The organism is Arthrobacter oryzae (assembly GCF_031454875.1).
Taxonomy (GTDB): Bacteria; Actinomycetota; Actinomycetes; order Actinomycetales; family Micrococcaceae; genus Arthrobacter; species Arthrobacter oryzae_D.
This window is the reverse complement of the sequence record NZ_JAVDRQ010000007.1, coordinates 56,916-170,753: the sequence shown is the minus strand read 5'-3', so window position 1 is coordinate 170,753 and position 113,838 is coordinate 56,916. Positions and strand designations below refer to the sequence as shown.

Below are 113,838 nucleotides of genomic sequence, written 5' to 3'. Positions count from 1 at the left end.
CGAGACGAGCGTTCAGGACCGGCGACTGGAATACACCCCGGACCGCGACGGTATGGCGTGGCTCTCCGCCTACCTGCCCGCCGACACCGCCTCTTCCATCTGGCAGCGCGCCACCGCCACAGCCAGGGCACTCCAGAGCCCGTCCGAACCGCGGAACCTCTCCCAACTCCGGGCCGATACCGCCGCTACTTGGCTGGTCGCCGGCGTTGCTGACGGTGTCCCGTCGCCGAAGGCGCAGGTCCTGGTTACCGTGCCGGTGCTTTCGCTCGTGGGCGCCACCGAAGAACCTGCTGTCCTGGATGGTTACGGACCGATTCCGCCCAGTATGGCCCGCCGGCTCGTTGCAGATGGTGCCACCTCATTCCACCGAGTCCTGACTGAACCTCGCACCGGCGCACCGATGGAAATCGGACGCGACAGCTATCGCATCCCCGCGGCCATGCGCCGATGGCTTCGCCTCCGGGACGGAAAATGCCCTTTCCCGGGATGCAACAACCAGTCCCTCGACACTGAGGGCGATCATGTCCTGGCCTGGAACGACGGCGGCACTACCGGGATCTCCAACCTCGGCCAGCCCTGCCGAAAGCATCACCGGCTTAGGCACACCACCGGGTGGAGACCCATCGGTGCCAGCCGCGACGCGCCGCCCGGCTGGGTGTCGCCTTCCGGGCGCCGCTATGCCGGGGAAGAATACGACTGGGAACCGCCTTGGGTGACCGAACCCACTCCAGGGCCGACCGACATGCCTCACCCTGCCGACGAGATGGAAGACGCCCACGATGCAGGCGTCGGCCTAGGCATCGGCCACGGCCACGGCACAGACCTGCCTGTTGGCCTGTTGCCCCCTGATCCAGCGCCGCTGCCGGTTGACCCGCTTCCCGTTGATCCACTGCCGGACTGGGAGACATGGATCGCAGCCTAGTCCATCGCAGCTGAGCTGCGCCCCGCGTCAACCCGAGAAGCACGACACGTAACTGTGCCGGGCCTGAACGGCGCGGTCTTCGCGCAGTGGCCTTCGCGCGGTGGCCTTCGCGGTGGTCTTGGCGCAGTGGCCTTCGCGTGGTGGTCTTCGCGCGGTCGTCTTCGGATGCGGCCTCCCCAGGAATCTAGCCTTGGCCGATTCGTTCCCGCCGGTTGCGCCTGGCTCGGCGCAGGGAACCAAGGGACCCAACAGCCACAAAAAGGGCGATCCCACCGAAAATCAACGTCAGGATCGTGCCCACTCCCCGAAGAAACACGCCGCCGCTTTCAAAGCCCACTACCCTTGCCTCTCCAGGCTCGAGCGCCCGATACACCACAGTGACTTCCTCGCCCACAACAGGGTGCTGGTCATGGTCAACGGCGGCCCTGGTGACATGGACCAATCCATCAGCCGACTAAAACTCCACTGTGATCTTTCGGTTGGACGCCTTCGTTACATCGCTAAAAGCAACTATCGTTCCAGGGGCACGTTCCCCGCTCCGTACAAGTTCTTCGTCGGCGTTGATTTGGTGTGTGCCGACTCCGATGAGCACCGGTCCGAGGCACACCACCAGCAGGGTGACGATCAGGTTCACCAGCCGGGAGCGCAGCGGTTTCGGTTTGCGTTTCACAGGCGCGTTTGGCGAAGTCACGCCTTTATTCTGCCTCAGGCCTGGTCAGACGTCGGGACGCTCCGCCGGCGGGAAGCCCCGGCGGGAAGCCCTGCCGTCAGAACCCCGCCGTCAGAAACCCTGCCGTCAGGGACCTCAGCCCCCGCGAACGGCCAATGCGCTTCCGCCAACCTGCGACCCGGTTCCCCCTGCGCCGCGGCCGGTCCGCGTGCGCCCGGCTAGGTCCACACCGCGTGCGCCCGGCTAGGTCCACACCGCGTGCGCCCGGCTAGGTCCACACCGTTTACGCCCGGGAGTGCGCCGCAAGCGCCGCACTCAGGAACTCGAGGTGCGCCGGCGTAGTGGCCGTGGTGCTGCCGGCGTACTCAGGGTGCTTGGTGAGGAACTTCTTGATGTACGGGCACACCGGCACAATACTGATCCCGGCTGCGACTGTCTCGTCCAGGGCGACAGTGGCCAGCTGGCCGGCCAGGCCCTGGCCGCCGTATTCCTCATTAATCACGGTGTGGTAGAAAATCCGCTGCGGCGAGTCGCCGGCGTCGTACGTTTTGTACGCGGCCTTGCCAATCACGTTGCCGGCCACAAGCACTTCAAAGCGCTCGCGGTCCGGGTTGTGGCGGACAGTAACTTCACTCATCAGGATCTCCTTGATCGGGGCTTCTGCTAGAGCCTAACCTCAAGGCACCTGCTGTTATTTCTGCCAGCTGTTTTGTGGCGGCTGCCAAGTCTGACAACTCATAATTCTGGCAGCGTTAATTTCTAACTGAGGAGAGAGAACATGACCGTCAACGACAACGAAGCACAGATCCTGGACCAATGGAGCCACCGGCTGGCCCAGGCGCTGCAGCTCCTTGACCTCGACTTTGACCGGGAACTCATCCTGGACCTGGCCGGGGAGTCCGCGCGCTCGGTGACCCACGCGGCGGCTCCAATCACTTCGCTGATGGTGGGTTACGCAGCCGGGCTCGCGGCCGGCACCGGAAGTGCCGGGTCCAAGGAAGCATCCGCCGCGGCGGTCGAACAGGCAGCCCGAGTCGCCTTCCAGCTGTGTGCGGACGGAGCCGACGGCGGCCCGGCTGGCAGCGGCTGGGCCGACACCGCCCAGTAACACCCGGCCGGTATGGTGATAAGACCGCACCGACAGGAAGGCATCTCGTATGCAGGTCCCGCTTTACGTATGGATTCTGACCGTTATCGGCATTCTGGGCCTGCTGGCCTTCGACTTTTTCTTCCACGTCCGTAAGGCACACTCCCCCAAGCTCAAGGAGTCCGCCACCTGGTCGGCCATCTATGTGGGCCTTGCCCTCGTCTTCGGAATTGGCGTCCTGATATTCGGCGGCACCACCATGGGCACCGAGTACTTCGCCGGCTATGTCACCGAGAAGGCCCTGTCCGTGGACAACCTTTTCGTCTTCCTGATCATCATGTCCAGCTTCCGGGTCCCTCGGGCGGACCAGCAGAAAGTGCTGCTGTTCGGCATCGTGTTTTCGCTGATTGCCCGGACCGGCTTCATCTTCCTGGGCGCGGCCCTCATCAACAGCTTCGCCTGGGTGTTCTACATCTTCGGCCTCATCCTGCTCATTACGGCCGGCAACCTGCTCCGGCCCGATTCGCACGAGGAGGAAAGTGAGGGCCTGGTGGTCCGGCTCGCCCGGAAGTTCCTCCCGGCATCGGAGCACTACGACGGCGACAAACTCTTCACCATGGAGAACGGCAAACGCGTCCTCACGCCCATGCTCCTGGTCATGGTGGCCATCGGCGGAACGGACATCCTCTTCGCCCTGGACTCCATCCCCGCGATCTTCGGCCTGACCCAGAACGTGTTCGTCGTCTTCACCGCCACGGCGTTCTCACTCATGGGCCTGCGGCAGCTGTTCTTCCTCATCGACGAACTGCTGGACCGCCTCATCTACCTGTCCTACGGCCTCGCCGCCATCCTCGGCTTCATCGGCGTCAAGCTCATCCTGCATGCCCTGCACGAGAACAACCTGCCGTTCATCAACGACGGACAGCACGTGAACGTCCTCGAGATCAGCACCGGCCTGTCGCTGTCCGTCATCATCGGCGTACTGGTGATCACGGTCCTGGCCTCGATCTACAGCCCCAAAGGCAAGGCCAAGAACATGGTCTCCCGCGCCAAGCGGCACGCCACCGAATACGTGGACCTCAATTACGAGACGGACATTGCCGAGCGCGAGGGGATCTTCAACAAAATGGTCCACGAGGAAACCGAGCTCAGGAAGCTCCCGGAGAAGTACAAACGGCTCATCCGGAACGAGACCGAGTTCATGGGCCTGCTCAAGAAGGCCCACGCCGAGCACGATGCCGCCCTTCACCGCGAAGGCCGCCTCTAGCCGGTTTCACCTTGCCCGCGGCCCACTAACTGTAGGCATCTCGACATCAGTCGGTCGGCGTCTCGACGGCCGGTGTCCCCTGTTCTACGCTTGAAGCATGCCCCGCGTGAGCGTCAACGGCATTGACCTCTACTACGAAGAGCACGGTGAAGGCGTACCCGTCCTGGGCATACACGGGACGCCCAGCTCCGCTCTCCTGTGGGAAAACGCCGCCTTGGAACTCGCCGCAATCTGCCGCTGCATCGTCTATGACCGCAGGGGCTTCTACCGCAGCGGCCGCCCCGAGCCGTTCGACGCCGTTGACCTTGCCGAGCACGTGGACGACGCCGCCGCCCTCCTGGAAATCCTCCATGCGGCGCCCGCGGTGATCATCGGCCGGAGCACCGGCGGGGAAATCGCCCTCTATCTCGCCCACCGTTTTCCCGAACTCGTCCAGGCACTCGTGCTCCTCGAGCCGGCGGTCTTCTGGATCGACCCCAAGGCCCTCGCCTGGGCAATGGAGCTGCGAAAGTCGGTGCTCGACGCCGCCGCCGGAAATCCGTGGCTGGCCGCAGAAACCGTTATTCGTGCGGCCCTGGGCAGCCACGCCTGGGACGCGTTGCCGGCCAGCTTCCGGGACATGTTCACCGCCACCAGCCCTGCAGTCCTCGCCGAAATCAGGGGTGAAGGCCTGGACCTCAGCGAGAAGCAGGCAGAATTGGGCGCCGAGGAACTCGGACAGCTGCGCCAGCCGACTCTCCTCGTGTCCGCCGAAGATTCCCCGGAAGTCCTGCGCCTGGTCAACTCGCGCCTGGCCGGGGCACTGCCCCACTCCGAGAGCGTGCTGGTCAGCGGCGGCCACCTGATCAATCCCGCGCATCCCGCGGTGCTGGACTTCGTCCGCCGCTTTGCAGCAGGAAGCTTGTAGGCAGGAAGCTTGTAGGCGGGAAGCTAGTACACCACGTCGAAGCTGCTGAACTCCCCCGTTGCCGCCGAGACCGACTCATCCACGTTGTCCACCCGCCCCGGCGCGTCCTCGGACCTCAGCCAGCGGCGGAACTCCAGGACCACCGCCTGCGGGCCTTCGACGACGACGGCGACCGTACCGTCGTCGTCGTTCCTCACCGTTCCGGTCAGCGAGAGTTCCTCAGCCTTCCGCACGGTCCAGTACCGGAATCCGACCGCCTGGACCACGCCCTCGACGCGTGCCTGCAAGCGGACGGCCGGGCCGGAGTCCTGATCTGCAGCATGAGCCATGGTTCCAATGTAGTGCGGGGAAGCGGGTTTCGCTCCCCTCCCCCTCCTTCCCACGCAAGCTCAGGCAGGCGGCTCAGGCGGCCGGCGTCGTGTTGGCGGCATGCTTGGCCTTCCGGCGCCTGGAGCGCGACCAGACGAGGATGGCGCCGATGGCTCCGATAAGCACCGGGATGGTCACACCCAGCGGCTCTGCCCAGTCCTTCACGAGCGCATTCAGCACGTAGCCGAGTTCAATCTCCACCTGGATGTCCTCCCGGAAGGTCTCCAGGCTCAGGTCCGGACCGTCCTCGGCCGTGGCGAACAGCTGCAGCGTCATGGTTCTCCGTCCCGACTCCGTAGGCGTGATCCACCAGCGCCACTCCGCAACGCCTTCCACCGGAACCAGCATCTCGCCATCCGGATTTCCAGCCCGCTCGATGTCCATTCCCGGCCCGGACAGATCTGCCCGCATCTCTTCGCACACAATCGGCGCACGCGTCTGCACCGGGTTGCTTCCGGGGATCTTCTCCTCGTGGCCTTCCCCGGGGTCACCCATGGTGACGTGCAGGACGAACTCCCTCGTCTCGCCCTGACGCATGGGCGACGGCGGCCTGAACGTCAGCTCGCCCTCAAGGCACGTGTCCAGGATTTCTTTGGCCCGCCGGGCCCGTTCGAAGGCAGTAGAGGCCGGACCCGGCGAACGGCTTGAGGTCTCTTCGGGCAAGGGCCCGCTTTCGGTCACGTAGGTTGGGGGCGTGGCACTGGCGCCCGGTTCTCCACCGTCGCCCGGCTCAGTCACTGTCCGCGTGGGGCGCGTTGTGGGGACCGGTCCCGCGCCGGGCGTGCTGCCAGAACCGTTAGTTCCGGGACCACCGATGGAGGTGGGCTGCGCGGTGACCGAAGCCGAAGGATCGGCATTCGGCGCCGCGTCGCAGGCGCCCGAACCCACCACGACGCACAGGGTTATCAGGGCGGATGCCATTACCTTCGCACCGCTCACCAGCCGCTGCTTCCCCAGTGCGTACATCAGAACTCTTACTTATCGGACTGCGTCCTGATTCGAGTCTGCGCGGGCGCCTCAGGCGAGTCAAGGAGCGCGGCGGCTACTTCGCGGGCCGCAGCGAGGTGATCATCCGGCGGATATTCCGGTACTCGCCGGTCTCTGCGTACAGCTTGGCCTTTTCCAGGTATGGGAGCGACGGTTCCCCGGGCGTGGCGTTGTTTGCGGGCTCATAGACCGCACCAAACATGGCACCGGCAGGCGGCCACCTGAACAGCAGGAAAATGGGACACTCCAGCGTCCCCGCCTTCTCCGGAATCATGGTGATGCCGTAGGCCGCGATGGTTTCGGCGGTCCGGGCAGGAGCGGATGCATCTCCCCTGGTCTCAAACATAAAACGGGGCGCGTTTTCGTTCGGTACGCCCTTCTCGGCGAGGGCCGTCATCGGTTCCGAATCCAGCACCGTAAACGGATACTGCTGGACGCACTCCAAACCCGTCACCACCTTGGTCTGCAGGAGAGCCATCGGCTTCCCGGCGGCATTCAGAACCTCCACGAACATTCCGCCGAGCGGCGAGGTTCCGGCGGGATCCTTGATGGTCCAGTCGCCCGGATAGTCGAACGTCAGGTCGCGGTCCGACGTCGTAAACGTCTTCCAGCCGGACGCCGTCGGGGACGGCAAGCGGCTGGGGGACGTCCCCGACGGCGCCGGTTCAGTCGGTGTTCCGCCCGCCGTCGCGCTCGGAGGGACGGCCGTTCCGGTGGCGGTGCCCGTGGCTGGCCCGCTGGCGGTGACGTCTGCCGTTCCGGTGGCCGATGCGCTGGGCGGGGAGGCCGTCCCGGATCCGGTCTCGGGCGGAGCTGCGGGGGGCCCGCAGGCCGCAAGAAGTACCGCGAGGCAGGCCCCTGCAGCAGCTGCGGCTCCTGAGCGTGCCGGTCCGGATGATTCATAGCCGGGCTTCGTCGATCGGCGCATGCGATCCTCCTCAAACAGCTGAGGGGTTAATTGTGGCCCAGCCGGTCGCGGGTGGCGCGGGACAAGGCCAATTTGCCGCCAAAACGTTGCGCACCGCGGGTTGCTCCGCGGTGCGCAATGGTTTTCAGCTTTGCTTGGTCAGCCTAGGCGGCGGGCCTCAGCGAGGTGATCATCTGCTTGATGTTCTTGTACTCCTGCGTCTCCATGTAGGCCTGGGGAGTGTCAATATGCATCTCGTTGCCGGGGGTGGTGTCGAAGGGGTCGTAGACGCCGCCGAACATCGCGCCGCTGGGCGGCCAGGTGAAGAAGTGGAAGATGGGGCAGGTTTCGGTTCCGGTGGGTTCGGGCGCCGTGGTGATGCCGTACGCGAAGAGGGTCATCAGCTTCGGATCTGTGGCTGTAGTATCCGTCCGTGATTCGAACGTGTACCGGGGCACGGTTCCGTTCTGTTCGAGGGCCGGGACAGGTTCGGATTCATACACGGCGAATGGCTGCTTCTCGGTGCATTCCGAGCCCGTGACCATGTTCGTCCGGAGCGTCGCCAGGTTCTTGCCGTTGGCGTTGGTGATGTTCACAAACACGCCTCCGGGAGCAGCTTCACCGGCCGGATCGGTAATTTTCCACTCGGCCGGGTAGTCGAAGATCAAGCCGTCAGCGGTTGTGTAGGACTTCCAGCCTGATTCGGGATCCGAAGGTGCTGAAGTGGATGCCGTAGGTGTTGGGGAAACAGAGGTGGCTGTGGGGGTTGCCGTTGTGGTGGCCGTGGCCTCCGGGGAGTTCGTCGACGGTGACGAAGCGGGCGGGCCGCAGGCTACGAGCAGGAACGCGAGGCACAGGGCCCCTGAAACTGCGATGGCCGTGGGTGCTGAGCGGTGCATCTGTTCTCCTGAATCTCATGAGACCGCGAATAATTCCTCCATTTTGAACTGCAGGCGGGGACAGCTCCAGCAATAAATCCAATCGATGTCTAAATGTTATGGGCACGCTGGCAGCCGGCCCCCCGGGATTCCTGGCTCTTCACCGGTTCTTCTGAAAAGGTGGAGCGGTAATCCTGCTCTGGACGGGCTTACCCACCCGGCGCAGCCCTTTCCTGCCCGACGGATCTGAACAATAATCAAACCGAGCCCCACCATCAGACCAGCCGCAAGCAACTGAGGAGACCAGGCCATGACCACCCATGCGGACCCCGCAACGGAACCCCCTGTCAGAGCTGAGGCGGACACCGATGACGAGGTGACCACGGATCCCGGCTGGTTCCGTAAGGCGGTGGTCTACCAGATCTATCCGCGCAGCTTCGCGGACTCCAACGGGGACGGCATCGGTGACCTGCCCGGCATCATCAGCAAGCTGGACTACCTGCAGAAGCTGGGGGTCGACGTCGTCTGGCTCTCTCCCATCTACACGTCGCCACAGGACGACAACGGGTACGACATCAGCAATTACCGCGATGTTGACCCCCTCTTCGGCACACTGGCCGACCTGAAGAAACTGACCGACGGGCTGCACTCGCGCGGCATGAAGCTGGTGATGGACCTGGTGGTCAACCACACGTCGGACGAGCACCCGTGGTTCATCGAATCCCGCTCCTCCAAGAACAACCCCAAGCGCGACTGGTACTGGTGGCGGCCGCCGCGAAAGGATCCGGTAGGCGGCGCTGGAGCGGAACCCAACAACTGGGGTTCAGCCTTTTCCGGCCCGGCTTGGGAGTTCGACCAGGTCACCGGTGAGTACTACCTCCACCTGTTCTCCCGGAAGCAACCGGACCTGAACTGGGAAAACCCGGAGGTCCGCGCGGCCGTCTACGACATGATGAACTGGTGGCTGGACCGCGGGGTGGACGGCTTCCGGATGGACGTCATCAACTTCATTTCCAAGGACACCTCGCTGCCGGACGGACCGCGGGCTGACGGAATGCTGTTCGGGGACGGCAGCCCGCACTTCATGTCCGGGCCGCGGATTCACGAGTTCCTGCACGAGATGCACCTGGAAGTCTTCGCCGGCCGGGACAAGCCGCTGCTGACCGTGGGCGAGATGCCCGGCGTCACGGTGGGGGACGCCATCCTGTTCACCGATCCCGCGCGGCGCGAAGTGGACATGGTGTTCCAGTTCGAGCACGTGGCGCTGGACCAGGAGGACGGCAACAAGTGGCGGCCCAGGAAACTGCGGCTCACAGACCTGAAGAAGTCCCTGGGCCGGTGGCAGGAGGCGCTCGCCGAGCGCGGTTGGAACAGCCTCTACTGGGGCAACCACGATCAGGCCCGTGCGGTGTCCCGCTTCGGCGACGACGGGCACTACCGTGAGCTGTCAGCCAAGATGCTGGCCGGCATCCTGCACCTGCACCGCGGCACGCCCTATGTGTACCAGGGCGAGGAACTGGGCATGACCAACATGAGCTTCGGGGCCATCAGCGATTACCGCGACATCGAGGTACTGAACCACCACCGGGAGGCAACCACGCACCTGGGCCACACTGACGCCGAGGTCCTCGCCGCGCTGGCACCCCTGAACCGGGACAACGCCCGCACACCGGTGCAGTGGGACGCGAGCAGGCATGGCGGTTTCACCACAGGCGCCCCGTGGATCGCCGTCAATCCGAACACCAGCCACATCAACGCCGCGGAGCAGGAGGACAACCCGGACTCGGTGTTCAGCTTCTACCGCCAGGTCATCGCCCTGCGGCACACGGAGCCGGTGGTGGCGGAGGGTGACTTCACCATGCTGCTCCCGGACGACGAGCACGTGTACGCGTTCCGCCGGTCACTTCCGGCGCCGGTCACGGCAGTGCCGGGGCCGGCTGCCGTGCCTGGCGTGCAGCTGCTGGTGCTGGGCAACTTCTCCGGCGAGGACCGGACGGTGGAGCTCGACGGCGGCGGCTGGGGTGATCTGGAGGCCGGCGCGGCAGAGCCCGAACTGGGCCACTACCCGGCCGAACTGGTCCTGGGGAACTACCCGGACGACGGCTCCGGAACGCACGAGCCCTTCACGATGCGTCCCTGGGAACTGAAGGTTTTCCGCCGTCAACACAACACCTAAGCCGTCATACCAGCGAAGCAAGGAGCGCACCATGACCATCCCACCGCTGCCCGAGCCGGATCCGTTCCCGCCGGAGCCGGGTCCCACCAGTCCTCCGGACCCGGACAACCCGTTCCCGCCCAACAGGCCGGATCCCACGGAGCCGCGCCCGCCAGGACCGGGACCCGAGCCAGCGCCCTCGCCGGGGCCGCTGCCGATCCCGGACCCCGGACCGGTCCCGCCGCCACCGCCCCCGCCCAACCCGGACCCCACACGGTTCTAGGGTTGCCGGTGGTCGAGCCTGTCGAGACCGCGTGGCGATTTCGAAATGCTCAGATTTCGACAGGCTCAGTCGCCAAGGCTGTGCACGAAGCGCCGGACTTCAGCGTTGAACGCCTCCGGCGCTTCCACGGCGGCCAAGTGCCCGGCGTCGGGAATCACCACGAGTTGCGCACCCGGAATCTGGCGTTGCATTTCGCGGGCAACTGACAGCGGCGACCGGACGTCTTCCTCCCCGTAGAGCAGCAGCGTGGGCACGCTGATGGCGGGCAGCACGTCGCGACAGTCGGCGTGCCCGTTCGCGATCAGCAGCGCCCGCATGCCGGCAGGGTGGAAGTCGGCCATGATGGCGCTGACCTCTGCAACGATCGCCGGAGCTGCCCGCTCGGTGAATAACGTGGGCAGCCACCCGGGGATGAATTGTTCAGGCGGCTGGTCCAGTTCCGCCAGGATCTGCGCGTACCGCCGTTCCACCTCTTCAGGCGGCAGTGAACCGGCCCAGCCTGCATAGGCAGAAGCCAGCACCAGGGACGCCGCCATGTGGGGATGGCCCCGATACAGCTCCAGCGCAACACCCGAGCCCCAGGACAGCCCGAGGACGTGGGGTTTCCGGGGCGCCACTTCCCGGAGGAAACCCGCCAGGGCGTCGCCAAGGTCCGGCCCGGAAAAGCCCGGAGGCGGATCGTCGGAACGGCCGCAGCCCGGGGCGTCCCAGGCAATTACGGTGAAGTCGTCGGACAGCTCCTCCAGCTGTGGACGCCAAACGCGGCTGTCCTCATACGCACCGTGGAGCAGGACCAGCGGAGGTCCTTGGCCCGCGCGCTGGTATCCGATGCGCAATCCTGAAATCTCAACGGTGTCCATGTCACACCGGTCCTTTGGGGAGCTGACCCTGATGGCTCTGATTCTAGGCCGATCAGGGTCAGCTGCCTACAGGAACAAAACCGCCCGCGGTTAGTCCGGGGTCAGTGTCCGCGCGGGTTAGATCAGGGTGATGTCCCGGGTCCGGTGATCGTAGTTGAACGTAATCCGGCCACCGGGGTGGTGGAGTTCGTGGTTCGCGCCATCAAAAGCACCGAACGCTCCGTAGTTCTCGTCCCAGGAACGGTTGAGGGCGATCTTGAAGCTGTAGTGTCCGGCGGGAAGGTCGGTGGTGAGCTTCCAGAGCTGGTCCACTGCATCGAGCTTCATCTGGGCCTCGTCGTACTGCGGTGCCCAGTTTGCGGGGGCGCCGAGCAACACGTTGAAGTCGCCGGCGATTGCCACGGCTTCCGGCTGGTCGATGGTCTCAACACTGGGAGCTTCGGTTTGCTGTTCCTCGGTTGCCTTGGTCGGCTTGGCGGCGGTCTTGCGCGTACGCACGGCCTTCGCCACGGGTGCCACGGCATCTTCGATCAGCTCGGCAGCCTTTTCAACCACCTTGGCGGCCTTGGACGGCGCCTTCTTCTTGGGGGCAGCCTTGGGTGCCTTCGCGGCAGCACCGTTAGCAGCAGCGGTCTTGGCAGCAACGGCCCGGGCGGGAAGCTCCGTGGGAACAGGCACGTCAGCCGGCACGGGGATGCCTTCGGCGAGCGCGGTGGCAAATGATTCCACGTCCGGGAATGCCACCGTGGCACGGAGGCCGTCCTCTGTGATGGTCCACCCGCTGCGTCCCTTGACGAGCCAGCCGGCCTTGACCAGCTTGCTGGTGGCAGTGGTCAGGGCCTTGTGTCCCCGAGGGATGCCTCCGCTGAGCAGTTCACTTTCCTTCTCATTCAGCGGGACGCGAACCGTGGCCTGGGCCAGGACGGCGCCTGCACCGAGGGTCTCACCTGACAGGACGCTTTCTGCGAGAATGTCGAGCACTGACTTGAGTCGAACCGTGGTGGTGTCTGCAATAGCCGTGGGCATGTTTGTCCTTTCGAGCATGTGATCACTCAGCATTTTGCCAGTGAACTGTAAATAGAGGCGACTATGCGCGTTAACAACGTGTGTCGTGACCGTCTATGACGCAGAATGCGACGCAAGTGATCTTTGAGTCTCAGCTTAGTGGCGGAATACGGGACTTCGTCCTGTTGACAGCGGTTGGGGAAGTGGCGGGGACCATACCGCCGCTCACGCCGAAGTTGGCTCCAACCTGACGATCACTGCCTTGGACACCGGCGTGTGGCTGCCCTCGGCGACTGTCTCCAGGGGCACCAGGACGTTCGCCTCCGGGTAGTACGCCGCAGCGCATCCTCTTGCCGTGGGGTAGGACACGATCCGGAAGTTCCTGATTACCCGCTCGGCACCGTCCCCGTACACCCCGTGGATGTCCACGTGCTGCCCGTCGGCCAGGCCGAGATCGGCGATGTCCTCCGGGCTGACAAACACGACGTCCCTGCCCTTCTTGACCCCGCGGTACCGGTCGTTGTGCCCGTAGATGGTGGTGTTGAACTGGTCGTGGGAGCGCATGGTCTGCAGGATCAGGGTCCCTGCCGGCCGTTCCACATACTCCAGCTCATTGACGGTGAGCATTGCCTTCCCCGTTGGAGTGCGGAACGTCCGCGAATCGCGCGGACCGTTGGGCAGCACGAATCCGCCCCATTCCCTGATCCGGCGGTTGTAGTCCTCACAGCCGGCCACCACATGCGAGATGTGGTGCCGGACGAGGTCGTAGTTCCGCTCGAAACCCGCCCAGTCGGCGTCGATCCTGCTGCCCACTGTCGCCAGGGCCAGCCGGCTGACAATCGCCACCTCGGACAACAGCCCGGGCACTACCGGCTGCACTTTCCCCTCTGACGCATGCACGGCGGAAACTGTGTCCTCGACGGAGACGAACTGCGGCCCGGAGGCCTGCAGGTCGATTTCGGTCCGTCCCAAGGTCGGCAGGATCAGCGCTTCGGTGCCGGTGACGGTGTGCGAGCGGTTCAGCTTGGTGGAGATCTGCACCGTCATCTCGGTACGCTCCACGGCGGACTCCGCGGCGTGGGTGTCAGAGATGGCCGCCACGAAGTTGCCTCCCATGGCCACGAAAACCCTGATCCCGCCGTCGCGCATTTTGCGGATGGTTTCCACGGCGTCAGCGCCGGGTTTCCGCGGGGGTTCGAAGCTGAACTCCTTGGCCAGCGCGTCCAGGAAGGCCGGCGGCATCTGCTCCCAGATGCCCATGGTGCGGTCGCCCTGGACGTTGCTGTGGCCGCGGATCGGCGAGGCACCGGCGCCGGGCTTGCCGATATTTCCGCGCAGGAGCAGAAGGTTGATGATCTCCTTGATGGTGGGCACTGCCTTCTTGTGCTGCGTGATGCCCATGGCCCAGGTGATGATCACCTTCCCGGCGCGCAGATACCGCTCGGCGAGTTCGTCGATTTCCATGCTGCTCAGGCCTGTAGCGCGCAGCACCGTCTCTTCCCGCAGCCCTGCCAGGTGGGCCTTGAGTTCGTCCAGGCCCTGGCAGTGTTCACGGAGGAATTCATGGTCCAGGACTTTGCCGGGCCGCTTCGACTCAGCGTCGAGCACACGTTTGGACAGCGCCTGCATCAGCGCCATGTCCCCGCCCAGCCGGATCTGCAGGTACTGGTCCGCGAGCTCCGTTCCGCGCCCCAGGATTCCGTTGACCTTCTGCGGATTCTTGTACCGCATGAGCCCGGCTTCCGGGAGCGGGTTGACGGCCACAATCTCGCAGCCGGCTTCCTTGGCCTCTTCCAGGGCGGTGAGCATGCGGGGATGATTGCTGCCCGGGTTCTGCCCCATGATGATGATCAGGTCCGCCTTGGCGAAGTCGTCATAGGAGACGGTGGCCTTGCCCACGCCGATGGTCTGGCCCATGGCCCAGCCGGATGATTCGTGACACATGTTGGAGCAGTCCGGCAGGTTGTTGGTCCCGTAGGCACGCACGAACAGCTGGTACAGGAATGCGGCCTCGTTCGAGGTCCGGCCGCTGGTGTAAAACGCGGCCTGGTCGGGGCTGTCCAGGCCCTGCAGCTTGGTCCCGACAATGGAAAACGCCTCATCCCAGCTGACCGGTCGGTAGTGGTCCTCCCCCGCAGGTTTGTAGACCGGCTCGGTGAGGCGGCCCTGCATCCCGAGCCAGTATTCGGACCTCCCCCGCAGCTCGCTGACCGGATTTTCGGCCCAGAACCCGGTCGGAATGACGACGGGCGTTGCCTCCCACGTGACCGCCTTGGCACCCTGTTCGCAGAACTCGAAGGTCTTGCGGTGCCCGGGATCCGGCCAGGCGCAGCTCATGCAGTCGAAGCCGTCCTTTTGATTAAGGCCCAGCAGCGTTTTCCCTGCCCGTCCCACGCCCATGTGCCTCAGGGCCGGCTGCATGGAGTGATAGACCCCGGGGATGCCCGCGGCCCAGTCCTTTGGCTTGGTCACTTCAAGGTTGTTCTCGTCGGCCTCGTCGACATGCGGGTTCTTGCGCGGCATGCTGCACCCTCCTTGGTTCAGTGCTGCCAGTTCAGTGCTGCCAGTTCAGTGCTGCCAGTTCAGTGCTGCCCTTCATCAGGATTAGCAGTTATGGAGGTCCCCGGCAAGCATTTGGCCCGGGCTTCACTGCCATCCCGGCGGGGTGTTACTCAGGCGCCGATGGGCGGACAATGGGACCCACCGTCCTGATTGTCCGGAGCCGTCATGCCGCGCTTCCACAACTGGCTTCAGCACCACCGCCTCACGGCCTTCTTTGTTCTCGCCTATGCGATTTCCTGGTCGTCCTGGCCGGTGTTTGCGCTGGGCATGATGCCGCGGATGGAGTTCCTGCCGATCGGTCCGCTGGTGGCCGCGGTCATCGTGATCGGCCTCGCTGAAGGGCGCGCCGGCTACCGGACGTGGGGGCGGCGGATCATCCGCTGGCGCGTGGGCTGGGCCTGGTATGCGGTGGCCCTGCTCCTCCCGGCCGTGCTGGTGCTGGTCACGGGCACACTCAATATGCTGCTCGGCGCGGCCGCACCGGGGCTGTCCCAGCTGACTTGGTCCGGGCTGCTGACGGTCTTCGCCGTGCGGCTGATTAATCCCATGGACGGTCCCCTGGGCGAGGAACCGGGGTTTCGCGGCTTCGCCGTTCCCTTGCTCCAGACCGGCCGTTCGCCGTTGCAATCCGCGGCGGTCCTTGGCGTGCTGGTGGCGTTCTGGCACCTGCCGCTGATCATTTTCGGGGGCCTCAGCGTGATCGGGCTTCCGATTACCTTCGTGATCACTTTCCTCTATGTCTGGCTGTTCAACCGCACCGGCGGCAGCGTCCTGCTCACCATCCTTTTCCACAACAGCCAGGGCACGTTCACCATGGGCTCGTACGGCTTCACGGGTTCCGACGTAACCCGCGCGGAACTGATCTACCTCCTGGTGGTCACCGCCGCAGTCCTCGTCACCATCCTGTTCGACCGCCGGGCCTGGCGTTCGGCACCGCCGGAAGCGTCCGACGTCGGCCCGCTGTCCGTGCGTGCCAACCGCACCGTACCCGGGTCGCCCGTCTGACGGCACCCCGCCCCGACTCAGTTAGGAGGAGCCATGTCCTCACCGCTCGCTTCCGCCGCCGGTCCGATCGCCCTGGCCGCGGGCCTCACCTTCGCCGCCGTCGATGTCTCACGGCTACTCGCGGCAGACCCCAGCAAGGAGCGGATCGCGCTGATGCGCGAAACCCCGTTCCAGGTGACCAACGCGCTCTACTTTGTGGTCTTCATCGGGCTGCTCCTGGCACTGGTCTCCGTCTACCTGAGGTACCACGCCGAAGCCGGGACGCTGGGCGCCGTCGCCTTCTGCTTCGCCCTGGTGGGCACCATGGACATGGCCGGCAACATGTGGTTTGACGGTTTCGCCGCTCCCTGGATTGCCGACGTCGCACCGGAAGCCATCCTGGCGGGCGGCTCGGGAATGCTGGCAGTCGGCGGGCTCTCGAGTTATGTCCTCTTCGCGCTTGGCTGGATGGTCTTCGGGATCGCCGGATGGCGGGCACGCATGTTCCCGGCCTGGCTGGGCGCTGTTTTCGTTGTGGCCGGTGTCCTGGGCTACAACGCGGGCCTGCCGCCCTACGGGATACCGATCGGGCTGGCCATGGCGGCGCTGGGGTGGTGGTTGACCACCCGCAGCGCACGCGGCCGGGCTGCCGTTACCGAAGACAGCGCAGCTGAGGGCAGGGCGGCCCAGGAATAGCGGCCTTGGAGTTGTGTGGGCACTGGAGCTGCGGGTTCAGGAGTGGCCCAGCTCCGCGAGCAGTTCGGCCTTGCGATCTTCGTCCGCAAACGAGGACCGGATGGAGTTTGAAGCCAGCCGCACCCGGTCGAACTCGGACAATTCCAGCACGGTCTCGAGCTGGACAAAATTGTCGTCCACGTACCCGCCGAAGTACGCGGGATCGTCCGAGTTGACGCTGACGTTCAGTCCCGCCGCGAGCATGGCCGGCAGCGGATGGTCAGCCAGCGTGTCCACCGTGCGCAGCCGGACGTTGGACAGCGGGCACACGGTCAGCGGCACCCGCTCCTCCACAAGGTATTCCACGAGTTCCGGGTCCTCCATGCAGCGGATGCCGTGGTCGATCCGCTCCACGTCCAGCAGTTCCAGCGCATCAGTGATGTACGACGGCGGTCCCTCCTCGCCGGCGTGGGCAATACGGTGCAGCCCGGCTACTTTGGCCCGCGCAAACAGCCGTTCGAACTTGGCCGGCGGGTTGCCCACCTCGGCCGAGTCCAGGCCGATGCCGGCGATCGGCGCGTTCATGGCCAGCAGCTGCTCCAGGACTTCGAGCGCTGATTCCTCGGACAGGTCCCGCAGGAACGCGGCGATGAGCAGGGTGGAGATGCCGAATTCCTCGAATGAGTTGGCCAGCACCGAGGCCACGCCGTTCACGCAGGTTTCCAGCGGCACGCCGCGGGACACATGGGCCTGCGGGTCCATCATGATTTCCGCGTGCCGGACCCCGGCCACAGCCGCCCTGGCGAGGTAGGCGCGGGTCATGTCCGCGAAGTCCTGCTCCGTCTGCAGCACGGCCATGTTGGCGTAGTACAGGTCCAGGAAGGACTGGAGGTCGGTGAACTCGTAGCGGGCACGCAGCTCGTCCAGGTCCGCGTAGGGAAGCTGGATTCCGTTCCGTTCGGCGAGGGCAAAAATCAGTTCCGGTTCCAGTGTCCCCTCAATATGGAGGTGCAGCTCCGCTACCGGCAACAGCTTGCTGGGTTCCTCGGCGGTGGGTTCCTCAGCCCTGGGTTCCTCGGCGTCCGGCTGTTCAGTTTCTGAGGGTTCGGGCGCGCCGTCGTAAGTTTCCATCCGGTAAGGATATGCCCGCATGGCTCCGGCACCGATAGAGTCGAAGGAATGCAAACCGAACAGCATGCTTCCGAATTGCCGTTCCTGGTTCCGGACCACACCACGGACGGAATGGTGCGGGTCCGCGGAGCCCGGGAAAACAACCTGCGCAACGTGGACGTGGACGTTCCTCGGGACGCCATCGTCGCGTTCACCGGAGTCTCCGGTTCCGGCAAGTCGTCCCTCGCCTTCGGCACCATCTATGCCGAAGCCCAGCGCCGCTACTTCGAATCCGTGGCCCCGTACGCCCGGCGCCTCATCCAGCAGGGGCACAACCCCAAGGTGGAGATGATCACCGGGCTGCCGCCCGCCGTCGCCCTTCAACAGCGGCGCGGTACGCCGAGCAGCCGCTCCACCGTGGGCACGGTGACCACGCTGTCCAACTCGCTGCGCATGCTGTTCTCCCGCGCCGGCACCTACCCGGCCGGCACCGCGCAGCTGGATTCGGACGCCTTCTCGCCCAATACTGCGGCCGGAGCCTGCCCCACCTGCCACGGCCTGGGCATTGCCCATACCGTCAGCGAATCGTCGCTGGTTCCGGACACCTCGCTGAGCATCGCCGACGGCGCCATTGCCGCGTGGCCCGGAGCGTGGCAGGGCAAGAACCTCCGCGACATCCTCAGCCACCTGGGCTATGACGTCAACACGCCGTGGCGGAAACTCGCCAAAAAGGACCGCGACTGGATCCTTTTCACCGAGGAACAGCCCGTGGTGGAGGTGACGCCGAAGCGTGACCGGGTGGCCAAACCATACAAGGGCCGCTTCTGGAGCGCCAAGAGCTACGTGCTGCACACCCTGGCCGACTCCAAGAGCGACACGATGCGCCAGCGCGTCCTCCGCTTCATGGAAACGGGTCCGTGTGAACGCTGCAGCGGCAGCGGCCTGACTCCGGAGGCCCTGGCGGTAACGTTCGCCGGCCGGACCATTGCCGAGCTCAACGCAGTGCCCATGACCGAACTGGCCGAGATCATCCGGCCCACCACCAGGCTCAAGGAGGCCGGAACAGCCAGCCGCGCCGCCGCCTCGGGCGAGACCAACGAGGTGGCCGTGGCCATCACCCGCGACCTCCTGCTCCGGATCACCGTCCTGCTGGAGCTGGGCCTGGGCTACCTTGCCCTGGGCCGAGCAACGCCCACGCTCTCCCCCGGCGAAATGCAGCGGCTGCGGATCGCCACCCAGCTGCGCTCCGGCCTTTTCGGCGTGGTGTACGTGCTGGACGAGCCCTCCGCCGGGCTGCACCCCGCTGACGCGGAACCGCTGCAGGCCGTCCTCGAAGCGCTCAAATCCTCCGGAAACTCGGTGTTCGTGGTGGAGCACAACATGGACGTGGTCCGCCGTGCCGACTGGCTGGTTGACGTGGGCCCCCGCGCCGGCGAAGGCGGCGGCGAGATCCTGTACAGCGGCCCCGTGGCCGGGCTCGCCGACGTCGACGCTTCCGTCACGCGGCCCTTCCTGTTCCCGGACGGCTCAGCCGTGAACAGCAACGGTAAGCCCGACGGCGGTGCCCGGCCGGGTGGCGACAATGTCCGGAGCGCGGACGGCTGGCTGGGGCTGAAGGGAATCAGCCGGCACAACCTCCGGGATCTCGACGCGGAGTTCCCGCTGGGCATCCTGACGGCGGTCACCGGTGTCTCGGGCTCGGGCAAGTCCACGCTGGTGAGCCAGGTCCTGGCCGAGGTGGTGGGGGCGCGGCTGCGCCCGGAACCGGGAGCAGAGGCGGCCGCACCAATCGAAGATCAGGGGTCCGAGGACGCCACCTCCGGCGGGCCGCTGGATGTTTCCGAGGCAGTGGGCGAAACCAGCGGCATGGACCGGATTGACCGGCTGGTTCGGGTGGACCAGAAGCCGATCGGCCGGACGCCGCGGTCCAACCTGGCCACCTACACCGGTCTCTTTGACGCCGTGCGCAAGGAGTACGCCGCCACGCAGGAGGCCCGTGCACGGGGTTTCGGCGCAGGACGTTTCTCCTTCAACGTTGCCGGCGGCCGCTGCGAGACCTGCCTTGGTGAAGGGTTCGTTGCCGTGGAACTCCTGTTCCTGCCGGGCAGCTATGGACCCTGTCCCGAATGCCAGGGCTCGCGTTACAACCCCGAGACCCTTGAAGTCACGTACAACGGCAAGAACGTGGCCGAGGTGCTTGCGCTGACCGTCGATGCCGCTGCGGAATTCCTTCGGGACGTTCCGGCTGCCGCGCGCAGCCTGCAAACCCTGCGCGACGTGGGCTTGGGCTACCTTCGGCTGGGTCAGCCCGCCACCGAGCTGTCCGGCGGTGAGGCGCAGCGGATCAAACTTGCCACGGAACTCCAGCGCGCCCGTCGCGGCCACACCCTGTACCTGCTGGACGAGCCCACCACCGGCCTGCACCCCGCGGACGTCCAGCTGCTCATGGCACAGCTGCACAGCCTGGTGGACGCGGGCAACACTGTGATCGTCGTGGAACACGAGATGGACGTGGTGGCCGCAGCGGACTGGGTGATCGATCTCGGCCCGGCCGGCGGCGACGCCGGCGGTGAGATCGTGGCGTCCGGGACCCCCGCCGTCGTCGCCCGTTCCAGGACGAGCCGGACGGCACCGTATCTGGCAACCGCGCTGGCCCGGTAATTTACAGGCGCAGACAGCTGCGCCGCGCCCGGTAACTATTTCGATTTGATAACGCGGCGGCACTGTCTTAGCGTGGAACGTGATCCCGCCGAGCGGGACATCGAATGCCCGGTGCTGCCACCACCAGTAACTGCCCGGCCGGCAGCCACCGTAAATGACCTCTAGTTTGTCAGGGGCGGGCAGTGGCGTGACAACGTCCGGGGACGGACCGAGCGCAGGTGGCCCTTCGGAGCATCCACCCTCATGAACACTTCCACTCGCATGAACAAATCCAAATTGGGAACCGTTGCACGCCGCGGAGTGACCTTGGCTGCCGTTTCGGCTGCCGGCCTGGCACTTTCCGCGACCGCAGCTAACGCGGCCACCCCTACCGCCACCAGCGCCAGCACCTGGGACGCCCTTGCCCAGTGCGAAAGCGGCGGGAACTGGAGCACCAACACCGGCAACGGCTTCAGCGGCGGGCTGCAGTTCACGGCCAGCACCTGGGCCGCGTTCGGCGGCACCGGGTCACCGGCAGATGCCACCCGCGAGCAGCAGATCGCAGTCGCCGAGAACGTCCAGGCCAGCCAGGGCTGGGGCGCCTGGCCCGCCTGTGCAGCCAAACTGGGGCTGAGCGGCGGCGGCGGTGCACCCGCCCCGAGCACTCCAGTCGCTCCGGCTCCCACCGAGGTTCCGGTGCAGGCCGCGCAGGCTCCCGTCCAGGCTGCGTCGGCTGCAGTGGCACCTGCCCAGGCTCCCGTGCAGGCCGAACCGCGCCACGCCGCGGAGGTGCCGCTGAGCGGCGAAACCTACACGGTTGAGGCCGGCGACACCCTGAGCATCATCGCCGAAAAGCTGAACATCACCGGCGGCTGGCAGACCCTGGCCGACGCCAACGCTGACACCATCGTGGATCCCGATCTGGTGTTTGAAGGACAGGTCCTGCAGCTGCCCGCCTAAGGCACCAAGGTCCTGAATCAGGGCCGCTGACAGACAACGACGCCGGCGCGTCCCTTTGTAGGGAGCGCCGGCGTCGTTGTTTTAGTGGTCAGCGTCGCCGGACCTGCGGCTCCTGCCCGACGGGCGTGCCGTTGATCCCGGAACCGGCCTTACCCTGGCTCCAATAGCCCCTGAACTCGGAGCGTTTGGGATCAAGGCCAACTTCGTTCACGAGGTATCGGCGCAGGATCTGCACCGTAGCTGCCTCGGCGGCCACCCAGGCGTAGGTGTCCCGGCCAGGCACCCCGGACGTGCCGGACTTCGGCACGGACCGCCTGATTGCCGAGTCCAGCAGCGCACCGCGGGCGCTGCCCGTGGGCTGCCTGGCCAGCCAGGTAACCCGGACCGCGGATCCTGTGCTGATGGTTCGGAAGTCCGCAGGATCCGGGACCTCCAGGAAGGCATGCCCGCCAATATCGGCAGGCAGCGTCTTCAGGATGGAACTGATGGCAGGAACCGCCGTCTCGTCGCCCGCCAGAAGCACCTGGCCGGCTCCCTGCGGCTCCCACCGGATTCCTGTTTCGCTAAGCCGCGTGGAAGTGGTGATAGCGCTGGCTTCGGGTCCGATGATGACGGCCCTCGTTCCCACGGCAGCAGCGGCCGCCCATTCTGAGGCCGGGGCCCCGTGCCCCTCGGCAACCCGGTGGATTACAAAATCAACATCGATTTCCCGCCCCTGCGCGGTGGCGCGGATGGCGGCGACGGTATAGCTGCGGATGAATCCGCGTTCGGGCTGTTCGGTTTTGAGCCAGTCCTGGTACCAGCCCTGATACAACCGGCCGTCCGGTTCCCCGAGGAGTGCCTGGGGCTGGCCGGCCGCGGGAATGAGCAGCTTGATCCGAAGGTCCCTCGTTGGCCCGGGAACCCCGAAGCGGTCCAGCACTCCGCCCGCGAACGTGATGCGGCGAAAGTGCGGACCCACGTCTTTGATCCGACGGACTTCGACGTCGAACGCGCGGAGCGGGTAGGCCGAAGGGTCAACGGTTGCGCTCATGATTCCGCTTTCAGAACTCGGCTGGACGGCTGTGGTGGAGCAACGGCCGTTACGGCAGCTGCGGGTCCACCCCGTAGTGCTTGGCCAGGTCCGTGATGACTGCGTGCGCGCCCTGGATGCTGACCGAGGCCAGGAAGGTCGAGTCGTCAACGTTAATGACCTCGCCTTCCAGCCTTTCCCACAGCGGGTTGGACTGGAACTTTTCCTGCTGCGCCCGGGCCTTGTCGCCCTCGGCACCCGCGGGTGTGAACGCGCTGACCATCACCAGTCCGGCGTCACCCTGGAGGATCTGTTCGGAGGAGAGCGGCACGAAGATTTCCTTCTCACTGTCCGGGGCGCCCTGCGGCCGCGGGATGCGCATGTCCGTCATGATCTCGCCGATGAAGGACTTCGAAGAGTAAAGCCGGGCGGTGTCGCCGCCGGTGAACCGGACCAGTGAGTAGGTGGCATCCGGCTTCTTGGCCAGGATCTCGGCGCCGACCTTCTGGGCGCGGTCCTCGTAGGCCTTGACCAGTTCTTCGGCCTTGGCCTTCTTACCCAGCGCTTCGCCGAGGAAGACGACGTTTTCCTTCCAGGTGGGGCCGGTGCTGACGGAGAAGATCGTGGGGGCAATCTTGGACAGCTGCGGGTAGAGGGCCTCGTGCCGGACCTTCGCCGAAACAATCAGGTCAGGCTGGAGCTCCAGGATCTTTTCCAGGTTGGGCTCGGCCAGCGTACCTACGTTGACGGAGTCCTTGGTGGCGTCCGCGACGTCGCCGAGGTAGGGCGCGAAGGGGGACTTCGGGTCCTGCCGGTACTGGACGTAGCCCACCAGGTCAGCGCCGAGCAGGAGGGCTGCGTCGATGTAGCTCGGGTCCAGCGCAACGACGCGCTTCGGGACGGTGTCGATGGTGGTGGACCCCATGGTGTGCTCCATGGTCAGGGGATATCCGGCTGTGTCAGCGGGTGCACTGGAAGTCTCGCTGGTGGCGGCGGGGGCGCCACAGGCGGTAGTGGCCAGCAGGGCCAGGCCGACGGCGGCAGCGCCGAAGCGCTTGAGGATGAGTGTTTTCACGGAGTCGCTTTCAAACGATGTGACGGGGAGTTGACTCTTAGGCAAGGCTTACCTGCGTCTGGCGTAGACTGTAGCAGGATTTTTTGAAATACATCACAGATGAATGACGTAATAGATCGGAGCCGCGTGGTGACACTCGACCCGGCCGTTGCCCCGTCCCGGGCGCGCGGAGGAGCGCCCGTCGGATTGCCGCGTCCGCGCAGGAGGGCTTCGGCCGCCCGGTGGCTGTGGGTATCCGTGGCAGCCCTGCTTGGCGCCGCGTTCCTGAGCATCTGCATCGGCGGTCAGCCCTCATCCCTGCAGGATGTATGGCACGCGATGGCCACGCCGGACGGAAGCGTCATGGACGTGACCATCCGTGAGCTGCGGTGGCCGCGCACTGTGCTGGCCGTGTGTGCCGGGGTCTGCCTGGGACTGGCGGGAACGCTGGTGCAGGGGCACACCCGCAACCCCGTAGCGGACCCGGGGCTGCTCGGCATCAACCAGGGCGCGGCCCTGGCAATCGTCGCCGCAACCGCACTGACCGGGGAACTCCCGGCGCTGCCGCAGGCCCTGCTGGCTTTTGCCGGCGCGCTGGCGGCCAGCGTGCTCGTCTTCATGATCGGCTCGGCCGCCCAGCATGGCGCGACGCCGGTCACCCTGGTTCTCGCCGGAGCCGCCGTGACGGCCCTGTGCGCAGGACTCGTCTCCGGGATTGTGCTGCTCAACGATCAGGCGCTGGATACCCTGCGGTTCTGGCAGGTGGGGTCCCTGGCCGCCCGAAGCGACATCGTTGCCGTGATCTGGCCGTTCATCGTGGCCGGTGCCGTTCTGGCGGTACTGAACATCAAGCCCCTGAATGCCCTGGCCCTTGGCGCTGACACCGCCGTCTCGCTGGGGATCTCCGTGTTCAAGGCGCGGGCCGCGGGAATTGCCGCCGTGACGCTGCTGGCCGGTTCCGCGGTGACCATGGCGGGCCCCATCGCCTTTGCCGGACTCCTGGTTCCCCACATCACACGCGCCATGACCGGCCCTGACTACCGCTGGCTGGTTCCCGTTTCGGCAATAACGGGCGCCACGGTGCTCCTTCTGGCAGATACGGCGGGACGGGTCATTGCCCGGCCGGGAGAGCTATCCGTGGGAGTGGTGCTGGCCGTGGTCGGAGCCCCATTCTTCGTTTACCTTGCGCGACGACGGAGGCTGGCCACGATATGACACTTCTGCAGAAGCAACGTCCGTCCCCCGCCACCACCATCCGGGTCCTCAGGGCAGGCCCGGTCTCGGTCCGGCTGAATCTACGCACGGTCCTCGTGGGGTGTGTACTTGCCATCATCCTGGTCGGCGCCATGGCACTGCACGTGGCTTTCGGCGGGACCCCGATGCCGTACCCGGATGTGCTGGCGGCGCTCCTGGGCAACGATTCGAATGCCCGGACGCACCTTGCCGTCACCGAATTCCGCGCACCGCGGATGGTGGCTGCCGTCGTCGTCGGCGCCGCACTGGCCACAGCTGGGGCCATCACCCAAACGGTGGCCCGGAATCCGCTGGCGAGCCCCGACCTGCTCGGCGTCACCGCCGGCGCTTCCCTTGGCGCGGTCACCGTGCTGGTGGTCGCCGGCGGCGGGCACGCCGGGCTGAGCGGCCTCGCGGCCACCGTGGGGATGCCGGTCGCCGCCTTCACCGCGGGCATCGTCAGCGGGGTGGCCGTCTACCTTCTCGCCTACCGGCGCGGGCTGGACAGCTACCGCCTGGTCCTCGCGGGCCTCGGCATCTCCGGACTGGCCGCCAGCCTGACCACCTGGATGCTGACGCTGGGCGATGTGACCAGCGCTGCCCAGGCCCTGACCTGGATGACAGGCTCACTCAACGGCAAGGACTGGGCCACCGTACAGCCGATGGCCGCCAGCGCCGCGGTGCTCATCGCGGCAGCCCTGGTCAGCAGCCGCTGGCTCCTGCTGACCAGCCTCGGCGAAGACACAGCCGTTGGCCTCGGCGCCCGGATCGGTGCCACCCGTCTCATCGTGCTGACCATCGCCGTGCTGCTGGCCTCTGTCGCCACCGTTATCGCCGGTCCCGTGGCTTTCGTGGCCCTGGCAAGCCCGCAGATCGCCCGGTCCCTGACCTCCACCGTCATTCCGCCGGTGGGGGTATCTGCGCTCGTCGGGGCGGTGTTCGTCCTGCTGTCCGACACGGTTGCGGCCAACGCCCTCAGCGCACCGCTGCCCGTCGGCGTCGCCACCGCCGTCGTCGGGGCGCCGTTCCTGATCCATCTGATCCTGAAGTACCAGCGGAGGCTGAGTTGAACACCACCACACTGCTCGAACAGGGGCTCCGCGCGGAGAACCTCAGCCTCGGATACGACGCCGCGAACATCATCCACAACCTGTCCCTGACCATTCCGGATGCCCAGGTGACGTCAATCATCGGGCCTAACGGCTGCGGAAAGTCCACCCTCCTCCGCGGGCTCGGCCGGCTGCTCACACCCCGTTCCGGCGAGGTGATCCTGGACGGCGCGCCGCTGGCCGGGCAGTCAACGCGCCAGATCGCCACGAGAATCAGCGTGCTCCCGCAAAGCCCCGTGGCACCGTCCGGTCTGACAGTGGCCGACCTCGTCTCCCGCGGCCGGCATCCGAGGCAGAAGTGGTACCAGCAGTTTTCCCCGGCGGACGAGTCAGTGGTGGAGGATGCACTCCGCGCGACCGACATCCTGGAACTCGCCGGTACGCCCATCGAGGACCTCTCCGGCGGCCAGCGGCAACGGGCCTGGATTTCCATGACACTGGCGCAGGAAACGGGCATCCTGCTCCTGGATGAACCCACCACGTACCTCGACCTCGCGCACCAGGTGGATGTGCTGGAGCTCGTCCGCCGCCTCAACCGTGAGCACGGCCGTACCGTGGTGATGGTGCTGCACGACATTTCGCTCGCGGCCCGCTACTCCGACCACATCGTGGCGATGAAGGACGGCCGCATCCTTGCCCAGGGCAGCCCGGCCGAGGTGGTCACCGCCGAGCGCCTCCTCGAGGTCTTCGGCCTCGACGCGCAGGTGGTGTGCGAGCCCACGGACGGCCGGCCGCACGTCATCCCGCTCGGACACCGCAGTTAGAAAACCCCAGCCAGGAAACCCCAGCCAGGAATCCCAGCCAGGACGCCGCCACCCGGCGGTAGTTCGTTAACCACGACGCCGGAGCGTCCCCTTGGCGGGGAGCTCCGGCGTCCTTGTTTCCTCAATCAGTTCAGGTGGAGTCAGTTCAGGCTGGCGTGCGAGTACGTGGCCTGCGGCAGTTCGCGGACGATCCGGACCTTCCAGGCGGAGTCGTCGCTGGTGTCCAGCACGGCGACGGTGCCGATGTGCAGGTGCAGGGCGACGCGCTTGGCTGCCAGGAGCTCCAGGTAAAGGTGCTCGTTCATGCGCGCCGGCGAATCGATCACGAACTTCACCGCGTCGCGGACCTTGCGGTAATTGTCACTGCGTTCGCGGTGCAGGTGCAGTTCCAGCAAGTGGCGCTGGCGGACCTTCGGCTCGTGCTTGTTCAGCCACGAAACGCCTGCATGCACTCCGATCACAACAGCCAGGGATACGGCATAGATCCACCATCCGGTGGAGAGCAGGAACAGGGGGAGGTTGGCGATGGCCACCACTGCGATGAACAGGCGAAGCGCAACGATGCGCCGCAGGGTGAGAGCGACAGAACCGAGGGCGGCGCGGAAACCGTGCTGCTCCTTGCGGGCCGCTTCCGGGTCCAGGGTGAACTCATCAAGCACCAGGACGCCGTTGGCTTCCGGGCTCAGCATTTGTCCGAATTTCGGAGTGAACGGAACTGCTTGGGTAAGTGTCATTTCGTATCTTCCGGAGGGTGGCTGAGGTGGGATTTGCTTGCGGTCATCTTAGTCAAATTGTAACCGTGTTGTCGCCGCCGTCTCACCATACGGTCCAGTAGACTACGCCGCGGCCCGTACCAGCCGCTGACAGCCTAGCAGCGTTTGCCGCTGGTGCGGCGGCCGCCGGCATTTGGTCTGGGACCCCGGCACCTCCACACTTGGAGGATGCAGACTTTCCTTCCCTATCCAGATTTCCAGCAGAGCGCCGCGGTCCTGGACCGCGTTCGGCTCGGCAAGCAGCGGGTTGAGGCGCTGCAGACACTGCGTGCGCTGGTGATCCCGGAGTACGGCTGGCAGTCACACCCGGCCATCCGCATGTGGATGGGCCACGTTCCCGCCCTGACCATGTACGGCCTGGCCATGGTGGACGAATGGATCGCCCGCGGCGGCGAAGACACCACCCGCGCCAAGATCGTCGAGTTCGCGCCGCAGGCGGACCACGCAGCCTATGCGGCCAAGATCCCCATGCCGCCGTGGCTCGGCGAGCCGGACTTCCACCTCAGCCACCGCTCCCGGCTGCTGCAGAAGGAGCCGCGCTTCTACAGCGAACTGTTCCCCGGAACACCGGCGGACCTGGAGTACGTCTGGCCCGAACCCCGGCACGAGTTCCTGCCCGAAGATCCGGTAGGTGACCGGCTCTGGATCCTGCGCGCCCAGGTGGGAGACGTCGACCCTGAAAAGCTGGACACCATCAGCCTGCCGGACGTTGGCCGCGCCGCGAAGGCTGCCGCCGAGTCCGACGAATATGAGTTCGTGTACGCCGACTCCGGCTCGCGCCGGCCGGCTAAGAACCCCAAGAAGCGCCCTCCGAAGCAGCTCGTGAAGAAGCCCACCCGCAAGCGCCAGCTGCAGGAAGAGGCCTTCCGCACCCTCCCCGGCAACTCGGCGGTCGCAGTGCCGTTCGACGGCGGCGCCTCGTTTGCGGTGGGCACGGTCCAGGGCCGTCCCATTACCGTGGACGGCCGCTTCGCCCGAAACTTCCAGGTGACCGAGGTGGTGGAACGCTCATCGTTCGACTACCCGGCACTGCTGCAGGACCCGCGGCTGTTCTTCCCGATTCCTGCGCCGTAGGAGTAGTCACCGGCGCCTTAGCCGAGCCCTGGGGCTGCCTCTGGCAGACTGGCCACATGACTGTTCTTATGGCCGGCTGCGGCGATCTTGGTACTGAGGCCGGGCTGCGGTTCGCTGCCGCCGGCCACCGTGTGGTGGGCTGGCGCCGGTCGCCCGGCAAGCTTCCGGCTGCCATCGAAGGCGTCGCTGCTGACCTGGCCACGGCGGCCCTGCCGCCCATCCCGGCGGACACTACCGCCGTCGTCGTCGCCGTTGCGGCGGACTCAGCCACCGAGGACGCCTACCGGGCCGCCTACGTGGACGGCCTGGCCAACGTGCTCGACGCGCTGGAGCGCGCGGCGAACCTCGATCCGGCCCGCGAACACGACGGCGGGGCGTCACGTTCGCCGCTTCGGCGCGTGTTGTTCGTCTCCTCTACCGCCGTTTACGGGGATGCGGACGGCGGCTGGGTCGATGAAAGCACGACGCCGGCACCCGACGGATTCTCCGGCCGCATCATCCGCGAGGCCGAGGAACTGCTGTACAGCCGGCTGCTCGGCACCGGGGTGACTCCTGTAGTGCTCCGGTTGGGCGGCATTTACGGCCCGGGGCGGACACGTCTCATCGACCAGGTGCGCTCGGGCACGGCGCTGACTCCGGCGGAACCCCGCTACACGAACCGGATCCACCGCGATGACGCCGCGGCGGCCATCGTGCACCTTTGCACCAGGACCGCAGACCCCGGTCCCGTATACCTTGGCGTGGACAACGACCCCGCAGAGCTCGGCGAGGTCCAGCGCTTCCTGGCCGCCGAGCTGGGACTCCCCCAGCCGGCGTCGGCCAGTCCCGGCGAGCCGTCCCGCGGCGGCAACAAGAGGTGCAGCAACGCGCTGCTCCGCAGCACGGGGTTCGAGTTCGCCTACCCGACTTTCCGCGAGGGATACCGCGCCATCCTGGCCGGGTACGGCGTCCGGCACCCGTAGGAGGAACAGTGGATTTTCAGCACATTATCGAGACCGTCGGCCGGTTCATGGACTTTGCCGGCGTCGCCGTTATGGTGATCGGCGCTGTCGTCTCCATCCCGATGGCCGTACGCGGATTCCAGCCGAAGCGCCTGCCGGAGGGCGCCGAACGGCTCTCCGTCTACCGCTCGTACCGGCAGCTGCTGGGGCGCTCCATCCTGCTGGGCCTTGAGCTCCTGGTGGCGGCGGACATCATCCGCACTGTTGCGGTTACACCCACGTACGAGAGCGTGGGCGTGCTGGCGATCATTGTGCTCATCCGGACCTTCCTCAGCTTCTCGCTGGAGCTTGAAATCACCGGCCGCTGGCCCTGGCAAAAAGAGCCTGCGGCGGAGGCAGCTGGCGAGTCAGCACGGGCCGGCTCCGCAGGCTCAGCCAGTGCTTGAGCCCGAAATGCCGGGCGCGGGCCTGCCTGACCCGTGGCCGGATCCGCCCGAGCTGCCCGCTCCCGTCCTCATGGAGCAACGGTGGACGGATGCAGTGTTCCTGCACTGGCGCATCCCCTGCGCGGAGTCGGCGGCGTTCATGCCGTCCGGAGTGGTGCCGGACGTTTTCGACGGGTCCGCCTGGGTTGGGCTGATCGGTTTTCGCATGCAGAAGGCTGGTTTTGGCCGTGGGCCGGCTGTACCGTTTTTTGGGGACTTCAACGAGATCAACGTCCGCCTGTACTCGCGGGAACCGGACGGCACCAGGGGTGTGGTGTTCCTGAGCCTGGACGCCGACCGGCTGGCCGTTGTCCTGGCCGCCCGCGCAGCCGGGATCCCGTATGTGTGGTCGCACGCGCGCTTCCGCCCGCCGCAACCCGGCAGCGCGGCCACCGGCTATTCCGTGCGCAGGTTCCGCCGCGGGGCGGCCAGCGACTTCGCGGTTGTGCCGGCGTTCGACGACGTCGCGGCGGATCCGCTGTCCGTCCACCTCACGGCCAGGTTCGGGCTGCACTCCCGCTTCCGCGGCCGTACGCTCTACATCCCGAACACCCATTCGGCGTGGCCGCTCTACCGGGCCGAACTGACGGTGCTCAAGGACGGGCTGATCAGCGCCGCCGGCCTCAACGTGGCAGGGCCGCCCGACTCCGTGCTGTACTCCCCCGGGGTCCGGACCCGGTTCGGAAAACCGCGGGTGGTGGTCCTGAGACGGCGCTAGTCCTCAGAGGGCAGCGAAACAGGCTCGTACTCATCTGGCCGGGAATCAGTCCAGCCTTCACCTTCGGTGAACGTGGACACCAGGATGCCGGTCCCCTCCTGGAGCGAGTTTGAGGGATCGTCATACAGAGCGGCTTCGCTGCACCTGCTGTGCAGGATGAGCTGCTCGGCTTCCAGCTTCGCTTCCGGAACCGTGGCACCAATGATGGACGTGCGGGCCGGAAGCTCCGGTGCATGGACGATTTCGGCGTTCGTCTCGGACAACGGAATGGTCGTTCCCGCGCGAATGTCGTCATGCGGAAATTCGAACTCGGTTTCGTCCGGCGCCGTCGGAATCGTGTACTCAAGAAAGAAAGTCATGAGCCCAGCCTGACAAATAACTGCTCCCGCCGAAAGTAATTACTCCCGCCGGACGCCTGATTTATCTGGGAGGATTGAAGAATCAGCCCCGGCCCAAAGGAGTCGCTATGCTGAACCGTTTCCACGTAAATCCGATCCTTCCCGCGAAGGACGGCGACCGGGCCCGGAAGTTCTACCGTGATGTCCTGGGCCTCGACCTTCTCACCGGACCCACGGACGATCCCATGGTGTTCGGTGCCGCTTCCGGCACCAGCATCGCACTCACCGAGCTTCCGGACAGGGTCCCGCCGTCCTATCCAATGATCAGCTTCATGGTTGAAGACATCGAAGCGCTGGTACAGGAACTGAAAGCGCGGGGCGCCACATTCCAGCCGCCCGGCGCCGGAAGCTTCGCAGGCGTCGAAGGCAAAGCCGAGGGCGACATCATTGACTTCGGTGCCGTGAAATCCGCGTTCCTCAAGGACACCGAAGGAAACGTCATTGCCCTGAACGAAATGATGGGCTGGCCTCCCCACGAGTAGGGCGGGGCCGCAAGTGTACGTTCGCGCTTTGGGGAAGTCACCACCGGCCGCTAGCGACCGGCCGCGTACCCCTGCGCGCCGCGCGGATTGGCTGCTGCCTGCAGCACCCCCGTCACGGGATCACGCACGACGGCGGACAACCTGCCCAGCGTCCAGTCGCCGGCGCGTGTGATCCGGTGGCCTCGACGCTCCAGCCCGGCGATGACATCATCGCCCAACCGGTCCTCCACGACGGCGCCGCCCGGCTCCCAGGTACGGGGCCAGAATGACCCCGGCATCGACGTCGTATGGAACGTTGGCGCATCGATGGCCTGCTGCGGAGAATAGCCGCCCACAATCGTCCGCAGCAGGTACGGCAGCTGCCACTGGTCCTGCTGGTCCCCGCCGGGCGAGCCCAGCGCCGTGACAGCGCTGCCGTTCCGAAGCACCAGCGTTGGCGTCAGGGTGGTGCGGGGACGTTTCCCCGGGGTCAGCGTGGACGGCGTTCCGGGTTCCAGCCAGGTCATCTGCAGCCGCGTGCCGAGGCAGAAACCCAGCTCGGGAATTGCCGGGGAGGACTGCAGCCACCCGCCTGAAGGAGTCGCCGAGATCATGTTTCCCCAGCGGTCCGCAACGTCGATGTGGCAGGTGTCGCCGCGGGTCTCGCCGGTTGCCAGTACTGTCGGTTCCCCAACGCCGGCGCCGGGGCCGCTCCCGCGCAGGCCCGGCCGGTCGTCGTCGTTCGCGAGCGCCGGGGGCACATACTCCGTCCGCAGCGGCGGACGGAACGGCTCACGTCCCGGAACCTGGCCCGGACGGAACTCTAGCGACGCCCGGTCCGTGATCAACCTGCGGCGCGCGGCGGCGTACCCGGCGGACAGCAGGTAATCGAGCGGAACGTCCGTATCCCCGTAGTAGGCCTCCCTGTCCGCGAGCGCCAACTTCTGTGCCTCGAGGATGGTGTGCGCGCCAAGCTCAGTGGACGGATCGAGGTATTCGTCGGCGAACCCGTCCAGGATCGCCAGGGTCTGCAGCAGCGCCGGCCCCTGACCCCACGGGCCTGTCTTGGCGATCGTGTGGCCGCGGAAGTCGATGGTTGCTGCGGCTTCGTAGCTTGCCTCGAAGGCCGCCAGATCGCCCATTGCCAGCACACCGCGATGCTCCGTGCCGGATGAATGCCTGTGCGGCGCCCGGACGGACTGCACCATGGCCCCGGCGACGAAGCCCTCGCGCCATTCGCGGCGGGCGGCATCGATCCGGGCCTCCCGCGAAGGCTCTCCTGCTCCCGCCTCCAGAAGGCGCTCAAGGGTCCGCGCGTACGCCGGGTTGCGGACCAGCTCCCCCTCGTCCGGGACCCTTCCTTTGGGTATCCACAGCTGGGCCGACGTGGGCCAATGCTCCCGGAACAGCCCGGAAACGGCGGCGATCGTCGCGCCGACGCGGCCCAGCACCGGGTGCCCGTCGCCGGCGTAACCGATCGCGAACTCCAGCACCGCCGTCAGCTCCCACGTCCCGTGGTCGCGCAGCAGCAGAAGCCAGGCGTCGACGGCGGCGGGCACCGCCGCTGCCAACGCACCCGAGCCGGGGACCAGTTCCAGGCCTTCCGAGCGATAGTGCCCGGGCGTTGCTCCGGCCGGCGCGGGACCCTGCCCCATCAGGACCACCGGTTTGCCTGGCTCCTCGGCCGTGACGAACACACCGGTCTGTCCCCGCCCGGACCGTTCAGGTGCGGCTCGACAACGTGCAGCACAAACGCCCCGGCCGTGGCGGCGTCGAACGCGTTCCCGCCGCGTTCGAGCACCGCCTGGGCGGCGGCTGTCGCGATCCAATGCGTGGAGGCGCTCATCCCAAAGGTGCCGCGCAGCGTGGGTCGCGTGGTGAACGGCTCGGGCGGAGTGAACGTCATGGGGACCACTGTAACCATGGGCCGGGGCCCTGCCCCGGACGCAGCACCCGTGAAGCTACTTGCCGAGTCCGGCCTTGCGCAGCGCCTCGGCCATGGCGGTGTTGACCGGAGCGGGCTTGGGCGGTGGCGCAGCTTTCCCCTGCCGCGGGGTGCTGCCGTCCTGCCGTGGTGTGCTCCCGCCCTGCCTCGGCGGGTTGTTTCCCTGTCGTCCGCCGTCATTAGCCTGCCGGCCACCGGGTGCGGCAGATCGGCCGCCGGGTGCGGCAGGCCGGCCACCGGCCGGTGCCGGTTCGTCGTCGAGCCTCAACGTGAGCGAAATGCGCTTCCGCTCGGGATCTGCCTCCAGGACCTTCACGCGCACCACCTGTCCGGACTTCACCACTTCCCGCGGATCAGAAACGAAGCGGTTGGCCAGCGCGGACACGTGCACCAGCCCGTCCTGGTGCACGCCGACGTCCACGAAAGCCCCGAACGCGGCCACGTTGGTGACGGTTCCTTCCAGGATCATTCCGGGCCGGAGGTCGGAGATTTTCTCGATGCCTTCCGAGAACTTGGCCGCCGCAAATGCCGGCCGAGGGTCCCGGCCGGGCTTCTCCAGCTCGGAAATGATGTCCTGCACCGTGGGCAGGCCGAACGCGCCCTCCACAAAGTCCTGCGGGTTGAGCCCGGCAAGGCTGCCGGCACCTGCCCCTCCTACAGCTGCCCTGCCGCCTGCGGCGGCCAGGATCTTCCGCGCCACCGGGTAGGCCTCAGGGTGGACGCTGGAAGCATCCAGCGGCTCCGCTCCCCCGGTGATTCGCAGGAAGCCCGCGCACTGTTCGAACGCCTTGGCGCCCAGCCGCGGCACCTTCTTCAGCTCGCTCCGCTTGGCAAAAGGCCCGTGCTCGTTCCGGTACGCCACGATGTTCTCGCTCAGCAGCGGTCCGACGCCGGCCACACGGCTCAGCAGTGCGGGTGATGCCGTGTTGACGTCCACCCCGACGGCGTTCACGCAGTCCTCCACCACGGCGTCCAGGCTCCGGTCCAGCTTCGCGGCCGTGACGTCGTGCTGGTACTGCCCGACGCCGATCGACTTCGGTTCGATCTTCACCAGCTCCGCCAGCGGATCCTGCAGGCGCCGGGCGATGGATACGGCGCCGCGCAGGGACACATCCATGCCGGGCAGCTCCGCGGCAGCCAGCGCCGACGCCGAATATACGGACGCTCCGGCCTCGGACACCACGAGCTTTTCCGGCGCCCGGTTTCCGGGCGACCCGTTCCCCGTCTGCCCCGTATTTTGCCCCGCCGCTGGCTCCGCGGACAGCTTCTTGATCAGTTCGAGGGCAAGCTTGTCAGTCTCCCGCGATGCCGTCCCGTTGCCGATGGCCACAAGTTCGACGTCGTGCTGCCGCGCCAGCCGGACCAGCGTGGCCAGGGCCTCGTCCCACTTCCGCGCCGGGGCGTGCGGGTACACGGTGTCCGTAGCCACCACCTTGCCGGTCCCGTCCACGACGGCGACCTTCACGCCGGTCCGGAGTCCCGGATCCAGCCCCAGGGTTGCCCTGTTCCCGGCCGGGGCAGCGAGCAGCACATCCCGCAGGTTGGCAGCGAAGACCCGGACGGCCTCGTCCTCAGCCGCGGCAAACATCCGTCCGCGCAGGTCGGCCGTAAGCCGGGCGAGCACCCGCGAGCGCCACGCCACCTGCGCGGTCTGCAGGAGCCACTCATCGGCGGGCCGGCCGCGGTCCGCCACCCCGAGGAACCTGGCCACAGCGGACTCGTACCGCCCGCGGGCGGCGGCCAGGGCGTCGTCGTCGTGCGGTTCAGCCTCGGCGAGATCGAGCTCAAGCACGCCGTCCTTTTCCCCGCGCAGCAGCGCCAGGACCCGGTGCGACGGCATCCGCTCCGGCGCCTGCGAAAAGTCGAAGTAGTCCTTGAACTTCTGGCCTTCGGTCTCCTGGCCCTTCTTCACCCGGGAAACCATGCGGCCCTGGGTCCAAAGCCTTTCACGCAGGGTTGCGGCCAGGTCCGGGTCCTGAGCCACCCGCTCCACCAGGATGGACCGGGCGCCCGACAGCGCCGCAGCGGCGTCGTCAATGGAGTGTTCAGCATTCAGGTATTTGGCGGCCTCGCGCTCCGGATCCAGTTCCGGACGCTTGAGCAGCGCATCGGCGAGCGGCTCCAGCCCCGCCTCACGGGCGATCTGCGCTTTGGTCCGCCGCTTGGTCTTGAACGGCAGGTAAATATCTCCAAGGCGGGATTTGGTGTCGGCGTCCACGACGGCGGCCTGCAGTTCCGGCGTCAGCTTGCCTTGGGAGGCGATCGCTTCGAGGACGGTCCGGCGGCGGTCCTCCAGTTCGCGGAGGTACCGGAGCCGCTCCTCGAGCTCGCGGAGCTGCGTGTCGTCCAGCGTCCCGGTGGCTTCCTTGCGGTACCGGGCGATAAAGGGAACCGTAGAACCGCCGTCGAGCAGCTCCACCGCCGCCTTGACCTGCCAGGCCTTCACCCCCAGCTCGCCGGCGATCTGCGCGGCGATGTCTTCCGCCACGGCGTCGGCAGTCTTGCCGGCGGGCTTGCCGCCTGGCTGTCCGGATGTCCCGCCGGCGGTTTTTCCGGGCATCACGGCCCCCGGAGTTGCAGGAGACGGGGCAGGGCGCTGCGGGATGTGGTTCACCCAGAACATTTTGCCTTACCGGGCCGACACTATGGCACGGGCTGCGCGAGATTGGGTCTACCGGCCCCGGTGCATAAGTGATGTAGTGGCTGTAGGAAGGCCAGCAACCAACGGAGGCGGTCCATCATGCAGGAGTTGCTCATCATCCTTCAGGACGGCTTTGAGGAGGACAACGTCACCGTCTTCGTCAATGGCAAGCAGGCCCGGCGCGATACCGATCTCTCCACCAATCCGCTTCTGGGCATAGCGGAGGAGGTCGCCATTGAACTTCCGGCACGCGGAGCCACCATCGGCGTGGAAGTCACCAGCCGGGGCCTGGCCGGGGGCGTCAAGCTCAGCGGGAGGCCGAAGAGCCTCCTCGTATCCATCGAGGACGGCAAGCTGGTGATCCGGGAGGGAACCGGACGCGAAGCCTTCCTGTAGCTTGCGGTCGGCCGCAAGACCCGGCGGGAGTAGGTAGCGCGGGAGTAAGTAGCGGCAGACAGGGACAAGCGCCGCGAACGGTGCGCGGCGCTTGGGTCAGTTGGCATCTTGGGCCAGTTGATATGCAGTTGCAGACAACAGTTGTTTCAGCGCTAGGCGTTCTCCATGCGCCTCTTTTCCGAAATGTGCTCCACCAGTTCGCCGACGCGCTCTTCCGAGTAGTTGCGCGCAATGTCGCCCTGGCTGATGATGCCCACCAGCTTGTGATCGGAAATCACAGGCAGCCGCCTGATCTGGTACTGCTCCATCACTGCGATGGCTTCGTCGATGTTGGCGTCAGCATCGATCCAGCGCAGGGTGCCCTGAGCCAGGTCGATGGCCCTGACCTCCCTGGGGTCCCGACCCTCGGCAACGCACCTGAGCACGATGTCGCGGTCCGTGATGAGTCCCTTGAGTTTGCCTTCGCTGCCGCAGATCGGCAGCGAACCACAGTCAAGGTCGCGCATCATTACGGCTGCTTCCTGCAGTGTCTGATCTTCCTTGACGCACTGGGCGCTGGTAGTCATGAATTCACGTACGACGCTCATCAGTCCTCCTTCATCGGTTGGGGTTCGACGCCGGGACCTTCGGCTCAGCGCCGATGCTGTCAGCCTACGCCCGGGCAAACGCCCTGACTAGGCTCAATCAGGCTTCGCCGGAGGACGGAACCGGACGGCGCGCCAGGGACGGTTTGGGGTCGATTTTTGGGTACAAACAGAGCGTGGAGACCATCCCGGATCAATGCCGTCCTTTGTGTTGAAGATGTCCGCCTACTCGGCGATGTCCTCGGCCCACAGCTCCGGGTGGTCCCGCTGGAAGCTGAGCATCATGTCCACGCAGCGCTGGTCGTCCAGCACCAGCACTTCCACCCCGCGCGAACGCAGGAGCTCAAACTCGCCGGCGAACGTCCGGGCCTCCCCCACCACCACCCTGGGAATCTTGAACTGGATGATCGTCCCTGTGCACATCGCACACGGGGCCAGCGTGGTGTACAGCGTGGTGTCGCGGTAGCTCTTCTGTCGGCCGGCTGCCCGGAGCGCGGCCATCTCGCCGTGGGCGATCGGATCGCCGTGCTGCACGCGTTCGTTGTGGCCGCTAGCGATCACCTCGCTCCCCCTCGCGAGCGCAGCCCCGATGGGTATGCCGCCTTCACTGAGGCTCTTCTGGGCAGCCCGGACGGCAGCTTCGAAAGCGGCTTCGTCGAATGCGGTAAGTAGACCTTGCGCAGTCATGTTCCCCGGTTCGTTTTAGTTTCAAGAGCACCGCCAGCAGCGGCGCAGCGTCCATTGGCCTGTGGTTCAGGTGGTCTTTGGTTCAGGTGGCTGTGGTTCAGGTCGTCTTTGGTTCAGGCACGTTCCTCAGACCTTACGCCGACAGCATGGATCGGGGCCAGACCTGCCATTGCAGCCAATTCCATCATTACTGTCGGAGGCCTTTGATACTTTGGCAATAAGACATCAAAGGCAACACAACATCAACGGCATCACGACATCAAGGGCAACGAGGCGCAGTGTTTCTTCTCGAACCGCAAGCACCGGATCTGGACCAGGATCTGGTCTTCTCCGCGAGCGATCTCGTCATCGCGGCCACGTGCGAGTACCAACTGCTGCGCAAGCTGGACGAAAAACTGGGCCGGTCCCCCAAAGCGGAGTTCGAGGCCGACGAAATGCTGGCCCGCACAGCGAAGCTCGGTGACATCCACGAGCACAAGGTCCTGGACAAGTTCCTGGCCGAGTTCGGCCCGTGGGATCCCGCCACTGGCCGCGGTGTGTACGACGTCGCGGCCGCCACGGCCATGGACCGCGCCACCCTGCAGGCCAAGCATGCCGAATCCATCGACGCGCTGCGGGCAGGGGCCGACGTCGTCTTCCAGGCGGCCTTCTTCGACGGGCGCTTCCACGGCCGTTCCGACTTCCTGGTCAAGCAGGGCGACGGCAGCTACGCCGTCTACGACACCAAGCTGGCCCGCCACGCCAAGGTGACGGCATTGCTCCAGCTGGCTGCCTACGGCGACCAGCTGCTCCACGCCGGAATCGCGCCGGGCCCGGCAGTCACCCTGATCCTGGGTGCCACGGTGGAAACGCCCGGAGGCGGCTTCGACTACGTCCGCAGCAGCCACAAACTGGCGGACATCCTGCCGGTGTTCCGTGAACGGAGGGACAGGTTCCTTTCACTTACGGCGGGTCACCGCGACCAGTCCGACGTCGTCAGCTGGGGCACGTCAGGCGTTGTGGCCTGCGGCCGGTGTGACTACTGCCAGGAACAGGTGAAAGCCACCGATGACCTCCTCCTGGTGGCACGGATGAACTCGGCTCAGCGAAAGAAGCTGCACGCGCAGGGTATCTTCACGGTCAAGCAGCTGGCCGACGCCACGTTGCCCGGAGCGAATGCGTCTCTTCTGCGGATGCAGGATCAGGCCAGGATGCAAAGCAATGCCGGAACGGCGGAGGGATCCGTCAGTTACGTCAAGGACGGTGAACAGCACAGCATTGGCTACCGGGTAGTCCCGGAGAACACGCTGGCGGAGCTTCCCCCGCCGAGTCCCGGAGACATCTTCTTCGACTTCGAAGGGGATCCGCTGTGGCAGGACAGCGCCACCGGTGTCTGGGGCCTTGAGTACCTCTTCGGGGTTATTGAGGCCCCGCTGGAACCTGACGGCACCACCGCTTTCAAGCCGTTCTGGGCACACAACCGTGCAGCGGAGAAGCAGGCGTTCCTGGACTTCCTGGAGTACGTGGAGAACAGGCGGCGCATGTATCCGGACATGCACGTCTACCACTACGCCGCCTATGAGAAGACGGCCCTCCGCAAGCTGTCGGTCATGCACGTCGCGGGGGAAGACACAGTGGATAACTGGCTCCGGGACGGTCTCCTCGTCGATCTGTACCAGACCGTCCGGAACAGCATCCGCATCTCCGAAAAGTCCTACAGCATCAAGAAACTCGAGCCGCTTTACATGGGCAGCAACCTCCGCTCCGGGGATGTGAAGGACGCCGGCGCCTCGGTTGTGGCGTATGCCGATTACTGCGAAGCGCGCGACGCCGGGCTGGCCGGGGACGCTGCGGCGATCCTTGCCGGCATCTCCGACTACAACGAGTACGACTGCCTCTCCACGTTGGAACTCCGAAATTGGCTGCTGCGGCTGGCCGGCGAACGCGGCATCGGCCCTGCACGTGCCGCCGAAGATGGACCCCGGCCCGAAAATTTAGTGCAGGCGGCACCTGACTCCGATGACGGTGCCGCGGCCCGGCGGTCTGAACTCGCCATCAGGGCCTTCCTGCACCGGGCAGCGGAGTTCCGGGCCGCCGACGGGCGCGGCGGTCCGGACCCCGATACTCAGGCGGTCGCCATGGTGGACGCAGCCGTGAGCTACCACCGCCGCGAGCGCAAGGCTTTTTGGTGGGCACACTTCGACCGCTGTGAGAACGGACCTGACACCCACCAGCAGGACCGCAACGTCTTCCTCGTGGAGAAGGCCCGTATCCTCGATGACTGGCAAAAGGTCGGTACCAGGCTTCCGGAGCGAAGGGTGCAGCTGACGGGCACGGTGAGCGCCGGTTCGGACCTTCGCGAGGGCAGCAAGTGCTTCCGCATGTACGACCGTCCGCTGCCTGCCGGGCTGGAGGGCACGGGAAGCGACGGTTCCGGACGCAACGGCTGGTTTGCGACGGAAGTTTTGGAGCTCGGCCATGATGACGGCCAGGACATTGTGGTGATCCGTGACAGGCTTCCCCGGAAAATCGAACCGCATAACAGCCTGCCGATAGCGCTCACCGAGGACCAGCCCATCCCCACCAAGAGCATTGAGGAGGCGCTGGGGCTGCTCGCCGACCAGGTCGCGGCCGGGCTGCCGGACGGCACTGCACCGCATTTGGGGAAACCCGCCTTCCGGAAGCACCCGGCCCTGGACCTGGTGCGCCGGGTTCCGCCGCGGCTGGTGACCGGCGGGCCGCTGCCAGCACCGGTTGGCGGCCCGGACCGCTTCATCGACGCGATCACGGCTGCAGTGGAAGCGCTGGACCATTCGTACCTGGCAGTCCAGGGACCGCCGGGCACCGGCAAGACCCACGTCGGCTCGCACGTCATTGCACGGCTGGTGGCCCGCGGCTGGAAGGTGGGCGTTGTTGCCCAGTCGCACGCAGTGGTGGAGAACTTGCTCTGCACGGCCGTGCAAAAGGCCGGAGTGGATCGGCACAGGGTGGCCAAGGACGTAAAGCACGTCGACTCCCTGCCGTGGGATCACCGGGACGCCGCTGATGTGGCCAGGCTGCTCAGCAGCCCGGGCGGGGCGCTGGTTGGCGGCACCGCCTGGACCATGACGGGCGGCACGGTGCCCGCCGGGTCCTTGGACCTCCTCGTGATTGACGAGGCCGGGCAATTCTCGCTCGCCAACACGCTGGCAGTTGCCCAAGCCAGCCCGCGGTTGCTGCTGCTCGGTGATCCGCAGCAGCTCCCCCAGGTCAGCCAGGGTACGCATCCCGAGCCGGTCAACGAATCCGCCCTGGGCTGGATTTCGGCCGGTCATGCGACGCTTCCGCCGGAGCTCGGCTACTTCCTGGCAGACTCCTGGCGGATGGCTTCACCGTTGTGCGCTGCAGTGTCGGAGCTTTCGTACGAGGGCCGGCTGCGGTCGGCCCGCGCGGCTGACCTGCGTTACCTGGACGGCGTTCCCGCCGGAATTGAAACAGCCATGGTCCCGCACAGCGGCAACATCACGTCCTCCCCCGAAGAAGCCGCAGAAGTGGTGCGGCAGGTCGGCAGGCACCTGGGATTGGCATGGCACGATGAAACCGGCAGCCGGCCGCTGGGGCCGGAAGACATCCTGGTGGTGGCGGCCTATAACGCTCAGGTGAACCTGATCAGGGATGCCCTGGACGCTGCCGGCCACACGGCAGTCCGAGTGGGTACCGTGGACAAGTTCCAGGGCCAGGAAGCGCCCGTGGTGATTGTGTCCATGGCCTGCTCGGCTGTGGCCGAGGCTCCGCGCGGCATGGAGTTCCTGCTTTCCCGGAACCGGATCAACGTCGCTGTGTCCCGCGGGAAATGGCGTGCCGTAGTGGTGCGTGCTCCGGAGCTGACCAACTACCTGCCCACCCATCCCGAGGGTCTCGAACAGCTGGGCGGCTTTATCGGGCTGTGCCAGCGGTCTGTTTCTTCGTAGCGGTTTTCTGCACGGCGGATTCCTACATACCCGCGATCTGCAGCGCCTCATCCAGCACCCTGCCGAAGTTCGCGGCGTCGTGCGCGAAGCGGCCAAGGAACAACCCGGACACACCGCCGAGGCGGGGCAGCAGCCCCGGCTTGGCTGACCCGCCGTAGATGACCGGAAGGTCCGGGAGCCCGTGCACGGCGAGCCGGGCGCGGAGGTGGCTGACGACGCCGGACACGTAGGAAGCATCGGCCGGTTCAGCGGCGCCGATGGCCCAGACCGGCTCGTAGGCGATGATGAGGCGCGAGGCCAGCGCCCAGTCACCGCCAACAGCGGCCTCGATCTGGCGGTACACGAAGCGGGCGGCGGCACCGGCGTCAGCGCTCGCGCCTGCTGCACCTGTACCGGCTGAGTCTTCACCGACGCAGAGCAGCGGCGTCAGCCCGGCGCCGTCCGCGGCCCGGACCTTGAGCGCCACCATCGCGTCGCTTTCACCGAGGTGGGCGCGGCGTTCGGCGTGGCCGATCTCCACCAGCCGAACTCCGAGTTCGGCGAGCATGGACGGTGCCACTTCGCCGGTCCACGGGCCGTCCGCCCAGCCGCAGTTCTGCGCGCCCAGGATCAATGGAGAATCGGCCAGCAAGGCGGCAGCCCCCGGGAGTACCGGGAACGACGGGATGACAAACGGGACAACCCGCCCGGCCGCGAGGGACGGACGGGAGTCCGCTTCATGCCGTAGGCGCTCCAGCCAGGCCAGGGATTCCCGGTACCCCAGGTACATCTTGGTGCTCACGCCCACGTAGGTGACGGCGTCATGGACGGAGTCGGGGGCCGGGCCGGCTGAAGCCTGCTGCATGTGTCGTGCTTTCTTGCTGATGGCGGCGGGTATGCGGCGGGACGGAGCCAGGGGCTACTTCTCCAGCAGTTCGTCGGCCTTGTTCTGGAACCGCTTGGTGGCGTACATCATGATCGCAGCCACGAACGGCAGGACGCCGAGGGCGTAGACACCCATGGTTCCGGTGTCGGACGCCGTGACCTGGTTGACCGTGGTGCGCAGGATCGGGGCCACGAAGCCGCCCAGGTTGCCAAGGGAGTTGATCAGGCCGATGCCCGCTGCCGCCGCGGTTCCGGTGAGGAACGCCGTCGGATAGGACCAGGCGATGGGGCCGATGGACAGGAAGCTGCACACGGCGAGGGTGATGAAGAGGATGCCCAGCGCCGGCACGTGGTTGGCGCCGGCCCAGGCCGAGCCGAAGATGCACAGGCCGGTGGAGAGGAAAAGCCCGGTGCCCCAGACACGGCGGCGGACCACGGTGTTGGCCGCCTTGCCGATGAAGTAGCAGGCGAAGATGCCGAAGAACCACGGGATGGCAGCCAGTAGGCCCACCATGATGCCCACCTTCTGGCCGGTCAGCTGGGCCACCTGCTGGGGCAGGTAGAACGTCACGCCGTACACCGCCACCTGGAGGCAGAAGTAAATGGCCGTGAAGTACCAGACCTTGCGGTTCTTCATGGCTGCGAGCACGCCGCGGGGACCGGTTTCTTCCTTGACGGTGTCCTCGAGCGCCATGACATCCAGCAGCGCCTTCTTTTCGCCCGGGTTCAGGAACTTGGCGTCCTGCGGGCTGTTGATCAGGAAGAAATAGGCTGCGATGCCGGCAAGGACGGCGAGCATGCCTTCGACGAAGAACATAACCTGCCATCCGGCCACACCGGGAACCTGGTCGCCGATGTTGATCAGCCAGCCGGACAGTGGGGCACCCATCATCTGGGAGAACGGCTGGGCCAGGTAGAAGATGGCGAACATCTTCACGCGCACCTTGTTCGGGAACCAGGCCGCCAGGAACATGATGACGCCCGGGAACAGGCCGGCCTCAGTGACGCCGAGCAGGAAGCGCAGGATAATGAAGGACGTCTCGCCTTGGACGAACGCGAAGCACGCGGACACGATGCCCCAGGTGATGGCGATGCGTGCCAGCCATACCTTGGCACCGAACTTGGTCAGGAGCAGGTTGGACGGAATCTCGAACAGGGCATAGCCGATGAAGAAAATGCCGGCGCCCAGGGCGTAGGCCCCGGCGGTGATCCCACGGTCCACACCGAGCGCGGCTTCGGCGAAGCCCACGTTGGTGCGGTCCAGGAAGGCGACGACATACAGGATGACGAGCATCGGCATGAGCCGGAACGAGGCCTTGGAAATCGCCGATTTGAGGATCGGCGAATCCAGTAGCTCCCTGGTGGAAGTTGCTGTTAGGGACATCAAGACTCCTCTTTGAGTAAATCCGTTGCGAAGGTTGACCCGTGGGGTCCTAGCGGGAGAACGCGATGATGAGGACGCCGGCGATGCAGGCAAGGATGCCGACGGCCAGGTAGATCCGGCGTTCGCGGCTCCAGGACCTGAACCCGGTAGCGGCTGCGGGGTGTACTGCTGTTCGTGTGGTGCCGCTGTGCTGTGCCATGGCTGTCCGTTCCTAGTGCATGTAGAGCCCGCCATCCACATTCAGCGTCTGGCCGGAGATATACCCGGCGTCCTCGCTGATGAGGAAGGCGATGGCTGCTGCGATGTCGCGCGTGGATCCGACGCGGTTGACCACGAGGTCCTTGGTGAGTTCGTCCTTGCGTTCCTGGCTCAGTGTGCCGCCCATGATGTCGGTGTCGATGGGGCCCGGGGAGATGGCGTTGACCGTGATGTCGTACTCCCCCAGTTCGCGGGCCGTGGAACGTGTCAGCCCGATCACCCCGGCCTTGGCCACGGAGTAAGGCGTCTTGGAGAAGGTGCCGCCGCCGCGCTGCGCGGACACGGAGGAGATGTTGACGATGCGCCCAATCCGGTTCTTCACCATGGATTCGGCCACGCGGCGGGTGGCGTAGTGGACGCCGTTGAGGTTGATGTTCAGGACGCGGTCCCATTCGGCGGCGTCCAGTTCCAGGTACGGAACCGGCGAGCTGACGCCCGCCACGTTCGCCAGGGCCACGATCTGGGGCAGCTCGGCCTCGATCGAATCGATCGCGCTGCGGACCGACGCTTCGTCACCGACGTTGGCGCCGGCGCCGTGGGCCTGGACGCCGTACTGGGCGGCGAGTTCCTTGGCGGTCGCCTTGCACAGGGCATCGTCGAGGTCGATGATGCCGATGTTCCAGCCCTGCGCGGCCAGGTAGTTGACGGTGGCCCGGCCGATGCCGCGCTCGGAGACGGCTCCGGTGACGATGGCCGTGCGGTCTGCGGGGAAAATGCTCATGGGAGTGCTCCTGAGAGAGTGGAGGGAGTCAGTTGATGGGTGCGGGGCCGAGGTCTTCGATCAGCTTTTGCATGGCCACGTAGGCCTTGTTGCGGTAGGCGATCAGTTCGGGGGTGCGCTCGGCAGGGACCTTGAGGAAGCCCGCGCCCGTCTTGGTGCCCAGCTTCCCGGCCTCCACCAGGTCGCTGAGGATCTTCGGGGTGGCAAACCGCTCCGGGAAGTCCGTCTGGAGGGACTTGTAGCAGAAGTTGTACACGTCCAGCCCGGCCATGTCCGCGATGGCGAACGGGCCGAAGAACGGCAGCCGGAAACCGAAAGTGGTGCGCACCAGGGTGTCCACGTCGTCCGCGGTCGCGATGCCCTGCTCCACCAGCTGCGCCGCTTCGTGGAACAGTGCGTACTGCAGGCGGTTGAGCACGAAGCCGGTGACGTCCTTGACGACCGCGGTCTGCTTGCCGGCGGCGTGCACCAGGTCGCGGACAGCGCCAACGGTACCCGCCGAGGTGCCGGCGTGCGGGATGATCTCGACGCCGGGGATGAACGGCGACGGGTTGGAGAAGTGCACGCCCAGGAAGCGCTCCGGGTGGGTGACCGGCTCGGACAGTTCGGCAATGGAAATCGTGGACGTGTTGGAGCCGATAAAGGCGTCCGGCCGGGCCGCTGCGCTGATGCGGGCCAGCGTCTGGTGCTTGATGGCGATGACCTCGGGTACGGCTTCCTCGATGAAGTCGGCGTCCGCGACGGCTTCCTCGATGTCCTTGGCGGCCCAGAGGTTCTGCTTCAGGATTTCGGTGGAACCGGCGGCGAAGAGGCCGTCGGCCACGAACTGGTCCGACTCCGCCAGGAGCCGGTCATAATTGCTCTGCGCAACTTCGGCGGACACGTCGGCGAGTGCCACGCGGGCCCCGCCGAGGGCCAGGACCTGTGCGATCCCGCCGCCCATGTAGCCGGAGCCGACGACGGCGATCTTCCGGGCGCTGTTTGCCGCGCTGGCGGCTGCGGTGGGGGTGCTTGCTGTTTCGGTCATGATCAGACTGCCTTCGTGTAGTCGGGTTCGTAGGAGCAGATGGCGTCCACCTTGGCGGCGGAGGATGAGGTCTCATCGAAACGGTAGTCGAGCCATTCGCCCACCAGCTTCTTGGCCAGTTCCAGGCCGATGACGCGCTGGCCCATGGTGAGGACCTGGGCGTTGTTGCTCAGCACGGACCGTTCCACGGAGTAGCCGTCGTGGGCGGTGACGGCGCGGATGCCGGGAACCTTGTTGGCTGCGATGGCCACGCCGAGGCCTGTGCCGCAGATCAGCAGCGCGCGGTCTGCCTCGCCGTCGGCCACCTTCCGGGCCGCGTCGACGGCGACGTGCGGGTACGCGGTCGAGTCGTTCGCCCCGACGCCCACGTCCACCACGGACGCCACGCGGCTGTCCGCTTCGAGCAGCGCCTTCAGCGCTTCCTTGTATTCGACGCCGGCTTCATCGTTGCCGATGACAATCCGCCATCCTGCCGCAGCGCTCTGGTTTGCGCTCATGCCTGTGCTCCATTTCCGGCCGCGGAGGCCAGTTGTGCATCGTGTAGGTCAGTCAGTTCGGAATCGAGGTAGTTCGAGATCCGGGCCGCGATCAGCCCGAAGGACACAGCGCCGGGATCGGGATGGCCCAGGCTCTTTTCTGCCAGGGGCCGTGCCCTGCCCTTGAGCGGCCGGAGCGAAGCGGTGGCGTCCGCGGCCTCCCGTGCGGATGCCGCTGCGGCGGCGAGGGCCGGGGCCACGGGAGTGCCGCCGTCGAACGCGGTCAGGAAGGTGTCCTTAAAGGGAAGCAGCGCGTCAACCATGGTCTTGTCCCCGGGTTCGGCCTTGCCGAGGGCGGTGATTGCGTCCACGAAGGCGGTGACGGCGGCCGCCGCGTCCTCGCCGCGGTACGCGTCCCTGTTGCCGAGCGCGAGGCCCGCGGCGATCACCGCGGATCCCCACAGGGCCCCGGAGGTTCCGCCGGCGCGTTCACTCCAGGCCTCCCCCGCGGCGGTGAGCACGCGTTCCACCGATGCCTCGGCCGCCGAGGCTTCCTGTGCCGCTGCGGCTGCCGCGTCCACGCCGCGGCGCATGCCGATGCCATGGTCGCCGTCGCCGGCGATCGCGTCCAGGTTGCCCAGTTCCTCTTCATGCTCGACGACGACCGCCTGCACCTGGGCGAGCACGGCGGCTGCCAGCCGGCCCAGGTCAGCTGCTGCCGCCGTCGTTTCTTCAGATGCTGCGGCCACGGCGTCTTCAGGTCCTGCCGGCTCGCGGCGTGCCCGCGGGGCGAGGTTGCCCTTGCGGAAGGCCGGGGTGTCGGCCGGGGCTGCCCAGAGCTGCTCGAGTTCGTCGTCCAGCCAGAGCAGGGTGAGGGAGAGCCCGGACATGTCCAGGCTGGTGACCAGCTCACCGCATTCCGGTTCCACCACGGTCAGGCCGGCCGCGGTCAGGAGCTTTTCGATCTTGCCGAACAGCAGGAACAGCTCGTCGTATTTGACCGTGCCCAGGCCGTTGACGATGGCCACCACGCGGCTTCCGGCGTCGTCGGGCTTGTCCGCGAGGAGCCGGGAGACGAGCAGTTCGGCGAGTTCGGAGGCGGTGGGCATGGGGTGTTCGGAGATCCCCGGTTCGCCGTGGATGCCCAGGCCCAGCGACATCTGGCCTGCCGGTACGTGGAACAGCGGTTCCGCGGCGCCGGGGAGGGTGCAGCCGTCGAAGGCCACGCCGAGGGAACGGGTGCGGTGGTTGGTGCGGATGGCGAGCCGCTCGACGGCGTCGAGGTCCAGTCCCGCTTCGGCTGCGGCGCCGGCGATCTTGAAGACTGTCAGGTCTCCTGCGATGCCGCGGCGCTTCCCGATCTGGTCCAGCGGGGCGCTGGCGATGTCGTCCGTGACGACGACAGTGCGGGTTTCGATGCCTTCCGCGTTGAGTCGCAGCTGTGCCTGGCCGAAGTGGAGCACGTCACCGGCATAATTGCCGTAGCTGAGCAGCACGCCGCCGCCGGCGTTGGCGGCTTTGGCAACCCGGTAGACCTGGCCGGCCGCCGGGGACGCGAACATGTTGCCGCAGGCGGAGCCGGTAGCGAGGCCCGGCCCCACCAGGCCGGCGAAGGCCGGATAGTGGCCGGACCCGCCGCCCACCACCAAAGCCACCTGGCCGGCCGGCACTTCGGTGGAGCGGACGACGCCGCCGTCCACCCGGGCGACGTACCCTCGGTTGGCAGCCACAAAGCCGTCCAGTGCCTCATCCGCGAAGTCAGCGGGGTTGTCGAAGATCTGGGTCATGGTTCCTCATTGAATCCGTATTGGGAAAGCGGTGGTGGGTTGCGAGGCCGGCTTCAGTAGGACCGGCACCGGCGCTGATTCAGCGTTAGACGCCGGCGAGTTCGACGGCGGACGGCTGCTGCCGTCCCTGGGCCACCTGGCTCCGGCCTAGCGCGTATCCGTCCGTCTTCGGGAGGACGTGGCGGCGCAGGTAGTCCTGGTTGCTGGCCGTCACGCTCAGGCCGTCTCCGCCGTAGTGTTCGGTGCAGAGGATGCCCTGGAAGCCAACGGAAAGTGCCAGTTTGAATGCCTCGCGGTAGTTGATGAGACCGCTTTCCATCGGAGCCGGCATGGTCACGTACATGTCGCGGGCTGCGTCCTCGTCCCGGATGTAGTTCTTCATGTGCCAGTAGTTGGAGTACGGCAGAGTTTTGGCCACCATCTCGCGCCAGTCCTCGATGGGCCGGTGGAGCCGGATGAGGTTGCCGAGGTCCGGGTTCAGGCCCACGTTTGAGAGGCCGATGTCCTGGACCAGCTGCACGGACGAATCCGCTGTGCCCAGGTAAGTGTCCTCGTACATTTCAAGCGAGAGCAGGACGCCTACTTCGGCGGCGTGCCGGCCGAGTTCGCGGAGACGCGTGACGGCGCTGCCCCAGGCTTCCTTGTCCCCCACCGGGTCCTTGTGGCCTTCTACCGTCCAGAACCAGAGCTGCTTCTGCTGCTCGGGCGTGATGGCCTGGTGGAGCCCGAAGGAGACAACTTCGCAGCCCAGCTCGGCGGCGGCGTCGATGGTGCGGTGGCTGTAGGCCAGGTTGGCTTCCCAGTTGCCTTCCTCGATGACGCTTCGGCGGATCGCGGAGATCACCGGGACGCCGATGCCGACGGCGTCAGCCGTCTGCTTGAACTCGGCGAGGCGCTCCTTGCTCAGGTCCCCGGGGCGCACCCAGCTGTCCGTGAGGTCCGCGTTGGCGAACCCGGCGTCCTTGACCTCGGTGAGGACGTCGGCCCAGGCCGAAGCGTCGGCGTCGTTGATCGGGGTTCCCTCGGCGTCGGTGCCCGGGAACTGCAGCAGGGCCGCGGTAATGGGCCAGTTCTCAGCTGTGTAGGCCATGATGTTCACTCCTTTGGGCAAATCCTGTTTCCTATAGGATTTACTATTGAAAGAGGGTTGTCAAGGGTCACACTTGGGTGGTGACGGCCCAACTAGGTAGCAGCAGGTGTCGTTTTGAGGCTCCAAAACGACACCTGCTGCTACTTAGTTGGGGTGCCGGGGTCAGCCTTCCGGGGCGTCGGCGATGGCACGTCCGCGGACCTTGCGGACGTGCTCAGCCATGGCAGCGGCTGCCTTCTCCGGCTCCCCCGTGGATAGCGCGTCCAGGACCGCCTGATGCTCGGCGATGGCGTTTTCAGCATCGGTGATGCCGACCCCGCCGAACAGCCGGAACCGCTGAACCTGGCCGCCCAGTGCAGCATAGGCGGCCACCATGAACTGGTTTCCGGTCTGCTCGGCGATGAGCCGGTGGAAGCGTTCGTCGGCTTCGAGATAGTCACGGAATTCGGCGAACGACGGCCCGCGCGGCGCCGTCTTCAGGTCCGCCACTGCCTGTTCCAACTGGGCGAGCCGTTCCGGGGTCAGCCGCGCACAGGCGAGCCGGGCGTTCACCGGTTCAATGGCGAGCCGGGCCTCCATAAGCTCGGCGAAGTCCTCGCGGGTGAAAACCGGCGCCACGCGGTAGCCCTTCAGGGCCACGCGGCGGACCATGCCGGTGTGCTCCAGTCGGGCCAGGGCTTCGCGGACCGGCGTGGGCGAAACATCGAGATCCCGGGCCGTTCCATCAATGCTGACGGTGGCGCCCGGCTCGAGCCGGCCATCCATCAGTGATTCCAGCAGCTCCTCGTAGACGTGGTCGGCCAGCACTTGGCGGCTCACAGGCCTGCCTTTGCGGGTGCCGGGACTGTTGATCTGGGACGGACGCTGCATGTTCAGATCCTATAGGGCTGGCACGAAGCAGCTCGCATGGACGCCGGTGGGAACGACAACGCGGGGTCACATCTGTCCGATAGCCTCAGGCCAAAGGACTCGATGCAACCCCGCGTTGTTATGTGTATCCGGGAGCTAAAAAGCTAGTTCCGGGACTCCTCGTAGAAGGGGTAGTCGGTGTAACCTGCTGCGCCCTCGCCGTAGAACGTGGCCTGGTCCGGCTCGTTGACCGGAAGGCCTTCGCGCCAGCGGCGGACGAGGTCGGGGTTGGCAATGGCAGGCCTGCCGACGACCACTGCGTCGGCGTGGCCGTCGGCAACCAGGGAGACGGCTTCGTCGCGCGTGGTGACCACACCGAACCCGGTGTTGATGAGGAACGCGCCGTTGAAGCGGGCCTTCAGGTCCTGGACCAGCTCGCCGGTTGGCTCCTTGTGCAGGATGCTCAGGTACGCCAGGTTGAGCGGGGCGATGGTGTCAACGAGGACCTCATAGGTTGCGCGGACATCGGCGGGGTCATTCTCCACTACCCCCTGGACTCCGTGTTCCGGTGAGATCCGGATTCCCACGCGGTTTCCGCCGAGCGCTTCGACGACGGCGTTGACGGTTTCAATGACGAACCGTGCCCGGTTCTCGGGTGACCCGCCATAGCTGTCCGTCCGGACGTTGGTGCTCGGCGCAAGGAATTCGTGCAGCAGGTAACCGTTGGCGGAGTGCAGCTCAACGCCGTCGAACCCTGCCTCGATGGCATTCCGTGACGCCGTCACGATTTCCTGGATCACCACGGCCACTTCATCGGTGGTCAACTCGTGCGGCACTGGATGTGCCTGCTTGCCCTTGTAGGTGCGCGTTTCAGCCTCGACGGCGATGGCGCTCGGCGCCACGACCTGATGGCCGCCGTTGATGTCCTCGTGGGAGACCCTGCCGCCGTGCATGATTTGGGCGAAGATGCGGCCGCCCTCGGCGTGGACGGCGTCCGTGACCTTCTTCCAGCCGGCAATCTGTTCAGCGGTGACGATGCCTGGCTGGCCCGGGTAGGACCGGCCGGCGGGCGCCGGGTAGGTGCCCTCGCTGACGATCAGGCCAAGGGACGCGCGCTGGCGATAGTGCTCAACAACGAGCGCCCCGGGCACGCCCTCCTGGCCGGTGCGCAGGCGGGTGAGTGGGGCCATGACCAGGCGGTTGGGCAGTTCGAGCTCGCCGAGAGTCAAAGGGGAAAACAACATGCGCGGTTCCTTTCGAAGCGGATGGGGTCCACTGTGCCCAACTGTGACGCGCGTGCAACTATTCCGGGTGAGAGCGGGATCACTAAGGATGCACGATGATCTTCACCGCCGTGTCATTGTGGTTGATGAGAGTATCGAAACCTTTGTCCACCAGATCCTCCAGGGCAATTCGTCCGGTGATGAAGGGTTTGAGATCCACTTTCCCTTCCTGGACCAGCTGAATGGCAGCCGCGTGGTCGCCGCGGTAGGCAATGGTTCCGCGCAGGTCGATTTCCTTGAGGACGATCTTTTGCATGTCCACGGTGGCCGGGCGGCCCCAGATGGATACGTTAACCACCACACCTGCGGGTTTCACGACGTCGAGCATGGAATCCAGCACGGCGTTCACGCCGGCGCACTCAAACGCTGCGTCCGCGCCTGATCCCCCGGTCAGTTCCAGTACACGCGCCTTGACGTCGTCAGAGCTTGGATCCAGCACATGATCCGCGACGCCCGATGACGTCGCCTTCTCTTTGCGGGCCGCGGACAGCTCGGTGACCACCGTGGTGATGCCCAGTCCCTTCAGGACCGCCGCCGTGAGCAGGCCGATGGGGCCGGCACCGCCGACGACGGCGACACTCCCGGCCGTGAGGCCGCTTCGGTTTACGGCGTGATGCGCCACAGCAAGGGGTTCGATGAGGGCGGCTTCATCGAGCGGAATGTCGCCGACGGGATGGACCCAGCGCGAGTCCACCACGATCTTTTCGCTGAGTCCCCCGCCGCCGCCTGCCAGGCCGATGAAGCCCATTTTGGTGCACAGGTTGTAATTCCCGTCTCTGCAGGGGCCGCATTCGTCGCAGACGAAGTACGGTTCCACCACTACGTTGTCTCCGACGGACAGCCCGCTGACTCCTTCACCAAGTTCTTCGATGGTGCCGGAAAACTCATGGCCCATGGTGACGGGGGCGGCCTCGTGCGAAAGCACCTGCGGATTGCCCGGCGGCGGGGTGAAAATGGGACCTTCGAGGAATTCGTGCAGGTCCGTACCGCAGATGCCGCACCAGGCGACTCCGATCTTTACTGCTCCCGGCCGGATCCCGGGCTCAGGAATGTCCTCGATGCGGAGATCTTTGCGGGCGTGGAACCGTGCTGCTTTCATGATGTTTTCGCCTTTGTGTTGCACTTCCGCGGCCGCACCCTGGGGCACGGCCGCGGACCGGTGGTTTGGTTGTGGTTGGCTGGGAGGTTTCAGCCGGCGGGCGGTCAGCGCGCGTGGTGCGTTGGCTGAAGCTCGTAGACCGGTGTTGGCAGACCCTCCATCCGGGCCTTCAGCTGAAGCGCCAGGTAGTTGGAGTAGTGGCGGCTCTGGTGCAGGTTCCCGCCGTGAATCCAGAGGTTCTCAACATTGGTGGGCTTCCACATGTTGCGCAGCTCGCCCTCCCACGGACCCGGATCCTTGGGCGTGTCCGAACCGTATCCCCAGCACTTGCCGACGGCGTCCGCCACCTCGGGCGAGACGAGGTCGGCCAGCCATCCATTCATGGAACCGTAGCCGGTGGCATAGATGATCACGTCGGCCTCGAGCTCCGCGCCGTTGTCCATGACCACGGCATTACCGGTGATTTTGCTGACCTGGCCATTCGCGAGCTTGACGCGTCCGTCGATGATCAGCTGCGAGGCGCCGACGTCGATGTAGTAGCCGGAACCGCGCCTCAGATACTTGAGGAAGAGACCGGAACCATCCACCCCGAAGTCCAGGTCGAAGCCGGCAGCCTCCAGTTGGGAGTAGAACCCGGCGTCTCGCTTGGCCATTTCCTGGTAAACGGGGATCTGGGCTTCCGGCAGGATCCGATACGGCAGGGATGCGAACAGAAGGTCGGCCTTCTCCGTGGTGACGCCGTTGGCGAGCGCTTTCTCCGAGTACAGGTCCCCGAGTGCAAGGTCCATCAGCGACTCGCTGCGGGCTATGTGCGTCGAGGACCGCTGGACCATGGTGACGTCCGCGCCGTGCTCCCACAGATCGGCGCAGATATCGTGCGCAGAGTTGTTGGATCCGATCACCACGGCCTTCTTGCCCGTCCAGTCTCCACCGCCCGGGTGCTTCGACGAGTGGTACTGCTGCCCCAGGAAGGACTCGGCGCCGTCGAACGTTGGGATGTTCGGGTAACCGGAGACGCCCAAGGCGAACACGAGCTGCTTGGGCCGCAAGGTGACCGGTTCGCCGTCGCGCATTACCTGAACGACCCACTCCTGGGACGCTTCATCGAAGCGGGCGTTGGTGCATTCGGTCCTGGACCAGTAATTCAGCTCCATGATCCGGGTGTAGTGCTCCAGCCAGTCGCCGATCTTGTCCTTGGCCGCGAAGACGGGCCAGTCGTCCGGGAACTTCATGTAGGGCAGGTGATCATACCAGACGGGGTCGTGCAGGTGGAGGGATTTGTAGCGGTTCCGCCATGAGTCGCCGGGCTTGTCGTTCTTCTCGATGATGATGGTGGGCACGCCGAGCCTGCGCAGCCGCGCACCGAGTCCGATCCCGCCCTGTCCCCCGCCGATGATCACGGTGTACGGCTGGTCTTCGTAACCGAGCTTTGCTGCTTCCTCCTCCCTGAGTTCCAGCCAGGATTTGCGGCCTTTCTCGATGCGGTGGGCCACGCCCTTCTCCCGGTTGGGACCCTTCTTCTCCTCGAAACCCTTGAGCTCCTGCATGGTGGTTAGCAGGGTCCAGCACTTGCCGTTCCGGAGCCGCAGGTGAGCATAGCCCCGCGCCTGGGCGGTTTCGAAGTTCACCCACGCCTCGGTGTTCGCTGCGTCTCCGGTGGCATCCTCGGCGAGTTCCCAGTTGCCGGGCTGAACGTCCGCCAGGGTCGCGTCCAGCATGCGTTCGATTTCCGCCTTGCCCTCCAGGGTTTTGAGGTTCCAGGTGAAGGATACGAAGTCGCGCCAGTACGAATCGTCCTCGAAAAGTTGCAGTGCGGCGTGGGTGTTGGTGCTGCGCAGCGCCTCATCGAACTGCGCCAGCCAAGCCTCCACGATGCCGTTTGGTGTCTCAGGCATGATTCCTCTTTCCGTTGCTTTCAGTGAGCCACTCCCGGTCCGCCTCGCCATGACCGCCCCGTGACCCGCATCACAAGTAAAAGGCCCCGAGGGTTACAATCGAGTGACACGGCCCTCCCCCTGTTCCTTCGAGCTGTCCGGCGTCGGAACTCCGGGGTCTCCGGGGAGTGGTCTCCGGATTTTGCCGGGCACGATTCGATGACGAGTTGGGAGATTGCGGATGAGGACGGGCACCGGCGCGGCCACCTATCTTCCCGACCTGAGGTTTACCGCGCCCGCGGAGTATGCCCGCACGCTGCGGAAAGCCCACGAAGCCACGATTTCGGGCAATCCTGATCCGTTCATTTCGCCGGGCATCATCAAGTCCTGGCAGCGTTCCCTGGCACTGGGAATTGACCCGGATCAACACCGCCCTGTTCACCGGCACGATGTGTCCGAGGCCCGCTCACTCAGCGCCGGGCACCGGCTGGCCTCCGTGATGCCGGCTTTGTCCCAGCTGCTGGCCGACGAGTCCGCCGCGGGCCGCCACCTCCTGATCGTCACGGACCGGCAGGGCGAGGTGCTGTGGCGGGTGGGCAGCCGGCAGGCGCTGCGGCTGGCCGATTCCCTCGAGTTCGTTGAGGGGGCCGACTGGTCCGAGTCCGGTGTCGGGACCAACGCCATCAGCGAGGCCCTGGTCACCGGCGCACCGGCGCAGTTGTTCAGCGCTGAACACCTGGTGCGCACGCATCACGACTGGGCCTGCACGGCGGCACCGATTCGCGATCCGTTCACGGGCGAGGTTGTGGGAGTGCTCGATGTGTCCGGCCCCTTCGAATCCGTCACGCCGGACAGCCTCCGGATGGTGCGCTGCGGCGTTCGGCTGGCGGAGGAGCTGTTGAAAACCGCCGGAACCCCGGCGTCCGGCCTACTCATGGGGCAGTCCGCCAGCGGGGTGCGTTCGACACTGATGCTGAGGTTGCTGGGTGACACGCCCAGCGCCGAGGTCGACGGCGGTGCCCGGCTCCCGCTGACTCTTCGCCGCGCAGAGATCCTGGCTCTGCTGTCGTCCCGGACCCAGGGGTGGAGCGCCGATGAACTGGCGTATCGGCTTCACGGCGAGGACGGCGCCGCCACGGCAATCAGGACAGAGATGCATCGAATCCGCAGCGTCCTGGGCAACGTGGTGGAACCCAACCCTTATCGTTTCTCTTCGGTCATCCGCGTCGTCACGGACGCATCCGTCGTCGCCGGCTACTTGCGCGAGGGCCGGGTGTTGGACGCCCTGGCCGCTTACCCTGCAAAGCTGCTCAACCGTTCAGCCAATCTGTCTGTTGAACTGATGCGGGACGAACTCAACGAAGCGGTGGGCGCGTCCGTCCGCGCGAGCGGGAATGCTGAGCTCATGATGCGATGGTGCGCGAGCGACATGGGAGCCTCCGATACCGAAGCAGCGTCGGCCATGGCGAGTCTCGTCGGGGCGGGCGATCCCCGCTACCAGTTGGTTCGCGCACGGATGGAGCGGGTGGATCGGGAGTTACAGGCATAGCTGGCGCCGATCCTGAACCTGCTGGCATCCTACGGAGCCGGCGACGCCACGCCTGGGCAGCCCGCGCCTTGCGGATTCCGGATGCAGTCGTCGGCATAGTTCCGGGTGACGGAGCGCCACACGCTGATCGCCTGCGGTGGGGCGTTGAACTGGCCTTGGCCGGGTATGGGTAGCGGGGGTCCGTTGTTGACTGAATATGTCCCCTGGAAATGAGTTGTGAGCACCACTTGGAAATCGCCGGTCTGGGTGTAGACGTGGCTGGTGCGGGTCTTCTCGCCCCACCGGTCCTGCGGGAGGGGCCCGCCCGCAAAGGGCGTTGGCCCAAGGCTGCTGCCGTCGCCGTACTTGTACGTGTACTCCTCAGGCGTTGCCACGATATGCACCTGCTGGCCGAGGATCGTTACATCGAACTGCTGCTCAGTCGCCTCCGCGAAAATGTTAGTCTCAGCGCCCCGCAGGGTGTGCGGGCTCGGCTGAACGGTCACTACAGCGGGCCTGATGGGGAGGTTTCGAAAGTCCGTCAGGATTCTCGCGGCGATTCTCGGCAAAAGGTCCTCCGGCTTTTGGTCATACAGGCACGACGGGCCATTTCCGTTTGGGTTCCAGTCAGTCCACGTGGGATTCGAGATCAATTTCGGAGCGACCTTCCAAATAACAGGGATGCCGGGCCTACCCCCTGGTTCACGGGGCGGGCATTCCATTTGTCCGGGCAAGCACGTTATGGCCAACGAATTGTCGTCAACTTGGCACTGGGGGTCAGCCCTGTATTGATTAGGATCCTCGCTGACAAACCCCGGAGGGGCTGGGACTAGGTCTCCAGTTTCTGAGTCCACAATCCAAGTGGCGGAGACATCGATTCCGCTCTCTTCATACCCCGCGGAAACACGGTCATCCTCATCCCCCTCGGCCGCTGAGGCTGTGCCGGGCAAGACCATCAACGTCGCGAAAAGCATCGCTGCATTCATCCATAGACGCGAATTCACTCGGCACTACCGAATCAATCCGAGGTCCGAGACCTTCCAAGAACCCGATTCGAAGACTGCGATCATGACTGATGCAGTGTTGGACGACGGCGTTGGGGGCTGCCCCACGCTTCCATCCGCATCGTAGTAGTCGATCTGATCCTGGATGCTCTGGATCTTCACTTGCTGCGATGGCGTCTCCGGCTTGAAGATCCCTGCAACAGATGGAGTCGACATCTTGCCGCCCGCTACCCATCTTCCTTTTGCATAAGCAGACTCCAAGCCCTGTCTAATACGAGTGCAAAACGCACAATTCGTTGACGTCATCGCCGACCATGTGGTCGTGTCCCCAGTTTCATACGCGTACGAAAGCGCCTCGTACCAGTACTTTGCGAAAGCCTCCAGCCCCTCCTTCGTCTCCGCCTTCGCCGCCTCGGGCAATACCGGAACTGGCACGTTTTCCGCTTTGCCCTTGGCATCGGCTGGCTTGTAGGCGGCGGACGCCGTGGGCGTGGGGCTCGGGGTGGCTGAGGCCGAAGCCGACACCGAACCCGATGCGGAAGGGTCTCCGCCCGGCGGATTACCGCCGCCATTGCACGCTGTCAGGACAAGAGCGGACGCAGCAAGGACTGCAGCCATGGAGTTGCGCGACCGAGATCGCGACCGAGTTAAGGACGAAGTGCGAGATGTCATGGGCAGCTATCCCCCCGATAGTTTTCAAGACGTCCGAGCCGCCCGCCGATAACCCCGGACGATTGTTAAAGGGTAACCGAGGTCACACTTTGAGGCTCAAAGTTATCCACAGCCACTGCCTCCGGTTCTACCACTCGGCGCACACGATAGGAAGTCACAGATAGCTCGGGCGGGAACTCACTCAGGCCGGAACTCAAGAGCCGGACCACAGGCCACGCGGCCAGGCGGCCAACCGGCCACAGGCCACGCAGCCACGCAGCCGGTTAGAGCCCTGCGCCGGATTTGCCGATCAATGCGGAACTGATCAGTCGGCCAATGCCGGGGATCCCTTCCAAACGGATCATGGTGCGGCGCGCCAGAGCGGCATAGGGCGTGGCGGGCACGAACCATCGAGCGGCGGAAACGCCCGCCCTTTGGCCTGCCAATGCCAAGGGCCTAATCCGTGTTTCGAAAGCATCGAGCGCCTGCCCAACGTCCCGCCGTTTCATCAGTTCATCTGCCAGAACGTAAGCCGCGGCCATTCCCAGGGAGGCTCCCTGGCCGGCGAGCAGGGACACCGCGGCGGCGGCATCGCCGAGGAGAACCACGCGGTTGGTGTGCCAGCCTGGCATCCTGATCTGCGCAACCTGGTCGTAGTAGAAATCCCGCGGGCACTGGCGGAGGACCGCCGGACAGATCCAGCCGAGGTTCCGGTATCTCGAACGGAGCATGGACTGGGGGTCATCGGGAAGGGCCTCGTCATCCGAACGGTGCACGGCCATTACAGTGATCCGGCCGTCCCTCAACCGGTAGAAAAACATGGCCTCGCCACAGGTGTCGGTGACCGCAAACCTGTCACCTACCTGAGCGGCAACGTCGCTGTCACGGAATGAATAGGCCCCCACATGGAAGCCAAGATAGTGAAAGAAATCTTCCTCCGGCCCGAAAGCCAGCTCCCTGACCACTGAGTGGATGCCGTCCGCACCGATGAGTACATCCGCGTCCAACACGGATGCATCGTCAAGCGTGGCCTTCACGGAGCCGTGGCTCTGCTGGACAGCCACCACCGTACTGCCGTAGCGCAGATCCACCCGGCGCGGCACGGCTTCGTGGATGGCCAGTTCCAGGTCAGGGCGCAGGACGCTCACGAACTCGCCCCTGGCCAGGCGGCTCAATTTCGCAACGGACAAAGTAGCCCGAGGGTTGCCCCACGTGTCGACATATTCCAGCCGTTCCACCCGGTAGCCCAGTTCCCGTATCCGGGGGACGATGCCCAACGAGTTTGCAGCCTGCCAGCCCGGACCAAAGAAATCGATCATGTTACCCTGCGGCCGCGGCCCCTCCGCCTGCTCCGCCACCACCACGTCCCACCCGGCACGGGCCAGGAACGCCGCAGCAGAGAGCCCACTGATCCCCGCCCCACAGATGATCGCCTTCATGGGTACACCCTCCCGCTCCAGCCGGACGCTTCGGGTGATTTGAAGACTTCGCGTCCGGCACTGCCAACGCTACGCCCGCCGCAAGGAAAGCACGCAACCAGCCACAGCATCCAGAACCCACCCCTTAAGACACTGGCCCTTGGCCGCCACTGGCGGAACAATGAGCCCATGATGTTCACACACGTAGACGGCAACCCCATTTTGAACCTTGACGATGATCAGTCCTGGAAGCTTCTCGAGGGCACACGGCACGGCCGGCTGGTGGTATCCGTGGCTGGCGAACCGGACATTTTCCCGGTCAATTACGCCGTGGGCGGCCGGAAGCTCTACCTCCGGACTGCTCCCGGGAACAAACTTGCGGAACTCACGATCAACTCCAAAGTCCTCTTTGAGGCGGACGGCATCCTGTCCGACGAGGCGTGGTCCGTGGTGCTTCGCGGAACAGCCCGCATCCTGGAGCAGTCCGCGGATATTGCGGCCGCAGAATCACTGGGCTTGAAATCTTGGGTCCCCACATTGAAGGACTTCTACGTCGAGATCGAGCCGGTCTCACTCAGCGGCAGGCACTTCCAGTTCGGCGAGCAGCCGGAGCGTGGTCTATAGGGCTCCCCGGCCCCAGCCACGCCGAACGAGGGCACCTAGACTTGAACTATGGTTGACCGGCTGACTCCAGAGGAGCGCAGCTGGAACATGTCCAGGATCCGGGGAAAGAACACCAAACCGGAATTGTTGGTTCGGAGCCTCCTGCATGCGAAAGGCTACCGCTACCGCCTGCATGGCCACGCCCGCGGTGGCAAACTTCCCGGCAACCCTGATCTGGTGTTCTCCGGACGGCAAAAGGTCATCTTCGTCAACGGCTGCTTCTGGCATTTCCACGACTGCAAGGCGGGGCAGACCTCTCCCACTGCGAACGCGGAATTCTGGGAGGCCAAACGGACGCGCACAAGGAACCGCGACGCCGAACAGCGCCGGCTGCTTGAGGCCTCCGGTTGGCAGGTACTCACCATCTGGGAATGCGAACTCAAGGACATTTCTGCCTTGGAACTGCAGCTGGAGCAGTTTCTCGCCTGAGGCGTGTGACGGGAGCCACTCCCGCATGAAATCCTCGCCAGACCTTGATGCAATCTTTGGGCAATCCTCGGACTCTTATTGATGCGGAGCCAGAAGGATGGATGCCGTTGCCCTCGGAATGAGGGAACTTGAATTTCATCTGAAGAGGCCCCTTTGCAGTCAGCGTTACTACCGGCCACCACGCGTGAGGCGGCCTGGCAACTGCGGATAGTCGTCCTCGTCCCTGCATACAACGAGTCCGGCTCCATCGGTGCCACCCTTGACGGCCTCATGGTGCAGTCCCGACCGGCGGACCGAATCGTCGTGATCCCCAACGGCTGTTCGGATTCAACCGCATGGGAGGCACGCAAGTACCCGGTCACGGTCATGGAACTGCCGCGGCTCGAACACCGCAAGTCCGAGGCGTTGAACCGGGCCTGGAACGAATTCGCCTACGACGCCGACGTGGTGATCTGCCTGGACGCGGACACTGTGCTGCCGGCCAACGCGCTGGCGGCCTGGGCGCAGGAATTTGCCGCGGCCGGGACCCGTGCCGAGAAGCCCCTGGGCGGGTCGTCGTCGAAATTCACCATGCAGGATCCCGGGGTGCTCAGCCGGCTGCAGAAGGCAGAGTTCGCGACATGGACCGACGTCGCGCTTCAACGCGGAAAGACGAGTGTCCTGGCCGGAACCGGGTGCGCCATCAACAACATCGTCCTGCGGCAGATCGCCGCCCGGGGTGACCGCGAGGGCCCTTGGGTCTATACCTCCCAGGTCGAAGACTTCGAGCTGACCTACCGCATCCGGGAACTCGGCTACATCTGCCAGGTCTCACCCGACGTCCGCGCCTATACGGACTCCATGAAGTCCCTGAAGGCACTGTGGGGCCAGCGAATGAAATGGCAGGTGGGCACCGTGGAGGACCTGCTCCAACTGGGTGTGAACCGGTTGACGCTGAGGGACTGGGGGCAGCAGGCCATGGGATTGCTGGGTGTGTTCCTCAAGTTCCTGTGGCTCGCCGTCATCGTCGCGTCACTGGTGCTCGGGGTGTTCCGGTTCGTCCTTTTCTGGTGGCTGGTGCCGATTCTTTTCGTGGCCCTGGACATCAAGCGGGCTTTGCGGATTCCCCACCGCGACTGGAAGGACATTGTGCTCGCAGCGTGCTTCTTCCCGCAGGAAGTATTCATGTGGGTCCGGTCCGGGTGGTTTATTGCCTCCTGGTGGGCCGTGCTCACAGGCAAGATCACCCGGCGGCGGATCGACCGCTGGGAAGCGCAATACACAGCAGAGGAAATCAACTAAACATGTACGGAATGAACGCTGCAATGCCCGCCTCGGGCGCAGGCGCCGCCTTGGCCTACACGGGCCTCAATGTGGGAGCGGGCCTGCTCACCGCCCTCGGCATCATGCTGATCGGAGTCGGGCTCCTGGCCCTCGCCCGTCGCAGCGGCAAGGTCCGCCCGTAGCGGTCGCCTGAGTCCCTCCCAGTAACCGCTAGGACGCCCGGCGTGCGGCCAAGGCAGTTTTGAAAGCCGCCGCCGAGGCGTCACTGCTGTTGATGCGCCAGTCAGTTTCTTTCTGGAGATGGAACCACACGAAGCCAAGGACATCGGGCTGGGCCGCAAGATAGCTGACCAGGTCGGTGTTCCAGGCCGCTTTGGAGCCGCCTGCCTCACTCGACGCCGTCTCCGCGATCAGGATGGGAACTCCAGGGGCCAATGTCCGCAGCTGGGCGATCCCCGGAGCGAACAGGTCCTGCGGGGAAATCCAGCCGCTCCACGACGCCGACGTGCCCCAGTTGTACCCGTCAAGGGCCACAATGTCCACGTAGCCGGCGCCGGGGAACAGTCCGGCAAGCTCCGTGGAACCAAAGTAGGGAACATTGGGGCTCCATACCCAGGACACGTTGCTCGCTCCGGTGGCAGCAACGACGTCGTGCACGTGCCGCCAGGCCTGCACGTAGTCCCCCTGCTGGTTGCCGTTCACACCTTCGGCCCACGGGTACCAGTTGCCGTTCATCTCGTGGGCGAACCTCAGTTGGACCGGCTGGCCCCAGGCCGCCAGCGCTTGGCCCCACTGCGCAATGCGGTCGTCAAAGTCGCCGGCGGTGATTCTGTCCAAGGAGTAGGCGGGCTGTTCAAGTCCGCCGCCCCAGGCCCAGGGTTCCCAAGTAATCAGCGGGACAGCGCCACGGGCCCGTACGGCGTTCATCTCCGTGATGGGCGGCGCCTGGAGGAAGTCCTTGTAGAAGAGGACGCTGGAGGGGCTCTCCCCCGCCAACTGCGACACTTCATCCAATTCAGCACCAGCGAGCGGGCCGCCGGCGGTGGCAACCCCAAACCGGAGCGCCGCCGTGCTGACCGGCGGGACATAGGGAGCCGGGGCGGCAGCAACATTGAAGACAGATGAGGCTTTGACAGAGGAGGTCTTGGCCGTGATGGTCAGTGAACCAGTGGCCGTGGCCGGGATCGTGATGGAAGTGCTGAAGGCTCCGGATGCCGCTGTCTTGAACGAAAAGGTGGAGGACCCCGCTATGACGGTTCCGGTCGTGGAGGCCTTGAAGCCGGTTCCGCTGACTGTCACCGCAGACCCTGCCGGCCCTGTATTCGGATTGAGTGTGATCTGGGCTGCCGCCGGTGCTGCCTGGACGGGCTGGACGGCCGCCAGGGTCAGTCCAAGGCCCACAAAAAGGCCGGTAATAAGTGTCTTCACGGTCCTGAACAAGGCGATCCCCGCAATCGGCTGGTGGCTTCGATGCCACAGGTCAGTTCGGTGCCGGCAAGCACTTGTCCCGATCCTAAAGCGCAGGTGGGCCAGTCTGATCAAGATTGGCGCAAATTTTTTTGGAAATCGCATTCCGCAGCCGCGGGAGCCCTACTGTAAAAGAGGCAGGAATTATGTCCGCATCCGCTATCCCAGCTGTGCGAGGCAAAGGGAAGGGGTGTCCAATGGATGGACGGGATGGCGCCAGCCAACCCTACGTTGACCCCGCCGTGCTGCAGACGCTTCGCTGCGAACTCGAGCCGGACCCCGACTACTGCCTGGTGTTCGTCAACAGCTACATCCAGCAATTGCCGCGGCGCCTGGACCGGCTCCGGCACGCCGTGGAAGCCATGGACCTGGATGCTGCCATGGACGCCGTGCTGAGCGTCAAGACATCCAGCCAGATGGTTGGCGCGGCCTATCTGGGGATGCTCGCCGATGAACTCGAGACCATCCTCAGGCATTTGGAGACCCACCCAGGGAACCCGGGCGAGCAGCCTGCGCTGCTTCAGTTGGCCCTGTTGGAGAGCATGGACGCCTGCACAGGACAAACAGTGGCCGGACTCTCCGCCGCCGCGGCAGCGTGAAACCCTTTTAGGTCAGCGTTCCGCCGGGGCCAGCCGGTAGCCAACACCCCGGACAGTCTGGAGCCAGCGCGGATTCTGCGGACTGTCACCCAGCTTCTTGCGGAGGTTTCCCATGTGCACTTCAACGGACCGTTCGTCGGCCTCGGAGATGTAGCCACCGACGTCGTATGGCTCGTCCCGCAGCCGCCGCACCAATTCCGACTTGGTACGTACCATCCGGCCGGCCTCAAGAAGGGCGTACAGCAGGTCGAATTCAGTGCGCGTCAGGTGCAGTTCGCGTCCGTCCACGCTCACGGTCCGCGCCTCGTAGCTGAACTCGAGGCCGTTGTGCGTCAGCGTCCGGCCAGCGCCGCCGGTTGCGGCAGGTGCCTTGGCCGCGGCGGAGGAGTCCGACGTCGAACGCGGACGCCGCATCATGGCGGCGACGCGCGCGCGCAGTTCACGGGGACGGAAAGGCTTCGTCAGATAGTCGTCCGCGCCTGATTCCAAGCCGATGAGCGTATCCAGTTCCTCGGCGCGCGCGGTCAGCATGACGATGTACGCGTCGGAAAACTCCCTGATCTGGCGTGCGACTTCGAAGCCGTCGATGTCGGGGAGCCCCAGATCCAGGGTGATGACTGCGGGATTGAGCTCCTTGGCCGCAACAACACCGGCTGCCCCGCTGCTTGCCACCTGGACATCGAACCCTGCCTGGACAAGAACTACCCGCACCAGCTCACGGATGTCGTGGTCATCCTCGATTACCAGACCCACACGTGATTCACTCATCGCAGCCCCCTCAGTCCGCTCGATACCGTCAGAAGTATAGCGGTCGCCAGATATCGTGGGGGTATGCGCCCTGTAAACCGCACGTCTTTGTTCACCCGGCCATGAGTGGCAACCTCACTTGGGACATCTCATCCGGCCGGATATTGTTCTTCCGCCGGCCCTTCCACGAGTACTCGCTGCGGGGTCGGGTCATGCTGAGCCAGATGCCGCTGTCCATCACTGCCGGGCTCACAGCCGTCCTGATGCTGCTGTTTTTCCCGGGCACGCTTGCCCATCCCCTCTTCATCGCGTTCCTGGTGACACAGGTCCTCATTCTGTTCCTGTGCTACTTCACGCCGTGGGACCGGCTGCCGTACACCAGCTTCCTGGCGGTCCCCTTCCTTGACTTCGTCTCGATCGCATTGGGCCGGGAGGGCGGCCAGGAAAGCCTCACCGGCATCAGCCTCCTGGCGGTTTTTCCCGTCATCTGGCTGTGCGCGTCGGGGTTTTATCCGCGCACCGCCCTGCTGGTATCATTCCTCGCTCCCCTGGCCATCATCTGGGTGCCTTTGTTTGTCCGCGGCGACGTCTCGGGTCAGGACCTGGTGAAGTCCCTGCTGCTGCCGGTGATGATGCTGGGCATCGGCGTTTCTGTCAGCGTGTTGACGCTGAGCATGGTCCGCCAACAGCGCGACCTGGAGGAGAAGGATGCGCAGCTGCGCAGCGCCCTCAAGGACAGCAAGCGGCAGGAGGGGCTGCTCAATTCGGTGCTGGAAACGGTGCACCTGGGCGTCCTGGCAGTGGACGCGGACGGACATGACATCCTCATGAACCGTAAGCAGCGGCAGAACCACCGGCTCGCCGCGCCGAACGGAATCAGCGACCCGAACGAATCCCAGCTCCTGGTGTTCCAGCCAGACCGGACCACCAAGGTACCGGTGGAACAACGGCCCGTCCGCCGTGCGGTGATGGGCGAGAACTTTACGGACAACCTGGTGTGGCTTGGCAGCGGGAGTGAACAGCGCGCCATCACTACCAGCGCCCGCGCCATGCGGGACCATGACGGCGCCTTCGCCGGCTCAGTCATTGTGTTCAGTGATGTCACCGACCTGGTGAACGCGCTGGCCGCCAAAGATGACTTCGTGGCCAACGTCTCCCACGAGTTCCGGACCCCGCTGACCTCCATCCTGGGCTACGTAGAGCTGCTCCTTGATGACGGCGACGAACTGCAGGATTCCCATCGTGAACCGCTTAACATCATCCGCCGGAACTCCGAGCGGCTGCTGGGGCTGGTCTCGGACCTGCTTGCCAGCCGCAACGGGCAGCTCATCGTCAGCCCGCAGGCCGTAAACGTGGCCGAACTTGTGCGGGCCAGCGTCAGTGCCGCACTCCCCCGCGCCGCGGCAGCCAAGGTGCAGCTCCGGGCGGATGTCCCCGATCGGCTGGAGGCCCACGTGGATTCCGCGCGCATGTCGCAGGTACTGGACAACCTGGTCTCCAACGCCATCAAATACTCGCCCAATGGCGGCGACGTGGTGGTGTCCTTGCAGTCGGAAGGATCAGAGCTGGTGTGCCACGTCAGCGATACCGGGATGGGCATGAGCGAAAAGGACCAGGCCGAGGTGTTCAAGAAGTTCTTCCGGACCGGCAACGTGCGGAACACGGCCATCCCCGGAGTGGGGCTCGGGCTGTCCATCAGCAAGGCCATTGTTGAGGCACATGGCGGAAGCATTCACCTGCGGAGCGCGCTGGGCGAAGGAACAACCTTCACGGTGAAGGTGCCCGTCTAGGGCTGAGGCCGGAAGTCCTCGATGAGCATCCGGGCCATGCGCTGCGCCCGCTTTGAGGCGTCCAGGTCCCCCTCCGTCGCGGAGATGATGGAGCCCTTCATCAGGATGTGCCAGGAGCGGGAGAAGTCTTCCGCGTCCCGGAGCCCGGCCTCCTCCGCGAGCTGTTTGACGTGGCCTCGGATTTTGGCCAGGTAGTCAATGCTGGCACGTCCCAAGGGATGGGTGGCGCCCATTTCCAACAGGATGTTGATGAAGGAACACGCCTCAAAATCGTCGCGCCGGAACCAGTCCCCGAAGGCATCGAAGATCGCCAGCAGTTGCTCGGTGGGTGTGCTGCCGCGGCGGCGGGCATCGGCAACGATCAGGTCCACGGTCCACACCCGGTCGCGTTGCTCGAGGAAGGCGAGCACCAGTTCATCCTTGGACGCAAAGTGCCGGTAGAACGTTGCCTTGGCCACGCCGGCACTGCTGATCAGCTCGTTGACGCCCACGTCACGGATGCCCCGACGGGCGAAAAGCTGGTATGCGGTGTCAACTATCCGCTGCCTCGCAGCGGCAGGACTCATCACACCCTCGCCTTTCGGCGCAGGCTGCATTGATACAGAGTCTGGCGTGGAGGTCATTAAAACCAGTCTAGCTCAAAGGGCAGACAGACCTGTCTGTCTGGGATAGGATTTCCCTTATTCCGGTCGGTCGAATTCCCAGGCGTTGGAGCCAGAGCACTTGTGCCACAGGAGGATAAGAGATGCCGAAGAAGATGCTGTCAGCCGTTAACTCCCATCAGGGCGATTCGTGGCAGGCGCGCTCCGGGATCCATGCCGTTGGGGGGCCCGTCAGCGGGCGCGTGAATCTTGAGCCGATTCGCCACCAGTCGTGGGAAATCATCAATGAAATCCTAACGGACACCGATCCGGAGGGATCCGAAATCCGAAATCAGCTTCGCCGTTGCCTCAGCAAGAACCAAGGCAACCCTGAGAGGGCACTGCTCATGCACCTCATGTCAATGCCGGGCCGCTCCGCGCCCGCGACCTTTGATTAAGTCCTGCCTGCCGCACCACTTCGCCCCAGGACTGTTGTGCCAGGTCAGCAACAGCTGCCAGGATGTCCGACGGCGGCAGGGAAAGGTCAAGCGGGTACTCCACCACGTCGATGTCCGTATTGAGGATGCGCCTGAGCTTCATTTCCCCCGCACCTGCATACACCAGCCAGGCGGTGGGAACCCGTAGGGCCGTACAGAACGCCAGCATCTGGAAGTGGTCCGCGGACAGTGACGCGCCCTGGTCGGTGGCTGCCCGGTACTTGGTGTCGTAGACCACCACGGGACGGCCGCCCAGCAGATGCACCGCGTCGGGGCTCACCGTGAGCCGGTCTGAGTCGCGCACCGCCTCGTTCAGCAGGGCGTTGTACTGCAGCCGCATTTCGCCGGGGTAGGCAGCCATGGCTTCGCGGAGGGCTGTCCCCACGAAATCCTCGAACACCTGGCCCATGTCCACCACGAACGACGCCGTCTGCTGCTTTCCGTCGCCGGCTTCGGCCGATGCATTGCGCAGGATCACCTCGGACAGGCGGAGCACCGCGTGGTATCGCGTGTTCATCCTGGTGGGCCGCCACGGCGGCAGCGGCGCTCCGGACTGAAGACGAGTGACGGCGTCGAGCTTTCCCTTCAGCTGCCGCAGCCGGCTCTGTACGTCGGGCCGCACGCGGGGCACCTGCGCCATGCGCTCAAGGGCCGCCCGCAGGATGCGGTTCTCGGCAATGTCCTCGGTGAATTCGTCGTACGACACTTCCAGCGGCACAAGCATTCCCGGCCGGCGGGAAATCTGGTCCGAAATCCGGATCCGGCCTTTGACTGTCCGCAACGATTCATCCACGGTGAGGTAACCCTGGAGGACCCCGCGGCTCAACGCCCGGTCCGCCAGTTGCGCAAGCGATGCAGCCAGGGCGCTCCACAGGTCCGAGTCCTCCACGGCGGCCACCGGATCCTCGCGGAAGCCCTGGTTCCCCGCATAGCTGAGCAGGAACAGCAGCCGGCTGAGCCCCAGCCGGTCCTTTGGCCGGACCTCCAGCTGCACCGTGGGCGTGCGTACGGACCCCACCATGCCCACCGGTTCAATCCTGAACAGTCCCATGCCCATCGGGGACGCCTTGGCGAGGCCGCTGGCGTTCAGGAACGCGGCGCTGGCGGCGTCGAGCTTGTCCACCACGCCGCCGGAGAGCTCATCCAGGACGATGTGGCGGACGGCCTTGGCGGAGCTGGAAGGCTTCCGTGCGGGCATCGGCGGAACAGCGACCTGCAATCCGTTAGCGGGACGCAAGGCGGCCCAGCAGTTGCTCAAGCCCAAAGCGCTCTTGCAGCTGGGCCCGGTTCAGCTGCCCGTGGTAGTGCTCCTCCAGCAGGGGCATCAGCTCGTACTTCCAGATCCGGCGCAGGCCGGAGGGCGTCTGGGCCGCCTTCTTCATGAAGTAGGACGGCCCGATCATGAGGTCACGGTCCCATTCATCGATCGCGTCGTTGAGGGCGTCGAGCAGGAGGGCCGGGGTGGTGTCCAGGTCCCGGGCCTGCAGGAAGCGGAGCAAGGATCCCTTCACCGGCTCCGTCTTGGGGTGCAGCTCGATGAAGGAGAAGCGCCGGCGGATGGCGGCGTCCATCATGGCGATCGAGCGGTCCGCCGTGTTCATGGTGCCGATGATGTACAGGTTGTCCGGGAGCGTGAACGGTTCATTGGGGCTGTACTGGAGGTAGATCCGGTCATCGCGGTACTCCAGCAGGAAGTACAGCTCGCCGAAGACCTTGGCCAGGTTGGCGCGGTTCATCTCGTCGATGATCAGGAAATACGGCTTCTTTTCATTGCCGGGCTTGGCAGCTTCCTCCGCCAGCCGCCGCAGCGGACCGGCCACAAGCTTGAAGGACACCTGTCCTTCGTCGGTCTTGTCCGGCCTGAAGCCTTCGAAGAAGTCCTCGTAGGCGTACGACGGGTGGAACTGCACCAGCTTGACGCGCTCGTCCGTGCTGTCACCGGCAAGTTCGGCCGCCAGGTGCTTGGCGAGGTAGGTTTTGCCTGTTCCGGGCGGGCCGTACAGCACGAGCTGCCGGTTCTCCTCCAGGAGCTCCGCGATTTCCTGCAGCGGTTCCAGGTCCATGTGCAGGGACGCCGCGAATTCCTCCGTCAGCGGACGGAACCCTTCCGGGACGGGTTCGACGACGGCGGCCGGCGCGGCGGCGTCGTCGGCCTCCGCTTCCGCTTCGGCGGGCAACAGCGCCTGCAGTGCCTGGACCACCCGGGTGACGTCCACGATGATCCCAGGGGTGGCCAGCTGCCGCTGGACGTGCCGGGGAAGGTCCGTCATGGTGTGCGCTTCGTCGAACCAGCGGACCTTGCGCCGCATCCTGCGGTTGTCCTCGTTATGCTCCGGCTCGCCCAGCACGACGCCGATGCGAACAGAGCCGGCGTGCTGGTACAGGACGAGGTCGCCCGGTTTCATGACCGTGAGGAAGGCGAAGACGGCGGTCTTGTTGTCCTCGCGCTCCACATAGCCAAGGTGCTTGTAGTCCTCGTCCACGGCGTGCTGGACCAGTCCCGCGGTGACTCCGGGGCCCAGGAGGCGCAGGTGCTCCACGTCGAGCGTCACCTTCTCTTCGCCGTGCCATGCCGTCAGCAGGTCCTTGACGTCATGGTGGGTGCGCAGCAGCCAGGCACGGCGGCCCGGATCCCCCACCTTGCGCCACTGGCTCACCAGCTGGCGGGCATACCAGTCGATGCGCTGGCCGGCCTGCTTGTCGAGGTAGAGGCGGATGCGGTGGATGTCAGCGGTTATTTCCTCGTCGCTGTCGCCCTTGGCGCCGCCCACCAGGGAGGCGAAGGCATCCCGGATTTCCTGCCGCTCGACGTCAGCCACCACGGGTTCGAAGTAGCTGGGCCACGCCAGGTATTCGACGCTGCGGCGGATCGCGGGCTGGTCATCCGGCGTGCCGGCAGCGAGCAGGTGGAATGCCAGCGGGTCCTTCAATGCCTTGGCCTTGGCGGCCGCGGACTGCCGGTCCACGTGCTGGACAAAGCGGCACAGCCACCTCAGGTGATCCCAGATGGTCCAGTTGAACTCGGCGGTGCGGTCGCGGATGACGCCGTGATCTGTCATGCCCTGGTAAAGCTCGCCGGGCAGTTCAAGCGGCGGTTCAAGCCATGACGCCGCCTCTGCCACCCGGGCGCGCTTGACCTTGAGCGATTTCACTTCATGGGCCAGCGGCAGCGACTGCAGGAAGAGCAGTTCGACAGCCAGCTGCTTGGCTCCCCGCGAGGCATCCGCCAGGTTCTGGCGGAGGTTGGTCATCATGGGCGCCTTGGGGTCCGCCACACCCCGTTCCAGGCGCTCCAGCAGCTCCGTAGCGGCGGCCGCCGTCCACGTGGGAGTCCGCCCGTCCAGCGCCGACGGCCTGCCCTGCAGACCGGCCCCGAGGACAAACCACGCCGCATCCTCGATCTCCTTGGAGATACCGGGGGCGCGGGTCATGGCAGGCTTCGCGGTGGGGGTCATGCCTTCAAATTTACAGGCTAAACCTGAACGCCAACACCAAGAAGCCCCGGCTTGCTACTCAGCGGTAGATCAGCAGGTGGTCCTATTTCACGGCGGGCAGGTTCTTGCGCCCGAACGCAAAATAGCTTCCCGGACCCACGAAATTGATCAGCGTAACCATCCGCCAGACCGCCTTGCTGCCGCGGATCTGCTCCGCGGGGCGACGGGAAATGTCCCGCTGCGCGGCGACCAGCAGCGAGAGCTGCACCGCCCCGACCAGGACAGTTCCGAACCGGGCCAGCGGAGGCATTTCCTTCCAGGACTTCTTCTTTTTCTTCGTTGCCATTGGCCGATGCTCCTTGGTTGTAGTGACGATCATAATGACGAGGCCCCGCCTGCAGGTAGGGGCTTTAGGCTCAGGCCCTTTTAGGCTCAGGCCGCGAACGGCGCGAGCCGTTCCTTTTGCTCCGGAGTCAGGCGAAGCACCCTGCCGGTAGCCTCATCCACGAATGCCAGATGGGTGGTGGCCTTAACGCAGTCCTCCCCGGTGACCGGATCCTGCAACAGGTAGTGGATGTCGAAGCTGGCGCCTTTCACGGCGCCGATCCACAGCTGGACCACAGCCGGCACATTCCGGTATTCGAGGGTCCGAACGTAGCGGATTTTATGCTCCACCACCAAGGCCATGGTGCCCTCCTCAACATCGTTGAAGAGTGACACCTGCGGCTCGACGCCGGGCAGCCCGGCACCGCGCGGCGGGCCGAAGGCCGCGATGCGGGCCTCCTCCAGCATCCGTACGACCTGCACATTGTTGATGTGCCCGTACGCATCCATGTCGCCCCACCGCATCGGTACGAGAACCTCGATGCGGCGGGGGCCGGTGGCGCTCAGCTGTGCACCGCCGTCGCGTCATCCGCAAGTGACTGGTCTGCGTCCTCGCCGGCGAACTGGGACATGTAGAGGCGATAATAAGCGCCCTTGAGTTCCAGCAGGTCGTGGTGGTTCCCCTGCTCCACGATCCGCCCGGCTTCCATCACCAGGATGGTGTCGGCGTCGCGGATGGTGGAAAGCCGGTGTGCGATCACAAAGCTGGTCCGGTCCGTCCGCAGGGCAGCCATGGCCTTCTGGACCAGGACTTCCGTGCGCGTGTCCACGGAGCTGGTTGCCTCGTCCAGGATGAGCAGTGAGGGGTTGGCCACAAAGGCGCGTGCAATGGTGATGAGCTGCTTCTCACCCGCGCTGACGTTGTTGCCTTCTTCGTCGATGACTGTGTTGTAGCCCTCGGGAAGTGCCCGGACGAACCGGTCCACGAACGTCGCGCGGGCCGCCTCCATCACCTGGTCGTCGGTGGCGTTGAGGTTTCCGTACCTGATGTTGTCGTAGATGCTGCCGCCGAACAGCCAGGCGTCCTGCAGCACCATGCCTACCTTGGCCCGCAGTTCGGAGCGGCTCAGGCGGGTGATATCCACACCGTCCAGCGTGATGCTTCCCGAGTTGAGCTCATAGAAACGCATCACCAGGTTGACCAGGGTGGTCTTGCCCGCGCCGGTGGGGCCGACGATGGCTACGGTGTGCCCCGGTTCGGCGTTGAAGGACAGGTCCTCGATCAGAGGCTTGTCCTCCGAGTAGCTGAAGGTCACGTGCTTGAATTCCACGTGGCCGTCGGTCTTGGCAGGCAGGTGCTCGGTGGCGGTCTCGGCATCCTGCTCGTCGGCATCCAGGAATTCGAAGACCCGCTCAGCCGAGGCAACGCCGGACTGCAGCATATTCGCCATGCCGGCCATCTGTCCCAGCGGCTGCGTGAACTCCCGCGAGTACTGGATGAACGCGGTGGCGTCGCCCAGGCTCATGCCGCCCGAAGCCACCCTCAGGCCGCCGACCACTGCGATGCCGACATAGCTGAGGTAGGAGACGAACTGCATGACCGGCATGATCATGCCCGAGACGAACTGCGCTCCGAAGCTGGCCTTGTACAGGGCTTCGTTGCGTTCGTCGAAACTTTCCAGGGTGTCTGCATCCCGGCCGAAGACACGTACGAGGTCGTGCCCTGAGAATGATTCCTCGATCTGGCCGTTGAGCTGGCCGGTGTTCTTCCATTGCGCCGCGAACAGTTTCTGGCTGCGGGAGCCGATGATGCCTGCGGCCACCCCGGACAGCGGGAGGGCGACCAGGGCGATGAGGGCAAGCTGCCATGACACGATGAACATCATGATCACGATGCCGATCACCGTCAGCGCGGAACTGATCAGCTGCGCGAAGGCTTGCTGCAGCGCCTGCTGGATGTTGTCGACGTCGTTGGTGACGCGGGACAGGGTGTCGCCACGCTGTCGGGTGTCGAAGTAGTTCAGGGGCAGCCGGTTGAGCTTTTTCTCGGTGTCGTCGCGCAGTTTGCGGACCACTCGCATCACCAGGACATTCAGGACATAGCCCTGCAGCCAGGTGAAGATGTTGGCCACGAAGTACATCACCAGCACGACGCTGATCAGGAACGACAGCTTCTGGAAATCGATCCCGATGCCCGGGACCAGTTCCATCTTGGCGATCATGTCCGCGAAATTGTTTTCGCCCTGGGCACGCAGGCCGTCCACGAACTGGTCCTTGCTGACTCCGGCGGGCAGTTGCTTACCCACTACTCCGCCGAAGATGACGTCCATTGCCTGGCCCAGGATCTTGGGGGCCACGACGTTGAGGACCACGGCCACTGTCACCATGGCGAGTACCAGCGCGATGCCGGCGGACTCGGGCTTCAGCAGGCCCATCAGCCGCTTGGCGGAGGGCCAGAAATGCTCGGCCTTCTTCGCCGGCGTGCCGCCGAACATGTCGCCGTCGGCCTCGGTGGGCTTGTATTCCTCTTCGTAGAAGTCGTCGTCCTCCACGGGAAGTGTTTCCTGGCCTGCGGGGAGTTTCTCGTTGGTGCTCATGCCACTTCCTCCGCGGTCAGCTGGGACTCGACGATTTCCTGATAGGTGGTGGAACTGAGCAGCAGTTCATCGTGCGTGCCCCGGTCCACGATCCGGCCGTTGTCCAGTACCAGGATCTGGTCGGCGTCGGCGATGGTGGATACGCGCTGGCCGACAATGATTACCGTCGCGTCGGCGGTTTTTGCCTTGAGCGCGCGGCGCAGCCGGGCGTCCGTTGCGACGTCGAGCGCCGAGAAGGAGTCATCGAACAGGTACACCTTGGGCTGGGTTACCAAAGCCCTGGCGATGCACAGGCGCTGGCGCTGGCCGCCGGAAACGTTGGTGCCGCCCTGGGCGATCCTTGACCCGAGGCCGTTCTTCTTTTCCCGGACGAAGTCCGCGGCCTGCGCCACTGTAAGTGCGTCCCACAGCTCCTGGTCCGTTGCCTCGGTCTTCCCGAAGCGCAGGTTGTGCTCGATGGTCCCGGAGAAGAGGTATGGCCGCTGCGGCACCATGGCCACCCGGCCCGTGATTTCGGAACGCTCCAGATTGGTGATGGGCACGCCGTCGAGCAGCACCTCCCCGGACGCGACGTCGTACAGCCTCGGCAGCAGGGACAGCAGGCTGGTCTTGCCGGCGCCGGTTGAACCGACGATGGCCACGGTCTGGCCAGGCTCGGCGGTGAAGCTGATGTTGCTCAGGACTGGTTCTTCGGCCCCGGGGTACGCGAACGAGACGTTGCGGTATTCCACGCGCCCCGTCCGGTGGGTGGGCGCCACAGGCGCCACCGGTTCATGGATGGAGGGCTCGACGTCGAGCACCTCGCCGATGCGGTCCGCGCAGACCGAAGCGCGCGGAATCATCATGGCCATGAACGTGCCCATCATGACCGCCATAAGGATCTGCAGGAGGTACTGCAGGAAAGCCGTCAGGGAACCGACCTGCATCTCCCCGGCATCCACCCGTTGACCGCCGAACCACAGCACGGCTGCGGTGGAGACATGGAGGATCATGCCGATGGCCGGGAACATCAAGACGAACAAGGCTCCGATTTTCAGCGAGACGTCGGTGAGTTCGCGGTTGGCCTCGCCGAATCGCTCAGTTTCGTGCGGTTCCCGGACGAAGGCACGGACCACGCGGATGCCAATGATCTGCTCGCGGAGAATCCCGTTGATACGGTCGATCTTTGTCTGCATGGAGCGGAACAGGGGCATAAGGCGGACCACCAGGTACCCCACCACCGCGATCAGCACCGGAACGGAGACCCAGACCAGCCAGGACAGGCTCAGGTCCTCACGAAGTGCCATGATGATGCCGCCGATGCACATGATGGGCGTGGCCACCATGAAGTTCAGCCCCATCAGAACCAGCATCTGGACCTGCTGGACATCGTTGGTGCCACGTGTGATCAGGGTGGGGGCGCCGAAGACATTGACGTCTTTGGCCGAAAAGCTCGTCACCTTGCGGAAGACGCCACGCCGCAGGTCCCGGCCGAAGGCCATGGCCGCTTTCGAGCCGAAGTAGACACCGGCGATGGCGGTAGCCACCTGGATCAGGGCCACCCCGAGCATGACCGCGCCGGTTCGCCAGATGTAGTCAGTGTCCCCCCGGGAGACGCCCTCATCGATAATCTGGGCGTTCAGGCTCGGGAGGTAGAGGGCAGCGATGGTGGACGCCAACTGGAAAAGAATGACTGCCGCGATATACGGCAAATACGGCTTGGAGTAGCGCCGGATGAGGGTGACGAGCATGCCCGGTAGTCCTTAGGAAGAGCGCGAAGTGAATGGAAGAAGTAATACCAGCCGGGGCTGACACTCTTAGCCTTCCAACAATACGAAATCCGTTGCCTATGCGAAACATCGGCCGGTAAATATCATCCGTAGGGCGTATCCGGTCCAGCGTGCCGGCAGAGTGCCCCACGTGCGTCCTGTTACGGGTGAAACGGGTGTTATCCCCCGCCTTCAGGAGAACGGGCAGTGAAAATCGGGTACCCAGTCAAGTATCGGCTACTCGCGACTACGCCAGTGCCTGAGGATTAGCGTGAAGTGGTCAGTTAGTTGACAACTCTGCAGGAGAGTCGCAGGTGATCTGGGCACCTACGAAGGCCGGTCGGCTCCTCCATGGGCCTCCCGCTCCCGCAGTCTGGTCAGTCCTCAATGATCCAGATGGAGAATCCCATGAAGAGAATCCTCGCAACTGCCGGGATCGCCGGCATTGCGTTAATAGGCGTCACTGCCCCGGCAAGTGCCGGAGACAAAGACAGTGACAAAAAGATCAGCATCTGCCACGCGACGGGCTCCGAATCAAACCCCTACGTCCACATCACGGTCAGCGAAAACGCCGCCAACGGAAATGGCGGCCATGCCTCGCATGCTGGCGACCTGATTCCTGCGCCCGCATCCGGCTGCCCTGGTGGGTCAAAGGGTGGCCATGACAAGGACGACGACGGCCACGGCCACGGCTCCAAGAAGATCACCATTTGCCACGCGACGGGATCCGACAAGAACCCTTACGTCGTCATCACCATTCCCGAAAAGGCGTGGTGGAACGGCCACAAGGAAGGGCACAACGGCCGGGCAGATATTTATCCCGTCCCGGCGGGCGGCTGCGTCGACAAGGACCACGAGAAGCCGCCGGTCGAGAAGCCCCCTGTTGAGAAGCCGCCGGTCGAGAAGCCCCCTGCTGAGAAGCCGCCGGTGGAGACCCCGCCGGTAGAGACCCCGCCGGTTGTGACGCCGCCGGTCGTGGTCCCGCCGGTCGTGGCACCGTCTGCTGTCACTCCGCCGGTTGTTGTCGCAGTGCCGGCCGGAGCCGCAGCTGCCCCGGCAGTAGTCAACCGCGGTTTCAACGCCCAGACGGCGGCCGGAGCCCCGACAGACTCCGGTACGCCCGCCTGGTTCGGAGGCCTTGCGGCTTTGCTTGGTGCAACGGGGCTGGTTGCCCTGCGGCACAGGGGACGCCTGCAGGACTTCCAGGCAACGAAGTAAGGCCGATCCTGTGGTCAGGACGGGCATCCGCCGGCATGGTGCGATGCCCGTCCACGCCTATCCCTACAGAGGTGCTCCGATGTCACTCCCCGGCCGTCCCTTAGACAACCTTCCCGGGCCCCCGGCTGACAGCGAACCGGAACTTGGAGTGCCGGAGGACGGGGGTCCCGAGGACAGAGCAACCCGGATGGAAGCCCGCCATCGACCGGTGCTGGAACGGTGGCGGAGTGAGCTGTCCCGCCTTGGGGGCTCGCTGTCCTCGAAAAGCCTGTCCCTGAACCGCGGCGATCTGTTGCTGCTCCTTGCCGGCGTCGTGGCTTTCTTCATGTTTACCTTCCTCCCGGGCATGGCGGCTCCCGGGAATCCGTTCGGCACATCCGGGGCCCACCCGGCAACTGCCCCGTATTCACCTTCCGCCGTCGCGGGCCTGCCCGGCAATGCAGTCCCGCCGGATACCTTCCCCTGGAGCGGCAAGGACGCGGCTGTGAAGAGCGGCGCGGCCTCCCCCGCGGCACCGCACCCTCCGAGCCCGCCCAAGTATCCGCCGGCCGCGACCCCCACCAGGATCGTGTATCCGGCGGCCGGATTGGACGTGGTGATTCATCCGCTGACCCGCACGCCGGAGGAACTTGAGTCCCAGGCGATCGTGCCGCCCATCACCGTGGACGGCTATTGGGTATCAGACCTCGGCATGCCCGGTGACGGGTCCACCAACACGACGTACATCCTGGGCCACAGCTGGGAAGGCCGCGACGCTCCCTTCAACCGGCTCAGCGCCGCGAGCGCCCCGGGCGACGTCTTCGAAGCCACCACCGCGTCGGGAACCATGCGGTACAGGGTGGACTCGGTGGACACCTATGTGAAGGCAAGCCTCAAGGACAGCCCCATCTGGACTGCCGTTCCCAACCGCCTCGTCCTGATCAGCTGTTATACGGAAGATCCCTGGGGGAAAAACGTGGTGGTGGTTGCGTCTCCGGTCCCGGCGGCCTGACCAGCGCAACCCTGGCGACGGCGACGGCGGCACTCACGCCGCCGTCGCCGTCGTATGTTGTTGGGCTATTCGCTGCGGTGACGGCCGTGCGTTGCGATGTAGTCCGCCGCGGCGCGCTGAAGTTTCCGTTCCTTGGCAAGCTGCCGCCGGAGGGTGGTGAGCTCCCCGCTGATGCGCGCCTGTTCGGCAGCGATCTCCCGCTGCTCTGCCGTCTGTTCGTGGACGGCCCGCAGCGCCTCGGCCAGATGGAGCTGCTGTTCCGCCAGCAGCTGCTGGGTCTGCATCAGCAGGGGCACGACGTCGGCGGGTTCTGACTGCGGGTCAGCCACCAGGGTCCGGGAGCGGGCCAGGGAACCCTCTCGGTCGGCAAAGGGAACGTCCCCGTCCAAGTGGACGCGCCCTTCTCGTGTGGCACCTCGATCCTGACGCGCCGCATCGGGGAAGCGGGACTCATGGGCGCGCTGCCTGCTCAGGACCTCGATGAACTCCCGGTCGAGGTCCACGATGCCGGCGTCGGCCGAGGCGGCGGGAGCGGAAGTGACCGGAGTGCCGCCGTCGTCCGCGGCAGCAGTTGCCGGGACGATGTCCACGGTGCGGCGCAGCGGTTGTTCCTTGATGCAAAGCACTGCCGCCAGGGCGATGATGCCGATCACCGCGGAGATCAGGAAGATTTCCGCCGTCGCGTCACCGTAGGCAGCCCGCATGATGTCCCGGATCGGGGCCGGCATGTCCTGGAGGTCCATGCTGGCTCCCGCTGATCCGCCGGCGGCCGGGATCCCGGCTGCAGCCAGGCCTTCGGCGGCCAGCTCCTTGACGCGGTTGGCCAGGACGGCGCCGAGCACGGACACCCCGATCGCGCCACCCACTGAACGGAAGAACGCCACGGAGGCACTGGCCGTGCCGATGTCTGTTGCCCGAACGGTGTTCTGCACAGCCAGCACGAGGTTCTGCATCAGCAGGCCCAGCCCCAGGCCCAGGACCGCGGTGTAGAGGCCGGTCAGCCAGAGTTCGGTGGTGTGGTCGATGGTTCCGGCGAGCCCCAGGCCGCCGATCAGGAGGACGGAGCCCGCAACCAGGTAGCGCTTCCATTTACCGGTCCGGCTGATGAGCTGGCCTGACAGCACCGAGCCGATGAGGTTGCCGGCGATCATGGGCAGCGTCAGCAGGCCTGCTTCGGTGGGAGTGGCACCGCGGGCCACCTGGAAATACTGGCCAAGGAAGGCGGAGGAGCCAAACATGCCGACGCCCACCACGACGGACGCGAGGATGGCCAGCGCCGTGGTGCGTTCGCTGATGATCTTGAGCGGGATGATGGGCTGTTCCACTTTGGACTCCACCACAACGAGGAGGGCCAGGAGCAGCATGCCGCCACCCACCATGGCTGCGGTCTGCCAGGACCACCAGTCGTAGTATTCCGGGTTGCCGGCAAAGGACACCCAGATCAGCAGCAGGCTGACGCCGGAGGTGAGCAGGATGGAACCGAGCCAGTCGATCTTTGCGTGGCGTTTGATGTGGGGAAGCTTGAGCGTAATCTGCAGCAGGATGAGGGCGATGATAGCCAGCGGGACGCAGACGAAGAAGGTCCAGCGCCAGCCCAGCGGACTGTCCACGATAAATCCGCCCAGCAGCGGGCCGCCGGCGGTGCCCACAGCCATGACACCGCCCATGTAACCGGAGTACTTGCCGCGGTCCCGGGGCGGGATGATGGAGCCGATGATGGCCTGCGCCAGTGCGGTGAGGCCACCCATGGCGACGCCCTGGATAACGCGGGCGGTCAGCAGCAGGGGGATCGTTTCGGACAGGCCCGCCATGACGGAACCGGCCACGAAGATCACAATGCTCAGCTGGACGAGCACCTTCTTGTCGAAGAGATCGGCGAGCTTGCCCCAGATCGGGGTGGTGGCGGCGTTGGCCAGCAGTGCCGCCGTGATGACCCAGGCGAAGTCCGTCTGGGTGCCCTTGAGCTCGGACATGATGGTGGGCAGCGCGTTGGCCACGATGGTGCTGCTGATGATCGCCGTAAAGAATGCGGCCAGCAGCCCGGTGAGGGCCTCCATGATCTGGCGGTGGCTCATCGCAGCCTGCGGAGCCGGTGCGGACTGCTGTGGTGTCTTTGACAGGGCCCGGGACGGACCGGTGGCTGTAGCGTGGCTTGCCATGTGCAGCTCCTAAGCGGTTGGAATGTTATCGGTGGTTCCGGCCGTCTTTGCCCGGGCTGAGTCCCTGAGGGATTCGGCAAGTTTCTTCAGGATTTTCGCTGTCTCTTCGGCGTCGGCTTCGCTCCAGTCCTGCAGGTAGCCCTGGAGTGTGGCAGTGCGCTGCTGCTCTATCTCGCGCAGTTTCCCCGCTCCGGCCTCGGACAGCGCCACAAGCTGGGCCCGCCCGTCTTCCGGATCCGGCCGGCGGACCACCAGGCCCTGCTCCTCCAGGTCGGCAATGTGCCGGCTCAGGACGGGAGCGCTGACACCCAGCCTCGCGGCGAGATGCGTGGCGCGGGATTCCCCCTCGCCCACGAACCGCAGGACGCCCTGGAGTGCCACCCCCGGTTCCTGCCCTCGGAGGCTCGCGACCGAGACGCAGCGGACCGCCCGCTGGAGGTCGAAGATCTGGTACACGAGATCGGCCGCTGTTTCCGATGCAACTGCCATGCCTAGTTAACCCCTTTGCTTGCCTAAGGCAACTATACGGTAAATTGGTTGCTTTGGGAAACTAATCGCTTGGAGGTGGCGAACGCACGCCTGAGCGGTTAAACGCCGAGCGCGAACGGACAGTTGAGGCCCCCGCTTTTGGGGCCTCAACTGTCCGTTCGCGCTATGTGGTGGTGGCGGTTTGGGTTGGGGGGTGCTGCTTAGGCGCCCAGGTGCGTGGGGCCGAACATCTTGAGCAGGGTTTCGACGACGACGACGTTCGGCCCGTCAGCGGCGAAGCCCGCCTTGAGCGCGTCCCCCACATCCTCCGGGGCCACCCGGACGGCCGGGACGCCGAAGGCTTCGGCGAGTTTGACGAAGTCGGGTCGGGCGAGCTCGGTGGCGGTGGCCTGGCCGAAGGCACCCACCATGTATTCGCGCAGGATGCCGTAGCCGCCGTCGTCCACGATCAGCCAGGTGACCGGCACGTTGTGCTGCCTGGCGGTGGCCAGTTCGGAGATGGAGTACATTGCCGATCCGTCACCGGAGACGGCCAGCACCCGGCCTGGCTTTCCCGTGGTTTCCAGCCCCACCGCCCCGCCGATGGCCGAGGGGAAGCCGAAACCCAGCCCGCCGGCACCCTGGGCGGAGTGGAACTGGCCCTCACGGGCGTCCCAGCAGCTCCAGCCCCAGTACGCGGAGATGGTCATGTCCCAGAACGTCTGCATATCCGCGGGTACGGCTTCGCGGATGTCCGCCATGAACTTCAGTTCCTTGCCGAGGTCCTGGGACTCCAGCCGGGCCTTGACCTTGGCCAGGGATTCCCTGACCAGCGCCTCCGGTGAGGTCCCATGCCAGTCGGCCCGCTCCCCGTGCGGTTCGGTCAGGGCCTCATCGAGGGCGGCAAGCGCCTGGCCGGCGTCGGCCCGAATGCCCAGGCCGGGCCGGTTGGACTCCAAAACCCGGGGTTCGGCGTCGATCTGGATAATCCGGCCGCGCGGCTCGAAGGTGAAGTAGTTGGACGTGACCTCGCCGAGGGAGGAGCCGATGACGATCAGCACATCCGCGTCCTCGAGCAGGTCCGTCATGTACCGGTCCTCGATCCAGGACTGCAGCGACAGCTCGTGGTTCCAGGGGAAAGCGCCGTTGCCGCCGGGGGTGCAGATCACCGGGGCGCGCAGCTTCTCCGCGATGGACAGCAACGACTTCTCTGCCCGGCCGCGGCGCGTGCCGCCGCCGGCGATGATCGCCGGACGTTGCGCCGTCGAAAGCCATTTGACCGCTTCACGGACCAGCTCCACCCGGGGCGGGTTGTCCGCTGCCTCGGCGAGGGCGTCCTCCACCGGCGGAACCATGATGGGATCCAGCAGGACGTTCTGCGGGATCTCCAGCCAGACCGGGCCCTGCGGGGAGGAAATGGCTTCGGTCCAGGCATCCTGGATGGCCGAAGGGATTCCGGAGGCGTGCTGGATCAGCCGCTGGCTCTTGGTGACATTCGCGGCCGAGGCCTTCTGGTCATCGAGCTGGTGCAGCATGCCCTTGCGGCGGGCGCCGAGCCCGTCCAGCGGAATCTGGCTGGCCACCACCACCATGGGCACACCGGTGGCGTACGCTTCCTGAAGTCCGGCCAAGGACGTGAGCGCACCCGGGCCGGTGGACAGGAACAGCACACCGACCTCGCCCGTGGCCCGCGAATACCCGTCGGCCGCGAACGCGGAATTGTTCTCCACCCGCGAGGACACGAAGTGCAGGTTTCCCCGGCCCATCGCGTCGAACAGGCCCAGCGCGTGCTGGCCCGGAATGCCAAAGACCGTCTTCGCGCCCAGCGCTTCCAGGGTTTCGACGACGAGATCCCCGCCGTTGCGCGCATCGGTGCCTTTAGTGGGGGCCGCTGTGCCCGGATCAAAATCGATCACTTGGAGAACTCCTCGACGGCGGGGCGGATGATTCCTGCCTCGACAGGCTCGACCACCGGCGAGGATGCGGCAAAGCCCGCCTGGTTTCGCTTCTCCTGCCCGAGCGCCTGGGCGGCGTAGCCGTTGGCGCTGCCGAACCTGTTGCCCTCGACGGCGGAGTCAGCCATGAGGGTGACGAGTTCATAGGCAACGTGGCTGGCAGCGACGCCGGTGATTTCCGCATGGTCGTAGGCGGGAGCCACCTCAACGATGTCCGCACCCACCAGGTTCATGCCGCGGAAGCCGCGGATAATCTCCAGCAGCTCACGGCTGGTGATGCCGCCGGCTTCCGGCGTTCCGGTGCCCGGCGCGTGTGCGGGGTCGAGGACGTCGATGTCCACGGAAATGTACAGCGGGCGGTTGCCGATGCGGTCCCGGACCTTGGCCACCGTCTCCAGGACGCCCTGGTAGTAGACGTCGGCCGAGGTGACGATGCCGAAGCCGAAGCGGTGGTCGTCGTCGAGGTCCTTCTTGCCGTACAGCGGCCCGCGAGTTCCGATGTGGCTGATGGCCTCGGTGTCCAGGATGCCCTCCTCGACTGCGCGGCGGAACGGGGTGCCGTGGGTATATTCGGCACCGAAGTAGGTGTCCCAGGTGTCCAGGTGCGCATCGAAGTGCAGCATGGCAACAGGCTCGCCGGCGCGCTCAGCGGCAGCCCGGAGGAGCGGCAGGGCAATGGTGTGGTCCCCGCCAAGGGTGACCAGCTTGCTGCCCCCGGCCGTCAGGTCCAGGGCGTTCTGCTGGATGGTTTCGATGGCCTCGTTGATGTTGAACGGGTTCACGGCCATGTCGCCGGCGTCCGCCACCTGGACGTTTTCGAACGGACTGACGTCCCACGCCGGGTTGTAGGGACGCAGCAGCCGGCTGGCCTCGCGGACGTGGTTGGCGCCGAAACGGGCGCCGGGGCGGTAGGAGACGCCCGAGTCGAAGGGCACTCCCACCACCGTGATGTCGGCCTTGGCCACCTGGTCCAGCCGGGGCAGTCGGGCGTAGGTGGCGGCTCCGGCGTAGCGGGGAATACGGGATGAATCGATGGGGCCAAGGTTGCCGTTGGCCTCGATGCGCAGCTCTTCCAAAGGAACGCCTCTCCTTCGAGGATGGATCGGTAGTGTGACACCCATCATACACTTAAGTTTCCCTTTGTGCATCAAGTGTTTACCAATCGAGCCTGCGGGCGTTCCGCCTGGCACTCCTTAGTTAGTCGATGGCAGCCCCACCCCGCTCCCCCGTCCTGACTCGGACGGCATCGCACACGGAAACGGTCCAGATCTTCCCGTCCCCGAACCGCCCCGTGTTGGCGCCGGCTTCGATGGCCGCCATCACACCGTCCATCGACTCCTCGGACACCAACACCTCGACCCTGGCCTTCGGCAGCAGGTCGGAACTGTATTCGGTCCCCCGGTAGACCTCCACGTGGCCGCGCTGCTGGCCGTAGCCGCTTGCCTGGCTCACGGTCAGGCCGCTGACGCCGAACCCTTCCAAAGCCGCCCTGACGGTCTCGACCTTTTCCGGACGGACTATGGCCGTGATGAGCTTCATGTCCGCACCTTGCTGCTTCCTGCCTGCCGGGCTGCCTCACGGTCCGGCTGGCCACTTGTAACCCGCTCATCGGAGTCCGCGGAAGCGGCCTGTGGATGGTCCGTCCGCCCCTCCGCGGGTACGGGCTTGCCGTGGTGCTCGCCCGGATGGAAGGTGCCGCCCACCATCAGCAGCTCGTACGCAGTTTCGGCGTGTTCGGTGACGTCGATGCCGGACTGCTCGCTGGCTTCGGACACCCGCATGCGCATCGTCTTATGGATGGCCAGTCCGATCAGCGTGGTCATGACGGCGCTCCAGGCCGTGACAATCAGCGCGGTGAGGACCTGCGGCCAGAACTGTGCCATGCCGCCGCCGTAGAAGAGCCCGCCCTCGGTCTTGGCGGACGGGACGGCGAAGAACCCCAGGGAGAGCGTCCCCCACAGGCCGCCGACGAAGTGCACGGCCACCACGTCCAGCGAGTCATCGAGGCCGATCCTGAATTTGAGTCCGACCGCGAGCGCACAGACCGCTCCGGCTACGGCCCCGATCAGGATGGCTCCGATGGGGTCAACGAACCCGCAGGCAGGGGTGACTGCGACCAGGCCCGCCACGGCTCCCGACGCGGCGCCGAGCGAGGTGGCATGACCGTCCCGAAGCCTTTCGATCAGCAGCCAGCCCAGCAGCGCCGCGCTCGTGGCCAGCAGGGTGTTGGTCCAGGCCAGGCCGGCGGTAGCGTCGGCTGCGAGCTCGGAGCCGGCATTGAAACCGAACCAGCCGAACCAGAGAAGCCCTGCGCCGAGCATCACGAACGGCAAATTGTGCGGCCGGATGTTGGGATCCTTCATGAATCCGAGGCGCTTTCCGAGCACGACGGCGAGCATCAGTCCCGCTATCCCGGCGTTCATGTGGACAACCGTTCCGCCGGCGAAGTCGAGCGCCGAGATCTTGCTGCCCACGATGCCCGTGGGGCCGAACAGTCCGCCGCCCCAGACCCAGTGGGCGATGGGGGCGTAGACCAGCGTGACCCACAGCGCGGCGAAAAGCAGCCACGGCCCGAACCTCACCCGTTCAGCGACGGCTCCGCTGATCAGCGCCACGGTGATGATGGCAAAGGTTGCCTGGAAGCCGATGAACACCATGTCCGGGAGTCCGGGCGCCTTGCCCCCTATGGTGCTGGTCAGTCCACTCAGGCCCGGATTGGCAAAGGGATCGCCGACGAGCCCGGCCATGGTGTCAGGCCCGAACGCCAGCCCATACCCCCACAATGCCCAGACGACGGCAACAACGCCCATGGCACCGAAGCTCATCATCATGATATTCAGGACCGATTTCATCCGGACGAGGCCGCCGTAGAAAAACGCCAGGCCGGGGGTCATCAGCAGGACCAGCGCGGACGCAGCCAGCATCCAGGCCGTGGCGCCGGGATCGAGCACCGCGGGATCCGCTGCCATTCCTACGTTGAGTTGAGAGATGTTCATTTCGGGAGCCTTCCTCAAGAAGTGGCGCTCCTGGGCGCCGGCGACGGCGAGACCATTCAAAACGACGATGCAGCTATGCGTTCCCCAAGGCCGACGCTACAACCGGAGTGTTTCGGCCATGGCCGCGAAGTTTTTCCGGGAAGTTAAACCGCCCGGCCGGGCATGAATCCTGCGTTTCCGGCAGGTTTCCAAAATGTGACGCACATCTCACCATCGTCACCCCGCGAGCAGCGCAGGTGCAGATCCCCGCACTGGAGCACTCCCACCGGGAAGTGATGACGGTCACATAAGGCGTAAAGGTTTCGTTAAGGCCCGCGCTCCGCGGAGTTCCCCGGGCCTACGCTCCAATCAGAAGCAGCACCCCGGACCGAAAGCGGCCCAAGGGTATGCTGCGTGAAAGGACACCGTGACCACGCTCACCCGGCCGCCCGCCGACCCCTCGGACAGGTTCAACCGCAAGCCCCGGCAGTTGAAGGGCTGGCTGCTGGAGGGCATGCCCGAAGGATCCGGAAAACGGCAGGGACCTCACGGCCAGCCACAGGCGAACCACACACCCCAGCCCTGGTGGAAGGTCATGTGCCTCACCGGGGTGGACTACTTCTCCACCCTTGGCTATCAGCCCGCCATTGCCGCGCTTGCCGCAGGGATGGTCTCGCCTTTGGCCACCGTGGTGCTGGTGGCCGTTACGCTCCTCGGAGCCCTGCCGGTGTACCGACGGGTTGCCTCGGAGAGTCCGCGAGGGGAGGGTTCCATCGCGATGCTTGAGCGGCTCCTGCCTCGGTGGGGCGGCAAGCTGTTCGTCCTGGCCCTCCTGGGGTTCGCGGCCACGGACTTCATGATCACCATCACGCTCTCGGCCGCGGATGCCAGTGCGCACGCCGTGGAGAACCCGTTCGCCCCCGACTTCCTGCACGGCCAGGAAGTTGCCATAACGCTGGCGTTGATCGCCGGCCTGGGCGTCGTCTTCCTCCGCGGCTTCAAGGAAGCAATCAACGTGGCCGTCGTCCTCGTGGCGGTGTTCCTCCTGCTGAATGCGGTGGTGGTGCTGGTGGGCCTCGCGCATGTTTTCGCCGAAGCCCACGTAGTGACGGACTGGTGGGCCGCCCTCAACCAGCAGCACGGGAACCCGCTGGTGATGATCGGCATCGCCCTGCTGGTCTTCCCGAAACTCGCCCTTGGGCTCTCCGGCTTCGAAACGGGAGTCGCCGTCATGCCTCAGATCCAGGGCAGCCCGGACGACACCGAAGCGAACCCGACGGGCCGGATCCGCGGCGCGCACAAGCTCCTGACCACAGCGGCCCTGATCATGAGCGCGTTCCTCATCGCGTCCAGCTTCATCACCACGTTCCTCATTCCGGCAGCCGAGTTCGAACCCGGCGGCAAGGCCAACGGCCGCGCGCTGGCCTTCCTGGCCCACCAGTACCTGGGCGACGGTTTCGGGACCGTCTATGACCTGAGCACCATCGCTATTCTCTGGTTCGCCGGCGCCTCCGCCATGGCAGGGCTCCTCAACCTGGTGCCCCGCTACCTGCCGCGCTTTGGCATGGCGCCCGCCTGGACCCGGGCCGTGCGGCCGCTGGTGCTGGTGTTCACCGCCGTCGCCTTCCTCATCACCGTGATTTTCGAGGCCGACGTCGAAGCACAGGGCGGCGCCTACGCCACCGGCGTCCTGGTGCTGATGACGTCAGCCTCCATCGCCGTCACGCTGTCCGCCCGCCGCAAGCACCAGCGCGGCCGGACGGTCGCTTTCGGGGCCATCGCCGTCGTCTTCCTCTACACCACGGTTGCGAACGTGGTGGAGCGCCCTGACGGCCTGAAGATCGCGGCGATGTTCATCCTCGGCATCGTGGTGGTGAGCTTCGCTTCACGCGTCAGGCGGTCCTTCGAGCTTCGCGCCACCCACATCCGGCTGGATGAACGGGCCCTGGAGTTCATGGCGGCAAGCGAGGAGGGGCCTATCCGGCTGATTGCCCACGAGCCCAAACGCCTCAGCGCCGCGCGGTACCGGGCCAAGCTGGAGCACGCGGAACTCGCCAACCACCTGCCGGCGGACAGCGACGCGATCTTCATCGAGATCCTTGTTGACGACAGTTCGGACTTTGAGCAGGAACTCGTGGTCACGGGGAAGATCCGGCATGGCTTCCGTATCCTTGAAATCCACAGCAATAATGTTCCCAACACCCTGGCGGCCGTGCTGCTGCACCTGCGCGACGTCACAGGCCTGATGCCGCACATCTACTTCCGCTGGACCGAAGGCAATCCGCTGACAAACCTGACGCGGTTCCTGCTGTTCGGCGAGGGTGAGATCGCCCCCGTAACCCGGGAGGTTCTGCGCGAGGCGGAGCCGGACGTCACCCGCCGGCCATGGGTCCACGTGGGCTAAGCCCGCGGCTGAAAGCCTGCCGACCCGGCGGCTGAAAGCGCCGGGTCAGCGGCTGGCGGCCGGGACCAGCACCCAGAGCACCTCGACGGCGTCGTCTGTGGGGTTGATCCAGGTGTGCGGCTCCCGGCCGGGGAACGTCACCGTGTCGCCGGTGCTGAGCTCGTATTCCTCGTTCGTGAGGATCAGCCGGATCCGGCCGTTGATCACGTGCAGGACGTCGACGTCGCAGTCCACGGCGTAGAGTTCGGATTCGCCGCGGCCGCGCGGCTCGATCACGGCCTGGATGATCTGGACCCGCCGTTCCGAGCGCGCAGTCAGGAGCCGCTCGATGATGCCTTCGCCGCCCAGCGAAATTCGCGGCCCTTCGTCCTTCTTGGTCAGGTGGGTTTCCGGCGCTGCAAACAGGTCGCCGATGGAGATGGACAGCACCTGGCACAGCGTAACCAGAGAGGCGACCGACGGGGAGGTGAGGTCGCGTTCAACCCGGCTCAGGAATCCCTTGGTGAGACCGGTGGCGTCTGCCACCTGCTCGATGGTGAGCCGCTGGGACTGGCGGGCAGCGCGGATGCGCGAACCGATGGCAACTGGAATGTTGCTCGGTTCAACTGGTAGAGCCTTCATTAACGAACCTTTCGCAGCCGGCCGCACGGCCCCATTGCTGGAGCCATACTAGCCGGAGAGCCACCCTGTGACGCGGGAATGGCCCGTGGATGTCAGATGCACCTTGACTGTTACCACCGTCACAACATATTCTTTTAGGCAACAAGTGTTGTCTATTAGACAATCACCTGGAGAATTATCAAGTCACTTCAGGGATCTCCCCCTGCATCACCCGCAATCTAGCAGCGGATTTCCGGCACTGCGCTGACGCTCCCGCGAACTCCGGCCCTGCTGCCAATCAGCTCCAAGGAGCCTTCTCATGGACGCAAATTTCGTCAACATCGCCATTGTGGTGGTGTACCTGGTCGCCATGCTGGCCTTCGGCTGGTGGGGCAAGTCCCGCACCAAGAACAACAGCGACTTCCTGGTGGCCGGCCGCAGGCTCGGCCCGTTCCTGTACACGGGCACCATGGCCGCCGTGGTTCTGGGCGGCGCCTCAACGGTGGGCGGCGTGGGCCTCGGCTACAAGTTCGGCATCTCCGGCATGTGGCTCGTCGTGGCCATCGGTGCCGGCGTGCTGCTGCTGAGCCTCCTGTTTGCCGGCACCATCCAGAAGCTGAAAATCTACACGGTTTCTCAGATGCTGACGCTCCGCTACGGCAGCCGGGCCACGCAGACCTCCGGCATCGTGATGCTGGCCTACACACTTATGCTCTGCGCCACCTCCACCGGCGCATATGCCACCATCTTCGTGGTCCTGTTTGGATGGGAGCGTGCCCTGGCCATCGCCATCGGCGGCGCAATCGTCCTGGTGTACTCCACCATCGGCGGCATGTGGTCCATCACCCTTGCGGACCAGGTCCAGTTCGTGATCAAGACCGTGGGAATCTTCTTCCTGATGCTGCCCTTCACGCTCAACGCCGCTGGCGGCCTGGACGGCATCCGCAGCCGCGTCGAGGACAGCTTCTTCCAGATCGACGGCATCGGCGTCCAGACCATCATCACCTACTTCGTGGTCTACACCCTTGGCCTCCTGATCGGCCAGGACATCTGGCAGCGCGTTTTCACCGCCAAGACCCCCACTGTTGCCCGCTGGGGCGGCGCCACGGCCGGCATCTACTGCATCCTCTACGGTGCTGCAGGCGCCCTGATCGGCCTGGGTGCGCGGGTTGCGCTGCCGGAGATCGACGTCGCGACCGAGGGCAAGGACGTTGTCTACGCCGAGGTGGCGCAGAACCTGCTGCCCATCGGCGTCGGCGGCCTGGTGCTGGCAGCGGCCGTTGCCGCAATGATGTCCACTGCTTCCGGTGCACTCATCGCAGCCGCAACGGTGGCCCGCGCCGACGTCCTTCCTTTCGTGGCGAGCTGGTTTGGCAAGGACATCAACACCAATGACTCCGACAACCCTGAGCACGACGTCAAGGCCAACCGCATGTGGGTCCTTGGACTTGGCGTTGTGGCCATTGTCATCGCCATCATCACCAAGGATGTGGTGGCCGCACTGACCATCGCCTACGACATCCTGGTGGGCGGACTCCTGGTCGCGATTTTGGGCGGACTGGTGTGGAAGCGCGGAACGGGTGTTGCCGCCGCCGCCTCCATGGCCGTGGGCTCCGTCGTTACCCTGGGCACCATGATCTACCTGGAGATCAACGCCGCGGCGCCGCTGGACGGCATCTACGCCAACGAGCCGATCTACTTCGGCCTGATCGCCTCGGCCGTCGTCTACGTCGCGGTGTCGCTGCTGACCAAGCGGACTGACCCGGCAGTCATGAAGCACTGGCAGGAGCGGGTGGCCGGCAACGCTGCCGAAGTGGAACCGGCTCCGGTTCTCACCAAGTAGCAAAACAGAACACCGCACGACGGCGGTGCCTCCCCTGCACGGTTTTCCAACCGGAGGGAGGCACCGCCGTCGTTCGTTACATCCTCGGCGGCTGCAGCAGGGACTAAATCACTCTTCTTCCTCAGGCTCAGGGAAGTCTTCCAAGGGCACCACGGGTTTCTCGTCGCCAAGGAAGTCCTCCTCGCCCAGGGGAACCCGCCGGTCGGCCTCTTCGAGCAGTTCCTCTTCCTCGGACTCCACTGCGTCGTCGATGGGCGCGTCTTCGGCAAAGTCATAAGCGGGATCGGATTCGATGGTGTCGCGTTCCGGCTGGGTGGGGCGTGATCCGGTGGTATCCATGGTGCAAACCTCCCTGTCTGGTTGTGCGTCCAGGGGCCGGGCCGTGAAGCACCTGCCCTGGCAATCATCACAGCACCGGCATTCGGTCCGGTCAATAGCCGGTGCATTGCACGCCCTGAAAGCCCCTCCACCGCCGCGGTTTTTGAGGTTCACCTAAACTTCCAGGTGAGGACTACCGGCCGAAAATTGGCGTGAAACCGGGGTAGGCTGGACCTGCAATGGGGCCGAACCATGCCCTATCAAGCCCAGGAGTGTTCGTGTCTCAGCACGCTAAATCTGACCGGAACCAGCCCCGCCCCGCCGACACCCCGGCCGCAGAAACCGCCGAAGCCGACACCGCCGCCAGCCCGGCCACTTCCCCGAGCCCGGCCGACATCAGGCGCTGGCGCCAGTACCTCGCCGATGAACGTGCCGAGGCTGCCGTCTATCGCGACCTGGCCCAGAACCGCCGCGGCGAGGAGCGGGACATCCTGCTGGCCCTGGCCGAGGCAGAGGGCCGGCACGAAGCGCATTGGCTCCGGCTCCTCGGTGATCACGCCGGGAAGCCCCGCCCGGCATCCCTCCGCAGCCAGCTGCTGGGATTCCTGGCACGCCACTTTGGTTCAGTGTTCGTGCTGGCGCTGGCCCAGCGCGCCGAGGGCCGCTCCCCATACTCCTCGGACCCGTTCGCCACGCCCGCCATGGTTGCCGACGAACAGATCCACGAAGAAGTTGTCCGCGGACTCGCCACGCGCGGCCGGAACCGGCTGGCGGGCTCCTTCAGGGCTGCCGTGTTCGGCGCCAACGACGGCCTGGTCAGCAACCTGTCGCTGGTCATGGGCATGGCCGCGTCCGGTGTCGGCAGCCAGGTGGTGCTCCTGAGCGGTGTGGCCGGGCTCCTCGCAGGGGCGCTGTCCATGGGCGCGGGAGAATTCATCTCCGTCCGCTCCCAGCGCGAGCTGCTGGCTGCAACAAGGCCCACCCAAATCACCCTTTCCGCCGCACCCCGGCTGGACATCGAACACAACGAGCTGCTGCTGGTTTACCTGGCCCGCGGGATGTCCCGGGAAGCCGCCGAGCACCGTGTGGCGGAACGGATGGGACTGCTGAGCTGCGACTGCGACCCCAGCCTGTCACTCCAGCCCGAACTCCCCGACGCCGAGGACCAGCACGAGGCAGTGGGCACGGCCTGGAGTGCGGCGGCATCGAGCTTTTGCTTCTTCGCCTCCGGCGCCATCATTCCCATCATCCCGTTCCTGCTGGGCATGACCGGCATCGCGGCACTGGTGGTTTCCGCAGTGCTGGTGGGCATGGCGCTGCTGGTGACTGGCGGCGTCGTCGGACTGCTGTCCGGGACCTCCCCCACAAGCCGCGGTTTCCGGCAACTGGCCATCGGCATGGGCGCGGCCGGCGTCACCTATCTGCTCGGCCTGGCGTTTGGCGCGGTGGTGGCCTAGTGGACAGTCCGCCGTCCGGCCGACGGAAGCCGCGGCATTCCAGCCGGATGGGTATGACGGCCCGCATCCTTCGCAACGCGGCCCTCACCGCCCTGATCGCGGTGGCGGCTTTCACGGCTGCCGGACTGTTCTACGGCGATCCCCGTTTCGTGGGGCTCTTCGAGTTCCGGAACAGCACCGTCCCGAACGGTCAGGCCGCGGACCAGCAACCCGGAACCGCAGCGGAAGCCGTTGGTTCCGACGCGCCTCCCCCTGGCCTGGAGGAAGAAGACTCCCCGCTGGGAACGCCGGCGGAGCCGCCCGTCCCCAGCGATTCCTTCCAGTTCCTGGCGACGAACGACGACGGCACGCCCGTGGGCTATTCGCCCTGCCGCCCGCTGCACTACGTGGTCAATGCCGGGCTGGCGCCGGCGGGCTCGGAAAACCTGGTGGAGGAAGCCGTCGCCACCATTTCCCGCGCCACAGGCATCCGCTTCATCAATGACGGCCCGTCCACCGAGGCGCCGTCCGAGGACCGGGATCCCTACCAGCCGGAAACCTACGGCGAGCGCTGGGCTCCGCTCCTCATCTCATGGACCACTCCGGAGGCCGCCCCCAAGCTCAAGGGCCAGGTCATCGGCACCGGCGGGAGCACGCACTACAGCTTCGACGGCGGCCCAAAGACTTTCGTCACCGGCAGCCTGGACCTCGACGCCCCGCAGATAGCCGGCGAACTGGAACGGCCGCAGGGCCCGGCCTACGCCACCGCCGTGATCCTGCACGAACTGTCCCACGTGATGGGGCTGGAACACGTCGATGATCCCCTGCAGCTGATGTACCCGGAAATCGGCACTCCGGACGGCCTCGCCGCCGGCGACCTGAACGGCCTGTACCAGCTGGGCAAGGCCTCCTGCCGAAAGGACCTCTGACAGCAACCGGACACTTCTAGCCGGACACTGCGTCGAGGGCTTCCTCCACTGTTTCCACCAGGAAGATCCTGTCCGCCATGGGCTTCCCCGCCGCCAGGCTCTGCAGCAGGGGCCACGCCGGATAACGGCGCTTCCAGTGCTCGCTGCCCACGAGCACCATGGGCCGGATGGTTTCGGAGGCTCCGTAGTAGTTCTCGCAGGCGTCCTGGAAAATCTCCTGGAGGGTGCCGGCGGAGCCCGGCAGGAAGATCACACCGCCGTCGCAAAGCTCCAGCAGGATGGCCTCCCGGATGGCATTGGCGAAGTACTTCGCGATGTGGGTGGCAAAGTAGTTGGGCGGCTCGTGTCCATAGAACCAGGTGGGAATCCCCAGCGACGGCGTTCCGTCCGGATGGCGTTCGACGACGGCGGCCGCCGTTCGCGCCCACGCTGACACGGAGGGCCGGAACCCCGGAACGGCTGCCAGCTGATCCAACGCAACGTGGAAGTCCGCTTCCGGCAGCTCGCTGAGGTACGCGCCCATATTGGCGGCCTCCATGGCGCCCGGCCCGCCGCCGGTGGCCACCACCCTGCCGCTCCTGGCGAGGAGCCTGCCGGCGACGGCAGCCTCCGTGAACGCCGGCGTTCCGCGGCGCGCGGTGTGACCGCCCATCACCCCCACCATCGAGCGGCCGCCCAGTTCGGAGCGCACCAGTTCATCCAGCGCATCGCCGATCGAATGGTCGTGCAGCGCCGCCGCCAGCGTGGCATCCAGCCGGTGCCGCTGGCCCGGCCGGATGCTCCAGTTGTAGATCCGGGCATCCAGCGTGGCTTCGTAGGGTTCCCCGGGCGGGCCGCTGTAAAGCTCCTGGGGCGAATACAGCTGACCGCGGTACGGGTTGAAGGGGACGGATTCCATCCTGGGGAAGATCAGCGCACCGCGGCCGCGCAGCGAATCCTCCACGCCGTCGTCGAAGGTGCAGCCGAGGAAGATCGCGCCCTGCGCGTCCATGGCCCGCAGCGGGGCGGCGCGCCCGCGCAGGTCCAGGGACTGGGCGTGCCAGCCATGCATAGTGCGGACGCCTGCCTCCACCAGCCGGTCGAAGCTGTCCAGGCTTTCAACCTCAAGGGTCCTGGGGCTGTGGCTCAGGCTGCCGGCGGCGTTCATGAAGTCAGCCTAGTCCGCGGCGGGCACCGCAGAAGCGCCCGGCGGAAATCCGCGGGGCGCTTCTGTGCCTTACATTCCGGTACGGGCCGGTGCTCCAGCGGCGGAGCCGCCCAGGGGTCAGGAGACCTGGAGCCCGCCGTTGATGTCGTAGGTTGCAGCAGTGATGTAGCCGGAGTCCTGGCCGAGCAGGAATGAGATCAGGGCAGCGACTTCCTCGCGGGTGCCCACGCGTCCCATCATGATGCCCTCGGACATCTGGGCCTTGCGCTCATCGCTCAGGGTACCGCCCATGATGTCGGTGTCGATGGGGCCCGGTGCGATGGCGTTGACGGTAACCCCGAACTCCCCCACTTCGCGGGCAAGGGCCCGGGTGAAGCCGATGATGCCGGCCTTTGAAGCGCTGTAGGCAACCTTGGAATACGTGCCGCCGCCGCGCTGGGCGGAAATCGACGAGATGCTCACGATGCGGCCGAGCCTGCGCTCGATCATTCCCTTGAGCACGCGCTGGGAGACGATGAAGGTTCCGCGCATGTTGATGGCGAAGACCTTGTCCCACTCCTCCACGGTGGTCTCCATGAACGTCGTCGGCGAGCTGATGCCGGCAAGGTTGGCCAGGGCCACGATGGGCGGCAGGGATTCCTCGATCTCGGTGATCGCCCGGTCCACGGAGGCGGCATCGGAAACGTCGGCGCCCACGCCGATGGCCTTCACGGCGCGGTTGGAGCCGATCTCGGCAGCTGCTGCCTTGGCGTCCTCGGCGTTGATGTCCAGGATGGCGATGGACCAGCCTTCGCTGGCCATCCGGTCCGCGGTTGCACGGCCGATGCCGCGGGCGGAGGCTGCTCCGGTCAGTACAACGGTGCGTTCTGCGGGGAATGAAGTGGTTGTCATTGCGTTATTTCTTTCGTCGGGAAAATAGGGGTCAGGGGACTTTTGTGGTGTTCACGGCGGCTGCGGCAGCAACCGCGGGATCCAGCGCGGCGTCGCCTTCAGGGCGCTTCCGTGCATAGAGGTAGGTAGCCACGGCTGTGACGCACAGGCAGAAGGACAGGAACAGCAGGCCGCTCTGGTTGTTGCCCGTGGCGTCCTTCAGCAGGCCGACCGCGTACGGTGCCACGAAACCGCCGAGGTTGCCCAGGGAGTTGACCAGGGCCAGTCCGGAGGCAGCTGCTGCCCCGGTGAGCGCGGCGGACGGCATCGAGAGGAACGGGGCGATGGCGCCGTAGATCCCCATGGCCGAGGCGGTCAGGGCGATCAGGGCCAGGACGGGGTTGACCGGGAGCAGGTATCCGGCGGCCAGAAGGCCCATGCCCGCGAGCACCATGCTGACGGCGGTGTGCCAGGCGCGCTTGCCCGTCCGGTCGGCCCGCTTGCTCCAGAAGTACACAAAGACGGCGGCGATGGCGTAGGGAATGAGGACAATGAAGCCCACTTCGGCGGTGGAGAACTTGCCCAGCGCGGCGACGATCGTGGGCATCCAGAGACCAAGGCCGTAGATGCCGCAGACCAGGCCGAAGTACAGGGCCGAGTAGACCAGGGTGCGCTTGTCCTTCAGGCCGGCCAGGAAGTTGTGGTTTCCGCCCTTGGACTTGGCGGCCAGTTCGGCATCCATGGTGGTGGCGAGCCATTCGCGTTCGTCAGTGTTGAGCCATTTGGCGTCCCGCGGGCGGTCGGTCATCAGGATCGGGGTCAGCAGGCCCAGCAGGATGGCGGGGATGCCTTCGATGATGTAGAGCCACTGCCAGCCGTGCAGGCCCAGGATTCCGTCCATCTGCAGCAGCAGACCGGACACGGGAGCGCCCAAGGCGTTCGACACGGGCTGGGCAAGGATGAAGATGCCCAGGACGGTGACGCGCTGCGCGGCGGGGAACCAGAGCGTCAGGTAGAAGAGGATGGCCGGGAAGAAACCGGCCTCGGCAGCGCCCAGGAGGAAGCGGATGATGTAGTACGTGCTTTCGCCGTTGACCAGGGCCATTGCCGTGGCGAAGATGCCCCAGGTGATGAGGATCCGGGCGAGCCATTTGCGGGCGCCGAAACGGTACATGCCGGCGTTGCTCGGAACTTCAAGGAGCGCATAGCCGAGGAAGAAGATCCCGGCGCCGAGGCCATAGGCGGCCGCACTCAGGCCGATGTCCTCGCTCATGGTGAGCTTGGCGAAGCCCACGTTGTTGCGGTCAAGGTAGGCAACAAAGTACAGCAGGACAATCAGCGGCATGACGCGGCGGCGAACCTTGCGAAGCGTGCGTTCGCCGAGCTCGCCGAGTCCTGCGGACTGCATGGAAAGTGAAGTCATCGTCGACCTTCTATCTGACGGATGAGGCGCCTGGGCGGCGGCTGGATCCGATGGGGGATGTTGGAGATTCCGTCGGTTTAGTGGTTGAGTCTGATGTCTGACATCTGACGGAAGAACCTGAGAAAGATCATAGGAGGGTGATCTGGGTTACGTCAAGCCATCCGCGGTTTGGGCGGTGGCGCCTAGGGCTCGCCCGCCGGGCGGCACGGCGTCAGGGCTGGGGGTGGTGGACGTAGCGTTCGTAGTCGTGGTACGTCTGGTCCATGTGTTCGTCCATGGTTCGACGCGACACTTCAGCGTCGCCGCTCAGGATGCCGTCCAGTACCTTCTGGTGGTACTCGATAGCGTGCAGCTGGATTTCCGGCACGGCCGACGTCTCCCGCCGGGTCATGTAGAGCAGCTGTCCCAGTTGGGCGAAGAGTGCCCGGACAAACGGATTGCCCGACGCTTTCAACACGGCGTCATGGAACGCGATGTCGGCCTCCACAAAGCGGTCCAGGTCCCCGGACTCATGGAAGCGCTTCATATCCGCGATGCATTCGCGCATCTGTTCTGCGTGCTCGGGAGTGTGCCGCTTGGCGGCAAGGGCGGCGGCTCCGGTTTCCACCATGCGCCGCATCTCGATGAGCCCGACCGAGACCTGGTCAGCGCCGTTTCCGTGCGACGCGGCCTTGAAGATGGCGTCCAGCCCGGTCCAGTTGTCCGAGGGATTGACGAATGTTCCACGGCCGGCCTTGACGTAAAGGATGTTCTGCGCCCTCAGCGCTTTGAGGGCTTCCCGCACGGTGAGCCTGCTGACCTCGTAGGCCTTGGCGATGTCGGCTTCGGGCGGAATGGCGTCGTGCGGCTTCAGCTTGCCGTCGAGGATGTCATCGAGCAGGCCGTCGACGAGGTCGTCCACGAGTGTCCTGCGGCCCATCCTGGCTCCTGCCTTCGGTCTTGCCCCTGCTGCGGCTGCTTTCCACATTACTGTCGAACGCCGCCCGGATCAGCATCGCGGCCCTAACTGCGTGAGCCTGTTGCAGAATGAATCATGCACACTCCTTCCCTGCCCTCGCCCGGCCGGCCCCGGATCGGAATTCCGGTCCGCCTGAGCAGCTCCCTGGATCCCGACCCGCGGGTGGGGGAAGCCAATGAGCTCTTCGATTTCATCGTGGACCTGGTCCACGACGGCGGCGGGGAACCGGTGCTGCTGACCGAGGAGTCCGGCGACGGCCGGCTGGCCGAAACGCTCAGGACGCTCGACGGCGTCGTGCTCCCCGGCGGGGGTGACCTGGACCCGCGCTTTTACGGCGAAAAGCAGGGCTCCGAGTGCTACGACGTGAATCTCGCGCAGGACACACTGGACCTGGCAGTTGCCCGCGCATCCATCGATCAGGGCCTGCCCTTACTCGGGATCTGCCGCGGACACCAGCTCCTCAATGTCCTGTATGGCGGCACCCTCATCCAGGACATGCCTGCCAGCGCGGTGACGCACCATGAACCTGCGGGTGTCGGAGGCCCAGGACTTGAAGGCCCGGTCGGAGCAGGCACCGGCCCGTGGGCCTGGCACGACGTGGTCATTGCCCCGGGGTCCAAAGTGGCCCGGCTGTACGGCCAACCGGGCAGGACGGACGGCCTCACAGTCAAGATTGCCTCCGGGCACCATCAGGCCGTGGCCCAGGTGGCGGACGGCCTGGTGGTGACGGCGGTTGCGGGCGATGGCACAGTGGAAGCACTTGAAGACCCGGCACGCTGGGTGGCGTCCGTTCAATGGCACCCCGAGGCCCGCGAGCTCCCGGCGGAGGAACGCGTCGCCCCGTTCCGGGCGTTTGTGGAGGCCTGCCGCGTTGAGCAGCAGGCCTAGGTGTACTGCGCCTGACAGGCCGCAACAACGGAAGGCATCCGGTTGCCGTTCCTTGGCGCTCCCAAATCAGCCTGCTATTATCGTCAAAAAGGCAGTATGTCCTATCAAGAGAACATACGCTGACATACGCGGGCTATCCGGCACCATGGGGATCCTGCGGAGCACAAGGGAGCGCTCAGTGGCGAATCAACTTAACCTCAGCATCGACCGCTCTTCACCGGTGCCCCTGTACCACCAGGTGGTCCAGGGCATCGAGTCCGCCATCCACACCGGACTGCTCCCCCCGGGCAGCCGGCTGGACAACGAAATCGACCTTGCCGCCCAGCTCAACCTGTCCCGCCCCACCATGCGGAAAGCCATGGACGAGTTGGTGCGCTCCGGCCTTCTGGTGCGCAAGCGCGGCGTCGGAACGCAGGTGGTCTCCAGCCAGGTCCGGAGGCCGCTGGAACTGTCCAGCCTGTTTGACGACCTGACGAACAATGGAAGCAAGCCCACCACCGAGGTGCTCAGCTTCTCCCACATCGAGGCCGATGCACCGACGCGTGAAGCGCTCCAGCTTCCCGCCGGCGCAAAGGTCTACCACTTCACCAGGCTCCGCAAGGTGGGCGGCAAACCGCTGGCACTGATGGAAAACTGGGTTCGCGACGACATCACCCCCATCGACGAAGCCCAGCTGGGCGCCCAGGGCCTGTATGCGATCCTGCGCAACGGCGGAGTGAACTTCCGGCTGGCCTCGCAGCGCATCGGTGCCATGGTGGCCAACGACTACCAGGCGCCCCTGCTGGACACAAACCCCGGTTCAGCCCTGGTGACCATGGAACGCACAGCGGTTGATGACACGGGACGCATGGTGGAAACCGGGCACCACGTCTACCGCGGTGACTCCTACAGCTTCGAAATGACACTCGTCCAGCGCTAAGCACACGCGCCCCGGGCGACTACGCCTGGCGCTCAGCGCTGCCGGCAGCACGCACTAATTGAAAGAGTAGATCTATGGCCAACTGGGTATATCCGCTGGGTTCCGCTGCCGACGGCAGCTGGGACGTCTCGCTGGGAACATCTGACTCCGCGGTGGAGGTGGACGGCTGGGCCCACACCGGACTCAAGGTCGGCACCCTGGCGGCCGGCGCCGCCGTCGAACTCCCCGCCGCCGGCGAGGAACGCATCGTGGTGCCGCTCAACGGGTCCTTCACTGCCACAGTCGACGGCAAGGACTTCCGGCTCGCCGGCCGGGCGAGCGTGTTCAACGGCCCCAGCGACGTGCTCTACACGGGGACCGGCAAGGCCGTCACCATCCGTTCGGCCGACGGCGGCAGGGTGGCGGTCGCAACGGCACCCGCAAAAACGTCCTACCCGACCCGACTCGTGACTGCCGCAGAGACACCCGTTGAGCTGCGGGGCGCAGGCAACTGCTCCCGTCAGGTCCACAACTTCGGCACGCCGGCAGCACTGGAAGCCGACCGCTTCATTGTCTGCGAAGTCATCACGCCCGCCGGCAACTGGTCCTCGTATCCGCCGCACAAGCACGACGAGGACAAGGACGGCGAAACCAGCCTCGAGGAGATCTACTACTTCGAGACCCGGGTGTCGCCGATGGGTCCGGCCGCTTCCGCCTCGCGTGGGGACGCCATCGGCTACCAGCGCGTGTACGCCTCGGACGAGCGGCCCATTGACGTCTCGGCGGAGGTCCGCACGGGCGATGTGGTCCTGGTTCCCTACGGCTGGCACGGCCCGGCGATGGCTGCCCCGGGGTACGACCTGTATTACCTGAACGTCATGGCCGGCCCCGGCCCGGTCCGCGACTGGCTCATCAGCGATGACCCGCACCACGGCTGGATCCGCCAGACCTGGGAAGGCCAGGACGTGGACCCGCGGCTGCCGTTCGGAGCCTAGGCAACGTTCGCCGCGAAGCCAACACAACGGAAGCCCCTAACCGGATGGTCAGGGGCTTCCTCGCTACCGGGAGCCGGAGCGGGCCGCTGGGGCTGCTAGCTCGCCACTTTCTGCGCCACGCGGACCGGAACGCCCGCGGCCAGGGATTCCTGGGCGGCATCGGCCACCCGGGATGCGGCCACGGCATCTTCCGGCGTGCAGGGATTCTCCCGCCTGCCCAGAATCAGCTCGACGAAGGCTTCCATCTCTGAGCGGTACGCCTGGTCGAACCGCCCGGCGAACGTGTGGTGGGGTTCCCCCGCCGGGAAGCTGACGCCGGCTTCGGCAGAGGTCATCGCCGTCTTGTCGTCCAGTCCCACCATCAGCGAGCTGCGTGACCCCTGGATTTCGAGCCGGACATCGTGGCCGGCCCCGTTGTACCGGGTGGCGGAGACGGTACCCACCGTCCCGTCGTCGAACGTCACCACGGCGAGCGCCGTATCCACGTCCCCCACTTCCCCGATGGCGGGATCGCCGTTGTTGGAGCCTTTGGCGTACACCTCGACGATTTCCCGGCCGGTCAGCCAGCGGAGGATGTCGAAGTCATGGACGGAGCAGTCCCGGAAGAGGCCGCCGGAGCTGGCAAGGAACTCCACAGGCGGAGGTGCCATGTCGCACGTGACGGCCCGGAGCGAGTGGATCCAGCCCAGTTCCCCCTCTTGGTAGGCCCGCCTGGCTTCCAGGTATCCGGCGTCAAAGCGGCGCTGATGGCCGATCTGCACCACGCCTTGCCGGTCACGGATGTGATCCAGTACCGGCAGGGCGTCAGCAACGTTCATGGCGACGGGCTTCTCGCAGAAGACGGGGATCCCGGCATCAACTCCGGCCCTGATCAGCTCAGGGTGTGTCGCCGTCCCCGTGGCAATGACCAGTCCGTCGATCCCGGAGGCTATGAGGGCATCCGCGGTAGGAAGAAATTCCGCGGCGAGCCCGGCCGCGACCGTCCGGGCGTGCTCTGCGGCCACATCGGTGAGCCGGAGCCTGACATTGATGCCCTCCGGATTGAGGACCGAGTTCAGCGCGGCGATGTTGTTGGCGTGCATCACGCCGATCCGCCCCACCCCGGCCAGGCCAAGAATGACGTCCTTCATGAGATCTCCCCTGCAATTACGGTGAATGCGGCCCGGAAGGCGTGCGGCCGCATCAGGCTCCGGCCCTGCCGCCGAGTCCGGCTGAGGTTGCCAATCCTGGCACGGCCACCGGAGCTCCCTGCTTGACTGACTCGATGCAGGCCAGCGCCACGGCCAGCGCGCGCCGGGCATCAGCGGCACCCGGCGTGAGGGTGACGTCCGACGACGACGGCGGCATGCCGTCGCGCTGTGCACGCACCGCAGCCGCGAAATCAGCGAGTTCATCCGTGTAGGCCTGCCGGAAGAGTTCGACGTTGAGCCTCGGCGTATCCGCGGACATTCCGTCCGCGGTGTAGCGGCGCGCTGCCGTTTCCGTTGCCCGGCCCGCTTGGACCATCCCCTTTGACCCGAAGACCTCTCCACGGATGTCGTAACCGTAGAGCGCACTGAAGTTTGCTTCCGCCACGGCGATGGCGCGGTTGCTGTACCGGATGGTGACCACTGCGGTGTCCAGGAAGCCCTGATCACGCAGTTCCGGCTCCACAAGGGCGTCTGCCACGGCGTAAACCTCCACGGGCTCGGCACCTTCGTTGAACCAGTTGAGCGTGTCAAAGTCGTGGATCAGCGTCTCCAGGAAGATGGTCCACGCCGGGACCCTGGCCGCGTGCGGGATGCTTCCGTTTCCGGGGTCGCGGGTCAGCGAGCGCAGGAGCTGCGGCGTGCCGGCCACCCCAGCGGCAAGATCCTTCTTGGCGGCCTGGAAATCCTCTGCGTACCGCCGGTTGAAACCGACCTGGAAATGCACGCCTGCCGCCTCCACCGCGGCCAGGGCCGCATCGAGCTCGCCGAGCCCCTGGCCGGCCGGTTTCTCGCAGAAGACGTGCTTTCCGGCCGCAGCCGCCTGCGCGATGAGGGAGGAATGGAAGCGCGCCGGGCTCGCGATGATCAATGCGTCGATCCCGGGATCCGCCAGGACATCCTCGGCGTTGGCCGTCACCTTCGCGGTGCCCAGGGACCGAGCCAGCGCCTCCGCCGATTCAACGTTGGGATCGGCGACGGCGGCCAGGACTGCGCCCGGGACACGGCGGGCGATGCTCTCTGCGTGGAACGCCCCCATCCAGCCGGCGCCGATGAGACCGATCCGCACAGGTGCCGGGGCTGCGGCGGAGTTGTGGGTGATGTAGGCCAACGGCCCGTCCTTTCAATTGGTGGAACTTCGCTGTCAGGTGTACGCCTTGCCTGTCGCCTGCTCCACTCCTGCCACTTCCCCCTGGACCTCCTTCACCACGTCGCCGTGGCCGCCGAGCTGTTCGAGTTCGTGGGCGAGTTCGGCCAGTTCGGCGCCGCCGGCCATTTGTGCGGTGAGCTCGTCGAGCGTGATGTCCTTCTTCTCGTAGTAGCCGATCGACTTGCCGCGCTTGAGCAGGAGGAACCGGTCACCGACAGGGAAGGCATGGTGCGGGTTGTGCGTGATGAAGATGACACCCAGGCCGCGGTCGCGGGCCTGCAGGATGTACCGCAGCACCACACCGGACTGCTTCACGCCCAGGGCCGCCGTCGGCTCGTCAAGGATCAGGACCTTCGCGCCGAAGTACACCGCGCGGGCGATCGCCACACACTGGCGCTCACCGCCGGAAAGCTGGCCGATGGGCTGCTCCACGTCGCGGAGGTCGATGCCCATCTCGGCGAGTTCGTGCTTGGTGATGTCCTTCATCTTCTGGACATCCAGGCTCTTGAAGGGACCGAACCCGCTCGTCAGCTCCGATCCCAGGAAGAAGTTCCGCCAGATCGGCATCAACGGCACGACGGCGAGGTCCTGGTACACCGTGGCAATGCCAACATCCAGGGCGTCCCGGGGAGAGCTGAATTTCCGCTCCTCCCCCATGACCTGCAGGACGCCTTCGTCGTGCTGGTGCAGCCCGGCGATGATCTTGATCAGGGTGGACTTCCCGGCACCGTTATCGCCCAGCACACAGGTGACCCGGCCGTTGTCCACGGCCATGGTGACGTCGGTCAGGGCCACGATGTTGCCGTAATGCTTGCCGACCTTGTCCAGTTCGAGCAGGTGCACCGGGGTGTGGGTCAGCGGATCGGTTTCGTTCCGGAGCAGAGTCTGTTGGTCGATTTCTTTGGCGTTCATTTCTCCGGCCCCTTTACTTGAGCTCTGCGCGGCGTTTGACGATCAGGTTGACGATGGTGGCCAGCAGCAGCATCAGGCCCAGGAAGAACTTGAACCAGTCCGGGTTCCACTGCGCGTAGACAATGCCCTTATTGGCCATGCCGAAGATAAACGCGCCGATCGCACCGCCCACCGCCGAGCCGTACCCGCCGGTCAGCAGGCAGCCACCGATCACCGCGGCGATGATGTAGAGGAACTCATTGCCCACGCCCTCGCCGGACTGCACAGAGTCGAAGGCGAACAGATTATGCATGCCCAGCACCCAGCCACAGAAACCGACCGCCATGAACAGGCCGATCTTGGTCGCAGTCACCGGGACGCCGACGGCACGGGCGGCATTGGCGTCGCCGCCGGCAGCGAAGATCCAGTTCCCCACTTTGGTCCGCAGCAGCACCCAGGACGCCACGGCAACCAGGACAACCCAGAAGAACACGGTGATTTTGACTTCCACGCCGGCAATGTTCACCGACGAGGCGAAGACGGCTCGGGCTGAAGCGAAGCCGTCCATTTGGGCGATCGAAGGCGACGAAACTCCGTTGGAGATCAGTCGGGTCAGCGCGAGGTTCAGTCCGGTCAGCATGAGGAACGTTGCCAGCGTAACGATGAAGCTCGGCAGTTTGGTCTTCACCAGGATCCAGCCGTTGATGAACCCGATGGCAAGGGAGACCACCAGGGCCAGCGCGACACCCACCCAGACGTTCAGCGAGAAGTACCACGCGAACATGGACGCGGTCAGGGCTGAGCTGATCACGGCAACGCCGGTGGAAAGGTCGAACTCGCCGCCGATCATCAGCAGCGAAACTCCTACTGCCATGATGCCGATGGTGGAGGACCCGTAGAGCACGGTGGCAAACGAGCTTGGCTGGATGAAGGTTGACGAAACGACTGAGAAGAAAACGAACAGGACGATGGCACCTACCAGGGCGCCGACTTCGGGCCGCCCCAGCAGCTTTTGGAACGGGCTTCGGCGGCCGACCCGTTCATCCGCCGGCAGCGGTGCCGGCTTGGCTAACGTTTGTGTCATGGAAAGCTCCTTGTTGGTCCGGCTGCGGGAGAACCGGGCTCCGGTTCTCCCGGGGCCAGGGGTACCTGCGGCTTAGCGGACGCCCTGCTGGGCGAATTTGAGGACCTCGGTGGCGGACTCTTTATCCACGATGGTGGGTCCGGTCAGGACCGGCTGGCCGCCGCCGATTTTGAAGCCGCCTCGCTTGGCCTGCCACAGGGCGTCGATGGATCCGTATCCTTGCAGCCAGGGCTGCTGGTCCACGGTGAAGAGGATGGTGCCGTCCACGATCTTCTGCGCCAGGTCGGCATTCATGTCGAACGATGCTGCCTTGGCGGAGCTGCCGGAATCGGTGATGGACTTCAGCGCCGTCAGGGTAATCGGGGCGCCCAGGCCGATCACGGCGTCGGCGTCCTTGGTGGCCTGCAGCTTGGCTGTGATGGTCGAAGCGACCTCCGTCATGTCACGGCCGTTGACGTACAGGATCTCAGTACCGGCCACCTTGGCCTTTACGCCTGCGCACCGTGCTTCGAGGCCTACGTGGCCCTGCTCCTGGATGATGCAGATGGGGTGCTTGAAGTTCTGGGAGGCCAGTTCGGTGCCGACCGCCTCGCCTGCGAGTTTTTCGTTCGAGCCGAAGTGGGTAAAGGCACCAAGCTGGGCCGAGACGCTCTCGCCGGCGTTGAGGCTGACCACGGGGATGCCGGCATCGGTTGCCTTCTTCAGCGCGTCCTTCAAGGCATCCGGCTTGGCCAGCGTAACGGCGATGCCGTCCACTTTCTGGTCCACGGCCTGCTCGATCAGCTGTGCCTGGCGGCCGCCTTCCGGATCGGAGGTGTAGAGCAGTTCCACGTTGTCCTTCGCAGCCGCTTCCTCGGCGCCCTTGCGGACGATGTCCCAGAAGGTGTCGCCTGCTGCAGCGTGGGTGATGAGGGCCACCTTCATCCGCTCGGTGGTGGCGACTTGGCCGCCGCCTCCGCCGCCGCCGGCTTCGTTGGGCCGGCCGCCGCTGCTTGAACATGCGCTCAGCGCCAGCATCGGGACTACCGCTGCAACGAGGGCCGCCTTGCGCCAGGAAAAGTGTGCCACCTTAATCTCCTTTGATCTCAGGATCCGGGCTGCCACTCTGCAGCCGCCGGAGCACTGTCTACCTCGATCATGGTGACTCAGGTCACCAATGTCAAGACTTTGTCCTGACATTAGGATGTTTTAACGTAGATGGACTATTTGTTGTACCCAAAAGGCCGGGGGCAGCGGCCGTTGCCGCCACCTCCGGCCTGTCATTCGGGATCGTTCCGAAGCGCCCGCCTAACCGTGGAAGCTGGCCGGATGCGGGCCGGTGCGCCCCTCCCGCTCAAGCGAATCCAGCGCAGCCAGCTCCTCGTCCAAGAGGGTAAAACCGAAGACGTCCAGGTTTTCCCTGATCCGGGCCGGAGTCACCGACTTCGGGATGACGATCCTCCCCTGCTGCAGGTGCCAGCGCAGCACCACCTGGGCCGGAGTGCGGCCGTGTCGCACCGCAATGGCGGCGACGGCGGGATCGCCCAGCACAGCACCTTGAGCGAGCGGGCTCCAGGCCTCGGTGATGATGCCGTGGGCAGCGTTGAACGCCTCGGCGTCCCGCTGCTGCAAGGCAGGGTGCAGTTCAACCTGGTTGACGGCAGGCACGGTCCCGCCCAGGTCAATGAGCCGCTGCACATGGTCGGGCAGGAAGTTGGAGACCCCGATGGCGCGGACCCTGCCGTCGGCCAGCAGCTTCTCCAGGGCGAGCCACGAGTCAGCGTACTTGTCGGTTTCCGGAGCCGGCCAGTGGATCAGGTAGAGATCGAGGTAGTCGAGTCCCAGCCTGGCCACGCTCGCCTCGAAGGCGGCAAGCGTGGACTCGTAGCCGAGATCGTCAATCCAGAGCTTGGAAGTCACGAACAGCTCGCCGCGGGGAATGCCGGACTCCGCCAACGCGCGGCCCGTGCCTTCTTCATTGCCGTAGATGGCAGCCGTATCGATGCTGCGGTAGCCGGCGGCGAGGGCGGCGGTGACTGCCGCGGTTGTTTCGTCGTTGGGGACCTGGAAGACGCCGAAGCCAAGCTGTGGCATCTCCACGCCGTTGTTGAGGGTGACGGTGGGAATCGGGATCATGGTTTCTCCAGTGGTAGGGACGGACATTTCAGCGGGCACCGGCGCGTGCATCGGCGACCGGAACCGGCTCAGCGTCGGCAGGTGCGGCGGCCGGTTCGACGGCGGCACCGGACCCTTCCGCCGTCGTCGTTCCACTCACCGGACCGGCCTCCGTGCGCCGCTTGGCGCCGGCTGCCGCAAAGGCCATTACACCGAGGCCCAGCAGGGTGATGAGGGCGCCGGCCCAGATGGGTGAGGTGTAGCCGAGACCGGCGGTGATGGTCACGCCGCCAAGCCAGGCGCCGAGGGCGTTGCCCACATTGAAGGCGCCGATGTTGGCGCCGGAGGCCAGGGTCGGGGCGCCGTTGGCGTATTTCATGACCCGCATCTGCAGTCCGGGGACCGTCGCGAAGCCGAAGCCGCCCATCAGGATGATGGAGGCGATGGTCAGTGGCTGGTTGCCGGCGGTCAGGGCGAAAGCCACCAGAATCACCACCAGCACGGCCAGGACAACCAGGAGTGTGCGGTCCACGTTCCGGTCCGCCGCCTTGCCGCCCACGGTATTGCCGACGAACAGCCCAACGCCAAAGAGGATCAGGAGCCAGGGCACGGTGGCAGCCGAGAAGCCGGTGACCTCGGTGAGCGTGAAGGCGATGTAGGTGAAGGCGCCGAACATGCCGCCGTAGCCGAGGATGGTGACGAGGATGGACAGCCAGACCTGGCCGGACCGGAAGGCGCTGAGTTCACCGCGTAGTCCGCCGGCGCCGGACCGGGCCGGGGCATCGGCGCGACCGGTCTTGGGCACCAGCGTCATGATGCCGACGAGGGCCAGGACCCCGATTCCGGTGATGGCCCAGAAGGTGGAGCGCCAGCCGGCGGCCTGGCCCAGCATGGTGCCGAACGGGACGCCGAGGACGTTGGCGGCGGTAAGCCCGGTGAACATGATGGCGATGGCGCCGGCCTTCTTGGTGGGTGCCACCATGTCTGCGGCCACCACTGCTCCGATGCCGAAGAACGCACCGTGGGCCAGGGCGGCGACGATCCGGCCGATCATCATCATGGAGTATTCGGGGGCGACGGCCGAGATCAGGTTGCCGCCGATGAACAGCACCAGCAGGACGGCGAGCACTGGCTTGCGCTCGAAACGCGTTACCGCGGCGGTGAGCAGCAGCGCGCCGACAACGACGGCGAGGGCGTAGCCGGAGATCAGCCAGCCGGCCGTGGCCTCACTGACCTGGAAGTCAGTGGCAACCTCGGGCAGCAGGCCCATAATCACGAACTCGGTGAGTCCGATCCCGAACCCGCCGAGGGCGAGGGCTAACAGGCCAATGGGCATGGCGAAGCTCCTTCAAAACTGTACGGAATGGGGTAGGGCGCGTAGGCTAGTAGTTGCAGACGCGTTATTTATTGTTGCACAAGCAGATACCACGCGCAAGCAACTATTATTTGTTGTGCCCCGCTTTACGTCCGCGGGTACACGATCCGGAAGGAAGTACCAGATGGGCATCAAGGACGACGCCGTTGAAGTCCGCGCACAGGGCTGGCGGACCCTGGCTGCCTTGCACGGCCTGATCGAATCGGAGCTGGAGCGCTCGCTCCAAGCCGAGGCCCAGCTATCCGTCGTCGAATACACCGTGCTCGACGCCCTCAGCCGGCAGGACGGCTGGCACATGCGCATGCAGCAGCTGGCCCGGGCCACGGCGCTCAGTGCCAGCGCCACCACCCGGCTGGTCAACAGGCTCGAGGACCGCGGCCTGCTGACCCGCATCCTCTGCGCGGATGACCGGCGCGGCATCTACACCGAGCTCACTGCCAGCGGCATCAAGCTGCTCGAAGAGGCGCGCCCCACCCACGATGCCACCCTGGAGCGCGCGCTGGCCGAGGCCCAGGAAATCCCGGAGCTGGCCCCGCTGGTGGACGCACTGCCCAAACTGCACGCGCCCGTGTAGCCCGGCTCCGCAAAACGTCACAGCAAAAGCCCCGCGCCGCGTCAGATCGCGGTGCAGGGCTTTGTGCTTGGACGGCTACACGCCGACGGGTTGCTTGGCAGCGAGGTTTTTAAAGTAGTGCTCCAAGTCCTCGAGGCTCTTGTCCTTGGTTTCCGGTACCACCCGCTTCACCCACACGATGGCTGCCAGCTGGATGGCAACGAAGATGAAGAAGGTTGTTGAGACGCCGATCCACGCAACCATCTGCGGGAAGAAGAATCCAATCAGGAAGTTGATCATCCACAGGACAAACACGCAGATGCCCATGCCGATGCCGCGTACATGCAGCGGGAAGATTTCTGACATGGTCAACCACGTCACCGTGCCGATGCAGGACTGCATGGACGCCAGGAAGGTCACCATAAACAGCAGCACCAGGTAGCCCCGCAGGGTGCTTTCCGGGATCAGCATCGAGATCAGGCCGATGGCCAACAGCGACGACGCCGTGCCCACCAGCCCGACGATCAGCATGGACTTACGGCGCACGCGCGTCATCAGGGACATACCGATGATGACCGCCACCACTGAGGTGACGCCGTTAACGACGTTGGCGAGCAGGGCTCCCCGGTCCCCGAAGCCGGAGCTGGAAAGGATGGAGGTGCCGTAGTACATGATGGCGTTGACGCCGCTGATCTGGTTGATGACCGCCATTCCCAGGCCCACCACGAAAATCCTGCGGATCCATGGCACGGTGAGGTCCCGGAAAGTGCCGAGCTTGGATTGGTAGTCTTCCCGGGCTGCCTGCCGCACGTCGTCGAACTCGGTTGAGACATCCGCCGCGGCCCGGGTTTTGCGCAGCACTTCGAGGACCTCGCCGAAGCGTCCCGCGGACGCCAGCCAGCGGGGGCTTTCGGGGAGGACCAGCATGCCGAACCAGAGGACAACGGCGGGCAGCGTCGCGATGACCAGCATCCAGCGCCACACATGGGAGGCCTCCGGAAAGGCGTTGCCCAGGACGGCGTTGAACGTGAAGGCCAGGAACTGGCCGGTGACGATCATGAGCTCGTTCTGCGTGACGATCCGTCCGCGTTGGGCCGCCGGCGACATCTCCGCGAGGTACACGGGCACGATCACCGACGCCCCGCCCACCGCGAGGCCCAAAACGGTGCGGGCCGCAACCAGCAGCTCCGTCGTCGGGGCGAGGGAACAGGCAATGGTGGAGACGGCGAAGATGAGGGCCAGCACCATGATGGTCCGGCGGCGGCCGAAGCGGTCGGACAGGCGGCCGGCGGTGATGGCACCGAACGCCGCGCCGAACAGGAGGGTGGACGTGACCAGCCCTTCAGTCAGCGGGGTCAGCCCGAGGTCGCGCTGCATGAACGGCAGGGCACCGTTGATGACGCCGGTGTCGTAGCCGAAGAGGAGCCCGCCAAAGGTGGAGAACAGGGCCACCCGCCGCATGAATCGTTTGGGATTGGCGGCGCTCCTGTTTGGGCCACCATGCCCGGCCAGGGTCTGTGACGGCGAACTGGTCAGTGTTTGTTCTGTTTGCTTCATAGGGCGGCGGCTACCGTGCCTTGGCGATGTAGTTGTTCATCGTGTCCAGCTGATAGCGCGAGACCTCTTCGGCGTTCTCGTCTTCGGCGAAGACGCTGGACACCATGACAGTGTTCTCACGGTCCAGGAAGCCGATTTCCTGCAGGCCGCCGAAGAATTCCTCCCAGTTGACGTCGCCGTCGCCGATCTTGAGGTGCTGGTGCACGCGGACCGGGTTGCCGGGCGGGTTGGTGATGTAGCGCAGGCCGTGCGAGGCGTGGTGGTCCATGGTGTCGGCGACGTGGACCAGCCGGAGCTTGTCCCCCGCGGCGCGCATGATGTCCAGGGGCGCGTTCTTCATGTGGAAGCTGTGCGAAGCCACGTAGACCAGGCCCACGTTCTTGGAGTTCAGGCCGCGGACGACGCGGATGGCGGCGAGTCCTTCTTCCACGAAGTCGTCCGGGTGCGGATCAATCAGCAGGTCGATCCCTTCGCGTTCGATGATGGGCAGCAGCTCTTCCATGGAGCGGTAGAAGGCGCGCTCTGATTCTTCAGCCTTCTCCGGGCGGCCGCTGAATTCGGTGTTCATGGTGCTGACGCCCAGGTCCACGGCGATCTGGATGGCGCGCTTCCAGTAACGTACGGCGGCTTCGCGGGCGTCCTCGTCCGGCCCGGACCAGCGGAGAACGGGGAGGATCGAGGCGATCTCTATCCCGGCGTCCTTGCAGGCCTTGTTGAGCTGGCCCACCAGTTCATCGTCGGCCTTCGGGTGGTTGTAGAACGGGATGAAGTCGGCGTGCGGGGTCATCTGCATGTACTTGTAGCCGAGGTCCGCCACCACCCGGGGAAATTCGAGCAGGCTGTGCGAGTGGTGGAACGGCGTTGGATCAAGTGCGATTTTCACGTGGGACACTCCATTGTGGATGGGTCGGGTGCGAACGGGCTTAGCTGTAGAGGGCAGGCTTGGCGTTCAGCTTCACGGCGACCTTTTCGCCGTTCTTCTGTGCTTCCACGCCGGCTTCGCAGCATGCGGCGGTGGCGTAGCCGTCCCAGGCGGTGGGGCCGCCGATTTCGCCGCGGACGGCTGCGTCAACCCATGACTGAATTTCGACGTCGTAGGCCGCACCGAAGCGCTCTTCGAAGCCCGGGGTCACGTTGCCGCCCCAGCGGCCGGCGCTGCGCGTGTAAGGTCCCTTGTCGCCGCCGATGCTGACGATGCCCTCTTCGAAGGAGGCCTGCGTGGCCACTTCGTAGCCGAACTTGGCGTTGACGTAGATTTCGACGTCGGCCAGCACACCGGACTCGGTTTCGACCAGGACGTGCTGGGGATCGTGCTGGCCGGCCGGGGCATTCTTCGTGGCCTTGCCGAGGCGGACCTGGACGCTGGTGATTTCCTCGCCGGTGAAGTAGCGGATCGCATCGAATTCGTGCACCACGGAGTCGTTGATCAGCATCTCGTTGGTGAAGCCCGCCGGGGTGGTGGGGTTGCGGTGCTGGTGGTGCAGCATCAGCAGCTCGCCGAGTTCGCGGTCGCGGATGACCTGGCCCAGGGCTGCGTATTCTGCGTCGAAGCGGCGCATGAAGCCCACCTGGATGCGCTTGTGGCCCAGCTTTTCCTCGGCCTGGACGATCTTCCAGGCCGATTCTGCGTCCGGCGTGAGCGGCTTCTCGCAGAGGATCGGAATGTCCTTGGCGAGGGCCTTCAGCAGGATGTCCTCGTGCAGGAAACCGGGGGTGGCGATCAGCACGGCGTTAACGTCGCCGTTATTAAGCGCCTCGTCGGCGTCCGCGAGGGCCACCGCGCCGGGAATGCCTTCGATGGCTGCCTGGGCGCGGGCAAGGTCAACGTCGACGACGGCGGCAACTTCAGCGCCGTGGATGCGCTTGCTGAGGCGCTGGATGTGGTCCGCGCCCATGCGGCCGGCGCCGATGACGGCGACACGAAGGGTTTCAGTCATTGTTCTTTCCTTACGTTTCAGGTGCCTGGACGGCTGTTAGTTGACGGCCGTGCGGGAGCCGCAGGACAGCAGGTAGTTGCGGGTGCGCTTGGCGATCGGCATGGGAACGTCGAAGGCCACGGGATACATGTCCTGCTCCACGATGCCGAAGATGGGTCGGTTCAGTGCCTCCACTGCTTCGATGACGGCCCGCAGGTCCGGCAGCCCGTTCGGCGGTTCGGTCATCACGCCGGCAAGGTTGGCAGCCGCCCACGTCATGTTTTCCTCGTTGACCTTCTTGAGGATGTCCGGGTTGATCTGCTTCAGGTGCAGGTAGCCGATGCGGTCCGGATGGTTCTTGATGAGCTCCAGGCTGGAGGCCCCGCAGTATTCGGCGTGGCCGGTGTCCAGGCAGAGGTTCAGGTACTTCGAATCCGTGGCTCCGAGGAGGTTTTCGATGTCTTCCTGGGCTCCGACGTGGGAATCGGCGTGCGAGTGGAACTGCTGGTTCAGGCCGAAGTCCTCCAGCAGCGTCTTGCCCAGGCGGTTGTGGCCGGCGAACAGGTCGCTCCAGGCCTTTTCCGTGAGCTGACCGCTTTCCACGGCTTCACCGGTGACGTCGTCGCGCCACATGGCCGGGATGACCACGATGTGCTCGCCGCCCATGGCTGCCGTGAGTTCGGCGACCTTGCGGGCCGGTTCCCAGGCTGTCTCCCACTGGTCGAGTCCGCGGTGGAAGGCGGTGAAGACCGTTCCCGCCGTGACCTTCAGGTCGCGCTGCTTGAGCTCCGCGGCCAGGCGGGCGGGGTCGGTGGGCAGGTAGCCGTAGGGTCCCAGTTCGATCCACTTGTAGCCGGATTCGGCCACTTCATCGAGGAACCGCTCCCAAGGGGTCTGCTTGGGATCGTCCGCGAACCAGACACCCCAGGAGTCCGGTGCGGTGCCGATGATCAATTTGTTCTCAGTCATTTCTGTTCCTCTCATCGATTGCTCCGTAACCGCCCTTTTGGACGCTCAAAACGGCGGTTACGGAGCAGTCGATCGTGGTAAGTGGGTGGGCCCACGCCGCCAGGGTTCCCTGGCCGAGTTTGCGAGGCTAGGGCGGCGATGGGGACTAGTTGGACGGGAAGTTGTAGGAGGCACCCGAGGCGTGGGTGGGCTCAGGCCAGCGTGAGGTGACTACCTTGCCACGGGTGTAGAAGGAAACGCCTTCCGGGCCGTAGATGTGCTTGTCGCCGAACAGGGAGGCTTTCCAGCCGCCGAAGGAGTGGTAGGCCACCGGCACGGGCAGCGGCACGTTGATGCCGATCATGCCTACCGTCACCGAGCGCTGGAACTTACGGGCGTTGGCGCCGGAGGAGGTGAAGATGGCGGTGCCGTTGCCGTAGGGGTTGGAGTTGATCAGGTTGATGCCGGCGTCCAGGTCCTCCACGCGGACCACGACGAGGACCGGTCCGAAGATTTCCTCGGTGTAGGCGGTCATTTCGGTCTTGACGTGGTCCAGGACGGTGGGGCCGACCCAGAAGCCTTCCTCGTGGCCGGGGACCACCAGATCGCGGCCGTCCACCACCATGGCCGCTCCGGCGGTTTCGGCTTCGGTGACGATCCTGACGATGCGTTCCTTGGAGGCAGGCGTGATCACCGGGCCCATTTCGGCGTCGGGCGCGGTGCCGTTGTTGACCTTCACGGCCAGGGCGCGTTCTTCGACTTTCTTGACCAGCAGTTCGGCGGCGTCACCGACGGCGACGGCGACGGAGATGGCCATGCAGCGTTCGCCGGCGGAGCCGAAGGCGGCGGCGGCGAGGTGGTCGGCGGCGTTGTCCAGATCGGCGTCGGGCATCACGATGGCGTGGTTTTTCGCCCCGCCCAGGGCCTGGACGCGCTTGCCGTGCTTGGTGGCGGTTTCGTGGACGTACTGGGCGATCGGGGTGGAGCCGACGAAGGAGATGCCGTCCACGTCCGGGTGGGTGAGCAGTCCGTCCACGGTTTCCTTATCGCCGTGCAGGACCTGGAAGACGCCGTCGGGCAGGCCGGCCTGCTTCCACAGCTTCGCCAGCAGCATCGAGGCGGACGGGTCGCGCTCGGAGGGCTTGAGGATGAAGGCGTTGCCGGTGGCGATGGCCATCGGGGCCATCCACAGCGGCACCATGACGGGGAAGTTGAACGGGGTGATGCCGGCGACGACGCCGAGGGGTTCGCGGAAGGAGAAGACGTCGATGCCGGTGGAGACCTGGTCCGAGTAGTCGCCCTTGAGCAGGGTCGGGATGCCACAGGCGAACTCGATGACTTCCAGGCCGCGGCCGATCTCGCCCTTGGCGTCGGAGAGGACCTTGCCGTGCTCGGCGGTGATCAGTTCGGCAAGCTGGTCCACGTGGGAGGCGACGAGTTCGCGGAACTTGAACAGCACAGCGGTGCGCTTGGCCAGGGAGATGTCGCCCCACGAATCGGCGGCCTTGCGGGCCGCGGCGACGGTGGCATCCAGGTCGGCCCGGTTGGCCAGCCGCAGCTCCGCGGACACGGCGCCGGTTGCGGGGTTGTAGACGGGCTGGGTGCGGTCGCCAACGCCTGCGGTTTCGGCGCCGTTGATGAAGTGGTTGATGGTGGTGGTGACGGTCGTCGTTGACATGTGTTGGACTTCCTTGGTCTGTGGGGAGTTCTAGCCGAGCAGCTTG

103 protein-coding genes and 1 pseudogene (2 of these 104 running past the window's edge) are annotated in these 113,838 nt (G+C 65.6%); 37 read left to right on the top strand and 67 right to left on the bottom strand.

Going from position 1 to position 113,838, the window contains the following annotated elements:
• On the top strand, nt 1-922 hold the 3' portion of the coding sequence (locus tag J2805_RS14335; RefSeq protein ID WP_309977315.1) for an HNH endonuclease signature motif containing protein. Its footprint begins 611 nt before the window's first position; 922 of the gene's 1,533 nt are visible here — the last part of the coding sequence; its start codon lies off the left edge, out of view; it ends in the stop codon at nt 920-922.
• Between the two features lie 454 nt (nt 923-1,376).
• On the opposite strand, the gene J2805_RS14330 is transcribed toward J2805_RS14335, so the two are convergent.
• A complete protein-coding gene (locus J2805_RS14330; RefSeq protein ID WP_309977313.1) occupies nt 1,377-1,613 on the bottom strand; it encodes a DUF3592 domain-containing protein in 237 nt (78 codons plus the stop codon).
• 262 nt (nt 1,614-1,875) lie between these two features.
• Nucleotides 1,876-2,229, bottom strand: a complete 354-nt coding sequence (locus J2805_RS14325; RefSeq protein ID WP_309977311.1) for a GNAT family N-acetyltransferase — start codon at nt 2,227-2,229, stop codon at nt 1,876-1,878.
• Between the two features lie 141 nt (nt 2,230-2,370).
• Here J2805_RS14325 and J2805_RS14320 point away from each other — a divergent pair, with 141 nt between their 5' ends.
• The 3 genes from J2805_RS14320 (at nt 2,371) to J2805_RS14310 (ending at nt 4,853) form a co-directional block, all read left to right on the top strand.
• Nucleotides 2,371-2,700 (top strand): DUF6457 domain-containing protein, encoded by a 330-nt coding sequence (locus J2805_RS14320; protein ID WP_309977310.1) that lies wholly within the window; start codon nt 2,371-2,373, stop codon nt 2,698-2,700.
• 49 nt (nt 2,701-2,749) lie between these two features.
• Nucleotides 2,750-3,946 (top strand): TerC family protein, encoded by a 1,197-nt coding sequence (locus J2805_RS14315; protein WP_309977308.1) that lies wholly within the window; start codon nt 2,750-2,752, stop codon nt 3,944-3,946.
• A 97-nt stretch (nt 3,947-4,043) separates the two neighbouring features.
• Nucleotides 4,044-4,853 carry an alpha/beta fold hydrolase gene (locus tag J2805_RS14310; protein WP_309977307.1) on the top strand — a complete coding sequence of 270 codons (810 nt, stop codon included), beginning with the start codon at nt 4,044-4,046 and terminating at the stop codon, nt 4,851-4,853.
• Between the two features lie 23 nt (nt 4,854-4,876).
• On the opposite strand, the gene J2805_RS14305 is transcribed toward J2805_RS14310, so the two are convergent.
• The 4 genes from J2805_RS14305 to J2805_RS14290 form a co-directional block, all read right to left on the bottom strand.
• A complete protein-coding gene (locus J2805_RS14305; protein ID WP_309977306.1) occupies nt 4,877-5,182 on the bottom strand; it encodes an acylphosphatase in 306 nt (101 codons plus the stop codon).
• 73 nt (nt 5,183-5,255) lie between these two features.
• Nucleotides 5,256-6,188 carry a hypothetical protein gene (locus J2805_RS14300; protein ID WP_309977305.1) on the bottom strand — a complete coding sequence of 311 codons (933 nt, stop codon included), beginning with the start codon at nt 6,186-6,188 and terminating at the stop codon, nt 5,256-5,258.
• Between the two features lie 76 nt (nt 6,189-6,264).
• Nucleotides 6,265-7,137 (bottom strand): hypothetical protein, encoded by an 873-nt coding sequence (locus J2805_RS14295; protein WP_309977304.1) that lies wholly within the window; start codon nt 7,135-7,137, stop codon nt 6,265-6,267.
• A 143-nt stretch (nt 7,138-7,280) separates the two neighbouring features.
• Nucleotides 7,281-8,015: a hypothetical protein gene (locus J2805_RS14290; protein ID WP_309977303.1), complete on the bottom strand. Its 735-nt coding sequence runs from the start codon at nt 8,013-8,015 to the stop codon at nt 7,281-7,283.
• Between the two features lie 289 nt (nt 8,016-8,304).
• Between J2805_RS14290 and J2805_RS14285 the strand changes: the two genes are divergently transcribed.
• Nucleotides 8,305-10,170 (top strand): glycoside hydrolase family 13 protein, encoded by a 1,866-nt coding sequence (locus J2805_RS14285; protein ID WP_309977300.1) that lies wholly within the window; start codon nt 8,305-8,307, stop codon nt 10,168-10,170.
• A 31-nt stretch (nt 10,171-10,201) separates the two neighbouring features.
• Nucleotides 10,202-10,432, top strand: a complete 231-nt coding sequence (locus tag J2805_RS14280; protein ID WP_309977298.1) for a hypothetical protein — start codon at nt 10,202-10,204, stop codon at nt 10,430-10,432.
• Between the two features lie 65 nt (nt 10,433-10,497).
• Here J2805_RS14280 and J2805_RS14275 read toward each other — a convergent pair whose 3' ends face one another.
• From J2805_RS14275 to J2805_RS14265, 3 genes are all read right to left on the bottom strand, one after another.
• Entirely contained in the window at nt 10,498-11,292 is a 795-nt protein-coding gene (locus J2805_RS14275; RefSeq protein ID WP_309977297.1) for an alpha/beta fold hydrolase, read from the bottom strand.
• 117 nt (nt 11,293-11,409) lie between these two features.
• Nucleotides 11,410-12,318 (bottom strand): pullulanase X25 domain-containing protein, encoded by a 909-nt coding sequence (locus J2805_RS14270; protein WP_309977295.1) that lies wholly within the window; start codon nt 12,316-12,318, stop codon nt 11,410-11,412.
• A 204-nt stretch (nt 12,319-12,522) separates the two neighbouring features.
• Nucleotides 12,523-14,820 (bottom strand): FdhF/YdeP family oxidoreductase, encoded by a 2,298-nt coding sequence (locus J2805_RS14265; protein WP_309977293.1) that lies wholly within the window; start codon nt 14,818-14,820, stop codon nt 12,523-12,525.
• 204 nt (nt 14,821-15,024) lie between these two features.
• Here J2805_RS14265 and J2805_RS14260 point away from each other — a divergent pair, with 204 nt between their 5' ends.
• Together J2805_RS14260 and J2805_RS14255 are read left to right on the top strand one after the other, a co-directional pair.
• Complete coding sequence (locus tag J2805_RS14260; RefSeq protein ID WP_309977292.1) at nt 15,025-15,864, top strand: CPBP family intramembrane glutamic endopeptidase; 840 nt, start codon at nt 15,025-15,027, stop codon at nt 15,862-15,864.
• Between the two features lie 33 nt (nt 15,865-15,897).
• Nucleotides 15,898-16,539: a hypothetical protein gene (locus J2805_RS14255; protein WP_309977290.1), complete on the top strand. Its 642-nt coding sequence runs from the start codon at nt 15,898-15,900 to the stop codon at nt 16,537-16,539.
• Nucleotides 16,540-16,575: 36 nt separating this feature from the next.
• Here J2805_RS14255 and J2805_RS14250 read toward each other — a convergent pair whose 3' ends face one another.
• Entirely contained in the window at nt 16,576-17,649 is a 1,074-nt protein-coding gene (locus tag J2805_RS14250) for an adenosine deaminase (protein WP_309977289.1), read from the bottom strand.
• 48 nt (nt 17,650-17,697) lie between these two features.
• Between J2805_RS14250 and J2805_RS14245 the strand changes: the two genes are divergently transcribed.
• Nucleotides 17,698-20,289 (top strand): excinuclease ABC subunit UvrA, encoded by a 2,592-nt coding sequence (locus J2805_RS14245; protein ID WP_309977288.1) that lies wholly within the window; start codon nt 17,698-17,700, stop codon nt 20,287-20,289.
• 243 nt (nt 20,290-20,532) lie between these two features.
• Nucleotides 20,533-21,228: a transglycosylase family protein gene (locus J2805_RS14240; RefSeq protein WP_309977287.1), complete on the top strand. Its 696-nt coding sequence runs from the start codon at nt 20,533-20,535 to the stop codon at nt 21,226-21,228.
• A gap of 88 nt (nt 21,229-21,316) precedes the next feature.
• On the opposite strand, the gene J2805_RS14235 is transcribed toward J2805_RS14240, so the two are convergent.
• Both J2805_RS14235 and J2805_RS14230 read right to left on the bottom strand, forming a co-directional pair.
• Nucleotides 21,317-22,261, bottom strand: coding sequence for a siderophore-interacting protein (locus tag J2805_RS14235; protein WP_309977286.1), 945 nt, complete (start codon nt 22,259-22,261; stop codon nt 21,317-21,319).
• Nucleotides 22,262-22,310: 49 nt separating this feature from the next.
• Entirely contained in the window at nt 22,311-23,315 is a 1,005-nt protein-coding gene (locus tag J2805_RS14230; protein ID WP_309977284.1) for an ABC transporter substrate-binding protein, read from the bottom strand.
• Between the two features lie 99 nt (nt 23,316-23,414).
• Here J2805_RS14230 and J2805_RS14225 point away from each other — a divergent pair, with 99 nt between their 5' ends.
• From J2805_RS14225 to J2805_RS14215, 3 genes are read left to right on the top strand one after another with little or no spacing between them, the layout of a single operon-like run.
• Nucleotides 23,415-24,509, top strand: a complete 1,095-nt coding sequence (locus tag J2805_RS14225; protein ID WP_309977282.1) for a FecCD family ABC transporter permease — start codon at nt 23,415-23,417, stop codon at nt 24,507-24,509.
• Complete coding sequence (locus J2805_RS14220) at nt 24,506-25,597, top strand: FecCD family ABC transporter permease (protein WP_309977280.1); 1,092 nt, start codon at nt 24,506-24,508, stop codon at nt 25,595-25,597. Before J2805_RS14225 ends, J2805_RS14220 begins: the two co-directional genes overlap by 4 nt.
• Nucleotides 25,594-26,400 (top strand): ABC transporter ATP-binding protein, encoded by an 807-nt coding sequence (locus J2805_RS14215; RefSeq protein WP_309977278.1) that lies wholly within the window; start codon nt 25,594-25,596, stop codon nt 26,398-26,400. Before J2805_RS14220 ends, J2805_RS14215 begins: the two co-directional genes overlap by 4 nt.
• A 140-nt stretch (nt 26,401-26,540) precedes the next feature.
• Here J2805_RS14215 and J2805_RS14210 read toward each other — a convergent pair whose 3' ends face one another.
• Complete coding sequence (locus tag J2805_RS14210; protein ID WP_309977276.1) at nt 26,541-27,134, bottom strand: hypothetical protein; 594 nt, start codon at nt 27,132-27,134, stop codon at nt 26,541-26,543.
• A gap of 207 nt (nt 27,135-27,341) precedes the next feature.
• On the opposite strand from J2805_RS14210, the gene J2805_RS14205 reads away from it, so the two are divergent.
• The 4 genes from J2805_RS14205 to J2805_RS14190 are packed head-to-tail and all read left to right on the top strand — an operon-like array spanning nt 27,342 to nt 30,391.
• Nucleotides 27,342-28,247, top strand: coding sequence for an MSMEG_6728 family protein (locus J2805_RS14205; protein WP_309977274.1), 906 nt, complete (start codon nt 27,342-27,344; stop codon nt 28,245-28,247).
• A 56-nt stretch (nt 28,248-28,303) separates the two neighbouring features.
• A complete protein-coding gene (locus J2805_RS14200) occupies nt 28,304-29,209 on the top strand; it encodes an NAD-dependent epimerase/dehydratase family protein (RefSeq protein WP_309977272.1) in 906 nt (301 codons plus the stop codon).
• 8 nt (nt 29,210-29,217) lie between these two features.
• Nucleotides 29,218-29,634 (top strand): DUF1622 domain-containing protein, encoded by a 417-nt coding sequence (locus J2805_RS14195; protein ID WP_309977271.1) that lies wholly within the window; start codon nt 29,218-29,220, stop codon nt 29,632-29,634.
• Between the two features lie 7 nt (nt 29,635-29,641).
• A complete protein-coding gene (locus tag J2805_RS14190; protein ID WP_396134366.1) occupies nt 29,642-30,391 on the top strand; it encodes a YqjF family protein in 750 nt (249 codons plus the stop codon).
• Here the strand turns inward: J2805_RS14190 and J2805_RS14185 are convergent.
• On the bottom strand, nt 30,388-30,750 hold the full coding sequence (locus tag J2805_RS14185) for a hypothetical protein (protein WP_309977269.1): 363 nt from the start codon (nt 30,748-30,750) through the stop codon (nt 30,388-30,390). The two genes, J2805_RS14190 and J2805_RS14185, sit on opposite strands and share 4 nt — an antisense overlap.
• A gap of 107 nt (nt 30,751-30,857) precedes the next feature.
• Between J2805_RS14185 and J2805_RS14180 the strand changes: the two genes are divergently transcribed.
• Nucleotides 30,858-31,271, top strand: coding sequence for a VOC family protein (locus tag J2805_RS14180; RefSeq protein ID WP_309977267.1), 414 nt, complete (start codon nt 30,858-30,860; stop codon nt 31,269-31,271).
• Between the two features lie 50 nt (nt 31,272-31,321).
• On the opposite strand, the pseudogene J2805_RS14175 reads toward J2805_RS14180, so the two are convergent.
• Both J2805_RS14175 and J2805_RS14170 read right to left on the bottom strand, forming a co-directional pair.
• Nucleotides 31,322-33,156, bottom strand: a pseudogene (locus J2805_RS14175) (gamma-glutamyltransferase family protein).
• Between the two features lie 55 nt (nt 33,157-33,211).
• On the bottom strand, nt 33,212-35,818 hold the full coding sequence (locus J2805_RS14170) for a Tex family protein (protein WP_309977265.1): 2,607 nt from the start codon (nt 35,816-35,818) through the stop codon (nt 33,212-33,214).
• Nucleotides 35,819-35,935: 117 nt separating this feature from the next.
• Between J2805_RS14170 and J2805_RS14165 the strand changes: the two genes are divergently transcribed.
• Nucleotides 35,936-36,232, top strand: a complete 297-nt coding sequence (locus tag J2805_RS14165) for a hypothetical protein (protein ID WP_309977264.1) — start codon at nt 35,936-35,938, stop codon at nt 36,230-36,232.
• 152 nt (nt 36,233-36,384) lie between these two features.
• Here J2805_RS14165 and J2805_RS14160 read toward each other — a convergent pair whose 3' ends face one another.
• Nucleotides 36,385-36,819 (bottom strand): CBS domain-containing protein, encoded by a 435-nt coding sequence (locus J2805_RS14160; protein ID WP_309977262.1) that lies wholly within the window; start codon nt 36,817-36,819, stop codon nt 36,385-36,387.
• A 222-nt stretch (nt 36,820-37,041) separates the two neighbouring features.
• Nucleotides 37,042-37,503, bottom strand: a complete 462-nt coding sequence (locus tag J2805_RS14155) for a nucleoside deaminase (protein ID WP_309977260.1) — start codon at nt 37,501-37,503, stop codon at nt 37,042-37,044.
• A 278-nt stretch (nt 37,504-37,781) separates the two neighbouring features.
• On the opposite strand from J2805_RS14155, the gene J2805_RS14150 reads away from it, so the two are divergent.
• Nucleotides 37,782-41,432 (top strand): TM0106 family RecB-like putative nuclease, encoded by a 3,651-nt coding sequence (locus J2805_RS14150; RefSeq protein WP_309977258.1) that lies wholly within the window; start codon nt 37,782-37,784, stop codon nt 41,430-41,432.
• A 22-nt stretch (nt 41,433-41,454) separates the two neighbouring features.
• On the opposite strand, the gene J2805_RS14145 is transcribed toward J2805_RS14150, so the two are convergent.
• The 12 genes from J2805_RS14145 to J2805_RS14090 all read right to left on the bottom strand — a co-directional run bounded on the left by J2805_RS14145 (nt 41,455) and on the right by J2805_RS14090 (nt 54,165).
• Nucleotides 41,455-42,276, bottom strand: coding sequence for a triose-phosphate isomerase family protein (locus tag J2805_RS14145; protein WP_309977256.1), 822 nt, complete (start codon nt 42,274-42,276; stop codon nt 41,455-41,457).
• 54 nt (nt 42,277-42,330) lie between these two features.
• Complete coding sequence (locus J2805_RS14140; RefSeq protein ID WP_309977253.1) at nt 42,331-43,680, bottom strand: MFS transporter; 1,350 nt, start codon at nt 43,678-43,680, stop codon at nt 42,331-42,333.
• A 49-nt stretch (nt 43,681-43,729) separates the two neighbouring features.
• Nucleotides 43,730-43,879, bottom strand: a complete 150-nt coding sequence (locus J2805_RS14135; RefSeq protein ID WP_309977251.1) for a hypothetical protein — start codon at nt 43,877-43,879, stop codon at nt 43,730-43,732.
• 12 nt (nt 43,880-43,891) lie between these two features.
• Nucleotides 43,892-44,659 carry an SDR family NAD(P)-dependent oxidoreductase gene (locus J2805_RS14130; RefSeq protein ID WP_309977250.1) on the bottom strand — a complete coding sequence of 256 codons (768 nt, stop codon included), beginning with the start codon at nt 44,657-44,659 and terminating at the stop codon, nt 43,892-43,894.
• Between the two features lie 28 nt (nt 44,660-44,687).
• A complete protein-coding gene (locus J2805_RS14125) occupies nt 44,688-45,686 on the bottom strand; it encodes a 3-hydroxyacyl-CoA dehydrogenase family protein (RefSeq protein ID WP_309977248.1) in 999 nt (332 codons plus the stop codon).
• 2 nt (nt 45,687-45,688) lie between these two features.
• Nucleotides 45,689-46,183 carry a ribose-5-phosphate isomerase gene (locus J2805_RS14120; RefSeq protein WP_309977246.1) on the bottom strand — a complete coding sequence of 165 codons (495 nt, stop codon included), beginning with the start codon at nt 46,181-46,183 and terminating at the stop codon, nt 45,689-45,691.
• Nucleotides 46,180-47,949 (bottom strand): dihydroxyacetone kinase subunit DhaL, encoded by a 1,770-nt coding sequence (dhaL, locus tag J2805_RS14115; RefSeq protein ID WP_309977244.1) that lies wholly within the window; start codon nt 47,947-47,949, stop codon nt 46,180-46,182. Before dhaL ends, J2805_RS14120 begins: the two co-directional genes overlap by 4 nt.
• Before the next feature lie 85 nt (nt 47,950-48,034).
• Nucleotides 48,035-49,039: a sugar phosphate isomerase/epimerase family protein gene (locus tag J2805_RS14110; RefSeq protein WP_309977242.1), complete on the bottom strand. Its 1,005-nt coding sequence runs from the start codon at nt 49,037-49,039 to the stop codon at nt 48,035-48,037.
• Between the two features lie 162 nt (nt 49,040-49,201).
• Nucleotides 49,202-49,909 (bottom strand): GntR family transcriptional regulator, encoded by a 708-nt coding sequence (locus J2805_RS14105; protein ID WP_309977239.1) that lies wholly within the window; start codon nt 49,907-49,909, stop codon nt 49,202-49,204.
• 143 nt (nt 49,910-50,052) lie between these two features.
• On the bottom strand, nt 50,053-51,132 hold the full coding sequence (locus J2805_RS14100; RefSeq protein WP_309977237.1) for an alkene reductase: 1,080 nt from the start codon (nt 51,130-51,132) through the stop codon (nt 50,053-50,055).
• 82 nt (nt 51,133-51,214) lie between these two features.
• The gene (locus J2805_RS14095) at nt 51,215-52,270 is read right to left on the bottom strand and encodes a 2,3-butanediol dehydrogenase (RefSeq protein WP_309977235.1); all 1,056 of its coding nucleotides are present in this window, start codon (nt 52,268-52,270) and stop codon (nt 51,215-51,217) included.
• 104 nt (nt 52,271-52,374) lie between these two features.
• Nucleotides 52,375-54,165, bottom strand: a complete 1,791-nt coding sequence (locus tag J2805_RS14090) for a flavin-containing monooxygenase (RefSeq protein WP_309977233.1) — start codon at nt 54,163-54,165, stop codon at nt 52,375-52,377.
• Nucleotides 54,166-54,385: 220 nt separating this feature from the next.
• On the opposite strand from J2805_RS14090, the gene J2805_RS14085 reads away from it, so the two are divergent.
• Entirely contained in the window at nt 54,386-55,693 is a 1,308-nt protein-coding gene (locus J2805_RS14085; RefSeq protein ID WP_309977230.1) for a helix-turn-helix domain-containing protein, read from the top strand.
• A gap of 29 nt (nt 55,694-55,722) precedes the next feature.
• On the opposite strand, the gene J2805_RS14080 is transcribed toward J2805_RS14085, so the two are convergent.
• The 3 genes from J2805_RS14080 to J2805_RS14070 all read right to left on the bottom strand — a co-directional run bounded on the left by J2805_RS14080 (nt 55,723) and on the right by J2805_RS14070 (nt 58,766).
• Nucleotides 55,723-56,178 carry a hypothetical protein gene (locus J2805_RS14080; RefSeq protein WP_309977227.1) on the bottom strand — a complete coding sequence of 152 codons (456 nt, stop codon included), beginning with the start codon at nt 56,176-56,178 and terminating at the stop codon, nt 55,723-55,725.
• Nucleotides 56,179-56,682: 504 nt separating this feature from the next.
• Nucleotides 56,683-57,294, bottom strand: a complete 612-nt coding sequence (locus tag J2805_RS14075) for a DUF6318 family protein (protein ID WP_309977225.1) — start codon at nt 57,292-57,294, stop codon at nt 56,683-56,685.
• 317 nt (nt 57,295-57,611) lie between these two features.
• Nucleotides 57,612-58,766, bottom strand: a complete 1,155-nt coding sequence (locus tag J2805_RS14070) for an FAD-dependent oxidoreductase (protein ID WP_309977224.1) — start codon at nt 58,764-58,766, stop codon at nt 57,612-57,614.
• 168 nt (nt 58,767-58,934) lie between these two features.
• On the opposite strand from J2805_RS14070, the gene J2805_RS14065 reads away from it, so the two are divergent.
• From J2805_RS14065 to J2805_RS14050, 4 genes are all read left to right on the top strand, one after another.
• The gene (locus tag J2805_RS14065) at nt 58,935-59,369 is read left to right on the top strand and encodes a pyridoxamine 5'-phosphate oxidase family protein (protein WP_309977221.1); all 435 of its coding nucleotides are present in this window, start codon (nt 58,935-58,937) and stop codon (nt 59,367-59,369) included.
• Between the two features lie 48 nt (nt 59,370-59,417).
• Nucleotides 59,418-59,837 (top strand): very short patch repair endonuclease, encoded by a 420-nt coding sequence (locus J2805_RS14060; RefSeq protein ID WP_309977219.1) that lies wholly within the window; start codon nt 59,418-59,420, stop codon nt 59,835-59,837.
• Nucleotides 59,838-59,990: 153 nt separating this feature from the next.
• Nucleotides 59,991-61,118 (top strand): glycosyltransferase family 2 protein, encoded by a 1,128-nt coding sequence (locus J2805_RS14055; protein WP_309977216.1) that lies wholly within the window; start codon nt 59,991-59,993, stop codon nt 61,116-61,118.
• A gap of 11 nt (nt 61,119-61,129) precedes the next feature.
• Complete coding sequence (locus tag J2805_RS14050) at nt 61,130-61,282, top strand: hypothetical protein (RefSeq protein WP_309977214.1); 153 nt, start codon at nt 61,130-61,132, stop codon at nt 61,280-61,282.
• A gap of 28 nt (nt 61,283-61,310) precedes the next feature.
• Here J2805_RS14050 and J2805_RS14045 read toward each other — a convergent pair whose 3' ends face one another.
• Nucleotides 61,311-62,528 carry a glycoside hydrolase family 26 protein gene (locus tag J2805_RS14045; RefSeq protein WP_309977212.1) on the bottom strand — a complete coding sequence of 406 codons (1,218 nt, stop codon included), beginning with the start codon at nt 62,526-62,528 and terminating at the stop codon, nt 61,311-61,313.
• Between the two features lie 236 nt (nt 62,529-62,764).
• Between J2805_RS14045 and J2805_RS14040 the strand changes: the two genes are divergently transcribed.
• Entirely contained in the window at nt 62,765-63,166 is a 402-nt protein-coding gene (locus tag J2805_RS14040) for an Hpt domain-containing protein (protein WP_309977210.1), read from the top strand.
• A 12-nt stretch (nt 63,167-63,178) separates the two neighbouring features.
• Here J2805_RS14040 and J2805_RS14035 read toward each other — a convergent pair whose 3' ends face one another.
• Nucleotides 63,179-63,934, bottom strand: coding sequence for a response regulator transcription factor (locus tag J2805_RS14035; RefSeq protein ID WP_309977207.1), 756 nt, complete (start codon nt 63,932-63,934; stop codon nt 63,179-63,181).
• 101 nt (nt 63,935-64,035) lie between these two features.
• On the opposite strand from J2805_RS14035, the gene J2805_RS14030 reads away from it, so the two are divergent.
• Nucleotides 64,036-65,703, top strand: coding sequence for a sensor histidine kinase (locus J2805_RS14030; protein ID WP_309977204.1), 1,668 nt, complete (start codon nt 64,036-64,038; stop codon nt 65,701-65,703).
• Here the strand turns inward: J2805_RS14030 and J2805_RS14025 are convergent.
• The 7 genes from J2805_RS14025 to J2805_RS13995 form a co-directional block, all read right to left on the bottom strand.
• Nucleotides 65,700-66,269 (bottom strand): TetR/AcrR family transcriptional regulator, encoded by a 570-nt coding sequence (locus J2805_RS14025; protein ID WP_309977580.1) that lies wholly within the window; start codon nt 66,267-66,269, stop codon nt 65,700-65,702. The genes J2805_RS14030 and J2805_RS14025 overlap by 4 nt on opposite strands.
• Nucleotides 66,270-66,698: 429 nt before the next feature.
• Nucleotides 66,699-67,979, bottom strand: a complete 1,281-nt coding sequence (locus J2805_RS14020; protein ID WP_309977202.1) for an McrC family protein — start codon at nt 67,977-67,979, stop codon at nt 66,699-66,701.
• 25 nt (nt 67,980-68,004) lie between these two features.
• Nucleotides 68,005-70,236, bottom strand: coding sequence for an McrB family protein (locus J2805_RS14015; protein WP_309977200.1), 2,232 nt, complete (start codon nt 70,234-70,236; stop codon nt 68,005-68,007).
• Nucleotides 70,237-70,318: 82 nt separating this feature from the next.
• Nucleotides 70,319-70,561, bottom strand: a complete 243-nt coding sequence (locus J2805_RS14010) for a PLDc N-terminal domain-containing protein (protein ID WP_309977198.1) — start codon at nt 70,559-70,561, stop codon at nt 70,319-70,321.
• An 86-nt stretch (nt 70,562-70,647) separates the two neighbouring features.
• Entirely contained in the window at nt 70,648-71,064 is a 417-nt protein-coding gene (locus tag J2805_RS14005) for an acyl-CoA thioesterase (protein ID WP_309977197.1), read from the bottom strand.
• Nucleotides 71,065-71,102: 38 nt separating this feature from the next.
• Entirely contained in the window at nt 71,103-73,136 is a 2,034-nt protein-coding gene (locus J2805_RS14000; RefSeq protein ID WP_309977195.1) for an ABC transporter ATP-binding protein, read from the bottom strand.
• Nucleotides 73,133-74,866 (bottom strand): ABC transporter ATP-binding protein, encoded by a 1,734-nt coding sequence (locus tag J2805_RS13995; RefSeq protein ID WP_309977193.1) that lies wholly within the window; start codon nt 74,864-74,866, stop codon nt 73,133-73,135. Before J2805_RS13995 ends, J2805_RS14000 begins: the two co-directional genes overlap by 4 nt.
• A gap of 426 nt (nt 74,867-75,292) precedes the next feature.
• Here J2805_RS13995 and J2805_RS13990 point away from each other — a divergent pair, with 426 nt between their 5' ends.
• Nucleotides 75,293-76,102: a hypothetical protein gene (locus tag J2805_RS13990; protein ID WP_309977191.1), complete on the top strand. Its 810-nt coding sequence runs from the start codon at nt 75,293-75,295 to the stop codon at nt 76,100-76,102.
• A gap of 187 nt (nt 76,103-76,289) precedes the next feature.
• Entirely contained in the window at nt 76,290-77,093 is an 804-nt protein-coding gene (locus J2805_RS13985) for a class F sortase (protein WP_309977190.1), read from the top strand.
• 65 nt (nt 77,094-77,158) lie between these two features.
• Here J2805_RS13985 and J2805_RS13980 read toward each other — a convergent pair whose 3' ends face one another.
• From J2805_RS13980 to J2805_RS13955, 6 genes are all read right to left on the bottom strand, one after another.
• Nucleotides 77,159-79,168, bottom strand: a complete 2,010-nt coding sequence (locus J2805_RS13980; protein WP_309977578.1) for an MFS transporter — start codon at nt 79,166-79,168, stop codon at nt 77,159-77,161.
• Nucleotides 79,169-79,261: 93 nt separating this feature from the next.
• The gene (locus J2805_RS13975) at nt 79,262-79,741 is read right to left on the bottom strand and encodes a MarR family winged helix-turn-helix transcriptional regulator (protein ID WP_309977188.1); all 480 of its coding nucleotides are present in this window, start codon (nt 79,739-79,741) and stop codon (nt 79,262-79,264) included.
• Between the two features lie 200 nt (nt 79,742-79,941).
• On the bottom strand, nt 79,942-81,636 hold the full coding sequence (locus tag J2805_RS13970) for a thiamine pyrophosphate-binding protein (RefSeq protein WP_309977185.1): 1,695 nt from the start codon (nt 81,634-81,636) through the stop codon (nt 79,942-79,944).
• Complete coding sequence (gene speB, locus J2805_RS13965; protein WP_309977183.1) at nt 81,633-82,751, bottom strand: agmatinase; 1,119 nt, start codon at nt 82,749-82,751, stop codon at nt 81,633-81,635. The genes J2805_RS13970 and speB overlap by 4 nt, the downstream gene beginning before the upstream one ends.
• Nucleotides 82,752-82,872: 121 nt before the next feature.
• Complete coding sequence (locus tag J2805_RS13960; protein WP_309977181.1) at nt 82,873-83,214, bottom strand: P-II family nitrogen regulator; 342 nt, start codon at nt 83,212-83,214, stop codon at nt 82,873-82,875.
• Entirely contained in the window at nt 83,211-84,671 is a 1,461-nt protein-coding gene (locus J2805_RS13955) for an ammonium transporter (RefSeq protein ID WP_309977180.1), read from the bottom strand. Before J2805_RS13955 ends, J2805_RS13960 begins: the two co-directional genes overlap by 4 nt.
• Before the next feature lie 406 nt (nt 84,672-85,077).
• On the opposite strand from J2805_RS13955, the gene J2805_RS13950 reads away from it, so the two are divergent.
• On the top strand, nt 85,078-87,054 hold the full coding sequence (locus J2805_RS13950; RefSeq protein ID WP_309977179.1) for an APC family permease: 1,977 nt from the start codon (nt 85,078-85,080) through the stop codon (nt 87,052-87,054).
• Nucleotides 87,055-87,099: 45 nt separating this feature from the next.
• On the opposite strand, the gene J2805_RS13945 is transcribed toward J2805_RS13950, so the two are convergent.
• The gene (locus J2805_RS13945; protein WP_307049167.1) at nt 87,100-87,675 is read right to left on the bottom strand and encodes a helix-turn-helix domain-containing protein; all 576 of its coding nucleotides are present in this window, start codon (nt 87,673-87,675) and stop codon (nt 87,100-87,102) included.
• A 298-nt stretch (nt 87,676-87,973) separates the two neighbouring features.
• On the opposite strand from J2805_RS13945, the gene J2805_RS13940 reads away from it, so the two are divergent.
• Nucleotides 87,974-89,497 (top strand): sodium:solute symporter family protein, encoded by a 1,524-nt coding sequence (locus J2805_RS13940; RefSeq protein WP_309977175.1) that lies wholly within the window; start codon nt 87,974-87,976, stop codon nt 89,495-89,497.
• A gap of 108 nt (nt 89,498-89,605) precedes the next feature.
• Here the strand turns inward: J2805_RS13940 and J2805_RS13935 are convergent, their stop codons facing one another.
• On the bottom strand, nt 89,606-89,836 hold the full coding sequence (locus J2805_RS13935) for a hypothetical protein (protein ID WP_309977174.1): 231 nt from the start codon (nt 89,834-89,836) through the stop codon (nt 89,606-89,608).
• 257 nt (nt 89,837-90,093) lie between these two features.
• Here J2805_RS13935 and J2805_RS13930 point away from each other — a divergent pair, with 257 nt between their 5' ends.
• A complete protein-coding gene (locus J2805_RS13930) occupies nt 90,094-91,272 on the top strand; it encodes a VIT1/CCC1 transporter family protein (protein ID WP_309977172.1) in 1,179 nt (392 codons plus the stop codon).
• A 53-nt stretch (nt 91,273-91,325) separates the two neighbouring features.
• A complete protein-coding gene (locus J2805_RS13925; protein ID WP_309977170.1) occupies nt 91,326-92,180 on the top strand; it encodes a matrixin family metalloprotease in 855 nt (284 codons plus the stop codon).
• Nucleotides 92,181-92,196: 16 nt separating this feature from the next.
• On the opposite strand, the gene J2805_RS13920 is transcribed toward J2805_RS13925, so the two are convergent.
• From J2805_RS13920 to J2805_RS13905, 4 genes are all read right to left on the bottom strand, one after another.
• Nucleotides 92,197-93,327: an LOG family protein gene (locus J2805_RS13920; RefSeq protein WP_309977169.1), complete on the bottom strand. Its 1,131-nt coding sequence runs from the start codon at nt 93,325-93,327 to the stop codon at nt 92,197-92,199.
• 117 nt (nt 93,328-93,444) lie between these two features.
• Entirely contained in the window at nt 93,445-94,218 is a 774-nt protein-coding gene (locus tag J2805_RS13915; RefSeq protein WP_309977167.1) for an SDR family NAD(P)-dependent oxidoreductase, read from the bottom strand.
• A gap of 31 nt (nt 94,219-94,249) precedes the next feature.
• Nucleotides 94,250-95,620 (bottom strand): MFS transporter, encoded by a 1,371-nt coding sequence (locus tag J2805_RS13910; RefSeq protein WP_309977165.1) that lies wholly within the window; start codon nt 95,618-95,620, stop codon nt 94,250-94,252.
• Between the two features lie 211 nt (nt 95,621-95,831).
• The gene (locus J2805_RS13905) at nt 95,832-96,539 is read right to left on the bottom strand and encodes a FadR/GntR family transcriptional regulator (protein ID WP_309977162.1); all 708 of its coding nucleotides are present in this window, start codon (nt 96,537-96,539) and stop codon (nt 95,832-95,834) included.
• A 114-nt stretch (nt 96,540-96,653) separates the two neighbouring features.
• On the opposite strand from J2805_RS13905, the gene J2805_RS13900 reads away from it, so the two are divergent.
• From J2805_RS13900 to iolB, 3 genes are all read left to right on the top strand, one after another.
• Nucleotides 96,654-97,466, top strand: coding sequence for a gamma-glutamyl-gamma-aminobutyrate hydrolase family protein (locus J2805_RS13900; protein ID WP_309977160.1), 813 nt, complete (start codon nt 96,654-96,656; stop codon nt 97,464-97,466).
• A gap of 178 nt (nt 97,467-97,644) precedes the next feature.
• Nucleotides 97,645-98,385 (top strand): GntR family transcriptional regulator, encoded by a 741-nt coding sequence (locus J2805_RS13895; RefSeq protein WP_309977158.1) that lies wholly within the window; start codon nt 97,645-97,647, stop codon nt 98,383-98,385.
• A gap of 74 nt (nt 98,386-98,459) precedes the next feature.
• The gene (gene iolB, locus J2805_RS13890; protein WP_309977156.1) at nt 98,460-99,359 is read left to right on the top strand and encodes a 5-deoxy-glucuronate isomerase; all 900 of its coding nucleotides are present in this window, start codon (nt 98,460-98,462) and stop codon (nt 99,357-99,359) included.
• A 95-nt stretch (nt 99,360-99,454) separates the two neighbouring features.
• Here iolB and J2805_RS13885 read toward each other — a convergent pair whose 3' ends face one another.
• From J2805_RS13885 to J2805_RS13855, 7 genes are all read right to left on the bottom strand, one after another.
• Nucleotides 99,455-100,489: a Gfo/Idh/MocA family oxidoreductase gene (locus J2805_RS13885; RefSeq protein WP_309977154.1), complete on the bottom strand. Its 1,035-nt coding sequence runs from the start codon at nt 100,487-100,489 to the stop codon at nt 99,455-99,457.
• 52 nt (nt 100,490-100,541) lie between these two features.
• Nucleotides 100,542-101,657, bottom strand: a complete 1,116-nt coding sequence (locus tag J2805_RS13880) for a Gfo/Idh/MocA family oxidoreductase (protein WP_309977152.1) — start codon at nt 101,655-101,657, stop codon at nt 100,542-100,544.
• Nucleotides 101,658-101,690: 33 nt separating this feature from the next.
• On the bottom strand, nt 101,691-102,608 hold the full coding sequence (locus tag J2805_RS13875; RefSeq protein WP_309977150.1) for an ATP-binding cassette domain-containing protein: 918 nt from the start codon (nt 102,606-102,608) through the stop codon (nt 101,691-101,693).
• A gap of 13 nt (nt 102,609-102,621) precedes the next feature.
• The gene (locus J2805_RS13870) at nt 102,622-103,671 is read right to left on the bottom strand and encodes an ABC transporter permease (RefSeq protein ID WP_309977148.1); all 1,050 of its coding nucleotides are present in this window, start codon (nt 103,669-103,671) and stop codon (nt 102,622-102,624) included.
• 72 nt (nt 103,672-103,743) lie between these two features.
• A complete protein-coding gene (locus tag J2805_RS13865) occupies nt 103,744-104,739 on the bottom strand; it encodes a substrate-binding domain-containing protein (RefSeq protein WP_309977146.1) in 996 nt (331 codons plus the stop codon).
• A gap of 219 nt (nt 104,740-104,958) precedes the next feature.
• Nucleotides 104,959-105,786, bottom strand: coding sequence for an aldo/keto reductase (locus J2805_RS13860; protein WP_309977144.1), 828 nt, complete (start codon nt 105,784-105,786; stop codon nt 104,959-104,961).
• Nucleotides 105,787-105,814: 28 nt separating this feature from the next.
• The gene (locus tag J2805_RS13855; protein WP_309977142.1) at nt 105,815-107,101 is read right to left on the bottom strand and encodes an MFS transporter; all 1,287 of its coding nucleotides are present in this window, start codon (nt 107,099-107,101) and stop codon (nt 105,815-105,817) included.
• 163 nt (nt 107,102-107,264) lie between these two features.
• Between J2805_RS13855 and J2805_RS13850 the strand changes: the two genes are divergently transcribed.
• Nucleotides 107,265-107,714: a MarR family winged helix-turn-helix transcriptional regulator gene (locus tag J2805_RS13850; RefSeq protein ID WP_309977140.1), complete on the top strand. Its 450-nt coding sequence runs from the start codon at nt 107,265-107,267 to the stop codon at nt 107,712-107,714.
• Between the two features lie 75 nt (nt 107,715-107,789).
• Here the strand turns inward: J2805_RS13850 and J2805_RS13845 are convergent, their stop codons facing one another.
• The 6 genes from J2805_RS13845 to iolD form a co-directional block, all read right to left on the bottom strand.
• A complete protein-coding gene (locus tag J2805_RS13845; protein WP_309977138.1) occupies nt 107,790-109,250 on the bottom strand; it encodes a sugar porter family MFS transporter in 1,461 nt (486 codons plus the stop codon).
• Nucleotides 109,251-109,260: 10 nt separating this feature from the next.
• Complete coding sequence (locus tag J2805_RS13840) at nt 109,261-110,133, bottom strand: sugar phosphate isomerase/epimerase family protein (protein ID WP_309977136.1); 873 nt, start codon at nt 110,131-110,133, stop codon at nt 109,261-109,263.
• Between the two features lie 40 nt (nt 110,134-110,173).
• Nucleotides 110,174-111,187 carry a Gfo/Idh/MocA family protein gene (locus tag J2805_RS13835; RefSeq protein WP_309977134.1) on the bottom strand — a complete coding sequence of 338 codons (1,014 nt, stop codon included), beginning with the start codon at nt 111,185-111,187 and terminating at the stop codon, nt 110,174-110,176.
• A 36-nt stretch (nt 111,188-111,223) separates the two neighbouring features.
• On the bottom strand, nt 111,224-112,135 hold the full coding sequence (locus tag J2805_RS13830) for a sugar phosphate isomerase/epimerase family protein (protein ID WP_309977131.1): 912 nt from the start codon (nt 112,133-112,135) through the stop codon (nt 111,224-111,226).
• Between the two features lie 145 nt (nt 112,136-112,280).
• Complete coding sequence (locus J2805_RS13825) at nt 112,281-113,792, bottom strand: CoA-acylating methylmalonate-semialdehyde dehydrogenase (protein WP_309977129.1); 1,512 nt, start codon at nt 113,790-113,792, stop codon at nt 112,281-112,283.
• A 30-nt stretch (nt 113,793-113,822) separates the two neighbouring features.
• Nucleotides 113,823-113,838 carry the 3' end of a 3D-(3,5/4)-trihydroxycyclohexane-1,2-dione acylhydrolase (decyclizing) gene (gene iolD, locus J2805_RS13820; RefSeq protein ID WP_309977576.1) on the bottom strand. 1,913 nt of this gene lie beyond the right edge of the window, so the window shows 16 of its 1,929 coding nt (coding positions 1,914-1,929); its start codon lies off the right edge, out of view — the gene reads right to left on this strand; it ends in the stop codon at nt 113,823-113,825.

Excerpts from the sequence above, each read along its gene's own strand:
- J2805_RS14325 (WP_309977311.1), bottom strand. The coding sequence starts at position 2,229 with ATGAGTGAAGTTACTGTCCGCCACAACCCGGACCGCGAGCGCTTTGAA.
- J2805_RS14320 (WP_309977310.1), top strand. The coding sequence starts at position 2,371 with ATGACCGTCAACGACAACGAAGCACAGATCCTGGACCAATGGAGCCAC.
- J2805_RS14315 (WP_309977308.1), top strand. The coding sequence starts at position 2,750 with ATGCAGGTCCCGCTTTACGTATGGATTCTGACCGTTATCGGCATTCTG.
- J2805_RS14310 (WP_309977307.1), top strand. The coding sequence starts at position 4,044 with ATGCCCCGCGTGAGCGTCAACGGCATTGACCTCTACTACGAAGAGCAC.
- J2805_RS14305 (WP_309977306.1), bottom strand. The coding sequence starts at position 5,182 with ATGGCTCATGCTGCAGATCAGGACTCCGGCCCGGCCGTCCGCTTGCAG.
- J2805_RS14300 (WP_309977305.1), bottom strand. The coding sequence starts at position 6,188 with ATGTACGCACTGGGGAAGCAGCGGCTGGTGAGCGGTGCGAAGGTAATG.
- J2805_RS14295 (WP_309977304.1), bottom strand. The coding sequence starts at position 7,137 with ATGCGCCGATCGACGAAGCCCGGCTATGAATCATCCGGACCGGCACGC.
- J2805_RS14290 (WP_309977303.1), bottom strand. The coding sequence starts at position 8,015 with ATGCACCGCTCAGCACCCACGGCCATCGCAGTTTCAGGGGCCCTGTGC.
- J2805_RS14285 (WP_309977300.1), top strand. The coding sequence starts at position 8,305 with ATGACCACCCATGCGGACCCCGCAACGGAACCCCCTGTCAGAGCTGAG.
- J2805_RS14280 (WP_309977298.1), top strand. The coding sequence starts at position 10,202 with ATGACCATCCCACCGCTGCCCGAGCCGGATCCGTTCCCGCCGGAGCCG.
- J2805_RS14275 (WP_309977297.1), bottom strand. The coding sequence starts at position 11,292 with ATGGACACCGTTGAGATTTCAGGATTGCGCATCGGATACCAGCGCGCG.
- J2805_RS14270 (WP_309977295.1), bottom strand. The coding sequence starts at position 12,318 with ATGCCCACGGCTATTGCAGACACCACCACGGTTCGACTCAAGTCAGTG.
- J2805_RS14265 (WP_309977293.1), bottom strand. The coding sequence starts at position 14,820 with ATGCCGCGCAAGAACCCGCATGTCGACGAGGCCGACGAGAACAACCTT.
- J2805_RS14260 (WP_309977292.1), top strand. The coding sequence starts at position 15,025 with ATGCCGCGCTTCCACAACTGGCTTCAGCACCACCGCCTCACGGCCTTC.
- J2805_RS14255 (WP_309977290.1), top strand. The coding sequence starts at position 15,898 with ATGTCCTCACCGCTCGCTTCCGCCGCCGGTCCGATCGCCCTGGCCGCG.
- J2805_RS14250 (WP_309977289.1), bottom strand. The coding sequence starts at position 17,649 with ATGGAAACTTACGACGGCGCGCCCGAACCCTCAGAAACTGAACAGCCG.
- J2805_RS14245 (WP_309977288.1), top strand. The coding sequence starts at position 17,698 with ATGCAAACCGAACAGCATGCTTCCGAATTGCCGTTCCTGGTTCCGGAC.
- J2805_RS14240 (WP_309977287.1), top strand. The coding sequence starts at position 20,533 with ATGAACACTTCCACTCGCATGAACAAATCCAAATTGGGAACCGTTGCA.
- J2805_RS14235 (WP_309977286.1), bottom strand. The coding sequence starts at position 22,261 with ATGAGCGCAACCGTTGACCCTTCGGCCTACCCGCTCCGCGCGTTCGAC.
- J2805_RS14225 (WP_309977282.1), top strand. The coding sequence starts at position 23,415 with ATGAATGACGTAATAGATCGGAGCCGCGTGGTGACACTCGACCCGGCC.
- J2805_RS14220 (WP_309977280.1), top strand. The coding sequence starts at position 24,506 with ATGACACTTCTGCAGAAGCAACGTCCGTCCCCCGCCACCACCATCCGG.
- J2805_RS14210 (WP_309977276.1), bottom strand. The coding sequence starts at position 27,134 with ATGACACTTACCCAAGCAGTTCCGTTCACTCCGAAATTCGGACAAATG.
- J2805_RS14205 (WP_309977274.1), top strand. The coding sequence starts at position 27,342 with ATGCAGACTTTCCTTCCCTATCCAGATTTCCAGCAGAGCGCCGCGGTC.
- J2805_RS14200 (WP_309977272.1), top strand. The coding sequence starts at position 28,304 with ATGACTGTTCTTATGGCCGGCTGCGGCGATCTTGGTACTGAGGCCGGG.
- J2805_RS14190 (WP_396134366.1), top strand. The coding sequence starts at position 29,642 with ATGCCGGGCGCGGGCCTGCCTGACCCGTGGCCGGATCCGCCCGAGCTG.
- J2805_RS14185 (WP_309977269.1), bottom strand. The coding sequence starts at position 30,750 with ATGACTTTCTTTCTTGAGTACACGATTCCGACGGCGCCGGACGAAACC.
- J2805_RS14180 (WP_309977267.1), top strand. The coding sequence starts at position 30,858 with ATGCTGAACCGTTTCCACGTAAATCCGATCCTTCCCGCGAAGGACGGC.
- J2805_RS14170 (WP_309977265.1), bottom strand. The coding sequence starts at position 35,818 with ATGTTCTGGGTGAACCACATCCCGCAGCGCCCTGCCCCGTCTCCTGCA.
- J2805_RS14165 (WP_309977264.1), top strand. The coding sequence starts at position 35,936 with ATGCAGGAGTTGCTCATCATCCTTCAGGACGGCTTTGAGGAGGACAAC.
- J2805_RS14160 (WP_309977262.1), bottom strand. The coding sequence starts at position 36,819 with ATGAGCGTCGTACGTGAATTCATGACTACCAGCGCCCAGTGCGTCAAG.
- J2805_RS14155 (WP_309977260.1), bottom strand. The coding sequence starts at position 37,503 with ATGACTGCGCAAGGTCTACTTACCGCATTCGACGAAGCCGCTTTCGAA.
- J2805_RS14145 (WP_309977256.1), bottom strand. The coding sequence starts at position 42,276 with ATGCAGCAGGCTTCAGCCGGCCCGGCCCCCGACTCCGTCCATGACGCC.
- J2805_RS14140 (WP_309977253.1), bottom strand. The coding sequence starts at position 43,680 with ATGTCCCTAACAGCAACTTCCACCAGGGAGCTACTGGATTCGCCGATC.
- J2805_RS14135 (WP_309977251.1), bottom strand. The coding sequence starts at position 43,879 with ATGGCACAGCACAGCGGCACCACACGAACAGCAGTACACCCCGCAGCC.
- J2805_RS14130 (WP_309977250.1), bottom strand. The coding sequence starts at position 44,659 with ATGAGCATTTTCCCCGCAGACCGCACGGCCATCGTCACCGGAGCCGTC.
- J2805_RS14125 (WP_309977248.1), bottom strand. The coding sequence starts at position 45,686 with ATGACCGAAACAGCAAGCACCCCCACCGCAGCCGCCAGCGCGGCAAAC.
- J2805_RS14120 (WP_309977246.1), bottom strand. The coding sequence starts at position 46,183 with ATGAGCGCAAACCAGAGCGCTGCGGCAGGATGGCGGATTGTCATCGGC.
- dhaL (WP_309977244.1), bottom strand. The coding sequence starts at position 47,949 with ATGACCCAGATCTTCGACAACCCCGCTGACTTCGCGGATGAGGCACTG.
- J2805_RS14110 (WP_309977242.1), bottom strand. The coding sequence starts at position 49,039 with ATGGCCTACACAGCTGAGAACTGGCCCATTACCGCGGCCCTGCTGCAG.
- J2805_RS14105 (WP_309977239.1), bottom strand. The coding sequence starts at position 49,909 with ATGCAGCGTCCGTCCCAGATCAACAGTCCCGGCACCCGCAAAGGCAGG.
- J2805_RS14100 (WP_309977237.1), bottom strand. The coding sequence starts at position 51,132 with ATGTTGTTTTCCCCTTTGACTCTCGGCGAGCTCGAACTGCCCAACCGC.
- J2805_RS14095 (WP_309977235.1), bottom strand. The coding sequence starts at position 52,270 with ATGAAAGCAGCACGGTTCCACGCCCGCAAAGATCTCCGCATCGAGGAC.
- J2805_RS14090 (WP_309977233.1), bottom strand. The coding sequence starts at position 54,165 with ATGCCTGAGACACCAAACGGCATCGTGGAGGCTTGGCTGGCGCAGTTC.
- J2805_RS14085 (WP_309977230.1), top strand. The coding sequence starts at position 54,386 with ATGAGGACGGGCACCGGCGCGGCCACCTATCTTCCCGACCTGAGGTTT.
- J2805_RS14075 (WP_309977225.1), bottom strand. The coding sequence starts at position 57,294 with ATGGCTGCAGTCCTTGCTGCGTCCGCTCTTGTCCTGACAGCGTGCAAT.
- J2805_RS14070 (WP_309977224.1), bottom strand. The coding sequence starts at position 58,766 with ATGAAGGCGATCATCTGTGGGGCGGGGATCAGTGGGCTCTCTGCTGCG.
- J2805_RS14065 (WP_309977221.1), top strand. The coding sequence starts at position 58,935 with ATGATGTTCACACACGTAGACGGCAACCCCATTTTGAACCTTGACGAT.
- J2805_RS14060 (WP_309977219.1), top strand. The coding sequence starts at position 59,418 with ATGGTTGACCGGCTGACTCCAGAGGAGCGCAGCTGGAACATGTCCAGG.
- J2805_RS14050 (WP_309977214.1), top strand. The coding sequence starts at position 61,130 with ATGAACGCTGCAATGCCCGCCTCGGGCGCAGGCGCCGCCTTGGCCTAC.
- J2805_RS14040 (WP_309977210.1), top strand. The coding sequence starts at position 62,765 with ATGGATGGACGGGATGGCGCCAGCCAACCCTACGTTGACCCCGCCGTG.
- J2805_RS14035 (WP_309977207.1), bottom strand. The coding sequence starts at position 63,934 with ATGAGTGAATCACGTGTGGGTCTGGTAATCGAGGATGACCACGACATC.
- J2805_RS14030 (WP_309977204.1), top strand. The coding sequence starts at position 64,036 with ATGAGTGGCAACCTCACTTGGGACATCTCATCCGGCCGGATATTGTTC.
- J2805_RS14025 (WP_309977580.1), bottom strand. The coding sequence starts at position 66,269 with ATGAGTCCTGCCGCTGCGAGGCAGCGGATAGTTGACACCGCATACCAG.
- J2805_RS14020 (WP_309977202.1), bottom strand. The coding sequence starts at position 67,979 with ATGCCCGCACGGAAGCCTTCCAGCTCCGCCAAGGCCGTCCGCCACATC.
- J2805_RS14015 (WP_309977200.1), bottom strand. The coding sequence starts at position 70,236 with ATGACCCCCACCGCGAAGCCTGCCATGACCCGCGCCCCCGGTATCTCC.
- J2805_RS14010 (WP_309977198.1), bottom strand. The coding sequence starts at position 70,561 with ATGGCAACGAAGAAAAAGAAGAAGTCCTGGAAGGAAATGCCTCCGCTG.
- J2805_RS14005 (WP_309977197.1), bottom strand. The coding sequence starts at position 71,064 with ATGCGGTGGGGCGACATGGATGCGTACGGGCACATCAACAATGTGCAG.
- J2805_RS14000 (WP_309977195.1), bottom strand. The coding sequence starts at position 73,136 with ATGAGCACCAACGAGAAACTCCCCGCAGGCCAGGAAACACTTCCCGTG.
- J2805_RS13995 (WP_309977193.1), bottom strand. The coding sequence starts at position 74,866 with ATGCTCGTCACCCTCATCCGGCGCTACTCCAAGCCGTATTTGCCGTAT.
- J2805_RS13990 (WP_309977191.1), top strand. The coding sequence starts at position 75,293 with ATGAAGAGAATCCTCGCAACTGCCGGGATCGCCGGCATTGCGTTAATA.
- J2805_RS13985 (WP_309977190.1), top strand. The coding sequence starts at position 76,290 with ATGGAAGCCCGCCATCGACCGGTGCTGGAACGGTGGCGGAGTGAGCTG.
- J2805_RS13980 (WP_309977578.1), bottom strand. The coding sequence starts at position 79,168 with ATGAGCCACCGCCAGATCATGGAGGCCCTCACCGGGCTGCTGGCCGCA.
- J2805_RS13975 (WP_309977188.1), bottom strand. The coding sequence starts at position 79,741 with ATGGCAGTTGCATCGGAAACAGCGGCCGATCTCGTGTACCAGATCTTC.
- J2805_RS13960 (WP_309977181.1), bottom strand. The coding sequence starts at position 83,214 with ATGAAGCTCATCACGGCCATAGTCCGTCCGGAAAAGGTCGAGACCGTC.
- J2805_RS13955 (WP_309977180.1), bottom strand. The coding sequence starts at position 84,671 with ATGAACATCTCTCAACTCAACGTAGGAATGGCAGCGGATCCCGCGGTG.
- J2805_RS13945 (WP_307049167.1), bottom strand. The coding sequence starts at position 87,675 with ATGAAGGCTCTACCAGTTGAACCGAGCAACATTCCAGTTGCCATCGGT.
- J2805_RS13940 (WP_309977175.1), top strand. The coding sequence starts at position 87,974 with ATGGACGCAAATTTCGTCAACATCGCCATTGTGGTGGTGTACCTGGTC.
- J2805_RS13935 (WP_309977174.1), bottom strand. The coding sequence starts at position 89,836 with ATGGATACCACCGGATCACGCCCCACCCAGCCGGAACGCGACACCATC.
- J2805_RS13925 (WP_309977170.1), top strand. The coding sequence starts at position 91,326 with ATGACGGCCCGCATCCTTCGCAACGCGGCCCTCACCGCCCTGATCGCG.
- J2805_RS13920 (WP_309977169.1), bottom strand. The coding sequence starts at position 93,327 with ATGAACGCCGCCGGCAGCCTGAGCCACAGCCCCAGGACCCTTGAGGTT.
- J2805_RS13915 (WP_309977167.1), bottom strand. The coding sequence starts at position 94,218 with ATGACAACCACTTCATTCCCCGCAGAACGCACCGTTGTACTGACCGGA.
- J2805_RS13910 (WP_309977165.1), bottom strand. The coding sequence starts at position 95,620 with ATGACTTCACTTTCCATGCAGTCCGCAGGACTCGGCGAGCTCGGCGAA.
- J2805_RS13905 (WP_309977162.1), bottom strand. The coding sequence starts at position 96,539 with ATGGGCCGCAGGACACTCGTGGACGACCTCGTCGACGGCCTGCTCGAT.
- J2805_RS13900 (WP_309977160.1), top strand. The coding sequence starts at position 96,654 with ATGCACACTCCTTCCCTGCCCTCGCCCGGCCGGCCCCGGATCGGAATT.
- iolB (WP_309977156.1), top strand. The coding sequence starts at position 98,460 with ATGGCCAACTGGGTATATCCGCTGGGTTCCGCTGCCGACGGCAGCTGG.
- J2805_RS13885 (WP_309977154.1), bottom strand. The coding sequence starts at position 100,489 with ATGAAGGACGTCATTCTTGGCCTGGCCGGGGTGGGGCGGATCGGCGTG.
- J2805_RS13875 (WP_309977150.1), bottom strand. The coding sequence starts at position 102,608 with ATGAACGCCAAAGAAATCGACCAACAGACTCTGCTCCGGAACGAAACC.
- J2805_RS13870 (WP_309977148.1), bottom strand. The coding sequence starts at position 103,671 with ATGACACAAACGTTAGCCAAGCCGGCACCGCTGCCGGCGGATGAACGG.
- J2805_RS13860 (WP_309977144.1), bottom strand. The coding sequence starts at position 105,786 with ATGATCCCGATTCCCACCGTCACCCTCAACAACGGCGTGGAGATGCCA.
- J2805_RS13855 (WP_309977142.1), bottom strand. The coding sequence starts at position 107,101 with ATGCCCATTGGCCTGTTAGCCCTCGCCCTCGGCGGGTTCGGGATCGGA.
- J2805_RS13850 (WP_309977140.1), top strand. The coding sequence starts at position 107,265 with ATGGGCATCAAGGACGACGCCGTTGAAGTCCGCGCACAGGGCTGGCGG.
- J2805_RS13845 (WP_309977138.1), bottom strand. The coding sequence starts at position 109,250 with ATGAAGCAAACAGAACAAACACTGACCAGTTCGCCGTCACAGACCCTG.
- J2805_RS13835 (WP_309977134.1), bottom strand. The coding sequence starts at position 111,187 with ATGACTGAAACCCTTCGTGTCGCCGTCATCGGCGCCGGCCGCATGGGC.
- J2805_RS13830 (WP_309977131.1), bottom strand. The coding sequence starts at position 112,135 with ATGACTGAGAACAAATTGATCATCGGCACCGCACCGGACTCCTGGGGT.
- J2805_RS13825 (WP_309977129.1), bottom strand. The coding sequence starts at position 113,792 with ATGTCAACGACGACCGTCACCACCACCATCAACCACTTCATCAACGGC.